At 72.1% G+C, this 109,334-nt stretch carries 94 protein-coding genes and 1 pseudogene (1 of these 95 only partly in view); 44 read left to right on the top strand and 51 right to left on the bottom strand.

Annotated elements, in window-relative coordinates:
* Positions 1 to 381: 381 nt before the first annotated feature.
* From ACIQCH_RS18230 to ACIQCH_RS18215, 4 genes and pseudogenes are all read right to left on the bottom strand, one after another.
* Positions 382 to 5,112, bottom strand: a complete 4,731-nt coding sequence (locus ACIQCH_RS18230; protein ID WP_402581944.1) for a caspase family protein — start codon at positions 5,110 to 5,112, stop codon at positions 382 to 384.
* Positions 5,113 to 5,139: 27 nt separating this feature from the next.
* Positions 5,140 to 5,511, bottom strand: a complete 372-nt coding sequence (locus ACIQCH_RS18225; RefSeq protein WP_402581942.1) for a hypothetical protein — start codon at positions 5,509 to 5,511, stop codon at positions 5,140 to 5,142.
* A gap of 162 nt (positions 5,512 to 5,673) precedes the next feature.
* Positions 5,674 to 5,928 carry a Txe/YoeB family addiction module toxin gene (locus ACIQCH_RS18220; RefSeq protein WP_402581941.1) on the bottom strand — a complete coding sequence of 85 codons (255 nt, stop codon included), beginning with the start codon at positions 5,926 to 5,928 and terminating at the stop codon, positions 5,674 to 5,676.
* Positions 5,925 to 6,026: pseudogene (locus ACIQCH_RS18215) on the bottom strand (type II toxin-antitoxin system prevent-host-death family antitoxin); the annotation flags it as partial. The pseudogene ACIQCH_RS18215 and the gene ACIQCH_RS18220, both read right to left, overlap by 4 nt.
* Positions 6,027 to 6,104: 78 nt before the next feature.
* Between ACIQCH_RS18215 and ACIQCH_RS18210 the strand changes: the two are divergent.
* Entirely contained in the window at positions 6,105 to 6,374 is a 270-nt protein-coding gene (locus tag ACIQCH_RS18210; protein WP_402581939.1) for a type II toxin-antitoxin system Phd/YefM family antitoxin, read from the top strand.
* A complete protein-coding gene (locus tag ACIQCH_RS18205; protein ID WP_402581938.1) occupies positions 6,367 to 6,630 on the top strand; it encodes a type II toxin-antitoxin system RelE/ParE family toxin in 264 nt (87 codons plus the stop codon). The genes ACIQCH_RS18210 and ACIQCH_RS18205 overlap by 8 nt, the downstream gene beginning before the upstream one ends.
* A gap of 134 nt (positions 6,631 to 6,764) precedes the next feature.
* On the opposite strand, the gene ychF is transcribed toward ACIQCH_RS18205, so the two are convergent.
* A complete protein-coding gene (gene ychF / locus ACIQCH_RS18200; RefSeq protein WP_402581937.1) occupies positions 6,765 to 7,853 on the bottom strand; it encodes a redox-regulated ATPase YchF in 1,089 nt (362 codons plus the stop codon).
* Between the two features lie 137 nt (positions 7,854 to 7,990).
* Here ychF and ACIQCH_RS18195 point away from each other — a divergent pair, with 137 nt between their 5' ends.
* Positions 7,991 to 8,539 (top strand): DUF6542 domain-containing protein, encoded by a 549-nt coding sequence (locus ACIQCH_RS18195; RefSeq protein WP_402581935.1) that lies wholly within the window; start codon positions 7,991 to 7,993, stop codon positions 8,537 to 8,539.
* 74 nt (positions 8,540 to 8,613) lie between these two features.
* Here the strand turns inward: ACIQCH_RS18195 and ppgK are convergent, their stop codons facing one another.
* A complete protein-coding gene (gene ppgK / locus ACIQCH_RS18190) occupies positions 8,614 to 9,369 on the bottom strand; it encodes a polyphosphate--glucose phosphotransferase (RefSeq protein WP_402581933.1) in 756 nt (251 codons plus the stop codon).
* Between the two features lie 66 nt (positions 9,370 to 9,435).
* Positions 9,436 to 10,431: a 4-hydroxy-3-methylbut-2-enyl diphosphate reductase gene (locus tag ACIQCH_RS18185; RefSeq protein ID WP_402581931.1), complete on the bottom strand. Its 996-nt coding sequence runs from the start codon at positions 10,429 to 10,431 to the stop codon at positions 9,436 to 9,438.
* Positions 10,432 to 10,519: 88 nt separating this feature from the next.
* Between ACIQCH_RS18185 and ACIQCH_RS18180 the strand changes: the two genes are divergently transcribed.
* The 4 genes from ACIQCH_RS18180 to ACIQCH_RS18165 all read left to right on the top strand — a co-directional run bounded on the left by ACIQCH_RS18180 (position 10,520) and on the right by ACIQCH_RS18165 (position 14,378).
* Entirely contained in the window at positions 10,520 to 11,935 is a 1,416-nt protein-coding gene (locus ACIQCH_RS18180) for an APC family permease (RefSeq protein WP_402581930.1), read from the top strand.
* A 9-nt stretch (positions 11,936 to 11,944) separates the two neighbouring features.
* Positions 11,945 to 13,246 (top strand): exodeoxyribonuclease VII large subunit, encoded by a 1,302-nt coding sequence (gene xseA / locus ACIQCH_RS18175; RefSeq protein WP_402581928.1) that lies wholly within the window; start codon positions 11,945 to 11,947, stop codon positions 13,244 to 13,246.
* An 83-nt stretch (positions 13,247 to 13,329) separates the two neighbouring features.
* On the top strand, positions 13,330 to 13,569 hold the full coding sequence (locus ACIQCH_RS18170; RefSeq protein WP_402581926.1) for an exodeoxyribonuclease VII small subunit: 240 nt from the start codon (positions 13,330 to 13,332) through the stop codon (positions 13,567 to 13,569).
* Positions 13,570 to 13,790: 221 nt separating this feature from the next.
* Positions 13,791 to 14,378, top strand: a complete 588-nt coding sequence (locus tag ACIQCH_RS18165) for a malonic semialdehyde reductase (RefSeq protein WP_402581924.1) — start codon at positions 13,791 to 13,793, stop codon at positions 14,376 to 14,378.
* 167 nt (positions 14,379 to 14,545) lie between these two features.
* Here the strand turns inward: ACIQCH_RS18165 and ACIQCH_RS18160 are convergent, their stop codons facing one another.
* The gene (locus ACIQCH_RS18160) at positions 14,546 to 15,061 is read right to left on the bottom strand and encodes a DUF4245 domain-containing protein (protein ID WP_402581961.1); all 516 of its coding nucleotides are present in this window, start codon (positions 15,059 to 15,061) and stop codon (positions 14,546 to 14,548) included.
* Positions 15,062 to 15,275: 214 nt separating this feature from the next.
* On the opposite strand from ACIQCH_RS18160, the gene glpX reads away from it, so the two are divergent.
* Entirely contained in the window at positions 15,276 to 16,307 is a 1,032-nt protein-coding gene (gene glpX / locus ACIQCH_RS18155) for a class II fructose-bisphosphatase (protein ID WP_402581922.1), read from the top strand.
* A gap of 111 nt (positions 16,308 to 16,418) precedes the next feature.
* Here glpX and ACIQCH_RS18150 read toward each other — a convergent pair whose 3' ends face one another.
* Both ACIQCH_RS18150 and ACIQCH_RS18145 read right to left on the bottom strand, forming a co-directional pair.
* Entirely contained in the window at positions 16,419 to 16,796 is a 378-nt protein-coding gene (locus ACIQCH_RS18150) for a WhiB family transcriptional regulator (RefSeq protein ID WP_030202277.1), read from the bottom strand.
* Between the two features lie 232 nt (positions 16,797 to 17,028).
* Positions 17,029 to 17,679, bottom strand: coding sequence for a DUF1707 domain-containing protein (locus tag ACIQCH_RS18145; protein ID WP_402581920.1), 651 nt, complete (start codon positions 17,677 to 17,679; stop codon positions 17,029 to 17,031).
* A gap of 159 nt (positions 17,680 to 17,838) precedes the next feature.
* On the opposite strand from ACIQCH_RS18145, the gene ACIQCH_RS18140 reads away from it, so the two are divergent.
* A complete protein-coding gene (locus ACIQCH_RS18140; protein ID WP_402581918.1) occupies positions 17,839 to 19,503 on the top strand; it encodes a fumarate hydratase in 1,665 nt (554 codons plus the stop codon).
* A 135-nt stretch (positions 19,504 to 19,638) separates the two neighbouring features.
* Here ACIQCH_RS18140 and ACIQCH_RS18135 read toward each other — a convergent pair whose 3' ends face one another.
* On the bottom strand, positions 19,639 to 20,130 hold the full coding sequence (locus ACIQCH_RS18135) for a hypothetical protein (RefSeq protein ID WP_402581916.1): 492 nt from the start codon (positions 20,128 to 20,130) through the stop codon (positions 19,639 to 19,641).
* Positions 20,131 to 20,750: 620 nt separating this feature from the next.
* Here ACIQCH_RS18135 and ACIQCH_RS18130 point away from each other — a divergent pair.
* Positions 20,751 to 21,530 (top strand): glycerophosphodiester phosphodiesterase, encoded by a 780-nt coding sequence (locus ACIQCH_RS18130; RefSeq protein ID WP_402581914.1) that lies wholly within the window; start codon positions 20,751 to 20,753, stop codon positions 21,528 to 21,530.
* Positions 21,531 to 21,636: 106 nt separating this feature from the next.
* Here the strand turns inward: ACIQCH_RS18130 and ACIQCH_RS18125 are convergent, their stop codons facing one another.
* Positions 21,637 to 23,160, bottom strand: coding sequence for a ricin-type beta-trefoil lectin domain protein (locus tag ACIQCH_RS18125; protein ID WP_402581912.1), 1,524 nt, complete (start codon positions 23,158 to 23,160; stop codon positions 21,637 to 21,639).
* 108 nt (positions 23,161 to 23,268) lie between these two features.
* On the opposite strand from ACIQCH_RS18125, the gene ACIQCH_RS18120 reads away from it, so the two are divergent.
* The 3 genes from ACIQCH_RS18120 (at position 23,269) to ACIQCH_RS18110 (ending at position 28,065) form a co-directional block, all read left to right on the top strand.
* Positions 23,269 to 24,672, top strand: a complete 1,404-nt coding sequence (locus ACIQCH_RS18120) for a class II fumarate hydratase (protein ID WP_402581910.1) — start codon at positions 23,269 to 23,271, stop codon at positions 24,670 to 24,672.
* Positions 24,673 to 24,888: 216 nt separating this feature from the next.
* Positions 24,889 to 25,587, top strand: a complete 699-nt coding sequence (locus ACIQCH_RS18115; RefSeq protein ID WP_402581908.1) for a DUF402 domain-containing protein — start codon at positions 24,889 to 24,891, stop codon at positions 25,585 to 25,587.
* A gap of 231 nt (positions 25,588 to 25,818) precedes the next feature.
* Positions 25,819 to 28,065 (top strand): SpoIIE family protein phosphatase, encoded by a 2,247-nt coding sequence (locus ACIQCH_RS18110; RefSeq protein WP_402581906.1) that lies wholly within the window; start codon positions 25,819 to 25,821, stop codon positions 28,063 to 28,065.
* 80 nt (positions 28,066 to 28,145) lie between these two features.
* Here the strand turns inward: ACIQCH_RS18110 and ACIQCH_RS18105 are convergent, their stop codons facing one another.
* The gene (locus tag ACIQCH_RS18105; RefSeq protein WP_402581904.1) at positions 28,146 to 29,084 is read right to left on the bottom strand and encodes a hypothetical protein; all 939 of its coding nucleotides are present in this window, start codon (positions 29,082 to 29,084) and stop codon (positions 28,146 to 28,148) included.
* A gap of 244 nt (positions 29,085 to 29,328) precedes the next feature.
* Entirely contained in the window at positions 29,329 to 31,572 is a 2,244-nt protein-coding gene (locus tag ACIQCH_RS18100; RefSeq protein ID WP_402581902.1) for a transglycosylase domain-containing protein, read from the bottom strand.
* A gap of 269 nt (positions 31,573 to 31,841) precedes the next feature.
* Between ACIQCH_RS18100 and ACIQCH_RS18095 the strand changes: the two genes are divergently transcribed.
* From ACIQCH_RS18095 to ACIQCH_RS18075, 5 genes are all read left to right on the top strand, one after another.
* Positions 31,842 to 32,777: an SPFH domain-containing protein gene (locus tag ACIQCH_RS18095; RefSeq protein WP_402581900.1), complete on the top strand. Its 936-nt coding sequence runs from the start codon at positions 31,842 to 31,844 to the stop codon at positions 32,775 to 32,777.
* Complete coding sequence (locus ACIQCH_RS18090; RefSeq protein WP_402581898.1) at positions 32,774 to 33,082, top strand: hypothetical protein; 309 nt, start codon at positions 32,774 to 32,776, stop codon at positions 33,080 to 33,082. Before ACIQCH_RS18095 ends, ACIQCH_RS18090 begins: the two co-directional genes overlap by 4 nt.
* A gap of 170 nt (positions 33,083 to 33,252) precedes the next feature.
* The gene (locus ACIQCH_RS18085; RefSeq protein ID WP_402581896.1) at positions 33,253 to 33,777 is read left to right on the top strand and encodes a PadR family transcriptional regulator; all 525 of its coding nucleotides are present in this window, start codon (positions 33,253 to 33,255) and stop codon (positions 33,775 to 33,777) included.
* Positions 33,774 to 34,472, top strand: coding sequence for an ABC transporter ATP-binding protein (locus tag ACIQCH_RS18080; protein WP_402581894.1), 699 nt, complete (start codon positions 33,774 to 33,776; stop codon positions 34,470 to 34,472). Before ACIQCH_RS18085 ends, ACIQCH_RS18080 begins: the two co-directional genes overlap by 4 nt.
* Positions 34,469 to 36,850, top strand: a complete 2,382-nt coding sequence (locus tag ACIQCH_RS18075) for an FtsX-like permease family protein (protein ID WP_402581892.1) — start codon at positions 34,469 to 34,471, stop codon at positions 36,848 to 36,850. Before ACIQCH_RS18080 ends, ACIQCH_RS18075 begins: the two co-directional genes overlap by 4 nt.
* A 295-nt stretch (positions 36,851 to 37,145) precedes the next feature.
* On the opposite strand, the gene ACIQCH_RS18070 is transcribed toward ACIQCH_RS18075, so the two are convergent.
* Positions 37,146 to 38,093, bottom strand: a complete 948-nt coding sequence (locus ACIQCH_RS18070) for a LysR substrate-binding domain-containing protein (RefSeq protein ID WP_402581890.1) — start codon at positions 38,091 to 38,093, stop codon at positions 37,146 to 37,148.
* A gap of 135 nt (positions 38,094 to 38,228) precedes the next feature.
* Here ACIQCH_RS18070 and ACIQCH_RS18065 point away from each other — a divergent pair, with 135 nt between their 5' ends.
* Entirely contained in the window at positions 38,229 to 38,783 is a 555-nt protein-coding gene (locus ACIQCH_RS18065; protein ID WP_402581888.1) for a peroxiredoxin, read from the top strand.
* Between the two features lie 2 nt (positions 38,784 to 38,785).
* Entirely contained in the window at positions 38,786 to 39,322 is a 537-nt protein-coding gene (locus tag ACIQCH_RS18060) for an alkyl hydroperoxide reductase (RefSeq protein ID WP_402581886.1), read from the top strand.
* Between the two features lie 107 nt (positions 39,323 to 39,429).
* Here the strand turns inward: ACIQCH_RS18060 and ACIQCH_RS18055 are convergent, their stop codons facing one another.
* From ACIQCH_RS18055 to ACIQCH_RS18040, 4 genes are all read right to left on the bottom strand, one after another.
* Complete coding sequence (locus ACIQCH_RS18055) at positions 39,430 to 40,176, bottom strand: hypothetical protein (RefSeq protein ID WP_402581884.1); 747 nt, start codon at positions 40,174 to 40,176, stop codon at positions 39,430 to 39,432.
* Complete coding sequence (locus ACIQCH_RS18050; RefSeq protein ID WP_402581882.1) at positions 40,160 to 41,653, bottom strand: AI-2E family transporter; 1,494 nt, start codon at positions 41,651 to 41,653, stop codon at positions 40,160 to 40,162. Before ACIQCH_RS18050 ends, ACIQCH_RS18055 begins: the two co-directional genes overlap by 17 nt.
* 143 nt (positions 41,654 to 41,796) lie before the next feature.
* Positions 41,797 to 42,318, bottom strand: a complete 522-nt coding sequence (locus tag ACIQCH_RS18045; RefSeq protein WP_402581880.1) for a hypothetical protein — start codon at positions 42,316 to 42,318, stop codon at positions 41,797 to 41,799.
* Positions 42,319 to 42,429: 111 nt separating this feature from the next.
* Positions 42,430 to 42,939 carry a hypothetical protein gene (locus ACIQCH_RS18040; protein WP_402581879.1) on the bottom strand — a complete coding sequence of 170 codons (510 nt, stop codon included), beginning with the start codon at positions 42,937 to 42,939 and terminating at the stop codon, positions 42,430 to 42,432.
* 567 nt (positions 42,940 to 43,506) lie between these two features.
* Between ACIQCH_RS18040 and ACIQCH_RS18035 the strand changes: the two genes are divergently transcribed.
* Positions 43,507 to 47,496 carry a GDSL-type esterase/lipase family protein gene (locus ACIQCH_RS18035; protein ID WP_402581877.1) on the top strand — a complete coding sequence of 1,330 codons (3,990 nt, stop codon included), beginning with the start codon at positions 43,507 to 43,509 and terminating at the stop codon, positions 47,494 to 47,496.
* A gap of 3 nt (positions 47,497 to 47,499) precedes the next feature.
* Positions 47,500 to 47,886, top strand: a complete 387-nt coding sequence (locus tag ACIQCH_RS18030) for a hypothetical protein (protein ID WP_402581875.1) — start codon at positions 47,500 to 47,502, stop codon at positions 47,884 to 47,886.
* Positions 47,887 to 48,125: 239 nt separating this feature from the next.
* Here ACIQCH_RS18030 and ACIQCH_RS18025 read toward each other — a convergent pair whose 3' ends face one another.
* The 3 genes from ACIQCH_RS18025 to ACIQCH_RS18015 all read right to left on the bottom strand — a co-directional run bounded on the left by ACIQCH_RS18025 (position 48,126) and on the right by ACIQCH_RS18015 (position 51,686).
* Positions 48,126 to 48,815 (bottom strand): transglycosylase SLT domain-containing protein, encoded by a 690-nt coding sequence (locus ACIQCH_RS18025; RefSeq protein WP_402581874.1) that lies wholly within the window; start codon positions 48,813 to 48,815, stop codon positions 48,126 to 48,128.
* 439 nt (positions 48,816 to 49,254) lie between these two features.
* Positions 49,255 to 50,571, bottom strand: coding sequence for a PhoH family protein (locus ACIQCH_RS18020; protein WP_402581872.1), 1,317 nt, complete (start codon positions 50,569 to 50,571; stop codon positions 49,255 to 49,257).
* A gap of 353 nt (positions 50,572 to 50,924) precedes the next feature.
* On the bottom strand, positions 50,925 to 51,686 hold the full coding sequence (locus ACIQCH_RS18015; protein WP_402581870.1) for an isoprenyl transferase: 762 nt from the start codon (positions 51,684 to 51,686) through the stop codon (positions 50,925 to 50,927).
* Positions 51,687 to 51,809: 123 nt separating this feature from the next.
* Between ACIQCH_RS18015 and mgrA the strand changes: the two genes are divergently transcribed.
* Entirely contained in the window at positions 51,810 to 52,847 is a 1,038-nt protein-coding gene (mgrA, locus tag ACIQCH_RS18010; RefSeq protein WP_402581868.1) for an L-glyceraldehyde 3-phosphate reductase, read from the top strand.
* Positions 52,848 to 53,050: 203 nt separating this feature from the next.
* Here mgrA and ACIQCH_RS18005 read toward each other — a convergent pair whose 3' ends face one another.
* Positions 53,051 to 53,770, bottom strand: coding sequence for a prepilin peptidase (locus tag ACIQCH_RS18005; protein ID WP_402581866.1), 720 nt, complete (start codon positions 53,768 to 53,770; stop codon positions 53,051 to 53,053).
* 149 nt (positions 53,771 to 53,919) lie between these two features.
* On the opposite strand from ACIQCH_RS18005, the gene ACIQCH_RS18000 reads away from it, so the two are divergent.
* From ACIQCH_RS18000 to ACIQCH_RS17990, 3 genes are all read left to right on the top strand, one after another.
* Complete coding sequence (locus ACIQCH_RS18000) at positions 53,920 to 54,345, top strand: DUF192 domain-containing protein (RefSeq protein WP_402581865.1); 426 nt, start codon at positions 53,920 to 53,922, stop codon at positions 54,343 to 54,345.
* Between the two features lie 43 nt (positions 54,346 to 54,388).
* The gene (locus ACIQCH_RS17995; RefSeq protein WP_402581863.1) at positions 54,389 to 55,000 is read left to right on the top strand and encodes an SMI1/KNR4 family protein; all 612 of its coding nucleotides are present in this window, start codon (positions 54,389 to 54,391) and stop codon (positions 54,998 to 55,000) included.
* Between the two features lie 406 nt (positions 55,001 to 55,406).
* A complete protein-coding gene (locus ACIQCH_RS17990) occupies positions 55,407 to 56,696 on the top strand; it encodes an extracellular solute-binding protein (protein WP_402581861.1) in 1,290 nt (429 codons plus the stop codon).
* Between the two features lie 283 nt (positions 56,697 to 56,979).
* Here the strand turns inward: ACIQCH_RS17990 and ACIQCH_RS17985 are convergent, their stop codons facing one another.
* From ACIQCH_RS17985 to ACIQCH_RS17945, 9 genes are all read right to left on the bottom strand, one after another.
* Positions 56,980 to 57,648, bottom strand: a complete 669-nt coding sequence (locus ACIQCH_RS17985) for a hypothetical protein (protein ID WP_402581859.1) — start codon at positions 57,646 to 57,648, stop codon at positions 56,980 to 56,982.
* A 95-nt stretch (positions 57,649 to 57,743) separates the two neighbouring features.
* Positions 57,744 to 58,070, bottom strand: a complete 327-nt coding sequence (locus tag ACIQCH_RS17980; RefSeq protein ID WP_402581857.1) for a nuclear transport factor 2 family protein — start codon at positions 58,068 to 58,070, stop codon at positions 57,744 to 57,746.
* Positions 58,071 to 58,216: 146 nt separating this feature from the next.
* Positions 58,217 to 58,594 (bottom strand): hypothetical protein, encoded by a 378-nt coding sequence (locus ACIQCH_RS17975; RefSeq protein ID WP_402581855.1) that lies wholly within the window; start codon positions 58,592 to 58,594, stop codon positions 58,217 to 58,219.
* Between the two features lie 123 nt (positions 58,595 to 58,717).
* Complete coding sequence (locus tag ACIQCH_RS17970) at positions 58,718 to 64,822, bottom strand: DNRLRE domain-containing protein (protein ID WP_402581959.1); 6,105 nt, start codon at positions 64,820 to 64,822, stop codon at positions 58,718 to 58,720.
* Between the two features lie 393 nt (positions 64,823 to 65,215).
* Entirely contained in the window at positions 65,216 to 66,475 is a 1,260-nt protein-coding gene (locus ACIQCH_RS17965; protein WP_402581853.1) for a transglycosylase family protein, read from the bottom strand.
* Positions 66,476 to 66,645: 170 nt separating this feature from the next.
* Positions 66,646 to 68,283: a CHAP domain-containing protein gene (locus ACIQCH_RS17960; protein WP_402581851.1), complete on the bottom strand. Its 1,638-nt coding sequence runs from the start codon at positions 68,281 to 68,283 to the stop codon at positions 66,646 to 66,648.
* Positions 68,284 to 68,631: 348 nt separating this feature from the next.
* Positions 68,632 to 68,856 carry a hypothetical protein gene (locus ACIQCH_RS17955; protein ID WP_402581849.1) on the bottom strand — a complete coding sequence of 75 codons (225 nt, stop codon included), beginning with the start codon at positions 68,854 to 68,856 and terminating at the stop codon, positions 68,632 to 68,634.
* 449 nt (positions 68,857 to 69,305) lie between these two features.
* Positions 69,306 to 70,106, bottom strand: coding sequence for a polysaccharide deacetylase family protein (locus ACIQCH_RS17950; RefSeq protein ID WP_402581957.1), 801 nt, complete (start codon positions 70,104 to 70,106; stop codon positions 69,306 to 69,308).
* A 1,365-nt stretch (positions 70,107 to 71,471) separates the two neighbouring features.
* Positions 71,472 to 71,993, bottom strand: coding sequence for an ATP-binding protein (locus tag ACIQCH_RS17945; protein WP_402581847.1), 522 nt, complete (start codon positions 71,991 to 71,993; stop codon positions 71,472 to 71,474).
* Positions 71,994 to 72,263: 270 nt separating this feature from the next.
* Between ACIQCH_RS17945 and ACIQCH_RS17940 the strand changes: the two genes are divergently transcribed.
* The 3 genes from ACIQCH_RS17940 (at position 72,264) to ACIQCH_RS17930 (ending at position 74,283) form a co-directional block, all read left to right on the top strand.
* A complete protein-coding gene (locus tag ACIQCH_RS17940) occupies positions 72,264 to 73,115 on the top strand; it encodes a helix-turn-helix domain-containing protein (RefSeq protein WP_402581845.1) in 852 nt (283 codons plus the stop codon).
* A 10-nt stretch (positions 73,116 to 73,125) separates the two neighbouring features.
* Positions 73,126 to 73,317 (top strand): hypothetical protein, encoded by a 192-nt coding sequence (locus ACIQCH_RS17935; RefSeq protein WP_402581843.1) that lies wholly within the window; start codon positions 73,126 to 73,128, stop codon positions 73,315 to 73,317.
* A 141-nt stretch (positions 73,318 to 73,458) separates the two neighbouring features.
* The gene (locus tag ACIQCH_RS17930) at positions 73,459 to 74,283 is read left to right on the top strand and encodes a hypothetical protein (RefSeq protein WP_402581841.1); all 825 of its coding nucleotides are present in this window, start codon (positions 73,459 to 73,461) and stop codon (positions 74,281 to 74,283) included.
* Here the strand turns inward: ACIQCH_RS17930 and ACIQCH_RS17925 are convergent.
* Positions 74,280 to 74,702, bottom strand: coding sequence for a nuclear transport factor 2 family protein (locus tag ACIQCH_RS17925; RefSeq protein WP_402581839.1), 423 nt, complete (start codon positions 74,700 to 74,702; stop codon positions 74,280 to 74,282). The genes ACIQCH_RS17930 and ACIQCH_RS17925 overlap by 4 nt on opposite strands.
* A 112-nt stretch (positions 74,703 to 74,814) precedes the next feature.
* On the opposite strand from ACIQCH_RS17925, the gene ACIQCH_RS17920 reads away from it, so the two are divergent.
* Complete coding sequence (locus ACIQCH_RS17920) at positions 74,815 to 75,423, top strand: TetR/AcrR family transcriptional regulator (protein WP_402581838.1); 609 nt, start codon at positions 74,815 to 74,817, stop codon at positions 75,421 to 75,423.
* A 114-nt stretch (positions 75,424 to 75,537) separates the two neighbouring features.
* A complete protein-coding gene (locus tag ACIQCH_RS17915) occupies positions 75,538 to 76,323 on the top strand; it encodes an SDR family oxidoreductase (protein ID WP_402581836.1) in 786 nt (261 codons plus the stop codon).
* Positions 76,324 to 76,407: 84 nt separating this feature from the next.
* Here the strand turns inward: ACIQCH_RS17915 and ACIQCH_RS17910 are convergent, their stop codons facing one another.
* From ACIQCH_RS17910 to ACIQCH_RS17845, 14 genes are all read right to left on the bottom strand, one after another.
* A complete protein-coding gene (locus ACIQCH_RS17910; RefSeq protein ID WP_402581834.1) occupies positions 76,408 to 77,052 on the bottom strand; it encodes an OmpA family protein in 645 nt (214 codons plus the stop codon).
* 4 nt (positions 77,053 to 77,056) lie between these two features.
* A complete protein-coding gene (locus ACIQCH_RS17905) occupies positions 77,057 to 77,653 on the bottom strand; it encodes a hypothetical protein (RefSeq protein ID WP_402581832.1) in 597 nt (198 codons plus the stop codon).
* A 32-nt stretch (positions 77,654 to 77,685) separates the two neighbouring features.
* Complete coding sequence (locus tag ACIQCH_RS17900) at positions 77,686 to 78,264, bottom strand: pilus assembly protein TadG-related protein (protein WP_402581955.1); 579 nt, start codon at positions 78,262 to 78,264, stop codon at positions 77,686 to 77,688.
* Positions 78,261 to 78,494: a hypothetical protein gene (locus tag ACIQCH_RS17895; protein ID WP_402581830.1), complete on the bottom strand. Its 234-nt coding sequence runs from the start codon at positions 78,492 to 78,494 to the stop codon at positions 78,261 to 78,263. The genes ACIQCH_RS17900 and ACIQCH_RS17895 overlap by 4 nt, the downstream gene beginning before the upstream one ends.
* Before the next feature lie 116 nt (positions 78,495 to 78,610).
* Positions 78,611 to 79,387: a response regulator gene (locus ACIQCH_RS17890; RefSeq protein WP_402581828.1), complete on the bottom strand. Its 777-nt coding sequence runs from the start codon at positions 79,385 to 79,387 to the stop codon at positions 78,611 to 78,613.
* A 37-nt stretch (positions 79,388 to 79,424) separates the two neighbouring features.
* On the bottom strand, positions 79,425 to 80,867 hold the full coding sequence (locus ACIQCH_RS17885; RefSeq protein WP_402581826.1) for a sensor histidine kinase: 1,443 nt from the start codon (positions 80,865 to 80,867) through the stop codon (positions 79,425 to 79,427).
* An 88-nt stretch (positions 80,868 to 80,955) separates the two neighbouring features.
* Positions 80,956 to 81,846 carry a DUF5936 domain-containing protein gene (locus ACIQCH_RS17880; RefSeq protein ID WP_402581824.1) on the bottom strand — a complete coding sequence of 297 codons (891 nt, stop codon included), beginning with the start codon at positions 81,844 to 81,846 and terminating at the stop codon, positions 80,956 to 80,958.
* A gap of 19 nt (positions 81,847 to 81,865) precedes the next feature.
* Positions 81,866 to 82,804, bottom strand: coding sequence for a type II secretion system F family protein (locus ACIQCH_RS17875; RefSeq protein ID WP_402581822.1), 939 nt, complete (start codon positions 82,802 to 82,804; stop codon positions 81,866 to 81,868).
* A gap of 124 nt (positions 82,805 to 82,928) precedes the next feature.
* Complete coding sequence (locus ACIQCH_RS17870; protein ID WP_402581820.1) at positions 82,929 to 84,266, bottom strand: CpaF family protein; 1,338 nt, start codon at positions 84,264 to 84,266, stop codon at positions 82,929 to 82,931.
* Complete coding sequence (locus ACIQCH_RS17865) at positions 84,266 to 84,751, bottom strand: TadE/TadG family type IV pilus assembly protein (protein ID WP_402581818.1); 486 nt, start codon at positions 84,749 to 84,751, stop codon at positions 84,266 to 84,268. The genes ACIQCH_RS17870 and ACIQCH_RS17865 overlap by 1 nt, the downstream gene beginning before the upstream one ends.
* Positions 84,744 to 85,184, bottom strand: a complete 441-nt coding sequence (locus ACIQCH_RS17860; RefSeq protein WP_402581816.1) for a TadE/TadG family type IV pilus assembly protein — start codon at positions 85,182 to 85,184, stop codon at positions 84,744 to 84,746. The genes ACIQCH_RS17865 and ACIQCH_RS17860 overlap by 8 nt, the downstream gene beginning before the upstream one ends.
* A 267-nt stretch (positions 85,185 to 85,451) precedes the next feature.
* Positions 85,452 to 86,816, bottom strand: coding sequence for a CpaE family protein (locus ACIQCH_RS17855; RefSeq protein ID WP_402581815.1), 1,365 nt, complete (start codon positions 86,814 to 86,816; stop codon positions 85,452 to 85,454).
* A gap of 7 nt (positions 86,817 to 86,823) precedes the next feature.
* A complete protein-coding gene (gene cpaB, locus ACIQCH_RS17850; protein ID WP_402581813.1) occupies positions 86,824 to 87,522 on the bottom strand; it encodes a Flp pilus assembly protein CpaB in 699 nt (232 codons plus the stop codon).
* 228 nt (positions 87,523 to 87,750) lie between these two features.
* Complete coding sequence (locus tag ACIQCH_RS17845; protein ID WP_402581811.1) at positions 87,751 to 88,722, bottom strand: hypothetical protein; 972 nt, start codon at positions 88,720 to 88,722, stop codon at positions 87,751 to 87,753.
* A 258-nt stretch (positions 88,723 to 88,980) separates the two neighbouring features.
* On the opposite strand from ACIQCH_RS17845, the gene ACIQCH_RS17840 reads away from it, so the two are divergent.
* Complete coding sequence (locus ACIQCH_RS17840) at positions 88,981 to 90,705, top strand: chitinase (protein WP_402581810.1); 1,725 nt, start codon at positions 88,981 to 88,983, stop codon at positions 90,703 to 90,705.
* A 362-nt stretch (positions 90,706 to 91,067) separates the two neighbouring features.
* The gene (locus tag ACIQCH_RS17835; protein ID WP_402581808.1) at positions 91,068 to 92,399 is read left to right on the top strand and encodes a M14 family metallopeptidase; all 1,332 of its coding nucleotides are present in this window, start codon (positions 91,068 to 91,070) and stop codon (positions 92,397 to 92,399) included.
* A gap of 67 nt (positions 92,400 to 92,466) precedes the next feature.
* Here ACIQCH_RS17835 and ACIQCH_RS17830 read toward each other — a convergent pair whose 3' ends face one another.
* On the bottom strand, positions 92,467 to 92,883 hold the full coding sequence (locus tag ACIQCH_RS17830; protein WP_402581806.1) for a RidA family protein: 417 nt from the start codon (positions 92,881 to 92,883) through the stop codon (positions 92,467 to 92,469).
* Positions 92,884 to 93,025: 142 nt separating this feature from the next.
* Between ACIQCH_RS17830 and ACIQCH_RS17825 the strand changes: the two genes are divergently transcribed.
* The 3 genes from ACIQCH_RS17825 to ACIQCH_RS17815 all read left to right on the top strand — a co-directional run bounded on the left by ACIQCH_RS17825 (position 93,026) and on the right by ACIQCH_RS17815 (position 97,143).
* The gene (locus ACIQCH_RS17825) at positions 93,026 to 94,336 is read left to right on the top strand and encodes an alanine racemase (RefSeq protein WP_402581804.1); all 1,311 of its coding nucleotides are present in this window, start codon (positions 93,026 to 93,028) and stop codon (positions 94,334 to 94,336) included.
* 90 nt (positions 94,337 to 94,426) lie between these two features.
* Positions 94,427 to 96,001 carry an amidohydrolase family protein gene (locus ACIQCH_RS17820; protein ID WP_402581802.1) on the top strand — a complete coding sequence of 525 codons (1,575 nt, stop codon included), beginning with the start codon at positions 94,427 to 94,429 and terminating at the stop codon, positions 95,999 to 96,001.
* A gap of 131 nt (positions 96,002 to 96,132) precedes the next feature.
* Positions 96,133 to 97,143 carry a YdcF family protein gene (locus ACIQCH_RS17815; RefSeq protein ID WP_402581800.1) on the top strand — a complete coding sequence of 337 codons (1,011 nt, stop codon included), beginning with the start codon at positions 96,133 to 96,135 and terminating at the stop codon, positions 97,141 to 97,143.
* A 22-nt stretch (positions 97,144 to 97,165) separates the two neighbouring features.
* Here ACIQCH_RS17815 and ACIQCH_RS17810 read toward each other — a convergent pair whose 3' ends face one another.
* Entirely contained in the window at positions 97,166 to 98,266 is a 1,101-nt protein-coding gene (locus tag ACIQCH_RS17810) for a Fic family protein (protein ID WP_402581798.1), read from the bottom strand.
* 104 nt (positions 98,267 to 98,370) lie between these two features.
* Entirely contained in the window at positions 98,371 to 98,955 is a 585-nt protein-coding gene (locus tag ACIQCH_RS17805) for an isochorismatase family protein (protein WP_402581796.1), read from the bottom strand.
* Between the two features lie 249 nt (positions 98,956 to 99,204).
* Here ACIQCH_RS17805 and ACIQCH_RS17800 point away from each other — a divergent pair, with 249 nt between their 5' ends.
* From ACIQCH_RS17800 to ACIQCH_RS17770, 7 genes are all read left to right on the top strand, one after another.
* Positions 99,205 to 100,416 (top strand): pyridoxal phosphate-dependent aminotransferase, encoded by a 1,212-nt coding sequence (locus tag ACIQCH_RS17800; protein ID WP_402581794.1) that lies wholly within the window; start codon positions 99,205 to 99,207, stop codon positions 100,414 to 100,416.
* A gap of 181 nt (positions 100,417 to 100,597) precedes the next feature.
* Positions 100,598 to 100,975 carry a hypothetical protein gene (locus ACIQCH_RS17795; protein WP_402581793.1) on the top strand — a complete coding sequence of 126 codons (378 nt, stop codon included), beginning with the start codon at positions 100,598 to 100,600 and terminating at the stop codon, positions 100,973 to 100,975.
* A 144-nt stretch (positions 100,976 to 101,119) separates the two neighbouring features.
* Positions 101,120 to 102,001 carry a DUF4436 family protein gene (locus tag ACIQCH_RS17790; protein WP_402581791.1) on the top strand — a complete coding sequence of 294 codons (882 nt, stop codon included), beginning with the start codon at positions 101,120 to 101,122 and terminating at the stop codon, positions 101,999 to 102,001.
* Between the two features lie 84 nt (positions 102,002 to 102,085).
* On the top strand, positions 102,086 to 103,165 hold the full coding sequence (locus tag ACIQCH_RS17785) for a hypothetical protein (RefSeq protein WP_402581789.1): 1,080 nt from the start codon (positions 102,086 to 102,088) through the stop codon (positions 103,163 to 103,165).
* Between the two features lie 14 nt (positions 103,166 to 103,179).
* On the top strand, positions 103,180 to 104,409 hold the full coding sequence (locus tag ACIQCH_RS17780; protein WP_402581787.1) for a toxic anion resistance protein: 1,230 nt from the start codon (positions 103,180 to 103,182) through the stop codon (positions 104,407 to 104,409).
* A complete protein-coding gene (locus tag ACIQCH_RS17775; protein ID WP_402581785.1) occupies positions 104,406 to 105,995 on the top strand; it encodes a substrate-binding domain-containing protein in 1,590 nt (529 codons plus the stop codon). The genes ACIQCH_RS17780 and ACIQCH_RS17775 overlap by 4 nt, the downstream gene beginning before the upstream one ends.
* Complete coding sequence (locus tag ACIQCH_RS17770) at positions 105,982 to 106,617, top strand: hypothetical protein (protein ID WP_402581783.1); 636 nt, start codon at positions 105,982 to 105,984, stop codon at positions 106,615 to 106,617. The genes ACIQCH_RS17775 and ACIQCH_RS17770 overlap by 14 nt, the downstream gene beginning before the upstream one ends.
* A 197-nt stretch (positions 106,618 to 106,814) precedes the next feature.
* Here the strand turns inward: ACIQCH_RS17770 and ACIQCH_RS17765 are convergent, their stop codons facing one another.
* A complete protein-coding gene (locus ACIQCH_RS17765) occupies positions 106,815 to 108,641 on the bottom strand; it encodes a phosphoenolpyruvate carboxykinase (GTP) (protein ID WP_402581781.1) in 1,827 nt (608 codons plus the stop codon).
* A 260-nt stretch (positions 108,642 to 108,901) separates the two neighbouring features.
* On the opposite strand from ACIQCH_RS17765, the gene ACIQCH_RS17760 reads away from it, so the two are divergent.
* On the top strand, positions 108,902 to 109,334 hold the 5' portion of the coding sequence (locus ACIQCH_RS17760; protein ID WP_402581779.1) for a hemolysin III family protein. It continues 311 nt past the right edge of the window; 433 of the gene's 744 nt are visible here — the first part of the coding sequence; it begins with the start codon at positions 108,902 to 108,904; the stop codon falls past the right edge of the window.

The raw sequence follows: 109,334 nt of genomic DNA, 5'->3' as shown, positions 1-109,334 counted from the left end.
GTTCCGGCCCGTTTCCCTCTCGGGGGGCTTTTCCCTTTCGGCGTTTCCGACTCTATCAGATCCTTTCGGGCCTGACTCCCAGTCAGCGGGCTTTGTCATCCGGACCGATCGGCCCTTCCGACGAGTGAGACAGTAGCGGATTCCCGGCCTCCGAGCTAATCGGCGACCGTGTCCTTCGGACATGGATTCCTCATTCGCAAATACGCATGGAAACGAGACGACAGGGTGCATCGTTCGTTCGAATGGGTTCTTGCGGAATGACTGTCCGGGGCCGACCTGGGTCGGTGCTCACGTCGGACAGCTCGGAGGAGATTACGCATCGCGGAGGCCCGTGTCAACTCACCTCCCGGAGCGCCGGGCCTCCGGGGCCGGGCCCGGCGCTCAGGAGTGGTGGGACGGGTTCGGTTCGTCCGTGCTGAAGACCCTGAGCAGCCGCTTCCCGGTCATCCGCCCGTGGTTCACGGTGTGGTCCACCGCGAAGCCGAGCAGAGCGCGCCCCAAGTCGGCGCTGGATCCGGTGTACCCCTGATCCAGCTCGAGCTCCTGGGCGGCGCCTTCGCCCCAGACCAGGTGGGCGAGGGCCAGGACACGGCCCTGGGCCAGCGCGAGGGCGACCCGGCTCTCCCAGCTTCCCGGGTTGAGCCATACCGCCGCGTTGAGACAGGCCCACGCCCGGACGAGGCGGTTCCTCACGAGCTCTTCGCTCCCCGCCGCGGACTGAAGGGTGAGCCGCGGATCCTCCGGTTCCCGGGGCTCCCATGCGGGGACGAAGTTGCACAGCCTTTCGGCCTGCTCCAGATGGAAGAGGGCCAGCTGTCGCACCGTCTCGATCGTGGCGCCGAGGTCGGTCAGGGCATCGGTGAAGGAGCTGCGCTCGCCTTCCGTGGTGACCTGGCCCAGGTCCGTGAGCCCTGATGCGAGCTGGAGGAAGCCGGTCTGCTCCGCCGAGGTCAGTAGGCCGTCCAGCTCGGCGGGGACCCCCGCCAGGGAGGGGTTCGGTGACGGGCGGAACGCGCACGCCGCACGGAGTCGCAGCACCTCGCCCCAGTGTCCCGGCGCGGGCTTCGGGGACTCCGCGAGCTCCCGGTGCGCGGTCTCCAGGAAGCGGCTCCGCTGCGGTCCGGGACCGGTCTTCCACAGTCCTTCCCGGAGCAGGGCGTCCGCACGGAGCAGGAGCAGTTCCCGCCGTTTGTACTCGGGCAGGGTCTTGCGCCTGGGATCCGCCCTATTGGCGGCTGTGGCGAAGGTCCAGTCGGCCATGGCGTCCTTGGCCATGATCGTCAGGAACTCGTACTGAGGTGGTGGCTGCCGTCCTTCGGTCACGGAGTAGATCTGGCGGAACGCCCCGTTCGGGATCTCTCCCCCGGAGATGGCGGCCAGCTCGTGCAGGAAGCGGCGCTCCAGGGAGTGGTGCGCCCTGAACCAGGTGTTCGACGGCCCGTAGCTCTCGGCGAACGACCGGACCCCGGCCTCACGGTCCGCATGAACGGCGCGCAGCTTCTGCTCGAGGTCAGGCCCCGGCGCCGGCGCCAAGGGGCACGGCGCCGGCAGGACGAGCGGGGAGTCCGTCTCGCCGAGCAGTTGCTGACCGACGAGAACGGACCACGCGCCGGGATCCCTCTTGTCGGCGGCCCGCCCGACCTCGGCCGTCCACTGCGTGAACGCCGGGCCCGCCGCGTCCCGCAGCGTCTCGGACCAGACCCGCTGGGACAGCATGGTGGTCATGGTGAGCCAGCTGCGCAGCACCATCCAGTCCTGGTCGGCATCCAACGAGCGGTCCAGGCCGGCCTTGACCTCACGCAGGTCCCTCAGCACCTCCTGGTGCATGCCCAGGGACTCCTTGTCCGGAACGCCGGCCGCCAGGAGGAACGCCCTGAAGACCCACTCGTCCCTGTCCGACCCCGGAACCAGCGAGCCGGACGCCTCGATGTCCTCCAGCACCGCCAGCCGCTCCATCCCGAGCAGCGAGGAACGTGCCGAGCTGAGGGAGTTCATCGCCTGGCTGGCCGCCCGCCAGCGGGCGAGCGGGGGCAGACCCACCGCGGGCCCGTGCGGGTCGTAGGTCAGGAGGTGTTTCAGCAGGCATCCGAGAGTCGCTGCGGCCGTTTCCTGGGCGATGACGGCTTCCAGCGTCTTCTCGAACTGCTGCCCCATGCCCACCTGGGCGGACTCCGTCGCGATCCGGATGGCTCCGACCATGTGCCGGGCCTGCTTCTCCGGGTCGTCACCGACCCGCGCTTCGAGCAGGTGCAACTGATGGGACAGGCGTACGAGCCCGTCGCCCGGCGACGCCTTGATCGAGTCCTCGAGACTGTCGATGAGCATCGCCACCGATCGGGCGATCCGCCGCAGGACGTCGTGGTCGTCGGTGAGCTGTACCGTCTGAAGGCCCCAGCCGGCCAGGGCGAGGACCCTTCTCACCCGCCCTGTCGAAAAGTCGAGGCTGAAGTCGTGGGCGAGTTGTTCCAGCACGTAGGTACGGAACTCGCAGACCTCGTCGACGGCGTCCAGCTGCCGCGCGCAGAGCAGCGTGAGGCGGTCCAGCGTGTTGATCTCGATACGGCCGATGCCCGGCCTCCGGTGGAACTCCTCTTCGAGGTGAAGCAGGACCTCCGACAGGTTCTCGCGCAGCTCCGGCGTGTGGACGGGCAGTCGGGAGAGCACGTTGAGCCGTGCGATACCGAGCTGGAAGGGAGGAAACGCGCCCTGGGGACGGCTCGGGGACTTGCTCTGCAGCCGGCCCAGGCCGGCCTGCGACTCCTTGAGGTCGACCGGGAGGAAAGGGGTGTCGACGGACTGTGCCAGCAGGTGAGCGGTGAGGACGGACCGCGTCTCGGACCATTCTGCGAGGCGTGACGGGGAAAGGCCCGGGAGCTCCAGTTCGTCGAGTTCGTTGAGGGCCCGTTCCAGGACACCCACCGTCTGGAACTCTTCGTGTGTCCGACGGCCGTCGTCCGCGGGGGTGTCGACCTGTTCCGGGCTCGGCGGCGCGCCGAACTGCTGCACGTGGGCGAGGAGCTCGGCGGACGCCTGGCCGATGAGCCGGTCGACCTCCGCCTCGTCGACCTGGGGAGCGCCGAGGAGCACGTCGGGAACCCGGTTCTCCCCGTACCGGTCGTGGGGGGAGAACTGGAGTCTTCTGCGGATCTCCCGGAGCGCGTCCTGGGCCACCGAGCCGACCGTGACCTCCAGCCGGCTTCCGCCGGGGACGGTGTCCACCAGGACTCCGGATGCCCGCAGCCAGTCCACGACCCCCTGGAGGGGCTTCAGTGCGGCCGGCAGTTCCTCCACCACGAGGGGTGGAGCGCCCAGCTGGACCCATGCCAGCAGGATGGCGAGAGCGCCCGGCTCGGCCCCCTCCCGGAGCCGGCAGCCGGATTCGACCAGCACCGGCTCGATCACGTAGTGGGTCGCGCGCCTGATCTCCTTGCCGAGGCGGGCGCTGTCCGGCTGCTCGTTGAGGAGGCTCATGCGCGCCCCCAGGGCGGCGACGGCCTGCATCAGCACGACCGGGCGGAGGGTCATCGTGTCGTCGCCGGCCAGCCGCAGCGCCTCGTCCGGATCCGGGCCGGTGACGCCCTGCTCGTCCAGGAGCTGACGGATGAGTTCGGCGGCCTCGCCCCGCTCCAGGCCGGGTACGGGCACCGCCGCGGCAGGCATCAGCTGGCCGTTGCCGGTGACGCCTCCGGCGTTCCGGCCGGCGACCAGCAGGACCAGTGCGTCCCGGAACAGCGGGTAGGCGAGGAGCAGTTCCAGGTCCTCGTAGACCTTGCGCAGGTCGGTCCTGGTGGCGCGGAGGGTGATGTACAGGACCAGCGGCCGCGCGCCTGCGCGACGGGCGAGCTCCGTCACTGCGCGTTCGCGGGCGTCGGCGAAGTGGGCCGTGGTCGGCTCCAGGTTGGCGGTGTGCTCCCTGGTCACTCCCAGGGCGAGCTGCAGCGACCTCAGGGCCGGGACGGGACTGTTGTACCGGATCAGGTCGAGGTCGAGGCGGAGGACGTAAGGGTCCTGGGGCAGGGCGGCGCACACGCCTTCGGGGGTGCCCAGGAAGATCTCCGTGAGGAAGTTCTTGCCCACGCCCGGCTCCCCGGTCACCGGCACCACGGCACCGGACCGGGAACGGTCCTGGAGCAGGGTGAACTGCTTCGGCCGCGGAAGGACCGGGCGACCGGTCGGCCGGTAGTCCCAAGGCCATTTCAGCCCCATGGGGGCCGGGGGCTCCTGGTGGAGGGGCCTGGCGCCGGGTTCGTCCGGCGCCGGGTCCTCGTGCCCGGCCGCGGCCGGGGAGGAACCCTGCGCGGACTCCGGCTCCGTGGCGGCCACGTTCTTCGGCGCCAGGTTGGGGAGCCAGGGGAGGTGTCGGATCCCGCCGGGTGACACGAGCGCGTCCGGTACGCGCTTGTCGAAGTCGAGGAGTCCGAGGTTGCGGTTGTGGTGGTCCGCCTGCGTGTTGATCAGGAGGGCGAGACGGTCGAGGCTCAGGTGCGTGACGTCCGGCGGAGCCAGTTCGGAGACGGCCCTGACTAAGGCGTTGGTGAAGAAGCTGGGACCGTCCTCCACCGGCGATCGGGCCAGTTTGTCCTTGTCCGCCGCGACCAGCAGGGCGATCTTCTCCACGGCCCCGGGCTGTTGCAGTTCGGCCCGGACGTGGTCGATCGCCGCGCCGGCGTGGCAGCAGTCGAGGATCACGATGACGTGGTCGGCGGGGAACTTGGTGGCCTGCAGCGTATGGGCGACGTCCCGGAAGGCCAGGCTGCCGCTCTTCGTCTCCACCGACGTCGTATGACTCAACGCGAGGTGGAGTCCTTGGTCGCCGAGGGGGTACCCATGTCCCGAGAAGTAGACCAGGAAGAGATCCATCTGCTCTGGAGACCGTGCCGTGTTGTCCAGCGCCATGAGGACGTCGTCGGGCCGCAGCGATCCGTTGTGGGAGCTGAGCTGCACGCAGTTGCGATTGGGGAGCCCCCAGCTCTGCAGCAGATCGCTCATCGCGTCGAGGCTGTGCAGGACCGAGGGCAGGCCATCCAGTCCCGGGCTCTGTGGGTACTCGTGACAACCGATGAGCACGGCACGGGATCGCTGCGGGTCGAACGGTCTGGGCTGGCTGGTCATCAACGGCCCTCTTCCTCAGGGACGGACTCAGCTGCCCGGTCGGTCCGTCTCTTCCTCGTCCGCGTCCTTCAGCAGCTCCGCGATGGATTCCCGCGCCTGACGGTCGAGCTTCGTCGCCTCCACCTGCACGGTGCGCCTGCCGTTGGACACCGTCCAGGTACTGGTCCGCCCGAGACGCGCCTCCAGCCAGATGAGGAAGGCGGTCAGAGCCGCCTCGACCACCTCCGGGTGCGTGGAGGCGAAGGCGAGTCCCTCGTCCAGTACGCCCATGTCCCCCGGCGCGCTGCGCTTCTTGATGATCTCGACCGTGAAGTCCGGCCTGCCGACCTGCCGGTTGACGGCGTCCTGGAGCGAGGAAAGGTCTTCCGAGCCGTCAACACAGACCAGACTGATAGGCACAGTTGGACCCCTCTGTCTCACAGGCGACGCATGTACGCGCGACTATACCGACGGGGCTTGGGCTCGGGGCGGCGTTGGAAAAAGGCATGAAATCAGTCCGCTCCCAGCACCGTCCCGACACGGGAGGAGCGCCCTCGACGCCACCCGCACCCGCAGGTGCCGTCAGTAGCGGTACCGGGCCGCGAGGATGACGATCTCCTCGTCCGTCACCAGGTAGACCAGGCGGTGCTCGTCATCGATCCGCCGCGACCACACGCCAGGCAGGTGGTACTTCAACGGCTCCGGCTTACCGATGCCGGTGAAGGGGTCGCGCCTGGTGTCCTCGATGATCTTGTTGATCCGGGCGAGCATCTTGCGGTCGTTCTTGAGCCAGGACGTGTAGTCCTCCCGGCCCTGATCCTCGAAGACGAGCCTCACGCGGCACCCGCGCCCGCGTCCGCCGAGTCCGGATCGATCAGCTCGCGCTCCGACGCGTTGATGTTCGCCAGGGCATTCTCGTACGCCTTGAGAAGCCGGGAGTCGACGACGAGGGGCCCGCCCACCGCCACGAGGAGTCATTGTGTACACATGGCACACTCGGTACGCTTGAGCGCATGACGCAGCCGCTGCCCATCGAGTCCATCCGCGACGTGCGCGCACACTTGGCGGAGGTCGTGGAGCGCGCAGATCGCGACGACGTGCCGACGGTGATCACTCGCCGCGGCAAGGAAGTCGCCGCCGTCGTCTCCATCGAGGTGCTGCGCAAGTACCAGGAGTGGGAAGAGCGCGAGATCAATCGGATCATCGACGAGCGCATGGCCAACCCCGCACCCGGCATCCCGATCGAGGACGTCATGAGGGAGACGCTGGCGCGCAGTGAGTGAGTACCGAACCGTCTTCCGCCCCGAGGCGCAGGCCGAGCTTCGGAAGATCCCGCGCGAGATGGCGCTGCGCATCCTGGCCAAGCTGACCGAGCTGGAAAGCGATCCACTCGGCTTCAACACCACCGCGCTCGCGTCCCAGCCCGAACGCCGCCGGCTGCGCGTCGGCGACTACCGCGTCGTCTACACGATCGACAACGGGGAGCTGGTGGTCTGGGTCGTCCACGTGGGGCACCGGTCCACCGTTCACGAGACCTGATCACCACTGACCCCGCATCAGAATATCCAGCACCCATCCAGCACGGTGACGACGAAGGGGTCGGACTCGACAGAGCCCGACCCCTTCTGACCTGCATGTTTGACGAAACTATCTAACATGCGGTAGCGAGACGGTTACACGTTGAAGCGGAACTCGACCACGTCGCCGTCCTGCATGACGTAGTCCTTGCCCTCCATGCGGGCCTTGCCCTTGGCGCGGGCCTCGGCGACCGAGCCGCACTCGACCAGGTCGGCGAAGGAGATGACCTCGGCCTTGATGAAGCCGCGCTGGAAGTCGGTGTGGATCACACCGGCCGCCTCGGGGGCGGTGGCGCCCTTCTTGATGGTCCAGGCGCGGGTTTCCTTCGGGCCGGCCGTCAGGTAGGTCTGCAGGCCCAGGGTGTCGAAGCCCACGCGGCCCAGCGTCGCCAGGCCCGGCTCCTCCTGGCCGACGGACTGGAGGAGCTCGAGGGCCTCCTCGTCGTCCAGCTCGGCGAGGTCCGCCTCCAGCTTGGCGTTCAGGAAGATCGCCTCGGCCGGCGCGACCAGCGCGGACTGCTCGGCCTTGAAGGCGTCGTCCGTCAGCTCGTCCTCGTCGACGTTGAAGACGTAGAGGAACGGCTTGGTGGTGAGCAGGTGCAGCTCGTGGAGGAGGTCGCCCTGCTCCGTGCCCTTGGTGATGCCCTTCGAGAAGAGGGTGTGGCCCTCTTCGAGGATCTTGCGCGCCTCGACGACCGCGGCCAGGACCGCGACCTTGTCCTTCTGGAGGCGGGACTCCTTCGTCAGGCGCGGCTCCGCCTTCTCGATGGACTGCAGGTCGGCGAGGATCAGCTCGGTGTTGATCGTCTCGATGTCGTCCTTCGGCGAGACCTTGCCGTCGACGTGCACGACGTTCTCGTCCTTGAAGGCGCGGATGACCTGGCAGATCGCGTCCGACTCACGGATGTTCGCCAGGAACTTGTTGCCCAGGCCCTCGCCCTCGCTCGCGCCGCGCACGATGCCGGCGATGTCGACGAAGTCGACCGTGGCCGGGAGGAGCTTCGCCGAGCCGAAGATGCCGGCCAGCACGGCCAGGCGCGGGTCCGGGACGCCGACGACGCCGACGTTCGGCTCGATGGTGGCGAACGGGTAGTTGGCCGCCAGCACGTCGTTCTTGGTCAGGGCGTTGAACAGGGTCGACTTGCCGACATTCGGCAGGCCGACGATTCCGATCGTGAGCGACACGTTGGCGACTTCCCGTGAGCTGGAGGGGGGCATGGACACCCGGTCCGGAGACGGACCACCGGACAGTTTACTTTCCGATGAGCGGCGGTCGACGTGTCCAGGGGCCCTCCAGGTCCCGCGCGGCCTAGTTTTGTCAGGTGGAGCAACACAGGACGCGATCGCCGAATCACCCCCAGCGACGGCCCCAGGGCCGGCGGCCCGCCCTGCCCCCGCAGTACGCCGAGGCCCGGCCGCGCGGGGCGCAGCTGCGGGGCGCGCGCGGTGGCCGCCGGATGCCGCTGCTGCGGCGGCTGCCCAACCCGCGGCTGACGGGGCTGGGCGGCGGCCTGTTCGCGTGCGCCGCGATGGCCGTCGTGGCGGGCCTGGACTGGCTGCTCTTCGACGGGTCGATGATCGCGTACGGGCTGCTCTTCGTGCCCGTGGCCGCCACCACCGCGCTGTGGGTGCGGCCCGCGGACCTCGTCACCGCGCCCATCGCCGTACCGATCGCGTTCGCGGCCGGGGTGTGGCCGATCGCCGGCGGCTCGGGCGGCTTCGGCGGGCAGCTGATGGGGGTGGTGACCGCCCTCGCGCTGCACGCCGGCTGGCTGTACGCGGGGACGCTGCTGGCCGCCCTGATCGTGCTGGTCCGCAAGGCGGTGCTGATCAGCCGTCGCCGCCGCCCGAAGCGGACGGCGGCGAGCTGAGGGGTCCGCCGTCCAGGGAGTCCTGACCGCCGGTGAGGGCAGGAGCTCGCCCCCAGCGGCCCCGCGGCCGGGCCTCAGATCGTGGCCGAGCGGCGGGCCGCCATGGCGGCGCCCACGATGCCGGCGTTGTTCTGCAGGGCGGCCGGCACGATCTCGGCGCGGATGCCGTCCGCGACCATCGGCAGGAACTTGTCGGCCTTGCGGCTGACGCCGCCGCCGATGATGAAGAGCTCGGGCGAGAAGAGCATCTCCACGTGGGCGAGGTACTTGTGCACCCGCTTGGCCCACTTCTCCCAGTTCAGCTCCTCGTCCTCCTTCGCCTTCGTGGAGGCCTTCTTCTCCGCGTCGTGGCCGTGCAGCTCCAGGTGGCCCAGCTCGCTGTTGGCCACCAGCCGCCCGTCCGTGAACACCGCGCTGCCGATGCCGGTGCCGAAGGTCAGGAGGATGACGGTGCCGGTACGGCCGCGGCCCGCGCCGAAGGTCATCTCGGCGACCCCGGCGGCGTCCGCGTCGTTCAGGACCGTCACCGGCAGGCCGGCCAGCCGTCCCGACAGGAGTGCGCGGGCGTCCACGTCCACCCACGCCTTGTCGACGTTGGCGGCCGTTCGGGTGACGCCCTCGGTCACGACGCCGGGGAAGGTGACCCCGACCGGGCCGGACCAGCCGAAGTGGGAGACCACCTGGACCACGCCGTCGGCCACCGCCTCGGGGGTGGCGGGGTGCGGGGTCAGCACCTTGTAGCGCTCGCGCGCGAGGTCGCCGCGGTCCAGGTCCACGGGCGCGCCCTTGATCCCGGATCCGCCGATGTCCACGCCGAATATCTGCTGCATGGAATCACCGTACGGAAGCCGGGACCGGTCGGCAGCAGGGCGACCGGCCCTGCCACCCGCAGGGGTCTACTGCTCCGCGGTCAGGTCCGCCGCCTCGGCGCGCAGGTCGCGGCGCAGCTCCTTGGGCAGCGAGAAGGTGATGGACTCCTCGGCGGTCTTGACGATCTCGACGTCCGCGTAGCCGCGCGCGGACAGCCACTCGAGGACCTCCTCGACCAGGACCTCGGGGACCGAGGCGCCGGAGGTCAGGCCGATCGTGGTGACGCCCTCCAGCCAGGCCTCGTCGATCTCGTGCGCGAAGTCGACCAGGTGCGCGGCGCCCGCGCCGGCGTCCAGGGCCACCTCGACCAGGCGGATCGAGTTCGAGGAGTTCTTGGAGCCGACGACGATGACCAGGTCGGCGTCCGCGCCCATGGCCTTGACGGCGGCCTGGCGGTTCGAGGTGGCGTAGCAGATGTCGTCGCTGGGCGGCGAGACGAGCAGCGGGAACTTGGTCTTGAGCGCGTCGACGGTCTCCATCGTCTCGTCGACGGAGAGGGTGGTCTGGGAGAGCCAGACGACCTTGGACTCGTCGCGGACGGTGACCTTCTCGACGTCGTGCGGGCCGTCCACGATGGTGATGTGGTCGGGGGCCTCGCCGGAGGTGCCGATGACCTCCTCGTGGCCCTCGTGGCCGATGAGGAGGATGTCGAAGTCCTCGTTGGCGTACCGGATCGCTTCCTTGTGCACCTTGGTGACCAGCGGGCAGGTCGCGTCGATGGTCGCGAGCTTGCCGCGGCGGGCCTCCTCGTGGACCACCGGGGCCACGCCGTGCGCGGAGAACATCACGATGTTGCCCGGGGGCACCTCCTCCGTCCGCTCGACGAAGATCGCGCCCTTCTTCTCCAGGGTCTGCACGACGTACTTGTTGTGCACGATCTCGTGGCGCACGTAGACGGGCGCACCGTACTGCTCGAGGGCCTTCTCGACGGCGATCACGGCACGGTCGACGCCCGCGCAGTAGCCACGGGGGGCGGCGAGCAGGACACGGCGACGGGCGGCAGGGGCAGTCATGCGGTCCATCGTAAGGCCGTCCGCAGCAGGCCGGAGATCGTGCCCGTGCCCCAGACTGGTTCGAAAAGATCGTCTACGGGTGGCCCCGGGAGGAACGATGACGGCGCCCCAGGACCCCGGCTCGGGCGAGGGCCCCGACGCGGGGCCGGGCGACTCCGCGGGTGGGGGCCGACTGCGCCGGAGCCTCGGGTTCCGCGACCTGGTCGTCTACGGGCTGCTGTTCATCGCCCCCATGGCGCCCGTCGGGGTCTTCGGCACCCTCGACGCCCGCTCGCACGGCGCCGTCGCGCTCGTCTACCTGGTCGCCACCGTCGCGATGGCGTGCACCGCGTTCAGCTACGCCGAGATGGTGCGGGTCGCCCCGCAGGCGGGCTCGGTCTTCACGTACGCGCGCAAGGGGCTCGGCGCGGGGGCGGGGCTGACCGCGGGCTGGATGGCGATGCTGGACTACCTCCTCATCCCGGCGGTGGCCTACCTCTTCGCCGGGATCGCCATGAACGCGCTGGTGCCCGAGGTGTCGCGGTGGGCGTGGACGGCGCTCGCGGTGGTCGTCACCACGCTGCTGAACCTGTGGGGCGTACGGGCGGCCGCGCGGGTCGGCTTCGCGGTGCTGACGGTGGAGGTCGCGGTGCTGCTGGTGTTCCTGGTGGCGGCGGTGACCGTGCTGGTGCGCGACGGGGCGCGGCGCGACTGGCTGTCCCCGCTGACCGGGGACGGCTCGCTGGGGTTCTCGCTCGGGGCGGTGCTGGCCGCGGTGTCGGTGGCGGTGCTGTCGTACCTGGGCTTCGACGCGATCGCGGCGTTCGCGGAGGAGGTGACCGGGGGGTCGGAGCGGGTGGCCCGGGCGTTGCTGTTCTGCCTCGCGCTGACGGGCGTGCTGTTCGTGGCACAGACGTACCTGGCGGCGCTGCTGGAGCCGCTGTCGGCGGCGGAGCTGGCGGCCGACCCGGCCAAGCAGGGCTCCGCGTTCTACGACACGGTCGACGCGGCGGTGGGCGACTGGCTGCACGACCTGGTGGCGCTGAGCAAGGCCGTCGGCGCCGCGTTCGCCGCGTTGGCCGGGCAGGCGGCGGCCGGCCGGCTGCTGTTCGCGATGGCGCGGGAGCAGCGGCTGCCGAGGGCGCTGGCGCGGACCTCGCGGGGCGGGGTGCCGCGGGCCGCGCTGCTGTCGGCGGCGGCGGTGACGCTGGTGGCCGCCGTGTGGGCGGCCCGCCGCGACGACGGGCTCGACCACCTGGTGTCGGTGGTCGACATCGGGGCGCTGACGGCCTTCCTGCTGCTGCACGCGTCGGTGGTGGGCTGGTTCGTCGTGCGTCGGGCGGGCGGGGCGCCGAGGTGGTGGCGGCACCTGGCGGTGCCGGTGGCGGGGGCCGGGGTGACGGTGGCGGTGATCGTGGCGGCCTCGGGGACGGCGCAGCTGGTGGGGGGTGCGTGGCTGGCGGTGGGGCTGGCCGTCCTGCTGGTCCAGCGGCGCCGGTCCGGGCGGGACGGCTCTGTCGGCGCGGGCCGTTAGCCTGCCTGCATGGGTCTCAATACGTCGGCCGAGGCGCCGCTGCCCGTCGGCCAGGTGTCCCGGCTCATCGGGGGCTGGATCGAGCGGCTCGGCCAGGTGTGGGTGGAGGGGCAGATCACCCAGCTCTCGCGCCGGCCGGGCGCGGGGGTGGTCTTCATGCGACTGCGCGACCCCTCGCACGACATCTCGGTGAGCGTGACCTGCTACCGCCAGGTGTTCGACGACGTGGCCGACGCCGTGCAGGAGGGCGCCCGGGTGGTCGTCCTGGCCAAGCCCGAGTGGTACGCCAAGCGCGGCGAGCTGTCGCTGCGCGCCACCGAGATACGGCCGGTGGGCATCGGCGAGCTGCTGGCCCGGCTGGAGAAGCTGAAGCGGTCGCTGGCGGCCGAGGGTCTGTTCGCGCTGGACCGCAAGAAGCCGCTGCCGTTCCTGCCGCAGCTGATCGGGCTGGTCTGCGGCCGGGCCTCGGCGGCCGAGCGGGACGTGCTGGACAACGCGCGCCGGCGCTGGCCGGCCGTGCGCTTCGAGGTGCGCAACGTGGCGGTGCAGGGCGTGCACGCGGTGCCGCAGGTGGTCCGGGCGGTCGAGGAGCTCGACGCGCACGACGGCGTCGACGTGATCATCGTGGCGCGCGGCGGCGGCAGCGTGGAGGACCTGCTGCCGTTCTCGGACGAGCAGGTCGTCCGGGCGGTGGCCGCGGCCCGTACTCCGGTGGTCTCGGCCATCGGGCACGAGCCGGACTCGCCGCTGCTGGACCTCGTGGCGGACCTGCGGGCGTCGACCCCGACGGACGCGGCGAAGAAGGTGGTGCCGGACGTGGGCGAGGAGCTGGACCGGGTCCGGCTGCTGCGCGACCGCGCGCGTCGGTGCGTGCACGCCCTGCTGGACCGGGAGGAGCGGGGGCTGGCGCACGCGCTGGGCCGGCCGGTGTTCGTTCATCCGCAGCGGATGATCGAGGACCGGGAGGAGCAGGTCGAGGCGCTGCTGGCGCGCAGCCGGCGGACCTTCGGGCACCTGCTGGACCGGGCGGACTCGGAGCTGTCGCACACCCGGGCGCGGGTGGTGGCGCTGTCCCCGGCGGCGACCCTCGAGCGCGGGTACGCGGTGCTCCAGCGGGCGGACGGGCACGTGGTGCGCGCGCCGGCGGAGGCCGCGCCGGGCGAGGTGCTCCGGGCCCGGGTGGCCGAGGGTGAGCTCGCGGTGCGCGTGACCGGTGCCGGTTCCGGCATCGGTGCCGGTGCCGATGCCGGTGGTGCCGACGTCGGCACCGGTGCCGACGGGGCGGCGGCGGCCGCCGAGACTTCGTCGTGACGCAACGCTGCCGCTTCCCCCTCCACGTCCGCATCCACATCCGCATCCACATCCGCATCCACATCGACTTGAGGTGATCCCGCATGGCCGAGACGAACACGGCACTGGGCTACGAGCAGGCCCGCGACGAGCTCATCGAGGTGGTGCGCCGCCTCGAGGCGGGCGGTACGACGCTGGAGGAGTCGCTGGCCCTGTGGGAGCGCGGCGAGGAGCTGGCGCAGGTCTGCCGGCACTGGTTGGAGGGAGCGCGGGCCCGGCTCGACTCGGCACTGGCCGCTCGGGAGCAGGCGGAGGAGCGCGGGGACGGCCGCGAGGACGGCTGATCGACGGCGTCGAGCGGAACTCCGGGGCATTTCGAGACCGCCGGGAATAACGTACCTGCGCGGGCAGGTTGTTGCGCGCTGGGTCCGTCGACGAAGCCGGACTCGTTGATGAGTGAACAATCTGTGAAGTGAACCACTCCCGGGTCGGTTTAGTTGAAGTTTCATCTATTTCGCGCCTAGAGTCGTGCACGTCGCTTCGACCCGCACATGGAAGGCATCCGATGTCTCTCGTTCTCGACACCGCCGCCCAGGACCTCCTGTTCCGCGAGGCCCGCACCGCCAACACCTTCACGGACGAGCCCGTCACGGACGAGCAGGTCCAGGCGATCTACGACCTGGTCAAGTACGGCCCGACCGCCTTCAACGCGACCCCGCTGCGCGTGACCCTGGTCCGCTCCGCCGAGGCCCGCCAGCGCCTGGTCGACCTCATGTCCGAGGGCAACAAGGCCAAGACCGCCACCGCCCCGCTGGTCGCCATCCTCTCCGCGGACAACGAGTTCCACGAGGAGATCCCGAAGCTGCTGCCCAGCTACCCGCAGGCCGCCGGCTTCTTCACCGAGCGCCCGGTCCGCGAGGGCTTCGCCGGCATGAACGCCGCGCTGCAGGCCGCGTACTTCATCGTCGGCGTGCGCGCCGCCGGCCTGGCCGCCGGCCCGATGACCGGCGCCGACCTCGAGGGCGTCCGCAAGGAGTTCCTCGACGACGACCACACCCCGCTGATGATCGTCAACATCGGCAAGCCGGGCGAGGCCGCCTGGTACGACCGCAGCCCGCGCCTGTCCTTCGACGAGGTCGTCACCACCGTCTGATCCACCGGATCCGGACCCCCCGAACGGCGTAGGCGAGACGCCGAAGCGACAAGAGGCCGCACCCCGGATGCCGGGGGCGGCCTCTTTCGCTTGCCGATGTCTCCTGCCGTGCCGGGCGGCGGGGTCCGGCCGTGCGGCCGCCGACCCTCGGCGGCCGCCCCGCGGGGTCAGCCCCGCTCCGCCTCGAGCGCCCGCGCCAGCTCCGTGAGCTGCGCGATCGAGCCCGTACCGGTCACGACGGTGGTGGAGCCCTTCTCCTCGCGCACGAGGGCGTCGTACTTCTCGCCCTCCCACACCTGCCAGGTCGCGTCGCCCACGGCCTGCGTGCGGTCGGTCAGCTCCGCCTTCTGCGTCACCTTCGGAACGTACGTCCGCGCCGGCAGCGTCGACTGCTCGACCGCGACGTACTGCCCCTCGGGGTCGAGGAAGCCGAGGTGCCACGCGTTGCCGCTCTTGCGCTCGTACGACACCGAGGTCGCCCGCCAGTCGGCCGAAAGCCCCTGCGGCGCGGCGACCGGGTACGGGGCCGCGCGCCGGGCGGTGATCAGCTCGACGCGGTAGTCCACCACCCGGGTCGGATCGGCCTTGTCGTCATGCGGGATGAAGATGTAGATGGCGCCGACCACGAGGCCGATCACCGCCAGGGACCGCACCATGTCCCAGACCGTCTGCTTGCCTTTCATACCTGCCACGGACACATCGTCCCCCATCCATGGGGGCGATCATCCGCAGGGGGGTGTGGTGGAGGTGACCAAAGCGGGCAGATACCAAGCCGATGGCCATATGCCGCGATATGCCGCTCATACGTGCCCCCCTCTGCTCAGTTTGTCGACCTACCGATAGAGTCGCAGCACCCTCTCTTCTTCCGGCCGTCGTCGTACAGGAAGGTGCGCTCCGATGACCGAGCACAACTTGCCGCCCCAGCTCGTGGTCTCTCCCGAGGCCCCCGACCGCAACCTGGCCCTGGAGCTCGTCCGGGTCACCGAGGCCGCCGCCATGGCCGCCGGCCGCTGGGTGGGCCGCGGCGACAAGATCGGCGCGGACGGCGCGGCGGTCCGGGCCATGCGCACCCTCGTCTCGACCGTGTCGATGAACGGCGTGGTCGTCATCGGCGAGGGCGAGAAGGACGAGGCCCCGATGCTGTTCAACGGCGAGCGGGTCGGCGACGGCACCGGCGCCGAGGTGGACATCGCGGTCGACCCGATCGACGGCACCACCCTGAACGCGAAGGGCATGCCCAACGCCATCGCCGTCCTGGCCGCCGCCGACCGCGGCACCATGTTCGACCCGTCCGCGGTCTTCTACATGGAGAAGCTGGTCACGGGCCCCGAGGCCGCCGACTTCGTCGACATCAACGCCCCGGTGTCGGTCAACATCCGCCGCGTCGCCAAGGCCAAGAACATGGCCGTGGAGGACATCACGGTCGTCATCCTCGACCGCCCCCGCCACGAGGGCATCGTCAAGGAGATCCGCGAGACCGGCGCGCGCATCAAGTTCATCTCCGACGGCGACGTGGCCGGCTCGATCATGGCCGCCCGCGAGGGCACCGGCGTCGACCTGCTGATGGGCATCGGCGGCACGCCCGAGGGCATCATCTCGGCCTGCGCCATAAAGTGCCTGGGCGGCGTGATCCAGGGCAAGCTGTGGCCCAAGGACGAGGCCGAGCGCCAGAAGGCGCTGGACGCGGGCCACGACCTCGACCGCGTGCTGTCGACCAACGACCTGGTCTCCGGCGACAACGTCTTCTTCGTCGCCACCGGCATCACCGACGGCGAGCTGCTGCGCGGCGTCCACTACCGCTCGGAGACGGCCACGACGTCGTCGCTGGTCATGCGCTCGAAGTCGGGCACGATCCGGCGGATCGACTCCACGCACCGGCTCTCGAAGCTGCGCGCCTACAGCGCGATCGACTTCGACCGCGCGCAGTAGCGCGACCGGGTCCGGCACACGGACCCGCGGCCGGACGCGACGAAGGGGCGGTCCCTGTGCGGGGGACCGCCCCTTTCGCGTCGGTACGGCGTCCGGTCCGCCGTACGCCGGTCAGCCGGCGGCGGCCACGGGGCCGGCGGGCGGCGCCTGGCGCAGGTCCCCCGCACGACGCCGGCGGCGGGCCAGCACCACGCGCCGCTCGGCGGCGGTGAGCCCGCCCCACACGCCGTACGGCTCGGGCTGGAGCAGCGCGTGCTCGCGGCACGCGACCATCACGGGGCAGCGGGCGCACACCCGCTTCGCGGCCTCCTCGCGCGACAGGCGCGCGGCCGTCGGCTCCTTGGAAGGGGCGAAGAAGAGTCCGGCCTCGTCCCGGCGGCAGACCGCGTCCAAATGCCATGGGCCGTCCTCCTCCCTGCTGGGCACCCGCTGGTTCGGAAGACTCGGAACGGCGGCTACCTGCAAGGACTGATGCGGCGGTTGAAGCACGGTCTTCTCCTGACGACGGATTCGCGAGCGAGAGACGATGCGTCAGTCCCTACCCCCTGTGCGCGTGCCTAAGCACTGCGTGCCGTCGCCCCGGAACGGGCCGCGGATTTCTGACCGGAATTCGCCCGTCCCCCGGACGAGGTCCGGCCAGGCCCGGCCGCGGGCCCCCGTGCGGGGTCCTGGGGCCGCCGGCCCGCGGACCGCCGGCCAGGTCAGAGGCCGTCCCGGCCGCTCAGGAACCGGCCTGCCCGCGCAGCCGGCCGGAGAGGTCGGCGAGCCGGCGACCGGCGCGCGGCCTGGCCTCCACGTTCCCCAGCAGCGAGAACCCGCGCAGGATCACCACGGGCGCGCCCGGGTCCGGCGCCTCGGTGGTGACCACTTCGAACGCGCCGAGGATTCCGCCGCCGTGGCTGCGCACGGTCACGTTCTCGGGCACCTTGATCTCGATGTACCCCAGCACCGAAACCACCCTGAGCTCGACGACCTGCTGCTCGAAAACGGCTTCGGAGAGGTCGATCTCCACGTCGCCCATCACGGAGACCACCTGCGTGCGCGCCCGGGGGCGCCAGCGGCCCTTCCGGACGGCGCTGCTGCACACCGCGACCACCGTGTCCGCCTCGCCGGGCGCGGCGTAGGCGGGGGCGGCCGGCGGCACGGGGGCGTCCGACGCCCGGTTCCGGTGCGCGCCCGGGAGGTCCCGCACCAGCGTCTCGAGCTCCCCGACGGTCTTCAGCGCGTACAGCGAGTCCAGCCGCTCGGCGTGCTCCTCCGCGGTGAGCCGGCCCTCGGCCAGGGCGTCGGCCAGGACCTGCCCGATCCGGTCGCGATCGGCGTCGGAGGCACGGATGGCGGAATCGCCCGCAGGGCGCTTTTCGAGGTCCACGCCGGCAGCATAGCGAGACGCGATAGATCGCGATAGACCTGTTCCGGCTCCCGGTGAGCCTTACCTCACAGACAAGGCCCTCGGCGGAGGACCTACGCTGGTGTGTCGCGCTGCCAATTGGTCGTCAGCGCTGTCCGCCGAGTGAGGAATGGCCGTCCCATGCCAGAGTTTGCGTACTCCGATCTGCTCCCCCTGGGAGAGGACAACACGCCCTACCGCCTGGTGACCTCCGAGGGCGTTTCCACCGTCGAGGCCGGCGGCCGTACGTTCCTCAAGGTCGAGCCCGAGGCGCTGCGCAAGCTCGCCGAGGAGGCCATCCACGACATCCAGCACTTCCTGCGCCCCGCGCACCTCGCGCAGCTGCGCCGGATCATCGACGACCCCGAGGCCTCCTCGAACGACAAGTTCGTCGCGCTGGACCTGCTGAAGAACGCGAACATCGCCGCCGCCGGCGTCCTGCCCATGTGCCAGGACACGGGCACCGCGATCGTCATGGGCAAGCGCGGCCAGAACGTCCTCACCGAGGGCGGCGACGAGGCGGCCCTGTCCCGCGGCATCTACGACGCGTACACGAACCTGAACCTGCGCTACTCGCAGATGGCCCCGCTGACCATGTGGGAGGAGAAGAACACCGGCTCGAACCTGCCCGCGCAGATCGAGCTCTACGCGACCGACGGCGGCGCGTACAAGTTCCTCTTCATGGCCAAGGGCGGCGGCTCGGCCAACAAGTCCTTCCTCTACCAGGAGACGAAGGCGGTCCTCAACGAGGCCTCCATGATGAAGTTCCTGGAGGAGAAGATCCGCTCGCTGGGCACGGCGGCCTGCCCGCCGTACCACCTGGCGATCGTCGTCGGCGGCACCTCGGCCGAGCACGCGCTGAAGACCGCGAAGCTGGCCTCCGCCCACTACCTCGACGAGCTGCCCCGCGAGGGCTCCGCCCTGGGCCACGGCTTCCGCGACGAGGCCCTGGAGCAGCAGGTCTTCGAGCTCACCCAGAAGATCGGCATCGGCGCCCAGTTCGGCGGCAAGTACTTCTGCCACGACGTGCGCGTGGTGCGCCTGCCGCGGCACGGCGCCTCGCTGCCGGTGGCCATCGCCGTGTCCTGTTCCGCGGACCGCCAGGCCGTCGCGAAGATCACCGCCGAGGGCGTCTTCCTCGAGCAGCTCGAGCGCGACCCGGCCCGCTTCCTGCCGGACACCACCGACGAGCACCTGGACGCCGCGTCGGACGTCGTCGAGATCGACCTGACCCGGCCGATGGACGACATCCTCGCCGAGCTCACCAAGCACCCGGTGAAGACCCGCCTGTCCCTGACCGGTCCCCTGGTGGTGGCGCGCGACATCGCCCACGCCAAGATCAAGGAGCGGCTGGACGCGGGCGAGGACATGCCGCAGTACCTCAAGGACCACCCGGTCTACTACGCCGGCCCGGCGAAGACGCCCGAGGGCTACGCGTCCGGCTCCTTCGGCCCGACGACGGCCGGGCGCATGGACTCGTACGTCGCCCAGTTCCAGGCCGCCGGCGGCTCGAAGGTCATGCTGGCCAAGGGCAACCGCTCGCAGCAGGTGACCGACGCGTGCGACGCGCACGGCGGCTTCTACCTGGGCTCCATCGGCGGCCCGGCCGCGCGCCTGGCCCAGGACTGCATCAAGAAGGTCGAGGTCCTGGAGTACGAGGAGCTCGGCATGGAGGCGGTCTGGAAGATCGAGGTCGAGGACTTCCCGGCCTTCGTCGTCGTCGACGACAAGGGCAACGACTTCTTCCAGAACCCGGCCCCCGAGCCCACCTTCACCCACATCCCGGTCCGCGGCCCGGGCCTGTAGGCCCACCCCGACCCGCGCGCCGGAGCCCGCCGCCCCTCGTGGGGCGGCGGGCTCCGGCGCGTCCGGCCCGGCGTCGGCGGCAACGGAAGCCCCGGAGGCCGAACAGGCGCTCGCGCACGGGCGGTTCCCCCGCGGTCAGCGGTTGAGGTGGAACTCCATCCGCTCGTAGTCGCCGTCCGCGGTCAGGCGGACGTAGCCGCCCACGTCCTTGAAGTCGCCGGTGCCGCCGGTGACCGCGGCGTCGAAGGCGGCCGTCTGCATGTTGGACGGGTCCGCCGACGTCAGGGCCTGGAGGGTCAGCTGGCCGCCGGGTCCGCCGTTCAGCACGACGTTCCCGACGCACAGCAGGTCGTTGCCCGAGCTCCCGGTGCGTACGACGGTGCACGTCACACCGTCCCGTCCGACCACGTCGCCGCCCTTGGTGCGGTAGATGTCGTCGGCGAACGTGAAGACGGCCCCGGTCTCGGGCGGCTGGCCGGTCGGGCCGCTCTGCTGGGACGCGACCTCCTTGGCGTACAGGGTGAAGTCCAGATCGACGGCCGCGGAAGCGGGGACCGGTCCGCTGAGGACCACGGCTGCGGCCGCGCAGGCGCCGAGCGCACCGAGTCTCCTGAAGCTGCGGGACATGTGCTGCCTCCTGGCATGGGGAACCCCCCTGCGCCCTCCCCGCCGGGCCCCCTTCATTGTCCGACGCTCCCCCGCCGCCCGCCCGGCGAGCCGGCGGGGCGGGCGGGATGAGCGCCCCGGACCCGTCCCCACGGCCTGTGGGAGGGCGCGTCGTAGCAGGTTCTCCGGAGGGCGGTCCGGACGACAGCCGAACCGACCGAAGCTCCCGCCGGCCGCCCCGTGGTGTGTGGGGGAGGTGCTTGACGGGGTAGGGCAGGCTGGTCCGGAGGCGGGCCCGGGCCTGGGGTGGCCGAAGGCCAGGGCGAAGCCCCGAAGCCCCAGGGGTGGGCCCGCCGCAGGGCCCGCAGGCCCTGCCCCGTCAAGCACCGAGGGGACCCGCACACCACGGGGCGGCCCCCCGAAGCGAGCCCGCCCCGACGCGGGTGGGCCCCCGCAGGCACCCCGGGCCGGAGGGGGTCGGCCCGGGCCGGCGGGGGTCGGAAGGCCTCCGCCGGCGACGCCCCTCTCAGTGGCAGGTCCGGCCCAGCATGTTGCTCGCGGCCTGGTTCAGCCGGGTGGGCCGCACCGGCATCGGGTGGGGGCTGTGGGGTGCGGCGGGCGGAGCCGATAGCGTGCGGGGTATGAGTTCCATGGGTACGGACGTCCGGGTGATCGCGCACCGCGGGGCGTCGCACGAACACCCCGAGCACACCCTCGCCGCGTACCGGCAGGCCATCGCCGACGGCGCCGACGCGCTGGAGTGCGACGTGCGGCTGACCGCCGACGGGCGGCTGGTGTGCGTGCACGACCGGCGGGTGGAGCGCACCTCGGACGGGCGCGGGGTGGTGTCGTCGATGACGTACGCCGAACTCGCCGCGCTCGACTTCGGCGCCTGGAAGGGCGAGGCGCACCGGGGGGCGCGGGTGCTGCCGTTCGAGGAGCTGCTGGAGCTCGCCCTGGGCGCGGACCGTCCGGTGGGACTGGCGGTCGAGACGAAGCACCCGACCCGGGCCGGCGGGCGGCTGGAGGCCGAGCTCGTGCGGGTCCTCAAGCGGTACGGGCTGGCCGGCGGGGCCGACGGCCGCATCGAGGTGATGAGCTTCTCGCGGACGTCGCTGACCCGGCTGCACCGGCTCGCGCCCGGCCTGCCCGGGGTCTTCCTCATCGAGCGCCGGCTCAGGCCGCTCCGGCCGCCGTTCGCCGGCCACGCGGGGCCGGGCATCGACCTCCTGCGCGAGGACCCCGGGCTGGTGGCGCGGCTGCGGGCCAAGGGGCTGCGGGTGCGCGTGTGGACCGTGGACGAGCCGGCGGACGTCGAGCTGTGCCTGCGCCTGGGCGTCGACACGCTGATCACCAACCGCCCGCGCGAGGTACGGGAGTACCTGGGCGCCCGCACGCGGACGGCCCCGGCCCTCGGCTGACCTCGCCCCGGGGCGGGGCGCCGGCCCGCGGCGCCCCCTAAAACACAACGCCCGGCCGGAAGGCGCCGGCCGGGGCTGTGGGGGGTACCGGTTGAGCGGGTGGCGGTCAGGCGAAGCGCTGCGCGGCGGAGCCGTTGCAGGGCTGGAGGCGGAGCTGGTCCTTGGGGGCGGACAGGGTCAGGCACAGGGACGGGGCCGCCGCCGGGCGGTAGATGGCGCCGTCGCGGGTGAACTGCTGGTTGGCGCCGCCGTGGCAGTTCCACAGGATCAGCCCGGTGCCGGCCGCGTAGGCGGCGCCCGGCACGTCCAGGCAGCGGTCGTGGCTGAGCTCGACGTGGACGGACCGGCGGGCGGCGTCGTACCACCAGCCCTGGTTGCGGCCGCCGTGGCAGTCCCAGCCGATGACCTTGGTGCCGTTGGCGCTGGCGCCGCCGCCGGCGTCCAGGCAGGTGCCGGTGGCCTCGTTCCGCGCCGGCCTGAACGCGTCGTCCCACGCCGTCGGCTCCAGCACCGGGGTGCCGGTCGACGCCGGGTCGGCGCAGGAGGCCTCGCGCAGCCCGGAGCCGTAGAACTGGGTCAGGCAGGCGGCGAAGGCGCCGTGCCCCTTGTAGTTGGGGTGGAAGGACTGCCGGGCGGTGTTCTCGTCCCACGGGAAGTGGTCGCCCAGGTCCAGGTAGAGCCCGCGGGCCCAGGTGTCCTCCATGCACACCTCGTGGCCGTGGAAGAGCCGCGAGGCGTCGAGGTACAGCGCGCCGGCGTTGCGGGCCGCGGCCCGCATGCCCTTCTCGAAGGTCGGCACCGCGTAGTTGCGGCCCCAGGCCGCGTCGGAGTCGTAGCCGGCGCAGCCGCCCGGGAGCTTGCCGGGGAAGTTCGGGTTGTCGTTGAAGTCGGGGCCGATCGGGCTCGGGTAGCCCATGACCACGAGCTTGTAGTCGGAGTCCGCGTACCCGGCGTCGCGCATCACGGTCTTCAGGTCGCCGATGGTGGCCTCGACCTTCGGCCGCAGGCCGTCGACCCGGGCCTGCCAGCCGGGGCCGTACTTCGGCTCGCAGGTGCCCTGGCTGAGCACCCAGCGGGTGACGCAGTCGGTCATGACGGGGCCGAACTGCAGGTCGTCGTTGGCGCCGGCCACCAGCACGACCATCTTGATGCGGGTGTTGCGGGCCTTGACGGCCAGGCTGTCGCTCTGGACCGGCTCGTCGGCGTACTGCTTCGAGCCGCCGATGCGGATGTTGCCGGTGTACGCGCCCGAGCACGCGACGTTGAAGGTGTAGTCGGCGGCGATCCCGGTCCGGTGGATCGCGGTGTCGGGCGAGCGGTGGCACTGGTTGGACGAGGTGTTGGTGGCCGGTTCGTAGTTCCCGACGCCCTCGCCGGAGATCTCGCTGTCCCCGAGGGAGATGAGTCCGGTCCTGCGCTCGGCGAGCGGGCGGATCGCGGGGTCGCCGTAGATCCGTACGGCCTCGGCGGCGCGGACGGCCTCGAGTTCGGGTGGCAGGGGTGCGACGGCCGCGCCCTGCGGGGTGGCCGCGTGGGCCATGGGGGTGATCGCGGCCATGCCCCCGAGGGCCGCCGCGAACGCCGCCACCGCGGCGACGGTAGATCTGAGCATGGGTGTGGTACGCGCCATGGAACGCCCTCCCGACGTCAGTGTTACCCCCGGTATTTACTGGCCGGTAGTGAGCTTGGGAATAGTTCGAACAAGACACGTGCTCAACTTTTCCAGGAGGCAACGAACATGACCGACGATCAGACCCCGGCCGACTACCGCATCGAGCACGACTCGATGGGCGAGGTACGCGTCCCCGCCCAGGCCAAGTGGCGCGCGCAGACCCAGCGGGCGGTGCAGAACTTCCCCGTCTCCGGGCAGCGGCTCGAACCCGCCCACATCGCCGCCCTCGGCCGGATCAAGGCGGCCGCCGCGCAGGTCAACGCCCGCCTGGGGGTGCTGGATCAGGACATCGCGGACGCCGTCACGAGCGCCGCCGAGGAGGTCGCCGAGGGCCGCTGGGACGACCAGTTTCCGGTCGACGTCTTCCAGACCGGATCCGGCACGTCGTCCAACATGAACGCCAACGAGGTGATCGCCACCCTGGCCGCCGAGCGCCTGGGCCGCGACGTCCACCCCAACGACCACGTCAACGCGTCCCAGAGCTCCAACGACGTCTTCCCGTCCAGCATCCACATCGCCGCCACCGCCGCCGTCACCCAGGACCTCGTCCCCGCCCTGCGCCACCTGCGGGCCGCGCTGGAGCGCAAGGCCGCCGAGTTCGCGCAGGTCGTGAAGTCGGGCCGGACGCACCTCATGGACGCCACCCCCGTCACCCTGGGGCAGGAGTTCGGCGGGTACGCCGCCCAGATCCGCTACGGCGTCGAGCGCCTGGAGGCCGCCCTCCCCCGCCTCGCCGAACTCCCCCTCGGCGGCACGGCCGTCGGCACCGGCATCAACACCCCGCCCGGCTTCTCCGCGGCCGTCATCGCCGAGGTGGCCGCCGCCACCGGACTGCCGCTCACCGAGGCCCGCGACCACTTCGAGGCCCAGGGCGCCCGGGACGGGCTCGTCGAAACCTCCGGGCAGCTGCGCACGATCGCCGTCTCGCTGACGAAGATCGCGAACGATCTGCGCTGGATGTCCTCCGGACCGCGCACCGGATTGGCCGAAATCAACCTCCCCGACCTCCAGCCGGGTTCGTCGATCATGCCGGGCAAGGTCAACCCGGTCGTCCCGGAAGCGGTGCTCATGGTGGCCGCCCAGGTGACCGGGAACGACACCACCGTCGCGGTGGCCGGCGCCGCCGGCAACTTCGAACTCAACGTGATGCTCCCGGTCATGGCGAAGAACCTGCTGGAGTCCGTGCGACTGCTCGCCAACGCCTCCCGGCTGCTGGCCGACCGCACCGTCGACGGGATCACCGCCAACGCCGAGCGGGCCCGCGAGTACGCCGAGTCCTCGCCCTCCGTGGTCACCCCGCTCAACAAGTACATCGGGTACGAGGAGGCCGCGAAGGTGGCCAAGAAGTCCCTCGCGGAGCGCAAGACCATCAGGGAGGTGGTCCTGGAGTCCGGCTACGTCGAACGCGGCGACCTCACCCTGGCGCAGCTCGACGAAGCCCTCGACGTCCTGCGCATGACCCGGCCGTGACGGCCCGCGACACCCCGCCGGGCGGTGGCGCGGTGTGCGGGGCCGTCGAGCGCCGAGGGGACCCGCACGCCACGCGGCGGCCGCCCCCGCGGCCGCCGCGCTGAACACCCCCGTCCCGGGCGCCGTACGGCCGCCCGGGACCGTTCATTTCCAGCCGAATCTCACAGGTGACCTGCACCGCAGCACCGCGCCCGGCCCCACGCCTAAGATCTGCGCATGACAGGTACGGCAGGCACGGCGGCGCACGGCGCGCCACGGGGGACGCACTGGGCACCGGGGGACCACGTCCTCTGGCGTTACCGCGACGCGGCCCCGGACCTGAAGGGCCGGATCCACATCTGCCGTCCCGTGACCGTCGTCCAGGACACCCCCGACCTGCTCTCGGTGTGGATGGCGCCGGGCACCGAGTGCGTCAAACCCGTCCTCGCCGACGGCACCCCGGTCCACGAGGAGCCGCTCGCCACCCGCTACACCGCGCCGCGCACCACCGAGCGCGCGAAGTGGTGGGGCACCGGCGTGCTGAAGCTCGCCCGGCCCGACGACCCGTGGTCGGTCTGGCTGTTCTGGGACCACGGGTGGCGTTTCAAGAGCTGGTACGTCAACCTCGAGGAGCCGCGTCTGCGCTGGGCCGGCGGGGTCGACTCCGAGGACCACTTCCTCGACATCTCCGTCTACCCCGACCGGACCTGGAAGTGGCGCGACGAGGACGAGTTCGCCCAGGCCCAGCGCGTCGGGCTCATGGACGCCGGACGGGCCGACCGGGTCCGGGCGGCCGGGCGGGCGGCGGTGGAGCGGATCGAGGCCTGGGGGGCGCCGTTCTCGGACGGCTGGCAGGACTGGCGACCCGATCCGACCTGGGATGTTCCGGTTCTGCCGGACGACTGGGACCGCACCCCGGCGCATATGACCTCATGAGACCCTTGATGCGCCCCCGGGGTTCAAACGTAGGATCGTCCTCCGCAAGGCTGCACTTCCGTAATCCTCAAGCTGTGCGCAGGACTTGACCGGGCATCACCGAACGAGCGGAGAGGTAACGAGCGGGGAGCGGTGTTGACGGGCGACGGTGCCCGCGCCGCTGAGCGGGTATACCGCGACTGACGAGTTGTGTGCAGCGCACATCGAGCGCAAACGGACGGAATTCCACGCGTGACGGAGTACCCCACCTCTCACGAGGGCCCGCAGCCGGGTGCCGGGGCAGCGGCGAGCGCGGCGCAGAACCATGCTCCGGGCGGCTTCGCCGTGCCCGCGCAGCCGGGACACCAGGCCGGCGCGGTCGCCGCCGGCCCCTCCGCCATGGGCGCGTCCGGATCCAGGGGCGCCACCGGCCCCGCCGCCACCGGCGCGGGTTCCGGCCCCGGCCAGCGCGCCTCCACCACCGCGTCCGCCGATCCCGAGGGCCACGACAAGGCACCGGCGCCCTCCCGCCAGGCCACCCGCGGCGGCTCGCCCGGCGCGGGCCTGGACGACGACCCCCAGGCGGCCCCGGCGGCCGGCCCCGGCTCCGACCCCGCCGCCCCGGGCAGCGGGGCGGCCACCGGATCCGGTCCGGGCGCCGGCACGGCGCCCGCCGCGGCCGGCTCCGGCGCGGGCATACCCGGGCCCGCCGCCGCCCCCGACACCGTCGCCCGCCGCGAGGGCGACCGGCTCCGCTTCGTCGGCGCCGCCACCCGCCGCATCGCGCGCGGCATCGACCTCGACGAGATCGTGCTCGGCCTCTGCCGGGCCACGGTGCCGACCTTCTCGGACGCCATCCTCGTCTACCTGCGCGACCCGCTCCCGGTCGGCGACGAGCGCCCGGCCGGCCCCGTCGTCTTAAGGCTGCGCCGTACGGACCGGCTGCGCCCCATCGAGGACCTCACCGAGGCCGCCAACAGCACCACCGCGGGCGCGGCGGACGGCTCCGAGGCCTCCGAACTCGACTTCAGCCGGCTCCCGCTGGTCGGCCCGCAGGGCGACCTCCCGGCCGCCGAGCTGTGCGAGATCCGCACCGGCGGCGCGCTGGAGGAGGTGCTGCGCGGCGTCCGGCCGGTCTTCGGCTCCACGCCCGCCGCCCGGGCCGCGCTGCCCGAGCTGCTGGGCGCCGAGCACCCCGTGCCGCGCGCGCAGCGCTCCATCCTGGCGCCGCTGCGCGGCCGCCGCCGGGTGATCGGCGCGGCCGTGTTCCTGCGCCGCCCCGACCGGCCCGCGTTCGAGCAGAACGACCTGCTCGTCGCGGCCCAGTTGGCCACGCACACCGCGCTGGGCATCGACAAGGCGGTGCTCTACGGCCGCGAGGCGTACATCGCGGACGAGCTCCAGCGCACGATGCTGCCCGACAGCCTGCCGCAGCCCACCGGCGTGCGGCTGGCCTCGCGCTACCTGCCCGCGGCCGAGACCGCCCGGGTCGGCGGCGACTGGTACGACGCGATCCCGCTGCCCGGCAGCCGGGTGGCGCTGGTGGTGGGCGACGTCATGGGCCACTCCATGACCTCCGCCGCGATCATGGGCCAGCTGCGCACCACCGCGCAGACCCTGGCCCAGCTCGACCTGCCCCCGGCCGAGGTGCTCCACCACCTCGACGAGCAGGCCCAGCGGCTGGGCTCGGACCGCATGGCCACGTGCCTGTACGCCGTCTACGACCCGGTCTCGCACCGCATCACCATCGCCAACGCGGGCCACCCGCCGCCGGTCCTGCTCCACCTCGGCGGCCGCGCCGAGGTGCTGCGGGTGCCGCCGGGCGCCCCGATCGGCGTCGGCGGCGTGGACTTCGAGGCGGTCGAGCTGGACGCCCCCGCCGGGGCCACCCTGCTGCTCTACACGGACGGCCTGGTGGAGTCGCGGCTGCGGGACGTGTGGACGGGCATCGAGCAGCTGCGGGAGCGGCTGGCCACCACCGCGCAGCTGACGGGGCTGGACCACCCGCCGCCGCTGGAGGCGCTCTGCGACGACGTGCTCGACATGCTCGGGCCCGGCGACCGGGACGACGACATCGCGCTGCTCGCGGCCCGGTTCGACGGGATCGCGCCGAGCGACGTCGCGTACTGGTTCCTCGACCCGGAGGAGACCGCGCCCGGCCGGGCCCGGCGGCTGGCCCGGCGGGCGCTGGCCCGGTGGGGCCTGGAGGAGCTCAGCGACTCGCTGGAGCTGCTGGTCAGCGAGGTGGTCACCAACGCCGTGCGGTACGCCGAACGGCCGGTGACGCTGCGTCTGCTGAAGACCGACATCCTGCGCTGCGAGGTCGGCGACGACTCGCCGCAGCTGCCGCGCCAGCGCCGGGCCCGGGACACCGACGAGGGTGGCCGGGGCCTGTTCCTGGTCAACCGGATGGCGCGGCGCTGGGGTGCGACCCGGCTGAGCAGCGGCAAGGTCGTCTGGTTCGAGCTGCCGCTGCCCTCGGGGCGCGGGCGCGGCTGACGCGCGGCGGCGGGCCGGCCTCCCCCTTCCCTGGGTGGACCGGCCCGCCGACTCGGTGCGGGGTCAGGCTCGCGGGCGGATCAGTGGCGGCTCCTGGGCATCACGTCGCCCTTGAACCCCATCGACCGCAGCACCACCGGTGTCGGGGTCGCCTGCTGGACCCAGGCCTCGTCCCAGACGAAGGTGCCGCCGTTGGTGTCGCCGTGCGTCTGCCAGACGGTGCCGGTGGTCGTGAGGACCTTGACGAACGCGTCGTTGCCCTGGGCCTCGATGGCGATGGCGCAGGCGTTCGGGGGGAAGTTGGGGTTCACGGGGTCACCCGGGCCCGCGACCGTGTTGCTGAGGTCCTGCCAGACGATCGTCCCGCCGGGTACGTTCGCCTTGCCGACGAAGGCCCTGCCGCCCGTCAGCGCCGCCTGGAAGTCCTCGGAGTTCGAGGGGCTGTAGGCGTCGATGTCGGAGCAGGGGCCGGCGGGACCGGTCGGGCCCGTCGCGCCGGTCGCACCGTCGCTGGGACCCGTCGGGCCGACGGGGCCCGTCACGCCCGTGGCGCCGGTCGCGCCGGTCGCGCCCGTGGCTCCGTTCTCGCCCGGAGCTCCGGTGGCGCCCGTCGGACCGGTATCGCCCTGCGGTCCGGGCGGGCCCTGCGGTCCGGTGGGGCCGGTCGGGCCCGGGCAGCCCTTGCTGCCGCCGTCACCGCCGCCGGCCTGGTGCCGGGTGCTCATCGGACGGTCGCCGCGCTCCCGCCCGTCGTCCTTGCCCTTCTCCTTCCCTTCCTCCTTTCCGTGTTCCTTCCCCTCCTCCTTTCCGTGCTCCTTCCCGTCCTCCTTCTCCTTCTCCCGCGACGGGCAGTGGTCACTGCCCATCGGGCCCGACAGCGCGGGGCGGGGGGTCAGGGCGACGGCGGGGTTCGCGAAACCGCCCATCAGCAGGGCGAGCGAGGCGACCGCGCCGCCCGCCAGCCACGCCCTGCGCCGGGGAAGCGGGCCCAGAGAGGAACGGGTGTGCCCAGGACTCATGCGTGCTCCTTGTCGAACCGGGTCGAATCACGTGCCGAAGCGGATTCGGACTGTCGTTGAGCGCATCGACCGGCGGGAGCGGGATCTTGAATGATTTATTGGGTTATGAGCAGATTGGCCTACAAGCTGACTCCTCGTGGACGCACGAGCGCCCGCAGACCTCCGAAGGAGGCTGCGGGCGCTGCGGGCGTCACGACCGGAGGGGTCCGGACCGCGGAGGACCGGCGGGAGCCGCCGGACGCCCCTAAGCGGCGGGCGCGTCGTCCTCCGGCTCGTCGCCCCCGCCGCCGGTCTTCGTCGGGGTCGGCGTGGGCTTGTCCGGCTTGTGCGTCCGGGTCTTCGTCGGCTTCGGGTCCGGGTCCTCGGTGGGCTCGGTCGGCGTCGGCGTCGGGTCCCGGTCCTTCTTGGACTTCGTCGGGGTCGGCGTCGGGCTCTTGTCCTTCTTCGACTTGGTCGGGGTCGGCGTCGGGTCCTCCGTCTCCTCGACCTTGCCCGTGATCGCGTCCTCCAGGTCGAACTCCGACGTGCCGGTGCCCGAGAGGACCTCCAGGGTGTACGCCCGCCAGATGTCGGCCGGGAAGCTGGAGCCGCCCGCGCGGCCGCCGCCGGCGGTGCCGGTCAGGGTGACCTGGGTGCCGGTGCCGGGCTCCTCGCCGAACATCGCCACGACCGTGACCAGCTCGGGGGTGTACGCGGTGAACCAGGCGGCCTTGTTCGACTCGGTCGTACCGGTCTTGCCGGCCGCGTCGTAGGCGCTGGACTCGACGGCGTTGCCGGAGCCGTTCCTCACGACGCCGGTGAGGACCTTGGTGACGGTGTCCGCGGTCGACCGGTCGATGACCTGGTCGCCGATCCGCTCGACCGGCTCGTACGCGCGGATCTCGTTCTTCGCGGACTTCACGATCGAGGGCGTGACCTTCTTGCCGTGCCGGTCGAACGTCGCGTACACGCCCGCCATGTCGACGGTGGTGGACTGCATGGAGCCCAGCGCCATGGCCGGCTTCTCGTCGAAGGCGCCGCGGTCCTTCATGCCGAGGGCGAGCGCGGTCTTCTTGACGGTGGCCGGGCCGACGTCCACGAGCATCTGCGCGTACACGGAGTTCACGGAGGAGTTGGTCGCCTTCTGGACCGTGATCCGCTTGCCGTAGTCGTGGTCGTCCTGGTTCTGCGGCGCGAACGGGGTGTCGCTGCCCACGACGGGGCGCCGGCTGGTGCCGTCGTACACCGTGTTCGGGGTGATCGGGCGGCCGTCCTGGGTGGTGGCGCCGTTCTGCAGGGCGGAGGCGAACACGATCGGCTTGAACGTCGAGCCCGGCTGGTAGTCCTGCCGGGTCGCGTTGTTGATCCAGTGCTCCTTCAGGCCCTGGCCGCCGTACATCGCCACGACGTAGCCGGTCTTGGGGTCCACCGAGGTGGCGCCGGCCTGCACGGCGGCGTCGACCTTGCGGTCCTTGCGGTCGAGCTTGGACTCCAGCTCGTCCTGGACGGCCTGCTCCAGCGCGGCCTGCTTCTTCTTCTCGATGCTGAGGGTGATGTCCCAGCCGCCGGCCTTGATGGCCTCGTCCTTGACGCCCTGGCGGTTGAGCTCGGCCTCGGCGGCCTGGATCAGGTAGCCCTTCTGGCCCTCCATGCCGGGGGCGGGCTTGGGCTTGATCGGGACGGGGAACTGCATGGCGGTGCGCTTGCCCTGCTCCAGCTTCCCCATCTTGACCATGTTGTCCAGGACGTAGTTCCAGCGCTCCTTGGCGAAGGCCTTGCCGCGCGGGGTGGCGATGGCCCAGTCGTAGCCGTTGGGCGACTGGAGGAGGGCGGCCAGGTACGCGCCCTGCTCCAGGGTGAGCTTGTTGACGTCCACGCCGTAGTAGGCCTGGGCGGCGGCCTGGATGCCGTACGCCCCGCGGCCGTAGTAGCTCGTGTTCATGTAGCCGGCGAGGATGTCGCCCTTCTCCATGCCCTGATCGACCTTGATCGAGATGATCAGCTCTTTGAGCTTGCGGGTGACCGTCTGGTCCTGGTTCAGGTAGTAGTTCTTGACGTACTGCTGAGTGATCGTCGAGCCGCCCTGCTTGCCCTTGCCCGTGACCGTGTTGAACAGACCGCGGGCCAGGCCCTTGATGTCGACGCCCTGGTCCTCGCGGAAGGACATGTTCTCCGCCGCGATGAACTCCTCCTGGAGCGGGAGGGGGATGTCGTCGATCTTGAGGATCACGCGGTTGAGCTCGCCGGTGCGGGCCATGACCGTGCCGTCGGACCACCGGTAGATGTTGGACTGCAGGGTCGCCTGCTCGTTGGGCTTGGGCTCCGGCAGGTAGTAGTAGAGGCCGATCAGGCCGGCCATGCCGAGCAGGAAGGCGCCGAGGACGGTGCCGAGGACGCGCTTCCAGGTGAAGAACCTGCGTATGCCGGATTTTCCGTCTCGCTGCCGGGCGCGCGGCGCCCTTCGCGCCCCACGGCGCTGCTGCCCGCGTCGCGCTTCTGCTCGGCCCATCGCTCCTGCTCCGCTCGTGTACCCCCCGACGTCAGCTCACGAAGCTAACACCGCGGTATTGGACAAAGGACTCCCGATCCGGTCTTTTCCGGACGTGAGAATGAGCACCCGCCCCACCTGGAACCGACGCACGAAAGCCGCTCCAGGTTGCCCGGGGACCGCGCCGGGGCTTGCCCTTCGTCGAAAAAGTGATATCACTTTGCTAGGGCAGTGAACCTGCCGACCACGCCGACGGGACCCGTCGGCACCTTGATGAAACGGGGCGGACCATGAGCAGGACCATCGAAGGCGCCGTGGGCGGCACGAGCGGCACGGAGCCCCAGCGGGTACGGGAGTTCCCCGCCCGCAGCGTCGGCGGCGGCCTCGCCCTGCTGCTCGGCATGCTGGGCCTCTTCGGCGGCGTCGGCCTGGTCGTCGCGGGCGCGGCGAGCGGGACCGACGGCGTGAAGATCGCCCTGATCGTGGTCGGCGTCCTCCTCGCCATCACCGCCTTCGTGATGATGTGCGGGCTGAACTCGGTGGCCCCGGGCGAGGCGCGCGTGGTCCAGCTCTTCGGCCGCTACCGCGGCACGATCCGCACGGACGGCCTGCGCTGGGTGAACCCGCTGACCTCGCGCGCGAAGATCTCGACCCGCGTGCGCAACCACGAGACCGCCGTCCTCAAGGTGAACGACGCGTACGGCAACCCGATCGAGCTGGCCGCGGTCGTGGTCTGGCAGGTCGAGGACACGGCGCAGGCGAGCTTCGAGGTGGACGACTTCGAGGAGTTCGTCTCGGTCCAGACCGAGGCGGCGGTGCGGCACATCGCGATCGAGTACCCGTACGACGCCCACGAGGAGGACGGCCTCTCGCTGCGCGAGAACGCCGAGGAGATCACCGAGAAGCTGGCGGCCGAGCTGCACGCCCGGGTCGAGGCGGCGGGCGTGCGGATCGTCGAGTCCCGCTTCACCCACCTCGCGTACGCTCCGGAGATCGCCTCCGCGATGCTCCAGCGGCAGCAGGCCGGTGCGGTCGTCGCCGCCCGGCGCCAGATCGTCGAGGGCGCGGTGGGCATGGTGGAGCTGGCCCTGACGCGGCTGGCGGAGGAGGACATCGTGGACCTGGACCCGGAGCGGAAGGCGTCGATGGTGTCGAACCTGATGGTGGTGCTGTGCGGTGACCGCGCGGCGCAGCCGATCGTGAACACGGGCACGCTGTACCAGTGAGCCCCACCGGCAAGGACCCCGCCGACCCGGCCGGACCCGCCGACCGGCCCGACCCCGCCACCGCGGGCGACGCCGGCGGCGGACGGCCCGCGAAGGCGCGGCGGGCCGAGCGCAAGCAGGTGCTGCTGCGGCTGGATCCGCAGGTGTACGACGCGCTGGCGCGGTGGGCCGGGGACGAGCTGCGGTCGGCGAACGCGCAGATCGAGTTCCTGCTGCGCAGGGCGCTCGCCGAGTCCGGGCGCCTGCCGGACGAGGCGGCCCCCATCGCCAGGCGCGGCCGCCCCCGCAAGTCCCCCGAGTCCTGATGTCGGCCGAAGGCCCCGCCCGGTGCGGGGCCTTCGGTGTTCCACGGCCGCGGGAAGGCCGCGTTCCGAACCGTGACAAAGGGCGTTGACCTGCGAGGACGGGGCGATTCCCGCCGACTATGCACCCCATGTATACACCGCAGGTATACACCGCGTGTACAGTCGTCGGCATGTCCATCGGCCACACACTCCTCGGCCTCCTGGAGGCCGGACCACGCCACGGTTACGACCTCAAGCGCGCCTTCGACGAGAAGTTCGGGCACGACCGGCCCCTGCACTACGGACAGGTCTACTCGACCATGTCCCGCCTGCTGAAGAACGGCCTCGTCGAGGTCGAAGGCATCGAGGCCGGCGACGGCCCCGACCGCAAGCGCTACGCCATCACCGACGCCGGCATCACCGACGTCGAGAGCTGGCTCGCCCAGCCCGAGAAGCCCGAGCCGTACCTCCAGTCGACCCTCTACACCAAGGTCGTCCTGGCGCTCCTGACCGGGCGCAGCGCCGCAGACCTGCTCGACACCCAGCGCGCCGAGCACCTGCGGCTCATGCGCGTCCTGACCACGCGCAAGCGCAAGGGCGACCTCGCCGACCAACTCGTCTGCGACCACGCCCTGTTCCACCTCGAGGCCGACCTGCGCTGGCTGGAACTGACCGCCGCCCGCCTCGAGCAGCTCGCCCAGGAGGTACGCCGATGACACCCGCCGCCCCGCCCGCCGGCTCCCTCCTCGCCGCGAGCGCCCTGCGCAAGGCGTACGGGCCCACCGACGCCCTCGCCGGGGCGGAGTTCTCCATCCACCCCGGCGAGGTCGTCGCCATCATGGGCCCCTCCGGCTCCGGCAAGTCCACGCTGCTGCACTGCCTGGCCGGCATCGTCACCCCGGACTCCGGCTCCATCACCTACGCCGGCCGCGAGCTCACGACCATGAGCGACGCCGAGCGCAGCGCCCTGCGCCGCAGCGAGTTCGGCTTCGTCTTCCAGTTCGGTCAGCTCGTGCCCGAGCTGACCTGCGTGGAGAACGTCGCCCTGCCGCTGCGCCTGGCCGGCGCCAAGCGCAAGGTCGCCGAGCGGACCGCCCTGGAGTGGATGCACCGGCTGGAGGTCGACGACCTCAAGGACAAGCGCCCGGGCGAGGTGTCGGGCGGCCAGGGCCAGCGCGTCGCCGTGGCCCGCTCGCTGGTCACCGGCCCCCGCGTGGTCTTCGCCGACGAGCCCACCGGCGCCCTGGACTCCCTCAACGGCGAGCTGGTGATGCAGCTGCTCACCGAGGCCGCCCGGTCCGCCAACGCCGCCGTCGTGCTGGTCACCCACGAGACCCGGGTCGCCGCGTACTCGGACCGCGAGATCGTCGTGCGCGACGGCCGCTCCCGCGACATGGAGCGCGTCATATGAGTTCCCCGCACCACCCGGCCGACTCCGCGCACCGCGGTCCGGCCGCCCGCGGCACCCTCGCCGGCTGGCTCCAGGACCTGCGCATGGGCGCCCGGTTCGCCCTCGGCGGCGGGCGCGAGGGCTGGACCCGCACCCTGCTCACCGGCGTCGGGGTGGGCCTGGGCGTGGCCCTGCTGCTCCTGACCACCACCCTGCCCGGGGCGCTGGCCGCCCGCGACGCCCGCTCGGACGCCCGCAGCACCTGGACCGCGCCCACCGCGGAGAAGGCCGGTCCCGGCACCCTGCTGTTCGCCGAGATCCAGACGTCCTTCCACGACGAGGACCTGTACGGCGCCGAGCTGCGCCCCGAGGGCCCCGACGCGCCGCTCCCGCCCGGCCTCGAGCGCTTCCCCGGCCCCGGCGAACTGGCCGTCTCCCCCGCCCTGAAGGACCTGCTCGCCTCCCCCGCGGGCGCGCTGCTGCGCGAGCGCCTCGACGGGCCGATCACCCGGACCATCGGCGACGAGGGTCTGATCGGCCCCGGCGAACTCGCCTTCTACAGGGGCTCGGACACCCTGCGCGACGACAGCTCCGTCAAGCGCATCACCGGCTTCGCGAACGACGCCAGGCCCGAGCCGCTCGACCCGGTGCTGACCCTGCTGCTGGTCATGGTCTTCGTGGCCCTGCTGATGCCGGTCGCCGTGTTCGTCGCGGCTGCCGTCCGCTTCGGCGGCGAGCGCCGCGACCGGCGCCTGGCCGCGCTGCGCCTGGTCGGCGCCGACGGCCGGATGACCCGGCGGATCGCGGCCGGCGAGGCCCTCGCCGGGGCCGTGGCCGGTCTCGCCCTGGGTGCCGGACTCTTCTCCGCGGTACGGCAGTTCGCCGACCGATTCACCGTCATGGACCGCAGCGTCTTCCCGGCGGACCTCACGCCGAGCCCCTGGCTGACGGCCCTGGTGGTGCTCGCCGTGCCGGCGGCCGCCGTCGGCGTCACCCTCCTCGCCCTGCGGGGCGTGGTCATCGAGCCGCTCGGCGTGGTACGCACCTCGAAGCCGGCCCGCCGCCGGATCTGGTGGCGCCTGGTGCTCCCGCTGGCCGGGCTCGGTCTGCTGGCCCCGCTGATGGGCCGCGGCCGCGAGAACGGCGACTTCAACCAGTGGCAGGTCATCGGCGGCGTGGTGCTGCTGCTCGTCGGCGTCACCGCGATCCTGCCCTGGCTGGTCGAGAGCGTCGTCGCCCGGCTCTCCGGCGGCGGCGTCGCCTGGCAGCTGGCCGTCCGCCGGCTGCAGCTCAGCAGCGGCACCGCCGCACGGCTGGTCAACGGCATCGCCGTGGCGGTGGCCGGGGCCATCGCCCTGCAGATGCTCTTCGCGGGCGTCGAGGGGGACTACACCAAGCGGACCGGCGAGGACCCCTCCCGTGCGGCGCTGTCGGTGTGGATCCGTGGCGGCCAGCACCCCGGGACGAGCATCCTCGCGCAGGCCGACGCGGTCTCGGGCCGGCTGCGACGGGCCGAGGGCGTCACCCGCGTCACCCCGCTGACCAGCGTCACCGCCACCGACGCCGGCAACCCGGACCGGGCGACGGAGCTGACCATCGCGTCCTGTTCCGCACTGCGCGAGATCGCGGACCTGCCCTCCTGCAAGGAAGGTGACACGTTCCTCCTGCGCGGCGGCTACGACGACGGCAACGCGCAGGCGCTGGCCAGGCCGGGCGGAAAGCTGATGGTCGGCGGCAACGACACCGGCGGGCCCGTGGCCTGGACCGTGCCGAAGGGCCTGCGCGCCGTGCAGAGCCGGGAGGACCCGGCCGGCACCAAGCGCGGCGGGCTCCTGGCCACCCCGGGCGCCGCGCCGAAGGGCACGGCCGTCGCCGGGTACACCTCCATCTACCTCCAGCTCGACCCCGCCGTGCCGGACGCCCGGGAGCGGGCCCGTACCGCGGCGTTCAAGGCCGACCCACTGGCCACGGTCATGACCCTGAAGAGCACCGAGCAGAGCAACCGCTTCGCGAGCATCCGGACCGGCCTCTACATCGGCGCGGTCCTGGTGCTGATGCTGATCGGCGCGAGCATGCTGGTCTCCCAGCTGGAGCAGCTGCGCGAGCGCAAGAAGCTCCTGTCGGCCCTGGTCGCCTTCGGCACCCGGCGCGGCACCCTCACCCTGTCGGTGTTCTGGCAGACGGCGCTGCCGATCGGCCTGGGCCTCGGCCTCGCCACGGCCACCGGCCTGGCGCTGGGTGCCGTGCTGATGCGGATGACCGACGTCCCGGTGGCCGTCGACTGGACGTCGGTGGCCGGCATGGCCGGCATCGGCGCCGGGGTCGTCCTGCTGGTCACGGTCCTCAGCCTGCCGCCGCTGCTGCGGCTGATGCGCCCGGACGGCCTGCGCACCGAGTGACGCGGGCGGTACGGGAACGGGGGGCGGGCGGCCCGCGCGGTGTCACCACGGCGCGGGCCGCCCGGCCGTACCCGGGCCGGGCTGTCGTACGGCTGGGCCCCGCGAGCCCGGCATGATCCGAAAGGCGGGCCCCTAGGGCCTGTCTTTCGGATCAGGCCGGATCAGGGAGCGGGGCCTGGTGCGTGCGATCGCAAGGCGGAGGAGGGAGTCAACGCGGAGCGTTGAGGACCGACGACAACGCGGCGAGCGTGCGTGCCAGGCCCCGCGAGCCCGGCATGATCCGAAAGACAGGCCCCTAGTCCGTCGGCCAGACCGGCAGCGGCCGGACCTGCTCGCGCAGGGCGGCGGCGAGGGCGCTGAACTCCTCCTGCCGGGCCGTGCCGGCGCGCATCGCGAAGGCGATCCGGCGGGTGGGCGCCGGCTCGGCGAAGTACCCCGTGCTCAGGTGCTCGTTGCGGGTGGTCTCCAGCCGCAGCGCGGTCCGCGGCAGCAGCGTCACCCCGAGTCCGCCCGCGACGAGTTGGACCAGGGTGGAGAGGCCCGCCGCCGTGGTCGTGACGTCGGCCCCTTCGGTGCGGCCGGCCTCCCGGCAGATGTCCAGCGCCTGGTCCCGCAGGCAGTGCCCCTCGTCGAGCAGCAGCAGCTGCAGCCCCCGCAGCTCTTCGCGCGGGATGTCGCGGCGCCCCGCCAGCGCGTGGTCGCGCGGCACGAGCAGGACGAAGTCCTCGTCGAAGAGCGGGAGTTCGGTCACCCCCGGGACGCCCAGCGGCACGGCGAGCAAGAGCAGGTCCAGCCGGCCGGCCGCCAGTCCGTCCAGCAGCGAGGCGGTCTGCTCCTCGTGCACCTGGAGGTCGAGGCGGGGGAAGCGCCGGTGGACCAGCGAGAGCACGGTCGGCAGCAGGTACGGCGCCACGGTGGGGATGACGCCGAGCCGCAGCACGCCGGTGAACGGCGCCCGCACCGCCTCGGCCTCCTCCATGAGCGCGCCGACGGACTCGAGCACCGCCCTGGCGCGGGCCGCGATCCGCTCCCCGGCGGGCGAGAGCAGCACCTTGCGGGTGGTGCGCTCCAGGAGCTGCACCCCGAGCGACTCCTCCAGGGCGGAGACCGCCCCGGACAGGGCCGGCTGGCTCATGCCGATCGCGGCGGCCGCGTCGCGGAAGTGCAGGTGCTCCGCCACCGCCGAGAAGGCGCGCAGCTGCGCGAGGGTGGGCTGTTTCGCTCCCCTACTACTCACTGCCACTGATAGGAACCTCCGATCGCATCGCACAAGCTTAGCTATTTCCGTAATCAATGCAGCTGTGTCAGCATGTGAGATCAGTCCAACCCCTTCGGAAAGCCCCCAAAAGGGCCACTTTCCCTGCGCAATGGAGTGCACGTGCTCACTGTCGGTGACAAGTTCCCCACCTACGATCTGACCGCCTGCGTCTCGCTCGAGGCCGGCGAGGAGTTCGCCCAGATCGACCACAAGACCTACGAGGGCAAGTGGCGCGTGGTGTTCTTCTGGCCGAAGGACTTCACCTTCGTCTGCCCGACCGAGATCGCCGCGTTCGGCAAGCTGAACGACGAGTTCGCCGACCGCGACGCCCAGATCCTCGGTGTCTCCGGCGACTCCGAGTTCGTTCACCACGCCTGGCGCAAGGACCACAAGGACCTGCGCGACCTGCCCTTCCCGATGCTGGCCGACGGCAAGCACGAGCTCATGCAGGCCTGCGGCGTGCAGGGCGAGGACGGCTACGCGCAGCGCGCCGTGTTCGTCGTCGACCCGAACAACGAGATCCAGTTCTCGATGGTGACCGCCGGTTCCGTGGGCCGTAACCCCAAGGAGGTCCTGCGGGTCCTCGACGCCCTGCAGACCGACGAGCTGTGCCCCTGCAACTGGACCAAGGGCGAGGACACCCTCGACGCGGGCGCCCTGCTGGCCGGTGAGTGAGCATGGCCCTCGATGAGCTGAAGGCCGCGATACCGGACTTCGCCAAGGACCTGAAGCTGAACCTCGGCTCGGTCATCGGCAACCAGAGCACGCTCACCGAGCAGCAGCTCTGGGGCACGGTCCTGTCCTGCGCCATCGCCGCCCGCTCGCCGCAGGTCCTGCGCGAGCTGGAGCCGGAGGCCAAGGCCAACCTCAAGCCCGAGGCGTACACGGCCGCCAAGGCGGCCGCGGCCATCATGGGCATGAACAACGTCTTCTACCGCACCCGCCACCTGCTCTCCGACCCGGAGTACGGCACGATGCGGGCCGGTCTGCGGATGAACGTCATCGGCAACCCGGGCGTGGAGAAGGTCGACTTCGAGCTGTGGTCGCTCGCGGTCTCCGCGATCAACGGCTGCGGCCAGTGCCTCGACTCGCACGAGCAGGTGCTCCGCAAGGCCGGCGTCGACCGCGAGACGATCCAGGAGGCCTTCAAGGTCGCCTCGGTCGTCCAGGCGGTCGCCGTCACCCTCGACGCCGAGGCCGCGCTGGCCGAGTAGGACCGGCGCACCGTACGGCCCCGGGCCGTACGCCCCCGGAACCGTCCCTGTCCAGGGGACTCCCCGGACGGACCCCCGACACCTCTGGTGCCGGGGGTCCTTTCGTCTCACTCCGCGCGCTTCTTCAGCCGGTTCAGCAGCGCGGTCATGTCCTCGATCATGGCGGACTGCAGGGCCGTGTCGTCGAGGGTCTCGTCGGGGTGCTCCCCGTCGGGCTCGTGGACATCGGCCCAGCCCCAGTTCAGGCCCGCCTCCAGCATGAAGACGACGCCGCCGTCGACCACCCGCAGCTGCGGTTCGCCCAGCGTCCCACCGGTCAGCATGACGGCCTTCTCGCCCAGCCCCAGGACCGCCTCGCGCTCAGCGGTTCCGACGCTCCAGCGGCTCTGGTCGACGTCCGCGTCGAACTCCGCCTCCGGATCGGTCTCCTTGTGCACGGCCATCGTGACCTGCATGTCGTAGGCCTTCTGCCACCCGGACTTGGTCGGCGGTCCCTGCACGGACATCGAGCAGCTGAACCAGTCCACCGCCGCGTGCGCGCTCTCCCTGTGCTGGGGCTGCTCGGTCAGCTTCCCCATCAGCCGCGAGAGCCCGGTCGGCTTCACCTCGGCGCACAGGTCGGTCGGCACCCGGTACGCGACCGGCGGGGCGTCGTGGTCGCCCCGGTCCCCCAGCGCGTACAGCCCGCCCGCCCACACCGCGGAGGCGGTCAGCGCGCCGCCCAGCGCCCACACCCAGCCCGCGGGCGGGCGCCGCTCCCGGGTCGGCGGTGGCGCCCCTCCGAGGGGTGCCGCCGGTACCGTCGGGCCGAACGCGTCCCCGTACGCGCCGTTGAGCTCAGGCTCGGATATCACCTTGGTCGTCCCCCTGGCCGATCGGAGACGCGGCGAGAGCGGTCGCCCCGTGGGGCCCCGGCCCCAGCTGCGGCTCGTGCTCACGGGAGTACGCCCGCAGGTAGACGACCACGGTGTTGGTGACGGCCACCAGCGGGACCGCGACCACCGCGCCCCCGATTCCCGCGATCATGCCACCCGCGGCGACCGACAGCACAACGGCGAGCGGGTGCACCCGGACCGCCCGGCCCAGGATGAACGGCTGCAGGACGTGGCCCTCGATCTGCTGGACGGCCAGGACGACGAGCAGGGTCATCAGGGCGGTCCACACGCCCTGCGTCACCAGCGCCACCACCACGGCCAGCGCGCCGGAGACCACCGCGCCGACGAGCGGGATGAAGGCGAACAGGAAGATGAACACGGCCAGCGGCACGGCCATGGGAACGTCGAGGAAGTAGATGCCGAGACCGATGAACACCGCGTCGATCAGGGCCACGATGACGGTGCCGCGCACGTACGCGGTCAGGGTGCGCCAGGCGCGCGGGCCGGCGCCGGACAGGCCGGGGCGGGCGGCGGTGGGCATCAGGCCCAGGGTCCACTGCCAGATCTTCCGGCCGTCGTAGAGCAGGAAGAGCGTCGAGAACATCGCCAGCAGGATCCCGGTGAGCGCCTCCGCGACCACCGTCACGCCCTGCAGACCGGCGGAGGTGATCTCGTCGGTGTTGGTGGTGATGGTCTCCTGGAGGTTCTTGGCCAGGTCGTTGATCTGCTTCTCGGTGACGTGGAACGGGCTCTTGAGGGCCCAGTGCTTGAGGTCCTCGATACCGCTCTTGACCTGGTCGCCGAGGGTGTCGATGTTCTCCATCACCTGCCAGACCACGAACCAGCCGGCGAGTCCGATGACGACGAACCCGGCGACGGCGGTCAGGGCGGTGGCCAGGCCGCGCGGCAGCCCCAGTCGGCGGAGCCGCACGACGAACGGCTGGAGCAGCGCGGTCACGAGCATGGCCGCGGCGAACGCGAAGACCACGAGGCGGATCTCGCCGATGACCCGCATGAGCGCCCAGACGACGGCGCCCACGATCAGCAGCCGCCAGGACGCCTCGGCGGCCACCCGCATGCCCCAGGGCAGGACGCTGACGGGGTCGGGCAGGCCCGCGGGCCCGGGAGCTCCGTGGCCGTGGGGCGGGCGGCCGGTCGGCGGACCGCCGGGACCGCCGGCCGCGGCGGGAACCTCCGCTCCGGCCAGGGCGCCTGCGACGGCCGTACCGGCGACGGCGGGCACGGTGCCGCCCGCGGGCGCGGTACCGGCACTCGGCACGGCGACGGACACGGCGGCGGGCGCGGCGGCGGGCGCGGGGACCGTGGCGGCCGCGCCGCCCGGCGGCAGGTCCGCCGCCTCGGCGGCCTCCAGCTCGGCACGGCGATCGTCGAGGCGGGCTTCCACCTGGTCGAGCCGCTTCGCGAGCTGGCTCAGCCACTCACGCCTCTTGGACATCCTCATCCCTTTCCCCCGCCCCCCGGACACGCACCCGGTCGACCGTACACGCGCGAAGCCCCGCACCGAAGTCCGGTGCGGGGCCGGGCCCGGGTCGGGAGGGACCCGTCAGGGCCGAGGCGCGGCGGCCCGGGGCCGGGGGCTCAGTCGCAGAGCCAGCCGGACTGCGTCTTGTAGTTGAAGAGCTCGTAGCCGGCCGAGCTCCACATGGTGGCGGTGAGGACGCCGCACACGGGGTCCGTGGTGCGCACCGGGCCGGCGTAGTTCAGGAAGTTGCCCTCGTCCGTCTGGCAGTTCTTGCCCCACGAGTCGCAGGCCTGGACCTTCAGCTTGTAGCTCTTCGAGCCCATGTTGTTGTCCAGGATCGCGCAGCCGACCTGGTTGCCACCCTTGGTGTAGGTGAAGAGGGTGGCCAGCCGCATCTTGGGGTCCGTGCCCTTCGGCAGCGGGATCGCGGTGGTCAGCTTGTAGTCCGCGCCGCAGGCGGTCCCGGACGCCATGGCGGCCCGGGGGAAGGCCTTCACGAAGGCCTTGGTCTGGGCGTCCGCGTTCTTGGCGAGCGCCACGCGGGGGGCGTCGGCGGCCACCGCCTGCGGGCCCGCGAGCGCGGTGGCGGCGAGTGCCGCGACGACGCCGGTGCGAACGACTCCCATCGTGATGGACATGGTGGGTCCCCCTCGGTAAATGAATGCGTGATGTGGTGCGGGCGCGGCCCGGTCAGTGCTCGGGCCGGGACGGACCGGTCGGGGTGAGGCGCGGGGGCCTGCCCCGGGGGCTCAGTCGCAGAGCCAGCCGTACTCGGTCTTGAAGGTGAAGATCTCCTGGCCGGCGGGGTTCCACATGGCGGCGGTGACGATCCCGCAGACCGGGTCGTTGGTGCGCACCGGGCCGGCGTAGTTCGCGAAGTGGCCCTCGTCCGTCTGGCAGGTCCGGCCCCGCGGGTCGCAGGCCTGGACCTTGAGCTTGTAGCTCTTCGAGCCCATGTTGTTGTCCAGGATCGCGCAGCCGGCGTCGTTGCCGCCCTTGGTGTACGTGAAGAGCGTGGCCAGCCGCATCTTGGGGTCCGTGCCCTCGGGCAGCGCGACGGCGCGGGCCAGCTTGTAGCCGGTGCCGCAGGCGGTCGCGGAGGACATGGCGGCCCGCGGGTGGGACGCGACGAACGCCTTGGTCTGGGCGTCCGCGGTCTTGGCCAGCGGCACGCGGGGGGCGTCGGCGGCCACCGCCTGCGGGCCCGCGAGCGCGGTGGCGGCGAGTGCCGCGACGACGCCGGTGCGAACGACTCCCATGGTGATGGACATTGTGGGTCCCCCTCGGTGAATAAATGCGCGATATGGTGCGGCGCGCGGCTCGGTCAGTGCCGCGCGAAGGCGCACACAGAACCCGGAACAATACTGCGACCGCAATACACATATGGGCGTGGGCAGCGATTATTCGATGGGCTTGACGCCTGCCCAACGACCCTAGCCGGACGCGAACACCACCTCGGACCAATCAGTGAGCGACATGGATCACAAGAGCGAATTGCGCCGCCCGCCGGAGGGCCGAAATCCTCCCGATGCACGCCTCCGACCTGCAGGAACATGCAACAGCGCGACACTTAAAATCCAATAATCAACCACTAAAGCGTGACCGGAACGGCCGATTCCCATACCCTCCACACGCACAGAACCGGAGGCTCCTATTCCGATCCTCAGCTTTCGCTCAAATTGACAATTCACGCTTGCCGCTCCCCCTCGGCCTGTGATTAAGGTGCTCACCGCCGGTTCGACCAGACCGGCGCCAATGGGGGACTCATTTCGATTTCGTGGCCACGACGTGAATCTGCTTCTCCCCGTGCGTTTGAGGGGAAAACGTTGAGACTACGGAGAAGAGCGCGCGTCCCGCTCGCCGCGATGGCGGCGGCCGCGGTGATGGCGACACTGGGGCAGAGCGTCGCCCTGGCAGCCCAGCCCGCCGGCCCGGACGCGGCGGTCGCCCCGGCCCCGGCCGACGGCGGCGGCACTGCGGACGCGGTCGCCCCGCCCCAGCGCGATGCGCTGCTGGGCAAGGGTTGGAAGGGGTCCAAGGACCGGGCGTGGACCACGTCCGGTGACGCGGGCGGCTTCCACCTGCTGGTCGCCGACGAGCGCAGCGGCTACGCCTGGCGCACCGCCGCCACGCTGTCCGAGCCCGGCTTCGAGGCCGACATGTGGATCGGCAACGCCTGTGTGACGGGCTCCGGCAAGCGGGCCGTGGTCGCCTATGCGCCCCGTACGTTCACCAACAAGGCCGACCTGATGGCGCGCGGCGCCTTCACGGCCGTGGTGGACCTGGACACGGGCGCCGTCCGCAAGCTGGACCGGCAGACCTCGCTGGCCTACTTCAGCCCGGGCTGCGGCACCGGCGAGACGGCGGTGTTCACGCAGCTGGGCGGCGAGAAGAAGAACGCCACCCGGCTGATCAAGGTCGACGCGGCCGCCGCGCGGCTCGCGAAGCCGATCTCGCTCACCGGGCAGGTCACCTCCGCGGTGCCGGTCGGCAAGGACATCGTGGCCGCCGACTCCGCCCGGATCGTCCGGATCGACGACCGGGGCCGGCGTACCGCGGTCGCCGCCACGGACCGGATCCCGTTCCAGCTCAAGGCGGACGCGGACGGCGGCGTGGTCTTCCTGGACCGCCCCGCCGCCACGGCCAGGACCAAGTCCCCCGTCGACGCCCCCGGCACCGTCAAGCGGGTCAGCGCCCAGGACATCGCCCGCGGCGACGCGCGCAGGGCCAAGCCGGCCCTGCTCGCCTCCGGGCCGCTGGCGAAGATCGACCTGACGCGCAGCGCGTCGGGCAAGGTCTTCATCACCGGCGCGGCCCGGCCCGTCGGGAAGCTGCCGCGCGCCGTCGCGCGTCCCGCGGACCTCCCGAAGGACACCCAGGCCTCGACCCGGGGCCAGGCCCTGGTCACCCGCAGCGAGTGGGCGGACGTCGCGAAGCCGACGGCCCGCAAGGCCAAGGCCGACCTCTCCCGGGCGATGAAGATCTCGCTCAAGGCCGTCGACACCGGCCGGAACGCCTCCTTCGAGGTCACCCCGGGCAACGAGGGCCGGCACTCCGCCGAGGGCCGCACCATGTCCCCGGTCCTGCGGGCCGCCGTCCGCCCGGCACCGTCCGGCCAGGGGCACCCGGCCGCCGCGCCGGCCGCCGGTTCGGCGAACAGCCCGATGGAGTCCGAGCGGTACTGCTCGGTCCCGCGCAACGACCCGCGCAAGCAGGCCATGCAGCCCAAGCCGCGCCAGGTCGAGTGGGCGGTGGACCAGGCCATCACCAACAACCTGAACAAGCACATCTCGCGCCCGGCGAACTGGAAGAACACCGGGATGGGCGCGTACCAGCCGCAGTCGCTCTTCCCGCGCCTCGAGCTCGAGGGCGGCGGCCGTGTCCCGGCGCAGGTGATGCTCGGCATCACCGCGCAGGAGTCGAACATGTGGCAGGCCACCCGGTTCGTCGTCCCCGGCGTCACCGGCAACCCGCTCATCGGCAACTTCTACGGCATCGGCCACACCTCGGACGGCAAGCAGACCGACCCGTGGGGCATCAACTGGGAAGAGGCCGACTGCGGTTACGGCATCACCCAGATCACCGACGGCATGCGGATCAAGGGCCACGAGAAGAAGGGCGAGACCGCCCTCGACCCGCTGCGCCAGGACGCCGCGGCCCTCGACTACACGGCCAACATCGCCGCGGGCATCAACGTCCTGATCGACAAGTGGAACCTGACCCGCAGGGACGGCCTGACGGTCAACGGCGGCAAGCCCCAGTACATGGAGAACTGGTTCTTCGCGCTCTGGGCCTACAACGCCGGCTACTACCCGAAGGCCGACGCCGGCAAGAACGGCGGCCTGTGGGGCGTGGGCTTCACCAACAACCCGGCCAACCCGCTGTGGAAGGCCAACCGGCTGCCGTTCCTGGAGAACGCCCTCGGTGGTGACAACTACTCCGACGCCGCCCACCCGCAGGACTGGCCGTACCAGGAGAAGGTCCTCGGCTGGGCAGCCCGCCCGCTGCAGGCCCTGGAGTCGCCGGACAAGATGGTCGTGGGCTTCCGGCCGGCGTGGTGGGCCACGCCGCTGGACCGCTCGATGCTGAAGCCGCAGGAGGGCCTGTTCTGCACCTCCGACAACGAGTGCGACAAGTCCAAGATCGGCCCGAACGACGCCAACGACCCGGGCCGGGGCGCCTGCACGCGTACGGACCTCAAGTGCTGGTGGCACGCCCCGGTCGCCTGGAAGAAGTGCGAGGGGGGCGTCTGCGGCAACGAGATCCTGCGCTTCGACGACACGTACAAGGAGGAGGCGGACGGCACCGCGTACCCACCGGTGTGCGAGAAGAAGGGGCTGCCGAACGGCGCCCTGGTCGTCGACGACCTGCCGGCCGGCACCCCGACCCCGCGGCCGGGCTGCGGTCCGGTCGCCTCGGACGGCTCCTTCGCCTTCAACTTCGCCGGCAACCTCGGCGGTGGCGGCCTCTACCCGTCCAAGATGGACACGCACCAGCTCGGTGCCGGATACAACGGCCACTTCTGGTTCTCCCACACCCGCGCGGACGGTGACGAGGGCAACCGCCTGAAGGTCACCGGCACCTGGACGCTCAACCAGCAGATCAACGGCTGGGCCCGGGTCATGGTGCACATGCCCGACCACGGTGCCCACACCCGCCAGGCGAAGTACCTGATCGACACCGGCAAGGGCACCAAGTTCCGGGTGGCGCAGCAGCGTACGGGCGAGAACCGGTGGGTGTCGCTGGGCGCGTTCCCGTTCGCCGGCACGCCGAAGGTGTCGCTGTCGACCATCAGCATGGACGGCGACGGCAACGAGGACGTCGCGTGGGACGCGGTGGCCTTCCAGAAGCTGCCGGGCAAGCCGAAGGACATCGTGGTCGCGCTGGGCGACTCGTACTCCTCCGGTGAGGGCGCCTCGAAGTCGGGCGGCGGTGACTACTACGCCGAGACCGACGTGCTGGGCAAGGACAAGAAGCTCCGCAACGCCTGCCACCGCTCCAAGTACGCCTGGTCGCGGCAGGCGAAGCTGGCCGACTCCGGCCAGTCGATCGGTGAGCGCGCGGACAACTGGGACGCGAGCATGGACTACCACCTGATCGCGTGCTCCGGTGCCACCACCGAGAACATCGTCCCGGGTGGCACCGGCGGCCACACGGCCTGGGACCAGATGCACTTCGGCGAGCTGCCGCAGCTCGACCAGGGCTACGTGGACGAGAACACCACCCTCGTCACCCTGTCCATCGGCGGCAACGACGCCCGCTTCGCGGACGTCATCCAGAAGTGCATCTGGGGCGGCGTCGGCATCCCCGAGCTCTGCCAGGACGGCAAGCTCGACGGTGACAGCGAGCCGCTGAAGGCCGCCGAGCCGAAGTACATCAGGAACCAGGTCAAGGCGGCCCTCGTCGAGACGCTCAAGGCGATCAAGGCGAAGGCCCCGAACGCCAAGGTGGTCCTCATGGGCTACCCGATCCTGCTGGAGCACTCCGGCCAGTGCGTCATCGGCATCGGCACCTCGGAGGCCCCCTGGATCTCCGAGATGGGCGAGATCATGCTCCAGACGATGGCCGACGCCACCTCGGAGGCCAAGGCGGCCGGCGTGGACGTGACGTTCTCGGACCCGAAGGCGGAGTTCGCGGGCCAGGCCATCTGCGGCGACCCGGAGACGATCCACGGCATCGTGGCGGACAAGACGCCGGGCGACCAGCCCAGCATCGGCGACCAGCCTGCCTCGGCGCAGTCCTTCCACCCGAAGATCCAGGGCGCGCGGCACTACGCCGACTCCCTGGAGAAGACCCTCCGGTCGATGGGGATGTAAGGCATGGGAACCCACCGCACCGTCAGGATCCTGGGCAGCGCCGTGCTCGGCGCCACGCTCGGCGCCGCAGGGCTGGCGGCCGTCCGCTGGGGGCAGCAGGCCGACGACCGGGTGTGCGGGAGCAGCCCGGACGAGTTCTGCATGACGCTCCACCCGTTCGAGGGCATGGCGCTGTGGCTGGCCCTGACGCTGGTGGGGTTCTGGATCGGCCTGTGGGCGCTGCGCGTCCGGCCGCTGGCCCTGTCCGTCCCGGCCTGCGTGCTGGCCGGCGTACTGGTCCAGATGGTGTGGGCCCAGTACGTCGGGCTCGGCTGGTCGTGGCCGCACGCGGCGGTCTGCGCCGCCGTCCCGGCGCTGCTGGCGGCGGTGCTGCCGGCGCGCCGGACCTGAGGAAGTCCCGTTGCCGGGGCCGCACGGCCCCGGCAACGCCAGTGGGGGGGGGGGCCACCCCCCCCCGGGGGGGGGGGGGGGCGCCCCCGGCCGGGGGGGGGGGGGGGGGGGGGGGGGGGCGCCGGCCCCGCGGGCCCCGCCGGGGGGGGGCCCCCCCCCCCCCCCCCCAACGCCAGTGGGGCCGGATCCAACCGCCTTCGGCGGTTGGATCCGGCCCCACTTCGCGTGCTGGGGAAGGCCTAGTAGTAGCTGTTGGCCTGCCAGAAGCTCCACGCGCCGCACGGGCTGCCGTAGCGCTCGTTCATGTAGTTCAGGCCCCACTTGATCTGCGTCGCGGGGTTGGTGCGCCAGTCGGCGCCCGCGGACGACATCTTCGAGGCCGGGAGGGCCTGGACGAGGCCGTACGCACCCGAGGACGGGTTGACCGCGCGGTAGTTCCACGTGGACTCGTGGTTCACGATGTTGCTGAAGCACTGGAACTGACCGGCGCCCACGATCTGGCGGGCCATCGCCTTGACCTCGGCGACGGTGTAGGAGCTCTGCGGCGCGAAGGAACCGGGGTCGCGGCGCTCGGAGCGGCTGGCGATGTCGTCCTTCGCCTCGCGCTCCTTCTTCGCCTTCTCCTCGGCGGCTTCCTTCTTCGCCTTGGCGTCCTTGGCGGCCTGGATACGGGCGGACTCCTCGGCGGACTTCTTGGCGTCCGCGTCGGCCGCGCTGGCGAGGGCGTCGGCCTGCTGCGTCAGGGACGCAGTCTGGACCTGGGCCTGGTCGCCGACCGGGATGTCAGTGAGGAGCGTCGTGCCCGCGGCGGTCGTCTCGAGGTCGTTCGAGGCACCCGGGTCGCCGGCGGCAACACCCACGACTGCACCAACAGTGGTGACCGCGGTGGCGGATGCCACGGCGAATCCCCGGACCGAGATCCGGCTCACACGGTTTCCTTCCAGCAGCGTCCGGGGCGTGACCTGGCGGACGCAAGAGTGCCCCTGGCGCTGGCCTCCACTTGCCAATGGTCACTGGAGGCGCGGGCCCGTGGACAACTCCCTTGAGGGGAGTGCCTCGTGGTGCTTCCGGGCGGCATACGGCGGTGTCTGTTGAGTTGTGGTGGCGCTGCGCACCTCCGCGGAGAACCTCCGTGGAGATACAGGTGTGCCGTATGCGGGGCCTGACGGAAGCAAGACTTTGCCGGAGGTCGACACCGCAAGGCAATTCCCCGTTGCGTGGGAAAGCTCACACCTCGTGGGGCGACGTAGGTTTGGGGAAACGCCTGTGCACGAGGGCGCCGCCCGGCTAGGCTCCTGGACCTTTGCCGGACGGCGCCAACTCGCCTGTCCGATTCACCCCTTCACGAGGCCTTCGGGTTGCTTGCGCTCAGATCGTCTCCAGCATCTCGGTGACCAGGGCGGCGATCGGCGAGCGCTCCGAGCGGGTCAACGTGACGTGGGCGAACAACGGATGGCCCTTGAGCTTCTCAACGACCGCGACCACGCCGTCGTACCGGCCCACCCTCAAGTTGTCGCGCTGGGCGACGTCGTGGGTGAGGACAACCCGGGAGTTGGCCCCGATACGGGACAGAACGGTCAGCAGGACGTTCCGCTCCAGGGACTGCGCCTCGTCCACGATGACGAACGCGTCGTGCAGCGACCGGCCGCGGATGTGCGTCAGCGGCAGCACCTCCAGCATCCCGCGCCCCAGCACCTCCTCGATCACCTCGCGCCCGGCCACCGCCGAGAGCGTGTCGAAGACCGCCTGCGCCCACGGGCTCATCTTCTCGGCCTCGGTGCCCGGCAGGTAGCCCAGATCCTGCCCGCCCACCGCGTACAGCGGCCGGAAGACCATCACCTTCTGGTGCTGGCGGCGCTCCAGGACGGCCTCCAGGCCCGCGCACAGCGCCAGCGCCGACTTGCCCGTGCCGGCCCGGCCGCCCATCGAGATGATCCCGACGTCCGGGTCCAGCAGCAGGTCCAGCGCGATCCGCTGCTCCGCGCTGCGGCCGTGGATCCCGAAGGCCTCGCGGTCGCCCCGCACGAGCTTGACGTTGCCGTCCACGGTGACCCTGCCCAGGGCCTTGCCGCGCTCGGACTGCAGGACGAGGCCGGTGTGCACGGGGAGTTCCGCGGCCTCGGGGACGTAGAGCCGCTCCTCCGAGTAGAGGAGGTCCACCTGCTCGCCGGAGAGCGCGAGCTCGCTCATGCCGGTCCAGCCGTCGCCGGTGATCGCCAGCTCGGCGCGGTACTCCTCGGCGAGCAGGCCCACCGAGGAGGCCTTGATGCGCAGGGGAAGGTCCTTCGACACGACGGTGACGTCGTACCCCTCGGCCTGGAGGTTGCGGGCGACCGCGAGGATCCGCGAGTCGTTGTCCCCCAGCCGGAAGCCCGCGGGCAGGACGCCCGGGTCGGAGTGGTTGAGTTCGACGCGCAGCGTGCCGCCGAGGTCGCCCAGCGGGATTGGGGCGTCGAGGCGGCCGTACCGGACCCGGAAGTCGTCCAGCAGGCGCAGGGCCTGGCGGGCGAAGTAGCCGAGCTCGGGATGGTGCCTCTTGGCCTCCAGCTCCGTGATCACCACGATCGGGAGCACGACCTCGTGCTCGTCGAACCTGGAGAAGGCGTGCGGGTCGGCCAGCAGGACGCTGGTGTCGAGTACGTAGGTGCGCCGGTCGGGTGTGCGGCGCTTTGTGCTGGTCACCACGGAAGGACGTACCCCCTCGAGTGAGGTCGGGCCATGAAGCCCGGACCGGTCATCGGCCGCAATGCCAGGGCCGATTTCCGGCCCTCCGCTTCGTACGTGCGGTCCGCACGCGCGTCCTGGTGCAAAGGGCCTCCCGGGCGGACGGCCCGGTGCCGCCCGCTGAGATGCGACACCCGTGGTTCGGGCGTCGACCTGCTTGGGGTATTCCCCGAACACGCGCCGCCATGCCACGGCACATGACGGACGGCCGGTGAATCCCTGGTGAAGGCCTTGCTGGTGGGAGCGGTGCGAGCGGATGCGGCGTCAGGCTCCGGGGGCCGTGGTGGACTCCCCCGGAGGACCGGGGCGGAGGGTCAGGCGCCGTAGCGCCGGTGCCGGGCCGCGTAGTCGCGCAGCGCCCGCAGGAAGTCCACCTTCCGGAAGGCCGGCCAGAAGACCTCGCAGAAGTAGTACTCGGAGTGCGCGCTCTGCCAGAGCATGAATCCGGACAGCCGCTGCTCGCCGCTGGTGCGGATCACCAGGTCCGGGTCGGGCTGGCCGCGGGTGTAGAGGTGCTCGGCGATGTGGTCGATGTCGAGGACCTCGGCGAGCTCCTCGATGGAGGTCCCCTTGCGGGCGTGCTCGTGCAGGAGCGAGCGGACCGCGTCCGTGATCTCCTGCCGGCCTCCGTAGCCCACGGCGACGTTGACGAGTATCCCGCGGACGTCGCGGGTGGCTTCCTCGGCCTCCTTGAGGACGCTCTGCGTCCGGGCGGGGAGGATGTCGAGGTTGCCGACGTGGTGGACGCGCCAGCGGCCGTCGGCGGCCAGGCCGCGGACGGTGTTCTCGATGATGTTCAGCAGCGGGCGGAGCTCCTCCTCGGAGCGGTCCAGGTTGTCCGTGGACAGCATCCAGAGGGTGACGACCTCGACGTCCGTCTCGGCGCACCAGCCCAGCAGCTCGTGGATCTTGTCGGCGCCGGCCTGGTGGCCCTGCACCGTGGTGCCCCCGGCGGCCTTCGCCCACCGGCGGTTGCCGTCGAGGATGACGCCGATGTGCTTCGGCACCGCCGCGTGATCGAGGCGGCCTTCCACCCGGCGCGCGTAGATTCCGTACACCAGGTCGCGCAGACTCACGTTTTCAGCCCCTTCGTGCCTAGACCCCGTGCGCTTCGCTGTCCCCCGACGGCGCCACATTACTGCGCGTCGGGATCGGCGGCCCAACCCGGGATGTCACAAGTCCGTGATAGGGAGGACAACGTGACTGATAACAATCCCTATCGGGCAGAGGCCACCCGCTACGACTCCATGGAGTACCGGCGCACGGGCCGCAGCGGCCTCAAGCTCCCCGCCGTCTCCCTGGGCCTCTGGCACAACTTCGGCGACGACCGGTCGCTGGAGTCCCAGCGCTCCATCCTGCACCGCGCCTTCGACCTGGGCGTGACCCACTTCGACCTGGCGAACAACTACGGACCGCCGGCCGGCTCGGCCGAGCTGAACTTCGGCAAGATCTTTGCGCAGGACTTCGCGCCGTACCGGCACGAACTGGTCGTCTCGACCAAGGCCGGCTACCTGATGCACCCCGGCCCGTACGGCGAGTGGGGCAGCCGCAAGTACCTGCTGGGCTCGCTCGACGCCTCGCTCCAGCGGATGGGCCTCGACCACGTCGACATCTTCTACTCGCACCGCTTCGACCCGGAGACCCCGCTGGAGGAGACCATGGGCGCCCTCGCGTCCGCGGTCCAGCAGGGCAAGGCGCTGTACGTCGGCGTCTCCTCCTACACCGCCGAGCAGACGGCGGAGGCGGTGCGGATCCTGACGGACATGGGCGTGCGCCCGCTGATCCACCAGCCCTCCTACTCCATGATCAACCGCTGGACGGAGGAGGACGGGCTGCTCGACACCCTGGAGGAGGCGGGCATGGGCTGCATCTCCTTCGTGCCGCTCGCCCAGGGCCTGCTCACGAACAAGTACCTCAAGGGCATCCCCGAGGGCTCCCGCGCCACCCAGGGCAAGTCCCTGAACCCGGACCTGCTGTCGGACGAGGTGCTGCGCCGCCTGCGGGGCCTGAACGACATCGCCGCCCGGCGCGGCCAGTCGCTGGCCCAGCTGGCGCTGAGCTGGGTCCTGCGCGACCCGCGCATGACCTCGGCCCTGATCGGCGCGTCGAGCGTGGCCCAGCTGGAGGAGAACGTGGCGGCCCTGAGCGGCGCCCCGCTGTCCGACGAGGAGCTGGCGGAGATCGACTCGTACGCGGTCTCGACGCCGGGGACGAACATCTGGGCCCAGCGGGGCTGAGCGCCGCCCGTTCCGCGGTGCCGGGGGGCCCGCGGGCGGGGCCGGCTCGCCACGGCTGAGCTGGGGATTCCCGCCCCGCGGCCGGAACTCCCGGCCCGGGAACGAAAAACGGGCCGGTCCGTGGGGGGGATACGGACCGGCCCGAGGGGGGGGTTCCACCATAACCCTTCGTAAAGCGTGCTGCGTGCATTGCCGCGACACGATTACGCAGCGAGTCCGCCCAGGAGCAGTCCGGTGAACGCCCCGGCGGCCATGAAGGGCCCGAACGGGAGGGCGGTCCGGCGGCCCGCCCGGCCCCTCAGCACAAGGGAGAGCCCGTACAGGCCCCCGTAGAGGAAGCCGAGGAAGGCTCCGACGAGCAGTACCCCCCACCCGTACCACCCAAGAGCGACCCCCAGCGCGAGCGCGAGCTTGACGTCGCCGAAGCCCATGCCGTCGGGGTTGATCAGGAAGAGGACGAAGTAGGCGGCCGCGAGTCCGGCCCCGCCCAGCAGCCCGTCCCGCCACGACCCGGCCGCACCGGGGGCGAGGGCCGCGCAGCCGAGCAGCACCACGGCGCCGGCGGCCAGCGGGAGGGTGACCACGTCCGGCAGCCGGTGCACGGCCCGGTCGACCAGCGCGAGCAGCACCGCGAACGGGGCGAGCAGCGCCCAGACCGCGGCCTCCGGCACGTTCCCGGCGGCCCCCGCGAGCGCGGCGCACACGACGGCGGTCAGGACGGCGGTGCGCACCGGCTCGGGCCCGTAGGCGACGCCCCGGCAACGCGCGGTGCCGAGCCAGCCCGTGAGGGGGTGACCCCGGGGGCAGTCGAAGCGCCAGGGCTCCCCCGGCTCGACCGCCAGCCGGTACGCGGCCTTGGGCAGCAGCAGCCCGGCACCGGCGCCGTACGCGGCGGCGACGAGGCTGATCAGGACGATGACCACGCCCCCGAGGCTAGGGAGGCCGCCGGGGCCCGGTCATGGGCCCCTGGGCCCATTCGGACGCGGGTGCGGGGGTCGTACGCTCGCCGGCACGGGCACGGGGCACGGGCCCGGGGCACGGGCATGAGCACGGACAGAGGGGCGGGGGCGCGATGGGCGGCGGGCGGCGCTGGCGGGACGGGACGGGGACCCTGAGGGTCCCGGCGGCGGCCGGGGGCGCGGCCGACCGCGAGGTCCCGCTGGAGGTGGCGGCCTCGTACCGGAGCCGTACGCGGGGGCTGCTGGGCCGGGACGGGATCGAGGGGGCCCTGCTGCTGACCCCGGCGGGGAGCGTCCACACGTTCCGGATGCGCTTCGCGATCGACGTCGCGTACCTGGACCGGAACCTGCGCGTCCTCGCGGTCCGGACGATGCGCCCGGGCCGCCTGGGCCTCCCGCGCCCGCGCTCCCGCCACGTCCTGGAAGCGGAGGCGGGCCGGTTCGCCGCCTGGGGCCTGCGCCCCGGCACGACCGTCGGCCTCGCGCCCGGCGGCGGGGCCGGGCCCGTACCGGAGGCCGACGGGCCCACGGTAGGTTAGGGCGGTTGGCCACAGCGGAGCGGCAGGGCGTCGGGGAGCGGGGATGGCGAAGAACGCGCAGGTCGAGGCGCTGGAGCGGCTGATGCCCGCGGTGCACGGCGCCGACGAGGAGATCGACTGGACGGCCGCCGAGGCCGCCTGGGGCACCCGCTTCCCCGCCGACTACGTGGCCTTCATGGAGCGCTTCGGTGCGGGCTCGATCAACGGCGAGGCCGGCGTCCTGCTGCCGCTCGCCGCGCACGGCCCCCAGTACGACCCGGACCAGATGGCGGAGGAGACCGCCAACGCCCGCACCACCTGGCAGGGCCTCGGGGGCCGGGCCGCGTTCGACACCGACCCGGAGCACATCCTCGCCTGGGGCGTCACCGCGGGCGCGGACATACTGTGCTGGCACACGGTGGACCCCGATCCGGACCGCTGGCCGGTGCTGGTCTGCGGCCGCCACACCGCGGAGCAGTTCGCGCTCTACCCGTACGGGATGGCCGAGTTCCTGTGCCGGCTGTTCACGGACGACTTCGACCTGAACCCGGTCAGCCTCGTCTTCTGGGACAGCGAGCGCCCCCAGTCCTTCGTCAACTGGCGCGAGGCGCAGCGCCGCTGGCTCGCCGGCCTCAACCCCGAGACGGGCGAGCCGGACCCCTACGCAGGCCGCTGAGCGCCGCCTCCTCCCCCACCCCCGGCAGCGCCCCTCACCCCTCGACGCCGTCCGCGCCACCTCGCGCGGGCGGCGTTCCGCATGCCCGTACGCCAGCGCCCGGATCGCGCCACGCACACCGCCGGGCCCACCGACCGGTCGGTCCGCCCAGCCCTCTCCGTACTCCTCGGAAAACCCCGCGGAGCCGGGTCTACGCGCGTCATAAAAGTCGATCAGATATCGGAAAACACCAGTAGGAATTCGGCCAGTTGGAGCATTGCCCACAACTGCCGCCCCGGGGGATCCATCCGCCCGAACCCCGGGAGAGAATTCCGGCGCAACGGGCCACCGAGGGACACGGCAACCCTGAGCAACCCAAACCGACAAGCAGCAACACGAACCAAAAGGAATTCAGGGGACACCGACCGTGCGACGAAGATTGTTCGGCCCGGCCGCGGCGACCGCCGCGCTCGGCCTGCTCGGCACACTCACACTCACCGGCTGCGGCACGTCCGCCGGAACCGGCAGCGGCACCACGCTCCGGCTCGTCGCCGCCGAATACGGCGACACCGCGGCCACCAGCTCCAAGGCGTACTGGGACGAGGTCACCAAGGCGTTCCACGACCAGAACCCGGACACCACCGTCGAGGTGAAGCTGCTGCCCTGGACCGACGTGGACCGCGAGGTCACCCGCATGGTCAAGGACGGCGACGCACCCGACATGGCCCTGATGGGCGCCTACTCGGACTTCGCCGTGGACGGCGAGCTCTACGGCGCCGACGAGCTGCTGTCGGTCTCCGCCGAGGCGAACTTCCTGCCGCCGCTCTCCGAGGCCGGGTCGATCGGCAGCAGGCTGTACGGCCTCCCGTGGGTCGCCAGCAGCCGGCTGCTCTTCTACAACAAGAGCCTCTTCCGGGAGGCCGGCATCGACGGCACGCCGAAGACCTGGTCCGACCTGAAGGCCGACGCCAAGGCCCTCAGGAGCGCCGGGGTGAAGTACCCGTACGCGCTGCCGCTGGGCCCCGAGGAGGCGCACGCGGAGTCGATGATCTGGGAGCTCTCCAACGGCGGCGGCTGGGCCGACAGCAGCGGCGGCTACAACATCGCCTCCGACGCGAACGTCCAGACGTTCAAGTGGATCCGCGACAACCTCGTGCGGCCCGGGCTGACGGGCCCCGGCGAGCCCGCCGCCTTCAACCGCCAGGACGCCTTCGACGCCTTCCTGCGCGGAGACGTCGGCATGCTCAACGGCTATCCGTCGCTCTCGCACGAGGCCGCCAAGCGCGGAATTTCCGTGGGCGCCATCGAAATGCCGCAGGCGGACTGGCTGGCGGCGAGCGGGGAAACCCCGCCGACGTTCGGCGTGGCCGACTGGATGGTGGCGTTCAAGGAGAACGGAAACCGCGAGCCCATCGGAAAGTTCCTCGATTTCCTCTACGCGGACAAGAACCTCGAGGAGTTCGCGGGCCGCTACCACCTGCTGCCCTCGACCGTCACCGCCGGTCGCGACTCGAAGGACACGACGGCGGACGGGACCGACGCGCAGTTCCTCACCGCGCTGCGCGGCGCACAGCTCTACCCGGTGAACTCGCCGTCCTGGCTGAGCGTCAGCGACACCATCAAGCGCAACATCGGGCGCGCCGTCGCCCCCGACGCCGATCCGAAGCGCGTCCTGGAGGACATCGCCGAGAAGGCGCGGTCGGCCGCGCGCGGCTGACCCGGCCGGGGCCTCCCCCGTGAGAGACCGGCCGTTCTCCCCCCGTACGACCGGCTTCCCGCCGAGGCACGTCCCGCCCCCCTCCCGAAGGTCCTGCGCCCCGCGCGTACGGGACCCTCGCCCCCGCCGCGGCCCACCCCCGCCCCGGCACGATGGCTGCACGGCGTCGATCCGACGCCCCCGGCGGTCGCCCGCACCGCGCCCACAAGGCGCCCGCGGAGCGATCCGCCGCCCCTCCTCCGCTTCCCCCGCTCCGCCCTCCGCCCCTCCCTCCGCGCACCGCTCAGCCGAACGCCTTGCGGAGCCGCGCGCAGTCGGAGTCCCAGCGCAGCGTGCCCCGCACCGTCGCCGTCGCGTCGGCGGGACCGGTCCGGGTGATCGACCAGCGCACCGTGTACGCCCCGGAGTCGCAGGCGACGCGGCGGCCCAGCGGGTACGTCGCACGGAAGCCGGCGGGCCGGCCGGCCTTCGCCTCGTGGAACTCCGCGACCTTCGCGCCCCGCTCCGAGACCACCGTCGCGTCGAGGGTCACGTCGTGCGTGCCCTTCTTGGCGGCGCCGAGCGAGCTGCCGCGCAGCAGCCGGCCGCTGTAGACGTCGTACGCGAACTCGACCTTCGGCTCGTACGCCAGCGTCGCCGGGTCCGGCGCGCCCCCGCCCCAGTCCGGCGCCTCCTGCGTCGCGGGGCGCTTGCGGGTCTTGAACACCACTCCCGGATGGAAGCGGAACTGGGCCTCGAGCCGGTGGTGCTCGTCCTTCGTCCATGCGGTGCGCATCGTCTTGTCGCCGCCGGCCGGGTCCTGGGTGTACGCGTCCGGGGGCGGCGCGGCGGCGGTGGCGGCGGTGCCCGCCGCGAGCAGGGCGAGGCCGGCGGCGAGGAGGGGGACGGTGCGGTGGGTGCGGGTGCGGGCGCCGGCGCGGGTACCGGTGCCGGTGCTGGTCGTGGGGGTCATGCCCGGACAACGCGGGGTGCGGGCGGCCCGGAACTGCGGGGGCCGCGCATTCACCCGTACGGCCGCCAGGGGTCCGCCCCTGATCCGTCGGCCTCCTAGGCCTGGCCCGTCTCGAAGCGGCTCACCTGGCCGCCGTCGGTGACGGTGAAGCGCCAGGCGGTGCGCATCTCGCCCCAGGCGTCGTTGCGGTAGTTGACGGTGATCGCCCGGCCGTGGTCGGACTCGGACTGCACGTCCATGTGGCCGTTCGAGTCGAAGATCTCGCGGTCCACCCACTCGTCGAGGTCCCGGTCCGCGCCGTCGTCGGACATCGTCGCCGCCGGCGTGAGCAGCGCCGTGAACGCCTCCTTGTCGTGCGCGTTCACGGCGGTCACGAACTTGGCGACGGTGGGGTCGGTGAGGTTCTTGGGGGCGATGGTCATGCGGGGCTCCTGGGGGTGGTGCGTACGGACCCCCTCAGGGAACACCCCCGGGGGCCCGGCCCCGGCGACCCTCACCCGCCTGACGGAGGGTCGGCGTGTTGGCGGGGGTCTCTCGGTGGCCGCCACCGGCGGCCGGGAAGCGGCCGTCAGAAGCCGAAGTAGGTGGTGGCCCCGGAGACCAGGGTGCCGATGGTGAGGGCGATGGCGGCCCCGGTGAACTCGGCGACGCGCGCGCCACGGGTGCGGAGGACGCCATGGGCGGCGAGGCCGGCGCTGATGGGGACGGAAAGGACCCTGAACTCGTCGAAGCTGAGGTCCGGGGACCTGCCGGTGGCCAGCGCGCCGAGGACGAAGCCGAGGACGGCGGCGATGACGACGGGAGCGGAGAAGTACAGGCGGGGGCGGCGGTCCCGGGGCGTCCGCTTGCGGGACGCCCGCACGAGGAGGACCAGGAAGATCGCGACGATGAGGACGGCGGCCATCAGGGCGACGGTGCCGGCGGCCTGCCAGAAGCCGGGGGACATGGGGGGGATTTCCCTTCGGTGGGAGAGGGGCGGGTGGTACGGGGACCCGCGGGCCGCGGGTCCCCGTACCGTTCTCACGCGTCGGTGGCGGGCCGCCCGGTCAGTGCCGGGCGGCCGTCACCGTCAGCGGAAGGCCTCCCAGCAGTCCTCCTGGACGGCGGAGATGCCCATGAACACCTTGAACGCGCTGTACAGGGAGGCGCCGTACCAGCCGGCCACCTTCCACCACTGGCCCCTGGTGCCACGGATCGCGTTGACCATGTTGTACAGGCGCCGGAAGCCGACCGAGCGGATGATGCGCACGGCCTGCCGGAACTTGGTGATCTTCATGACCCAGCCGATGCCGCCGAACCACAGGGCGATGTCGATGATCGCCATGGCGCACTTGGTGATCTTCCAGTAGATGCTGTTCGACCACCACCACTTGCCGTTGACGTCGTACATCGTGATGGGGTCGGCCGGATAGCCGTAGGCGTTGGCGCCGCCGTCGGCGACCGGGTCGGCCTGCAGGAACCGGCCGGTGGCCGGGTCGTACAGACGGGCGCCCATCAGCGTCAGCCCCGAGAGCGTGTCGCCGGACCGCTGCTGGCCGCCCAGCCAGTCGTAGCGGGCGGGCTTGCTGCCGGCGCGGGTGTTGCCGTACTCGTCGGTGTCGAGCACGGTCGGCGCGACGGAGGTGTCCAGCGGCAGCTGCAGCACCACGTCACCGTGGATGTCGCTGAGCTGGAGCACCGTGTTGCCGGTCTTGCTCGTGGTGGCCGCGAGGCCGCCGCCGATGGAGTCGACGTTGCGGGTGACCGTTCCGGTGGCGGAGTCCTCCAGGACCCAGCTGGGCCGGTCGCAGCCGCAGTCGTAGTGGTTGACCTTCGACTGGGTCTGGGTCCAGGTGCCGCCGCTGTTGGCCTCGACCGTCCAGGAGCGGATGCGCTGGGTACCGTCGAGCTTCCAGGTCTGGCGCTGGCTGCCCAGCGTCTCCTGGTAGACCCGGTCGTTGGTGTAGTAGCCGAAGGCCACGCCGCCGGGCTTGGCGGTGGTGCGGCCGAAGGCGTCGTACGCGTAGCCGGCGGTGGACTGCCGGTCGGCGCTGTCGTACGTGGTGGACGTGGTGGTGCCCCCGCTGGTCGGGCAGTCGGCACCGGGGGTGCCCGGTGCCGTGGTCAGCGAGGTCCGGTTGGAACGGCCGTCGAAGGCGTACGTGCGCTTGGTGCAGACCGTCTCGGCGGTGTCCTCCACCGAGGTGAGCCGGCCGACGGCGTCGTAGCCGTAGACCTGCTCGGCGTTCTGCGCGTCCGAGGTCACCTGGCCGTGGATGGAGCGGCTGGTGGTGTCGGACTGGACGAGGACGCCGTCGCTGTCACGGGTGTACGCGCGCTCGACGACCGTACCCGTCGGGTCGAAGGACTGCTTGAGCGTGTAGCCGCCCGGCAGCGTCTCCGACACCTGGGCGCCGTCCGCGTCGTAGGAGGCGGTGAAGGTGCCGGCCACGGAGTCCACGGTCTTGGTGACCAGACCGCGCGGCTCGGCCGCGTGGTCGTAGGTGTAGGTCACCGAGGACGGGACGCTGTCGGACGTCTTGACCTTCCTGCCCAGGAGGTCGTATTCCGTGGTGGTGGTGCCACCGTCGGCGTCGGTGTACGAGACCGGACGGCCGAGCTTGTCGAAGACGGTGGTGAGGGTGCCGCCCGTGGGCGAGACCGACTTCGTCTCACGACCGGTGGCCGGGTCGAACTCGGCGCTCGTCGACGGGGAAGCCTGGCCGAGGCCGCCGGTGGTCGCCACCGACGCGACGCGACCTGCGGCGTCCGTGGTCGTGGTGGTGGTGCGCGTCGTGGCCCCGGAGGTCTCCGTGATCTTCGACGTGAAGCCCCACCAGTCGTACTCGAGCGTCTTCACCGGCAGCGTGGTCGGGTTGGACCCGCCCCCGGTGATGGCTCCGGCCGGTCCGGTGGAGCAGATCAGGTCCGCCCACTCCGGACGTCCCTGGCACGTGCCGGTACCGGTCGCCGACCAGTAGGTGGTGACCTTCGTGGTGGCGTCGGTGCCGGTGCCGCCGGGCTGGATGACCTTGGTCACGCGGCCCTGGGCGTCGTACTCCGTCGTGGTGGTGAGCGCCAGGCCCGCCGGGTCCTCGATCGTCTTGACCGGTACGCCCTTGGCCCAGTCGTACTGGGTCTCGGTCGTGCGGGTCTCGCCCTGGACGGTCGGGTGCTCGCGCACCTGGGCACCGGTGGTCACGTGCGTGGCGCGGTCCTTGACGATCGCGCTGCCGTCGGTGGGCCGGCCCTCGTCGTACGCGGTGACCTTCCACGAGCGGGCGGTGACCGGGGTGCCGGCGGCGACCAGGGTGGTGGCTCCGGACTTCAGGTCGGCCGTCAGCTCGATCCGGCGCAGCGGGCCGAACTCCTCCAGCTCGCGGGTGCCGCGGGCGTCGTAGGCCGTGCTCGTGGAGAGCAGGTCGGCGCGCTCCGCCTCGGTGAGCTGGGCGATGCCGAGCCCGGCGCGGGCGGCGACGGCGGCCGCCGAGGTGCCGATGGCCACCTCGCGGTTCGCCGCGGTCAGCTCGCGGACGGTGTTGCCGAAGAGGTCGTACTCGGTGGTGGTGATGTCGCCACCGGGCTCGGCCTTGTCGACGGTGCGGCCCGAGGTGCCCATGTAGTGGACGGTGGCGCGGGTGTAGGCGCCCGCGGTGAGCGTGCCGCCGTCGTTGGAGGACGGGACCGAGTCGGCCGGGAAGACGGCCGTGGCGTCGGTCGGGGCGTCGGTCTGGGCCCAGCGCTTCACGTCGGCGGTGCCGAGCTGGTACGGGGCGGCGGCGCCGGACAGCGGGACGTCGTAGACCAGGGTGGTCACGGCGTTGCCCTCGACGACGTCGGTGGTGCCCTGCTTCAGGCCGGCGCGCGAGACGTTCAGCAGCATGCCGTCACCGGCCGCGCTGCTCGACCCGGCCTTGCCGTAGGTGAAGTTCCAGGCCAGCTCGCCGGGGGGCGTGAGCTTGGTGACCCGGCCCGCGGAGTCGTAGTCGTACGCGGTCTTCACCGCCGGCGTGATCTGGGTGTCCCAGGTCTCGCGCAGGCGGCCGCTGTCGTCGTAGGCGTAGCTCTGCACGGTCTTGGCCGTGGCGGAGGCGGCGCCGGACGCGGTCGACCAGAGCTTGATCTCCTTGACCTGGTTGACGAAGTCACCGAAGGCGCCGGAGGTGGCGGTGGTCGCCGTGGCGTAGACGTACTCCAGGACGCGGCAGCCCTTGGTGGACGGGTCCGCCTTGCAGGCCGCGACGGTGGTCGCGGAGGTGGGGGCGAAGACCCGCACCGGGCGCGCCAGCTGCTTGCCGCCCACGGTGACCGTGGTCGACTCGACGTTCGACGTGGAGTCGGACTGGCCCTGGTTGCCGGTGCTGCTGAGCTGCCACGTGGTGGCGCCGGCCGGCTTGGTGAACGTCGTGGTGACGCCCTCCGAGTCGGTCAGGGTGAACGACCCGGTGACCGAGCCGGTCAGGGTCAGCGTCTCCGAGCCGGGCTCGGGGACCCACCCGGTCTGTCCCGCGTTGGCGGTGAAGTGGATCGGCGTGCCGTCCGAGGTCACCACGTCCACGGCGGTCGCGGACAGCTGCTGGACGAAGGCGTAGTCGGAATTGGTGAGCTCGGCGATGGTACCGGCGACCCACTCCTTGCCGAAGATGGGCAGCTGGCCCTCCTGCACGGCACCCGGGGTGCGCGAGGAGGCGGACCGCTCCACGGACAGGCCCTGGTTCTTCACGTCGGCCTCGGTGAGGGTGTAGTCACCCGTCAGGAGGTTGACGGAACCGGGGCCGACCGTCTGCCCGGCGGCGACACCGGCGTTGCGGTCGACGACCACGGCCAGCGGGTCGGTGCTGCCGGCGGCGGCGTTCGGGCCCGTGAAGTCGGCCTTGATCTCGATGCTGCCGTCCGGATTGACGGTGTCGGTGGCGTTCCACGTCAGGGCCGGGCTCTTGCCGCCGGTGAGGGCGATGGGCCAGGCGGTCAGGGCGGTACCGCCCTGGGTGACGTCACCGGCCGGGACCGGGGTCCAGGCGTCGGCGGCGGAGCGCCGCCAGGAGAACGACACGCTGTCGTACTTGGTGCTGTCGGCCTCGGCGACCAGCGGCAGGCGGCGCGCCGTACGGGTGCCCGCGGCGGGCTGGACGAAACCGCCCGGGCCCGCGTGGAACGCGTAGGTCAGGGGCTCCGACTTGTTGTCCGCCTGGTCGACGGTGCGGACCTGGAGGGTGTGGTTGCCGTCCCGCGGCGGGGTGACCGTGATGGCCTTGGCGCCGGCGACGCCGCCCGTGGCGACCTTGGTCCAGGTCACGCCGTCCAGGGACCACTCCAGCCAGTTGTGGTCGGCCGCGGGCGGGGTGACGTTGAAGACGCCGGCCTGGCCGCCGCCCTTGACCCAGGCGTTCGACGGGTAGTCCGTCGAGGTGATCCCGGTGGGCGCGGAGGGAGCGGAGGTGTCGACGGTGAAGTTCTTCCAGGCCGACCAGCCCAGGTTGTAGTGCGTGCCGTCGTACGGCGAGGTGCGGAACTTGTACGTCTTGCCGTTGGTCAGCACGCCGGCCGGCACGGTCACCGAGGCGACCTGGCCGGAGGGGGTCCACGGCGAGACGAGGTAGTTGCCCACCTGCGTGTCGGTCACCGCGTCCCGGACCTCGAAGGTGCCGTTGACCTTGTCACCGTTGGGGTCGACGAAGGTGTCGCGCAGGGTCGGCGTGGTCGTGTTGACCACGTAGCTGCCGCCGTACGAGTAGAACGGCGGGCCCGCCTCCTGCTTGGTACCGGTGCGGGGCCGGTAGTTGTACGTCACGACCAGCTTGGGCGGGTTGCTCGCGGCGTTCGCGGAGTTCACGCGCTTCCACTGCGCGGTCACCGACTCGTCGGTGGCGCGCAGGCCCATGCCGGACGTGGAGTTCTTGGCGGAAGCCCACTCCTGCACCAGCGTGGTGACGCCGGCGTTGATCCAGCCGTCAGGGGCGGAGGTGCAGCCCGGGTTGCCCTTGGTCTCCGTGGAGGTGGCCTTCTTCGCCGTCCAGGCGGGCTGCGCGGTCCAGCGGGAGGCGGTGGAGGACTTGCCCGCCGACCAGACCTCCCACGGGTAGGCCACGCAGTCGGTGTTGCCGGAGTGGAAGTTCCACAGGCTCAGCGTCGCGCTGGTGACCAGCGCGTCGGAGATCGGCGCGGTGTTCCAGGTGATGAAGGAGCGCGCGGTGCGGAAGGTGCCGTCGGCGTTCTTCGTGCCCGGGTTGCCGAGGTCCAGCTCGGTGTCGGTCGACCAGTCGACCGTCTCGCCCTGCTGGACGTAGGTGTCGAAGACGTTGCCCAGCGACGAGGTGGACGGGTCGACGGTCACCGGGTAGCGGGTGGCCGGGTCGGCCAGGAACTTCGCGTCCGGGGTGATGACGAGGTCGATGGTGCCGCCGTGGCGGACGACCTTCATCTGCGCCTTCGCCCGGTGGGTGGACTCGCCGGAGACCTTGTCGACGGTCGCGTCCCACATGACGGGCGCGGGCATGACGGCCTGCTTCTTGTTCTTCTTGTCCGTGAAGAGCAGGCTGCCGTCGCGCTGCTGCTCCACCTTCAGGCCCTTGGCCTTCAACGGCAGCGTGTAGGTGTAGCCCCCGGCCGCGGGGCGCTCGTTGATGCGGACGAACTGCTCGAAGCCGGTCCGGGTGGCCTCGACGACCAGGTCGCCGTCGGGCACCGCGTTCTCGTACGTGGCGCGGTTGTCGTCGAGCTTCGGGGCGGGCAGGCCGCCCTTCCACTGGAGCGTGATCTGCTGGTCGCCCTCGCCGAGGGTCACCAGGTCGCGCGAGGCGGCGGCGGCGTTGTCGGAGAGCCGGGCCAGCTTCTTGCCGCCCGGGGCGCCGAGCCGCAGGCGGTGCGGGTGGGCCTTGGGCTCGACGGAGCCGTCCGGGTTGGCGGCGAGGTCGAGGTCGACCTGGCGCCAGTCGCCGGTCACCACGTCACGGAAGCGGACGGGGCCGGCGGTGAGCTCGGTGGTGAGGTCGCCCGTGGGGTTCACCCAGGTCGTCGAGGTCTCGGTGCGCTCGGAGAGCGCCTCGACGCGCTTGCCCGACAGTCGGGCCGCGATCCTCGCGGAGGGGACGTCGGGGGCGGTGGCGGGGGTGCTGCTCTGGCGGTCCGCCTTCGCGGCGCGCGCCCGGTCGGCGGCGACGGCGCTCTCGGCTCCGTAGAGGACCGAGGTGGACATGACGAGGGCAAGGCCCGCGGCTATCGCGGGGATCCCTCTTCTCCGGCGGTGCCACGGCAGCCCGCGGTCGCGGGCACGGCCCGCGAAGGGGGTGTTCACATGTCTCCTAGTCGAGGTCGCGAGCGACCTGGGGACGGCGGGGCACGGCACTTCACAAACGGAAGGGCACCTCGCGTTTTGCATAGGTGACGTGGAACTTAATCGAAAACAGGCGCGGACAAACCGGGAGTTACCGCCTGGAGCAAGAGCGGAATCAGACATTCCCGATCATGCCGTGTGGGTGATGTGCGTCACGTTCGGAAACGGTGGTGACCGAAAAGCCGTCAGCCTCCCTTCCGTGGGGGAAGGGAGGCGGACGGCCGGGGGAAGGGAGGCGCGGGGGCGGGGACGGGGTCAGGCGGTGACGGTCGGGAGCTTCGCGGTGAAGGCCGTCGGGACGCCGACCACGTCGTCGAAGCTGAGCTTGCCCGGGCCGAACTGGTCCGCGGTCATGGCCTTCTTCCTGCCGCCGACGACCTGCCACACCACGTTGCTCTCCGGGGACAGCAGCATCGTGCCGTCCACCGGGGCGGCCTTCGCCGCGGCGGCCTTCAGGTACGTGCCGGGCGCCTGCTCGAGGGTGCGCTTGTCGTAGCCGAGGCCGGTGTAGTCCGCCCACGTCAGCGGAACGGCCACCCCGCCCGCCATCACGTACACCGTCGGGTCGGCGTCCGCGGCCTTGACGATCGTGCCGTTGCCGATCTGGCGGGCGGCGGCCGCGTGCAGCCAGTCGCCCGGGACGCCCATCAGGGTGCGGGTGTTGTATCCGTTCGCGGTCCACTCGGCGGCCGAGATGTGCAGGGCGCTGCCGTTCAGCATCACGTAGCGGGCCGGGTCGCTGCCGGACTGGTCCATGACCACCCGGCCGTTGCCGACGGTGCGCTGGACCGCGGCCTGCAGCCAGGCGGTCGGGACGCCCATGTCGGCGCGCTGGTCGTAGCCGTCGGCGGTCCAGTCGGCCGCGGAGATCGGCAGGGCGGCGTCGTCGACGACCACGTAGCGGGCGGCACCGCCCGCCTGGTCGTGGATCACGGTGCCGGACGGGGGCACGCTCGGCAGGGCCCGGAAGGCCGCGTCCTCGATCAGCACGATCTTGCTCAGGTCGTACTTGTCGGGGGTGACGTCGGAGGCCGCGACCGGGACGCCGGAGCCGGACACCATCACCTTGACGGCGGGGCCGTTCGGGGACTTCACCAGCGTGCCGGAGGCCAGCGAGGAGGGGTTCGGGTAGGTCGGGCCGGCCGGGTACGGGTCGGTGTGGTCGGAGCCGAGGTGGGCGGCGGGGCCGCAGGAGGGCCAGGCGCCCTCGCCCTGGCCGGCCAGGATCTTCTCGCCGGTGAGGATCTGCTGCTGCTTGGTGGCCAGGTCGGGGCGGGAGGCGTACGCCGTGCCGCCGAAGGCGCGCCAGGTCGACATCGAGATCTGGAGGCCGCCGTAGTAGCCGTTCCCGGTGTTGATGCTCCAGTTGCCGCTGGCCTCGCACTGGGCGACCTTGTCCCAGGTGGAGACGGAGGCGGCGGCGGCCTCGGTGGTGGTCAGGAGCGGGGCGGCCAGGGCCAGCAGGGCGGTGGCGGTGACGGCGAGCGCGGACTTCTGGCGGGCGGCGGAGCGCATGGTGGATCCCTCGGGCAGGTGCGGGCGGTGGTCTGCGGGGCCGGGCGCCGGGCCGGGCCCGGGCCGCCCGCCCGGGGAGGGGCGGGCGGGCGGCTCGGGGGCGGCGCCTCGGGCGGTGTCCCAGGCCGGGCCTGGGGGGTGCCCCGGAGCGGGGCCGGGGCGGGCGGGGCTCAGCCGGTGACGGTCGGGAACTTCGCGGTGAAGGCGGCCGGGACGCTGACCACGTCGGCGCGGTTGAGCTTGCCCGGGCCGAACTGGTCGTCGGTCAGGGCCTTCTTCTTGCCGCCGACGACCTGCCACACCGTGTTGCTGTCCGGAGAGAGCAGCATGGTGCCGTCAGCCGGGGCCGCCTTCGCCGCGGCCGGCGTCAGGAACCCGCCCGGAGCGAACTCCAGGGTCTGCTTGTCGTAGCCCAGGCCGGTGAAGTCCGCCCACGTCAGCCGCACGGCCACGCCGCCCGCCATCACGTACACCGTCGCGTCGGTGCCCGAGGAGTCCTTCACGATCGTGCCGTTGGCGACCTGCTTGCCCACCGAGGCGTTCAGCCACTCGCCCGGGACGCCCATCTCGGGCTGGGTGTTGTAGCCGTTCGCCGTCCACTCGGAGGCCGAGATGTGCACGGCCGTGCCGCCCACCATCACGTAGCGGCCCGGGTCGGTGCCGGACCCGTCCATGACCACGGTGCCGGCCTGCAGCGTCTTGGTGACCGCGCGCTTCAGCCACTGGCCGGGGACGCCCATCAGCCTCTGGGTGTTGTAGCCGTCCTCGGTCCACTCGGAGGCCGAGATGTGCAGTGCCGTGCCGTTCACCATCACGTAGCGGGCCGGGTCGGTGCCCGTCTGGTCCATCACGACGGTGCCGGCCGGTACGGTGCGCTGCGCCGCGGCCTTCAGCCAGGCGGTCGGAACGCCCATGTCGGGGCGCTGGTTGTAGCCGGCCGGGACCCAGTCGTCGCCACCGATCAGGAGGGCGGCGTTGTCGATGATCACGTAGCGCTCGGCACCGCCCGCCTGGTCGTGGACGACCGTGCCGGACGGGGGCGCGCTGGGCAGGGCGCGGAAGGCCGCGTCGTCCACCAGCACGAGCTTGCTGAGGTCGTAGTTGTCGGGCGTGACGTCGGAGGCCGCCACCGGGACGCCCGATCCGGAGACCATCACCTTCACCTCGGGGCCGTTCGGGGACTTCACGAGCGTGCCGCTGGGGAGCGAGGCGGGGTTGGGGTACTGCGGGTTGGTGGTGCCGGCCGGGGAGATGTAGCCGCTGATGCGCTGGCCCCACGGCGACTGGCCGACCCGCCAGTAGGGGGTGGAGTTGGTGGAGACGTGGCCCGGGTAACCGCCCTGGTTGCCGCCGGTGATGGTGACCGTGTCACCGCTGACGCCGGTGACGACGGCCACGTGGTCGGCGTAGTCGCCGCCGTTGTAGTTGTAGACGACCGCGTCGCCGACGTGCGGGGTGCTGGAGAGCGTGCCGTACTTCTTGCCGTAGTCCATGAAGCTGGCGGCCCGGTCGTCCAGGGTGGCCAGGCCGGTGACGCCGTTGCGGGCCCAGACCCAGCCGGCGAAGTCGGCGCACCAGGCGTGGGTGCGGGTCGTGCCGCCGGTGCAGCTGCTGGACTGGTTGGGGCCGCCGACGTAACCGCCGTGGGCGCAGTAGCCGTTGCCGTTCTCCGCCTTGGCCGTGGCGGCGATGCCGTCGGTGAGCGGCGAGGCGCTGGCCGGGGTGACGACGACCGCGGTGAGTACGGAGACGGCGAGGGCGGAGGCGGAGGTGAGGCGGATCGCGGCGTTCTTGAGGTTCTTGGACATGGCGGAGCAGCTCCTGGGTTCAGGACGGAGGCGAGCAGGTCTGTGGGGTGCCGCGGGACGCGGCTGGCCTGTCGGAGGCCGAAGACTGGGGGCGCCGTGCCGGTTCGGGTCGGGCCGTGGCGGCCGTGTCGGGACCCGTGTCGAGGCCGTGTTCGGGGACGGCTGCCCTGCAGGCGCAGCAGTCGGACGGCGGCACGGACGCGCGGGGCGCTGATGAGGCGCGGCGCGGGAGGCGCGGGTGGGGCGGGGCGCGGCGGGCGCCTGGTGGAGCGGCGCGCAGGGCGCGGGGCGGGACTCGCGCGGAGGGCGCGGCTGGGGGGACGGCCGGCGGGTGGCGGCCTGGCCGGGTTACTCCCAGACGGTGGTGGCCTGCGGCTTGGTCGCCTTGCCGGCGGTGGCGGTCTCCCACACGGTCGTGGGCTTGGCCTTGCCGACCGGGGCGGTCTCCCACACGGTGGTGGCGGCGGTGCGGGTGTGCTGGTCGGCGGTGGCGTGGGCGGCCAGGGCGGGGACGAGGGCGGCGAGGGCGAAGGTGGCGACCGCGGCGGCCTGGGCGATGCGGGTGCGGAACATGGGAGTGGTCCTTTTCCTGGAGTCGGGTGGACGCTTCCGGCACGGGGTGCGCCGTCGCGTTCGCTGCGTGATCGGCCCGGTTCCACGTCCCGCGGTGACGTCTCTCCGGTCCTTCCGGCGGGCTTCGCTTCGCTCGTCCCTGCCGTTGATCAATAGCTTCGTCGCAGCTCAGGGCAGGCGGAAGGGCATCCGGCTGGACGGAACCGGCGGTGGACGCTTGCGGTCAGCAGGGCCGGGCCGGGGCCGGATCCGGCCGCGCGGACACGCAGCGCGGGGCGCCACCGGCGGCGTACCGCACCCAACACGCCGCGATGCATCAACTCGGCTCACACAAAAGGAAGTTGACCTACCAGCAGGGCGCCAAAAAGCCCGGGCGGCGTCACATGGACGCCGCCCGGGCGGAAGGTCGTACGGGAGCCGGGCGCACGGCCCGGTCCCGAAGCGGCCGGCTAGCGCAGAACCGGGAAGGCCGTGGTGCGGCCCTGGTCCTTGAGCCAGGCCAGGACGCGGTCGAGGGCGGTGACGGTCTGGGTGCGGTCGCCGCCGCCGTCGTGGAAGAGGATCGTCCCGCCCGAGGCGGGGAGTTCGCGCTGGACGGTGCGCAGGATCGCGTCGGCGCCGGGGCGTTCGAAGTCCTTGGTGTCCACGTTCCAGCCCAGGGGGCGCATGCCGTGCTCGGCGGCGATGCGGCGGCTGTCCGGGGTGAAGGCGCCGCCCGGGGCGCGGTAGTACTCGACCTCGGCCGTGCCGCCGGCGGCCTGTGCGATCAGGCGCTGGGCGTCCAGGATCTCCTTCTGCTGGTAGGCGACCGGCTTCTTGTCCATGCGGACGTCGTGGGACATGGTGTGGTCGCAGAGCCGGTGGCCCTCGGCGACCACCTTGCGGACCAGGTCCGGGTGGGCGGCAGCCTGCGGCCCGATCATGCAGAAGACCGCCTTGACGTGGTGCTCGCGCAGCACGTCGAGGACCCGCGGCGTCCAGGTCGGGTCCGGGCCGTCGTCGATGGTGATGGTGATGGCCGTACCGCCGCCCTCCGGGTCGTGGGCGATGTCCTGCGGCACACGGGCCACGGGCGGCGCGGCCGGCGGGGCCGCCGCCCGGGCGGGGGGCTTGCGGTGACCCGTGATGGGCGCGGCCGCCTCCCGGCCGCGCTCGGTGGCGGTCAGTTCGGCCGCACCCCACACCGCCAGGCTGAGGCAGGCCGCCGAGGCCAGGACCGCGAGCTGGGCCCGGTACCGGAACTTCCGTATCCGGGAACCCGGGGCGGGGTCCCCGTCCTCGGCGCCCCGTCCCGGGCCCGGCAGGAGGGCGAGGGAAGCCTCCTCGGCAGGCACGTCGTCGCCGGCGACGGGCACGGGCACGGGTACGGGGGCGACGCCGTTCGCGGGGGCGGAGGCTGCACCCTCGGCGGGCGCTGCCGTCTTGGCGGGCCCGGGGGCCACGTCGTTCGTCGGGGCGGAGGCCGCGCCCTTGGCCCACGAGGGGGCCACACGCTTCTTCGGGGCGGACGCCGCCCGCTCGGCGGGCGCGCCGGCACCCTCGGCGGGCCCAGGGGCGGCGGCCTCGGCAGGCACGGCGGCGGCACCCTCGGCAGGAGCAGCGGCGGCGGCGCCCTTCGTCAGCGCGAGGGTCGCGTCCTTCGGCACGGCGGAGGCGGCCCCCTTGGCGAGCGTGAGGGTCACGTCCTTGGACGGGGCGGAGCCCGCACCCTTGCGCGGGGCGCCCTTGGCGCCCTTGGCTCCCTTGGCGAGCGTGAGCGTCGCGTCCTTCGGCGGAGCACCGTCCGCGGCGCCCGCGGGGGCAGCGCCCGTGCGCGGGCCGGAGGCCACGCCCTTGGTGAGCGTGACGGTCGCGTCCTTCGGCGGCGTGGCGCCCGCGGGGGCGGCGCCCTTGAGCGCGGCGGAGGCCGCCCCCTTCGCGAGCGTGAGGGTCACGTCCTTCGGCGGACCGGCGTCCGCGGCAGCGGCGGCAGCTGCGGCATCCGCGGGGCCGACGCCCTTGGACGCGGCGGAGGCAGCACCCTTCACCAGCGTGACGGTGTCGTCCTTCGCCACCGCGGCGCCCGCGGGGGCGGCGCCCTTGCGCGGGGCGGAGGTAGCGCCCTTGGACGAGCCGGAAGCAGCGACCTTGGCGAGCTTGACGGTCTCGTCCTTCGGCGGCGTGCCGCCCGCAGGGCCGGCGCCCTCGGACGGGGCGGAAGCAGCACCCTTCGCCAGAGCGAGGGTCGCGCCCTCGACGGGCGCGGCCACGTCCGGGGCGGCAGCACCTGGCGCGGCAGCATCCGGCGCGTCAACGCCCGGGGCGGCAGCCGGTTCCGAAGGTACGGACGGCGGCTGCGAAGGTTCGTCAGCGGGCGCGGACGGCTGCTGCGGTACGCGGTGGTTCACCCCGGTCGTCGCCCGGGGCTTCTTCGGCATCTTCATCGGTCGGCTCCTCCCGCTTGCCATGACGTCATCTCCAAGCGGGAGGTTGCGCCGGTATTTGATCGTTCTGTGACAACTCGGACACCCTCAGGACCAATGTCCTCGGGCAGCACCGACGAACGGCCCGACCCCCTGGGGCCACCTGCCCCGCGAAGCTGTCGGAGTAACAAGAACCACATCTCGCGCAGAGGTTCAATCCGGTTGGACGTTTCCGTACGCCCGGGCACCCGCGCCCGGCAGCACCGCCCACGAGCGCGTCCCGCCGCCCGGCTCGCGGGACTCCCCGAAACCCCAGTCCCCGCCGCACTCCCGGACGACGATGGACAGCAGCCGCAGGGCCGATCGGCGCCGGGCGTCGCAGGCCGCCGCGATGCGCGGGTGGGTGTGCGGGGCGTGGGAGTCGTACACGATGAGGCGCAGCGCCTCGTCCCGGTACCGGACGGACAGGTAGAGGTCCTCCCCCGGGTTGAGGTGGCAGGCGGCGGCGACCAGTTCGCCGGTGCACTGCACGGCGGCCGGCGCGAGCGGCTCGAGCGCGTGCGCGTGCAGCGCGGACCGCACGGTGTTGCGGGCGATGCGCCCGCTGCAGGACTCACCGGGAATGGTGAGCGAACAGGAGAGCAACTCGGGCGGCGGGGGCTCGAACCGCACCGGCGCGGGCGGCGACACCGGGCAGCCGGCGCGGCGGGCGGCGGGCAGGAACGGACTGAGCATCGCGAACTCCCTTGAATACGAGGCGTATACGGCAGACATGCCGGAGGGTGAGCGGCGAGGTTCGATGCGCACGAATGGCTACGCGGGGCGGGTGGGGTGGTTGTGGCTTGTCGGCGGGGTCATGGGCATACCCCTCCCGATGCACTTCAACTCCCGTGCGTGAGCGGTGCATTACCGAATGTAGACCGTCAGGTGGTCTTTATGCCACTCGCTGTGTGGACATGAGCCAACTCGTCGCTCCGGGGTTGACGTACCGGGCAGACTGCGCGCATGGCCCAGAGGACTTCGCCGACGGAACGTCAGAGACGACTCGGCGCCGAGCTGCGCAAGGCAAGGGTTGCCGCGGGCGTCTCCGCCGAGTCGGCCGCGGGGCTGCTCGGGGTGGACCGCGGCAAGATCTCCGCCATCGAGTCGGGCACCCGCGCCATCAGCGAGGAGCGGCTCCGCACGCTCATGTGCCACTGCGACTGCGCGGACGAGGCCTACGTCCACGAGTTGGTCAGGATGGCCGCGCCCAAGCGACGGGGCTGGTGGGAGCGGTACCGGGGGCTGCTGTCGGCGGCCGTGCTCGACATCGCGGAGCTGGAGGCCCACGCGGTGCGCGTACGGCACTCGCACACGGTCCACATCCCCGGCCTGCTCCAGACCAGCGACCACGCGCTCGCCGTGTTCCGGTGCGTCCTGCCGGCCCTGCCCGAGCACGAGGTCGCGATGCGCCTGGCCCACCGGCTGGAGCGCCAGCAGGTCCTCGAGGGCGTCGGAGCTCCGCAGTACACCGGGGTCGTGCACGAGGCCGCGCTGCGGATGCGGTTCGGCGGCCCGGAGGTGGTGCGGGCGCAACTGGAGTACCTGCTGCACATGACCGACCGGGACAACGTCGTGCTCCGCGTGCTGCCGTTCACGGCCGGCGGCTTCCCCGGCGCCGGGCACACGGTGAACTACGTGGAGTCCCGGGTACCTCAGCTCGACACCGTCCAGCTCGACAGCAACCACGGACCGGAGTTCCTGCACGGCGAGAGCCAACTCGCGAAATACCGGGCCCATCTCGACGTGTTGGAGAAGCTGTCGCTGTCCCCCGCACGGTCACGCGACTTCATCCGCGACCTGGCCCGGCACCTCTGAGGAGACGACCATGGCTGACATCACCTGGGAAGACGCATTCTGCGGGGAGGGCGCGAGCTGCTTCCGACTGGGCACGGACGCCGACGGGAACGGCTACGTCGCGATAGCCGGCGCGGAGGCGAACCACCTCGCCGACTCCGCGGAAGCCCTGCGCCAGATGATCCGGGACATCAAGGCGGGCAAGGCCGACCACCTGCTGTAGGCGGGGCGTCCACGGCGGACGGGTGTGGGTCCGTTGGGCCGTTGGGCGTAACGGGGGTTTCCCGGAAGATCGCGGACGTGGTGGGGTCGGGGCCGCGACAGGGAACGAACGACCGACCACCGACCCGGGGCCGCCGCACTCATGCTCACCGCGATCACCGTCGTCATCATGGCCGCCGCGCTCGCGGCCGGCCTGTGCGCCAACCAGCTGCGCCGCCGGCGCCACCCGGCCGACGGGTCGGACGACGAGGAGGCCTCGGTCAGCGACCTGATCAGCCCGCTGGAGACGCTGGCGGTGCTGCTGGTGGCGTTCGTGATCGTCGTGGCGGCCGAGTCGTACGGAGCCGCCGGCGCGGCCGTCGGGTCCGAGGCACACCGCGTGGACCAGCTGTACGAGGTGGCCGACTACGCCCCCGAGCCGCAGCGCGAGCGGCTGCAGGGGGCCGCGGTCTGCTACGCGCGGGCCATCATGACGTACGAGTGGCCGGCGATGGTCGACGAGGGCCGGAAGGCCCCCGAGGCGTCGGTGTGGTCCACCGACTTCCGCCGCCACTTCAAGGACCTCGCGCGCAAGGACGCCAACACCTTCCAGCTGCTCGTGGAGACGGACGACGACCGCTCGGTGGCGCGGCAGACCAGGCTGTCGGAGGCGATGCCGGCGATCCCGTCCGTCGTCTACTGGTTCATGGTGCTGTCGCTGGCGGCGACGGTCGGGGCGTTCGCGTTCGGGCTGCCGCGGCAGCGCGGGCCCTCGCACCTCGTGCTCCTCCTGGTGCTGGCCGGGCTCTTCACGGGCTCGCTGCTGCTGATCGAGGACATCGACCGGCCGTTCTCCGGGCAGATCGCCATCACCAGCGAGGCGATGGCCGACACGGCCGCCGACATCGGCGAGGACTTCGCCCAGGACCACCCGGGCCGGCCCCTGCCCTGCGACGCGCAGGGCGTCCGCACCCAGGCCCCCGCCTAGCGGAGGCGGCGCTCGGACTCCTGGATGGGGACGTCGTTGATGCTGGCCTCGCGGCGGCTCATGAGGCCGTCGGGGGCGAACTCCCACTGCTCGTTGCCGTGGCTGCGGTACCACTGGCCGGCCGCATCGTGCCATTCGTACGTGAAGCGGACGGAGATGCGGTTGCCGGTGTACGACCAGAGCTCCTTGCGGAGCCGGTAGTCCAGCTCCCGGCTCCACTTCTCGCGCAGGAAGGCGCGGATCTCGGCCCGGCCGGTGAGGAAGCGGTCGCGGTTGCGCCAGACGGAGTCCTCCGAGTACGCGAGCGCGACGCGCTCGGGGTCGCGGGTGTTCCAGGCGTCCTCGGCGGCCTGGACCTTCGCGCGGGCGGTGGTCTCGGTGAACGGGGGCAGGATCGGGGCCGGACGGGCCTGGCTCATGAAGGGCTCCTGGAGGCGATGTGCACGGCACGGACAAGGGGAGAACGAGCGTTCTCACCCGACTCCCGCACCCTAGAGAACGCTCGTTCTCAACGCAAGGGAGAATGACCCCATGGCACACACCCACGGCACACCGGACCCGGACGCGCAGGCCCGGGCACTGCTGCTCGACGCCGCCGAGGAGCTCTTCTACGCCCACGGCATCCAGGCCGTCGGCATGGACCGGGTGCGGGAGCGCTCCGGGGTCCCGCTCAAGCGGCTCTACCGGGTCTTCCCGTCCAAGGAGGCGCTCGTGGCGGCGTACCTCGAGCGGCGCGACCGGCGCTGGATCGACGACCTGACCGCGTACGTCACGGCCCTGCCGGAGCCGCGGGAGCGGGTGCTGGGGGTCTTCGACTGGCTGGGCGACTGGTTCGCCGAGCCGGGGTTCCGGGGCTGCGCCTTCCTCAACGCCTTCGGCGAGCTGGGCGAGGCCTCGGAGCCGGTCGCCGTCGTCGTACGCACCCACAAGGCCCGGCTCCACGCCCTCCTGACCCGACTCGCGGAGGCCGCCGGCGGCCCGCCGGAGCTGGCCGACCAACTGGTGCTGCTCGTCGAAGGGGCGACGGTACGGGCCGCACTGGCCACCGGGGACGCCCCGCCGGCCGCCCCCGCGACCACCGCCCGCGGCCTGGCGGCGGCGAGCCTGGCGCCGTGGACGGGGGCCGGCGCGACCGGCTGAGCCGGCCCCCGACGCACCGCCCTGTCACATCTCCCGCCCCCGCTCCGTCAGGGAAGCAGGACGCCTGCGGAACGCAGGCGGAACGCACCTGCAGGACATGCGAAGGGGACGGCCATGGAGAACACGAGGACCACCGCACCGATCCTCGTCACCGGCGGGACCGGGACGCTCGGGACGCACGTGCTGCCCCTGCTGCGCGCGGCCGGGCGGACCGTGCGCGTGCTGTCGCGCCGGGTACGTCCGGACACCGACGGGGTGGAGCACGTGGCCGTGGACCTGCTCACCGGCGAGGGGCTCGACGCGGCGCTCGTCGGCGTGGAGACCGTACTGCACCTGGCGGGCGGCGTGAAGGACGACGACGAGGCGGCCCGGAACCTGGTCGCGGCCGCGGAGCGGGCCGGGGTGCGGCACCTGGTGTACATCTCGGTGATCGGGACGGACGCGGTGCCGGTGGCGTGGTTCCGTACGCAGCGGGAGGCCGAGCGGATCGTCACCGGGGCGGAGATCCCGTGGACCGTGCTGCGGGCGGCGCAGTTCCACGACCTGGTGCTGACGGTCGCGGAGAAGATGGCGAAGCTGCCGGTGGTGCCGGTGCCGGGCGGCGTGCGGCTGGAGCCGGTGGACGCGCGCGAGGTCGCGCAGCGGCTGGTGGAACTGGCCCTCGGCGAGCCCGCGGGCCGGGTCGCGGACCTGGCGGGGCCACGGGTCTACGGGCTCGGGGAGCTGGTGGCCGGGTACGCGGCGGCGAGCGGCCGGAAGCGACGGCCCCAGCTGGGGATCCGGATGCCGGGCAAGGCCGGCAGGGCGTACCGGGCGGGCGACAACCTGGCCGCGGCGGGCGGCAGCGAGCGGGGGCGTCGGACGTGGGAGGCGTTCCTGGCGGAACGGGTCGCCGGCTGAACCGTCCCTCCGGGTACGGAAGCGGCCCCGCCGGATGGGTGGTGGCGGGGCCGCGTCACGGGGGCGTGTGGGGGGTCCGCCGGGCTACTGGCCACTCTCCCCGCGCGGGAAGGTGATCTCGACGCGACGGTTCTTGCGCCGGCCCTCCTCCGTGGCGTTGTCGGCGATGGGGTAGTCCTCGCTGTAGCCGCGGATGTCGAAGGTGATGCCGGGGTCGACGGTCTTGGCGAGCTCGCGCTGGACGGCGTCGGCGCGCTGCTTGGAGAGCGTCTTGCCGTGCTCGTAGCTGCCGAGGTTGTCGGTGAAGCCGAAGACGCGGACCTTGGTGGCGTGCTGGCGGTTGATCTCGTCGACGATGGCCCGGATGCGGGCGTTGGCCTGGGCGTTGAGCACGGCACTGTCCTTGCCGAAGAGCACCTCGGCCTGGAGGGCGAACATGACCGACTCGTTGGTGTCCTGCCGCCGCTCCTCGCCGCCGAGGTCCTCGACGACCTGCGCGATGTCCAGCACCTTGGGCGGCGCGAGCGTGGCGCCCTGCGGGAGCTTCAGCCCGGGCGAGTTCGAGTCGATCGGCACCGGCGCGGTGGCGGACGGCTCGGTCCCGGGCGGGACGCTCGGCCTGTCGTCGGCGTACGCGGTACCGACCCCGACCCCGGCCCCTGCGAACACGAGCACCGCCGCCACGGCCGCCACGGCCGTGAGCGTCGGGCGCTTGGTGGTCTCGGTCATGGCGTCACCCGGAGATCTTGATGGTCGCCGTGGCGAAGGTGGGGAGGGTGAAGTCGACTTCTTGGGTGCCTTCGGGGGGTGCAGGGAACTGCATGAAGACGTTGTTGGACTTGCCTGGCATCGAGACACCCAAGCCTGTCGTGCACAGGCAGCGACCGTCGGTGTCGCGCAGAGTGTAGTAACGCTTCTTGCCAGCCCGGTCAACGAGCGTGGCACCAGCCACGGAATTCGGGTTCTTAGTGACCACGTCTAGTTCCGTGCCAGACCAGGCAGTCGTCGTGATGGGCGAGCTTCCCTCGTTCGTGATCGTGCCGCTAACCGTTACGAAGCCGCCTGGGTCGCGCTTGGCCTCATGGATGACCAGCACGACCCCACCCGCTCCCTTGACTTCAGCGAGCTTCACGTTCGGGTCCGACTCCGCAGAATCGCTGGGATCTGCCGACTTCGTGCTCTCCTTGGCAACCGTTTCCGATGGCGCCTTGGACTCGGGTTGCTTGTCGCCGTCATCCGAGCCACAACCGGACACAGCGAGAGCCAATGCAGCCGCCATGGCAATGGCTGCCGCCCCCCGACGGGCCGTCGTGGTGTACCGAGTGCTCATGTATGCCGCTTCCTTGTCTCGTTCGCTGGGCTTCAGTCGACCAGGCGCACGTCGAACAGCATTTTCGCCAAAGTGCGCCAAGGGTCCAGGTGAGAGGGATCAAGGGAGATCAGACGCCCCTTGCACGTGATCTCGAAGGGTTTTTTGGGATCGTCCCAGGTGGCTATTTCGCAGCGCGGCTTGATCTCCGCGGATGCACCCGCGGTGGCCCGCACGTCCGTCACCTTGGGATTGCCAATTCCTTTGTTGGCCTGTACCCGCACCGAGAAGACCGCGCCGACACCGCAGCTCGTCAGAGCAGCGCCGTTGGCGTCGGCGAACGTTCCAGCCACAGCACAGGAATTGGCCGAGTCGAAGGCGCCACCCTCCATCAGCCGCTCCCAGTCCTCGCGCTTGAGCAGGCTCAGATCCCATCCTGACGCCAGTTCGTCCCGTGCCGTCTGCGCGGCTGCGAGCGCGGCGGCGTCGGCCGCCCCTTGGGTCTCGTTGCGCCTCGCACCTGCCTGGCCAATTGCGAAGAAGGCAATGACAGCAAAGAGCAGGCCCCCCATCATCCATGCGTACATGGGGAAGGCCTGCCCTCGGTCGCTACGGAGGCAGCGGAACGTCAGCCCGACGTGATGGATGCGACCAGGCCGGAGATACGGGAGCTGATCGCTCCGCCAATGCCGGATGCCATGATCGCGCCGATGATCGCGACCACCACCAGGATGATCCCCAGATACTCGAAAGCCGTCTGGCCGCGGTCCGAGGTCGTGTAGCGCCGGCGGATCTTCGCGACGGCGGTGTTCGCCCAGCCGTTCACGCGCACCGTCGCCTTGAGCATCGTGTCGTTCGACATGCGATTCCCCTCCCGGTAGGTCCGTGACCGCAGCACCGTAGGACCGGCCGGAGGGGGCTGCGGAGGGTCCCTGGGCCCACGTACGGGCCCAAAGGCGGGGGCGGAGCGGGCGGCGTTCAGACATGACCCACCCCCGGGCGTGCCGTGCCGAGCCAGAGGGCTATCGCCTCGCTGCGGCTGGCGGTGTGGAGCTTGGCGAAGATGCGGTTGATGTGGTTCTTCACCGTCTTCTCGCTGATGAAGCAGGTGGCGGCGATCTGCTGGTTGCTCATCCCGGTTGCGATCAGCTCCATGATCTCCACCTCCCTCGAACTCAGCCCGTGGTCCGCACGGTTGTGCGCACGTTCAGAAGAGCGTGCCACAAGAGGTTGCGTTTGCGAAGAGGTTCGGCGATGAATTCCGGGTTGCGGCGGGAGGGCCGGGAGGACGCCGCCCAGGCCCTCCGGGAGCCGTCCGGGCGCACCCGGCATCGAGCGGGCTTGCGCGAGCAACGCCGTCGCCGCCGAAGGGGTCAGGTGGGCGCGGCCCTCCCGGACGTCGCGGACGGCCCGCAGCAACTCCTCGGCACTGAACTCGCCGTGCACCAGGTAGCCGCCCGCGCCCAGCCGCAGCGCCTCGCGCACGATCTCGTCCTCGCTGCTGTACGTCAGCATCATCACCGGCGCGACGTCCACCAGGTACGGCAGCGCGGAGATGCCGTCCATGCCGGGCATCCGGACGTCGAGCAGGACGACGTCCGGGCGGTGGAGCCGCGCGAGTCGGACGGCCTCGTGGCCGTCGACGGCCTCCGCGACGACCTCGATGTCGTCGCGGCCGCCGAGCAGCACGGTCAGGCCCGCCCGTACGACGGGGTTGTCGTCGGCGATCAGGATCCTCAGTGCCGGTTCCGGCATGCTGCGGCCTCCTCTCCGAGGGGTGGTTTCACGGATTTCACGGGTCGGCACGGGTGAACGCCGCGACGGGCAGGTCCAGGCGCACCTCGGTGCCCGCGGCCGCGCGGCCGCGTCCGATGCGGATGCGGGCTCCTATGGCCGCGGCGCGCTCGACCATGCCGACCAGGCCGAAGTGGCCGGCCGTGCGCAGGTCTTCGAGGGTGGCGCCGGGGGGCAGGCCGCGGCCGTCGTCCAGGACGCCGACCCGGAGCAGGCCCTCGACGATGCCCGCCTCGACGACCACCTGCCGGGGCCCGGCGTGGCGGTGCGCGTTCTCCAGGGCCTCGGCGGTGACGGTGAGGATCTCGCGCGCCACGGGACGCGGGATCGGGGGGAGTCCGCCGGCTCCGGTCGGGCGGAAGTCGGTGGGGATGCCGGTACGGGCGGCGAAGTCACGTACCCGGGCGTGCAGTTCCGCGGCGAGGTCGACACCGGCGGTCGACGGGTCGTCGCGGCGCAGGTCCGCCAGGAGCTCGCGGGACTCGGCGGCGGCGCGGCGGGCGGAGCGGGCCACCAGTTCGGCCTGCCGCTGCAGGACCTGCGGGTCCAGGGGTGCGGCGGAGCCGGAGGCGGAGGCGGCCAGGCCGTCCGCGGCCAGGGCCAGGCCGTGCAGGGTCTTGGCTACCGAGTCGTGCATCTCCCGTGCCAGCCGGGCCCGTTCGGCCCCGATGGCCTCGGTCACGGCGAGCCGGGCCCGGGTCTCGGTCAGGGCCTGGCTCGCGGCTCCGAAGCGGAAGAGGAGGTTGCGCAGGGCGACCCCCACCGCGCCGGCCACCAGGCACAGGCAGGCCAGCGTCACCATGCCGGTCACCGAGCCGCGGACGGCGGGTTCGGCCTTGAACACCGCCGCCACGATCACCGCCTGGGCGGCCGCGTAGAGGGCCGAGCCCCGCCACCCGTACACCAGGCCGGCCAGCAGCGGCGTGCACACGGTCACGAAGCCGAGCGGCGACTCGGGGGTGGCGGAGACGAGCAGCAGGCTGCCGAGGAGCATGTCCACGGCGAGCACCCAGCGGTGCCTGAGCAGGTACGGGCCGAACCGCTCCCAGTCGCGGAAGAGGACGTACGAGCCCATGAACGTGACCAGCACCGACCCCGCCACCAGCCACGTCGCCGCGCCCGGCGCCGCCCGGCCCAGGGCGAACGGGGTGCCGAGGGCGATCATCGCCAGCCGGAAGCCGAAGACCTGCCGGCACAGCGCCTGGAGCGCGTTGACCTGGAGCGGCAGCGCCGGGGCCGGGGCCTGCCGCACCTGGCCCGCGGCCAGCGGCCCGCCGACCACGTCCGCCTCGCGCAGCGGCCCGCCCAACTGGAGCGCGGGAGCGGCCCCACCGCCCGGGTACCCCGCTCCGGAGGCGCTCCCCGAGCCCGAGGCCGCCGCCGGCCCGGACGCCGTCCCCGGACCGGAGGCCCCCCTCCCCTCGCCCCTCCCGAAGGTCATCGCCACACCACCGACACCCACACCCACACCCACACCCACACCCACAGCACCCACACCACCTGCACCGCCCACGTCGCCCGCTCCCCCCTCATCCCGCGAGGAAGGAGTCGAAGTCGATGTCCGCGCCGTAGACGAACCCGCAGACCAGCAGGATCAGGGTGCCCGGCAGCAGGAAGGTGGTCACGGCGAACGTGGCCTTCGGGACGGCGCGGGCGGCCCGGCGGCGGGCCATCTGGGCGTCGGTGCGCCGCATGTCGTCGGCGATCTGGATGAGCGTCTCGACGATCGGCGAGCCGAGCTCCTCGCCCTGCTGCAGGGCGGTGACGAACTGGGCCACCTGCTCGGAGTCGTTGCGCCGGCGCAGCTCGTCGAAGGCCTGGCGGCGGCTGACGCCCATGTCCATCTGCCGCAGCGTGATGCGCACCTCGTCCGACCAGGGTCCCTCGTACTTGTCGGCCACCCGCTCCAGGGCCTGCCGGAAGCCCAGTCCCGCGCTGACCACGACGGCCAGGACGTCCAGGAAGTCCGGCAGCGTGCGCTCGATGTCGTCCCGCCGGACCCGGATCGCGGACCACAGGCCCACCTCGATCCAGAACAGCCCGAAGGCCACCATCAGCAACGCGAACACGACCTGGCCGCGCAACAGCATCGCGGCCGCGCCGAGCGCGCCCAGGAAGCCGTAGACCGCGCGCCGGGCGGCGTACCGGTCGATGGTCAGACCGTTGGGGTTGCCGGCCATGTCGATCTGGCGGCGCTTGCGGGCGACCCGCTTCGCCCCCATCAGGCGCAGCACGGCCGGGGCCCAGCGGATGCCGAGCCGGTCGACGGCGGAGCCCACGGCCGTGGTGCGGGTGGCACCGACCTCCAGGGCCAGCTCCAGATCGAAAGGGAGCTTGACCTCCGCCCGGTACATGCGGATGCCGTGGAACGCGCCGACCACGCACAGCGCGGCGGCCAGGGCGAGGAGCAGGGCGGTCATGTCGTGTGTCCCTCCCGCCTCAGACGTCGATCTTGGACATGCGACGGATGAGGACGAAGCCGACCGTGTAGAGCGCGATGGAGACGATCACGGCCATCTGACCGATGAACGCCCCGGTCATCCGGTCCAGCGCGCCCGGCATCACGGCGTCCACGAGCAGCAGCGATCCGACCCCGAAGACCGGGACCGCGTACGCCGTGACCGTGACCTGGGAGAGCTGCGTGCGGACCTCGCGCCGGGTCTCCTTGCGCTCCTCCAGGGTGGTCGTCAGGTTGCGCAGGGAGCCCACGATCGCGCCGCCCGCGCGGTTGGACAGCACGAGCGTGGTGACGAGGACGACGAGCTCGCGCGAGGGCAGCCGTTCGGCCAGCTCGCCGAGTGCCTCGTCGATGGAGGCGCCCACGGCCAGCCGGTCGGTCACCCGGGCCAGCTCCTCCCCCGCCGGTGCCTCCAGCTCCTCGGCCGCCAGGCCGATGGCGGTACGGAGGGCCAGGCCGGCCTGGGCGGCGTTGGCGAGGATCCGGGAGAGCTCGGGGAGCTGGTTGATGAACTTCTCTATCCGCTTGGCGCGCTGCCAGTTGAGGAAGGCGTTGGCGCCCCACAGGCCGATCAGGGCGGCGACCGGGCCGAAGAAGCTGGCGAGGGCGGCGGAGGCGACCAGCCAGACGGCCGTCAGGCCCGCGACCGCGTAGACGAAGAACTCGCCGGGCGTCACGTCCAGGCCGGTGACGGCGAGCTTGCGCTCCAACCGCCGCCCGAGGGCGGTCCCGCGGAGCCTCCGGTCCAGCCCCCGGAAGCGCCGCCGGCGGCCGGCGGTCTCGTACGGGCCGGCCACCGTGAGCCGGTCGATCAGCGCGGCCCGCTCGGCCCGGCCCTTGGAGTAGGCGTGCACGCCCATGACCACGAGGACGCAGCCCAGCAGGGTCACGCCGATCGTGATGAGCACGAGCTTGTTCATGGGTGGTCCGGCTTCCTGTGCGGAGCTGAGGCGGTTGACGGGGCTGGCGAGACGGGACGGAGACGGAGGCGAAAACGGAGCAGTAGGCGGTAGGCGGTAGGCGGTAGGAAGTGGGCAGTAGGAACTACCGGGCGACCCGCGTGGCGAGCTGGTCGTCCGTGACAGCGACCCCGAAGGCCTGCGGGATCGGCTGGTTGTTCATGTAGAGGCGGTCGGCGATGCGGCGGGGCAGCGGGTAGTACTCGAAGTGGCCGTAGACCCGGCCGTCCGAGGCCATGGGCTGGGCGTGGAAGCGGCACACGGACGTGATGCGGAAGGGCTCGCGGCCGTGCGAGTCGAGGATGGCGATCTCGGTGATGCGACGGGCGCCGTCGGGGTGGCGGGTGAGCTGGACGACCACGTCGACGGCGCTGTTGATCTGGTCCTGGAGGGCGACGAAGGGCACCTCGACCTCGGACATCGAGGCCAGGGTCTGCAGGCGCATGAGCGCGTCCTCGGCACTGTTGGCGTGGACGGTGGCGAGCGAGCCGTCGTGACCGGTGGACATGGCCTGGAGCATGTCGAGCGTCTCGCCGCCGCGGACCTCGCCGACGATGATGCGGTCGGGGCGCATGCGCAGGGAGTTGCGGACGAGGTCGCGGATGGTGATGTGGCCCTTGCCCTCGACGTTCGGGGGGCGCGACTCCAGCCGGATGACGTGGGACTGCTGGAGTTGGAGCTCGGCGGAGTCCTCGATGGTGATGATGCGCTCGCCGTCGGGGATCAGGCCGGAGAGGGCGTTGAGGAGCGTGGTCTTGCCGGTGCCGGTGGCGCCGGAGACGATCACGTTCATCTTTGCCTGCACGAGGCCGGCGAGGAGCAGCAGCATCTGCTCGTCGAGGGAGCCGAGGCCCAGGAGCTCGTGCAGGGTGTACGCCCGGGGGAACCGGCGGATGGTGAGCGTGGCCCCGGTCAGCGACAGCGGCGGGATGATGACGTTGACGCGTTCGCCGCTGGGCAGGCGGGCGTCGACCATCGGATTCGCCTCGTCCACGCGGCGGTTGACGGTGGACACGATGCGCTCGATGGTCTGCATCAGCTGCTCGTGCGAGGCGAAGCGCATGGGCAACTGCTCGACGCGGCCGGCGCGCTCGACGTAGATGTGGTCGGGCCCGTTGACCATGATCTCCGAGATGGAGGCGTCCTCCAGCAGCGGCTCCAGGACGCCCAGGCCCAGGGCCTCGTCGACGACGCGGCGGATCAGCTGCGAGCGCTCGACCGTGGAGAGCACCGGGCCCTCGCGGCTGATGATGTGGCCGAGGACGCGTTCGAGCCGGGCCCGCCGCTCGGCGGGGGCCAGCGCGGACATCTCCGCGAGGTCGATCTCCTCGAGCAGCTTGGCGCGGTAGGAGGCGACCAGGTGGCCGTCCTCGCGGGCGCTGTGCCGGTCCTCGGGGTGGCTGACGCGGGCGCGCAGGCTCATCAGGGGGTCCCGTTGTCGTTGGGCATGGTGGCCGTACGGGTGGCGGGGCCGAAACTCAGGCCCGGGATGATCGAGGGCACGGAGACCGAGGCGGTGCAGGACACCGCGTCCCCGCCACCGCCGCAACCGGAGATCGTCAGCCGCGCCGAGACCCAGCCGCTGACGGCCGCGTGCCCCGCCACGTCGCCGTACCCGGCCTCGGTGGCCTCCGAACGCGCGGCGGCCCGGGCGGCCGTACTGGCCTGCTGGGCACAGTAGGCCGCCATCCCGAGCTGGATCGCGGCCAGCGCGATGAGCAACAGGAACGGCACGAAGCCGAGCGTCTCGAGCGCGGCCTGCCCACGATCCCGCCGCCCGCGCGCGTCCCGCACCACCGGACCCGCCAGCTCGGCAGGCTCCGCCCGCTCCACGCGGCCCGCCCGACCAGCCGGCAGCAACCGACCATTCACCCGACGTCGTACGAGGAGAGCGCACATGTCAGTCATCCGTCTCCTTCCGCGCGCCCGCGCTGGCCTGGATCGTCATGGGCAGGTTGAAGAGTCCGGGGCTGAGCACGGGAACGTTCATGCGGACGGTCGCCCGGACGACCCCGCCCACGTCCTCGCAGGACGTGCTGGTGATCCACGAACCACCGACCTGCCCCTCGGCCGAGCACGCGCCCGTGCCGTGCACGGCCCCCGAGCGGGCCGCCTTGTCGGCGGCGTCCCCGGCGAGGCTGAAGGCGTACCCGATGGCGATGCACTGCCAGCCCATCAGCAGGAGCATGAGGATGAAGGGCCAGACCCCGAGGAACTCGATCGCGGTCTGCCCGCGGTCCTCCCTCCGCAGCCGCGTCCACCGCTCCCCCGGCCCCCTCAAGGACCCGGCGTCCCCCGAAGCCCCGTTCCAGGCGGACCCGTTGGCGGGCACCCCGGTCACCGACTCGAGGGAGTGCCGCCCCGTGGTGTGTGGGGGAGGCGCTTGACGCGGTAGGGCAGGCTGGTCCGGAGGCAGGCCCGGGCCAGGGGTGGCCGAAGGCCAGGGCGAAGCCCCTTGCCCCTGGGGTGGGCCTGCCGCAGGGCCTGCAGGCCCTGCCGGGTCAAGCGCCGAGGGGACCCACACACCACGGGGCGGCCGGCACCCACCCACCCACCCACCCGCACCCGGCCGCGCACCCGAACCCACGCCCACACCCGAACCCACCCCTCAGCCCTCCCCCGCCGACCCCGCCGCCGCCCCCACGCCGGACCCGGCCCCGGACCCGCCCCCGGCCCCCGCCCCCCCACCCCTCCGCTTCCACACCCCGATCGACCCGCGGTCCCCGCCCCCACCCCGCAACGCCAGCGCCTTCCCGCGCCCCCGCGAACGCACCGCCACGGCACCGCCACCGTCCTCGTCCGGCCCCTTCGTCAAGCCGAGTTCACCGGCCAGCCCCCACAGGGCCTGCTTGACCGTCGACCGGTTGTCGAGGTCCTGGACGCGACCCGCGTCGACGACGCCCTGGAGCTCCTTGAAAGCTGCGGGGACCGCGATGCGGGCCACCCGGGTCTTGGTGATCTTCTCTATGAGCGCGGGCTGGATCTCGGTGTTCTTGGTGTGGCGGTTGACGATCACGGTGGTCTCCTCGGCCTTGCGCACCTGCAGCCGTTCCCACATCCGCACCATCCGCTTGGCCGCCCGGACCGCGACCACGTCCGGGGTGGTGACCAGCACGGCCGTGTCGGCCATCTCGACGGCGGCCGCGTTCGCCCCGTCGAGGTGGGTGCCGCAGTCGATGACGACGAGCTCGTAGCGGTTGCGCATCGCGCTGACGATCTGCCGGGCCGCCCGGTCGGTGACCTCCTCGCCGCGTTCGCCCTCCGCCGGAGCCAGGAGCAGTGCGAGGCCGGTGCGGTGGTCGTACACGGCGTCCTGGAGCACCCGCGGCGAGATGTCCTGGATGCCGGCCAGGTCGGCCATCGAGCGCCGGAACTGCACGTCGAGGTACGAGGCCACGTCGCCGGCCTGGAGGTCCATGTCCACCAGCGCGGTACGCCGCCCCGACGCGGCCGCCGCCAGGGCGAGCTGCACGGCGGTGAGCGTGGTGCCGACCCCGCCCTTGGCGCCGGTGACGGTGACGACCTGCCCGCCGGGGCCGGTGAACACGTCGCCGCCGCGCCCCAGGTGCCGCCGGACGCCCACCGACCACTGGGCCGCCGCCTGGACGCGGGCGGCGAGTTCCTCGTACGACAGGGGCAGCCCGATCAGGCCGCGCGCGCCGGAGTCCATGGCGGCGGAGAACAGCCCCGGGCTCGCGTCGGCGGTGACGAGGACGACGCCGACGGCCGGGAAGCGCAGCGCGACCTCGCGGATCAGCTCCAGCGCCGGCACCGGCCCGATCCGCTCGTGGACGAGGACCACCTCGGGCAGCTCGTCCAGGGATTCGGCGGCCAGCCGCGCCAGGGTGTCGAGGAGGGTGGTGGAGTCGGTCACCGGCGGGCCGGGCTCGGCGGCCGGCAGCTGGCTGAGGAGGGTGGTGATGGAGCGGGTGGCGTCCGGGTCGCCGACCGCGGGCAGGATTCGCGTGGTCATCCGGGCCTCACTTGTCCCCTTCGAGGGTGTACGTACGGTCGCCGGGGCTCAGGGAGGTGGTGCTGCCGGGCACGACCAGGGCGAGGCGCAGGTGCTCCGCGAAGGTGTCGGCGTACACGACGCGCTGGACGTCCTTCGGCTCGAGCGCGAACGTGACCGGGACGGCCTCGGAGGGGCTGCGGGGGGCGGCGCCGCGCTCGACGACGGTGGCCTTGCCGACGCCCAGGACGCGGGCGTCGGCCACCATGATCTTGGAGACGTCGGCGCCGTCCTTCTTGCCCTTGAAGGTCGCGATGACGGTGACCCGGTCGCCGGGGCGGATCTTCCCGGCCACGCCCGGCTCGGCGTCGACCTTGACCGAGATCTCCTGCTCGCCGGGCTTGAGCTGGGGCCGGTCGACGAACATGTCGTCCTGGAGCAGCGAGCCGGCCTTGAGCGTGGTGAGCACCGTCTTCTCGCGGACCTCGGCCAGGTCCGTCACGGCGTTGTCCGGCAGCCAGCGCTTGGGGATCTTGATCTTCTCGAAGTCGGCGGGGCCGAGCTCCGTGTACGGCGCTATGTCGCCCCTGACGCGGTACGCCACGACCTCGGGGCCGACCTTGGAGTTCACGTCACCGATGACGGAGAGGACCCCGAAGAAGGCACCCAGGGCGCACAGGACGGACAGCAGGAGCAGGATGACACCGCGTCGCTGGCGTGAGTTCATGAGCCGGGCTACCTACCTCGTCCTTGTCCCTGTTCGTCGTGGTCGTGCCGCACGTGTGCGGGGTCGTGCGCGTCCCGTACGTCGTCGTCCGCCGCTCAGCCGCTCAGCCAGCCGGCCAGCCGGCCAGCCGCACCCTCGGCCGGTCCCTCGGTCCTCAGTCGCTCGGCCCTCAGCCTCAGCCACTCGGCCCTCAGCCAATCAGCCCCCAGCCGCCCAGCCCTCAGCCGCTCACGCCGCCGCCTTCGCCAGCGGCGCCGCGCAGAACCCGCAGCGGTCGCCGATGAGTTCGAGGCCGCACCAGTGGCACTGGGCCCGGCGCACCGAGGCGACCAGCTGGTACAGCACGGCGATGTCGGGGATGCCCGCGGCGAACTCGACCAGCCGCCCGGTGCCCCACCAGCGGGCGGAGTCCGCCGGCAGCGGGCTCTCCAGGACGCCCTGCACCTGCCAGGCGGGAGCGAGGTCGGTGGCCACCCAGTCGGAGGCGAGCTGGCCGCGGGCGAACGTGAGCTGGGTACCGAAGTCCGGCCCGGGCGGCAGCCCCGCGCCCACCGAGGACCTGGCGACCACCGACCGCCCGGCGCCCCCGGACCTGGATGCCTCCGACCGCCCCGCACCCCCGGACCTGCCGCCACCCCCGCCCCCCGACCTGCCGGCACCCGCCCCCCGCCCGGCACCCCCCGCCCGCTCCGAGCCCAGCCGGGCGAGGTACGGCGCGGGATTGGCCATGACCGCGAACTGCGAGCCGGGCACCCACGACCGCGCGTGCGTCTTCAGGCTGACCGGGACCCGGTCCAGCCGGGCCACCGACCCGAGCAGGGCGCCGGCGTAGACGTAGTGGGCGAGCAGGCGGGCCGCGGACGCCAGGACACCCGGGCTGAAGTCGGTGACGGAGAGCTGGCGCAGCTGACAGGCCAGCAACGCGGTCCCGAGCGGCGGCAGATCGATGTCGAGCAGCGCGATCCGGTCACTTTCCAGGATCGCCCGAACGGTGTGCAGGCGCCGGACGAAGGCCACCGGGAGGGAGGACGGCACGAGCGCCACGACGTACCCGTGGCGTTCGAGCAAGCCCGTCATCTCGGCCAGCGAGGCCTCGAGTCCGGCGTCCTCGGGAGCCTGGAGGGCGGCGGCCGGGGGCGTGTGCCGGTCGGGGGCGGGCAGCACCAGGTCGAGGCTGGTCACTGCGATGGCGGTCGGCACGTGAATCCCCCATTCACCCCGTTCGTCGCGGGCGCGCGCTCACTGCGCGTCCACGAACGATCACTGCTCGTCCCTCCTGCGGAGCACCTTATCCGCGCGCCACCTGGGAAGGCAGGGCCTTGCGGTTTCCTGTTGTCCGACCTTTGACCAGAGTTGGCCGAAACCTTCGGCTGCGCGAAGCCTTGACAGCGCGATTGGTCTGGACCAACTTGGGGGCGGGCGCCCCCACTCGAATCCGCCTCCCCCCACGGAGCCTTCGTGAACCGCATCCGTCCCTCGGCCCTGCTCTGCGCCGGTGCACTGACCGCCACCGCGGCCCTGTCCGGAGCCCTCGCCGTCACCGTCACCGCCGCCGGCACCGCGTACGCCGCCGACGTCAACGTCGCCCGCAACGGCGGCTACGAGAACGGCCTGGCCAACTGGTCGTGCAGCGCCGGCAGCGGCGCCGCCGTCGCCTCGCCCGTGTACGCCGGCGCGGCCGCCCTCAGGGCCACCCCCTCCGGCCAGGACAACGCCAGGTGCTCCCAGACCGTGACGGTCAGGCCGAACTCCACCTACACGCTCAGCGCGTGGGTGCAGGGCAGCTACGTCTACCTCGGCGCCACCGGCACCGGCACCCCCGACGCCTCCACCTGGACCCCCGGCGGCACCGGCGCCTGGCAGAAGCTGTCCACCACCTTCACCACCGGCGCGAACACCACCCAGGTCACCGTCTACACCCACGGCTGGTACGGACAACCCGCCTACCTCGCCGACGAGTTCAGCGTCCTCGGCCCGGACGGGGGCGGCGGCACCGACCCGGGCCCGACGGTCCCCGGCGCCCCGGCCGGCCTGTCCGCCGCGGGCCCGACCAGCTCCTCGGTCGACCTCTCCTGGAGCGCGGCCTCCGGCGCGAGCGGCTACTACGTCTACCAGGACGGCGTCCGGGTCAGGACGGTCACCGGCGCCACCGCCGCCACGATCACCGGGCTCGCCGCCTCGACCTCGTACTCCTTCACCGTGAGCGCGTACAACGCGGCCGGCGAGGGCCCGAAGTCCGCTCCGGTCACCGCGACGACGACCGCCGGGGGCGGCACCGACCCGGGCCCGAACCCCTCGGTGCCCAAGCACGCCCTGACCGGCTACTGGCAGAACTTCAACAACGGCGCCACCGTCCAGAGGCTCTCGGACGTCCAGGCGCAGTACGACATCATCGCGGTCGCCTTCGCCGACGCCACCACCACGCCCGGCGCCATCGCCTTCAACCTCGACTCGGCGGGCCTGGGCGGCTACACGGTCGCGCAGTTCAAGGCCGACATCGCCGCGAAGAAGGCGGCCGGCAAGTCCGTCGTCCTCTCGGTCGGCGGCGAGAAGGGCACCATCACGGTCAACGACCCGGCCTCCGCGACGAACCTGGCGAGCTCGGCGTACGCGCTGATGCAGGAGTACGGCTTCAGCGGCATCGACATCGACCTGGAGAACGGCCTCAACGCCACCTACATGACCCAGGCGCTGCGCGCGCTGTCGCAGAAGGCGGGCCCGGGCCTGGTCCTCACCATGGCGCCGCAGACCATCGACATGCAGTCCACGTCGAACGCGTACTTCAAGACCGCGCTCAACATCAAGGACATCCTCACCGTCGTCAACATGCAGTACTACAACTCCGGCTCGATGCTCGGCTGCGACGGCAAGGTGTACTCCCAGGGCTCGGTGGACTTCCTGACCGCGCTCGCCTGCATCCAGCTGGAGGGCGGCCTCGCCCCCTCGCAGGTCGGCCTCGGGCTGCCGGCCTCACCGAGCGGTGCGGGCAGCGGGTACGTCTCCCCGTCCGTCGTCAACAGCGCCCTCGACTGCCTGGCGCGGGGCACCGGCTGCGGATCGTTCAAGCCGAGCAGGACCTACCCGGGCCTGCGCGGGGCGATGACGTGGTCGACCAACTGGGACGCGAAGGCCGGCAACGCGTGGTCCGGCTCGGTGGGCCCGAAGGTCCACGGCCTGCCGTAGCGGACGGTCCCGACTCCCGTGACGAACGGTCTCGACCTCCCGTGACGAACGCTCCTGACCTCCCGTGACGGACGGCCCGGGGTCGCCCTACGAGGGCACCCCGGGCCTGCCGTACGAGGCACCGCGGGCCTGCCGTACGAGGCACCGCGGGCTGCCGTAAGGGGCATCCCGGGCATGCCGCGCCCGGGGGGAGGGGGTGGGGCGGTGTACGACTTGCGGACATGCGCGTACGGCTTCCGGACGGTCCGGCAACGGCCGCGAACTTTGGCCGAACTACGACTCTTGACCCGTCCATGTCATGAGCGCACGCTGTGCGCGTCCGCACGGAGCCACCCCCACACCTCCGACCCCAGGAGATCTCAATGCGGCTACGCCCCAGGAAGGCCGCCACCCTCGCGGCCCTTCTCGCGCTCGCGCTCGGCGCACCCGCCGTCGGCGTGAGCGCCAGCGCCTCCCCGTCACCCGCCCCGTCCACCGCGACGCAGGACGAGGCGATCGTCCAGTACGAGATCCACGGACCCTCGACCGTCGCGGACCGGACGAAGATCGCCCGGACCGGGGTCGCCATCGACGAGGTCGACGCCCACTCGGTCGTCGTCAGCGCCGACACCGCGCAGGCGAGGCACCTGCGCCGGCTCGGCTACGTCCTCAAGGCCCTGCCGGGCCCGGGGAACCGCAGCGGCGCGGGCGTCAAGCCCACCCCGTTCGACTTCCCGACCTCGGACGCGAAGTACCACAACTACGCGGAGATGAACGCCGAGATCAACACCCGGCTGGCCGCGTACCCGTCCATCATGAGCAAGCAGGTGATCGGGAAGTCCTACCAGGGCCGCGACCTGATCGCGATCAAGATCAGCGACAACGTCGGCACGGACGAGAACGAGCCGGAGGTGCTCTTCACGCACCACCAGCACGCCCGTGAGCACCTGACCGTCGAGATGGCCCTCTACCTGCTCCGCGAGTTCGGCGCCGGCTACGGCACCGACCCGCGCATCACCAAGATGGTCAACGAGCGCGAGATCTGGATCATCCCGGACCTCAACCCCGACGGCGGCGAGTACGACATCGCCTCCGGCTCCTACCGCTCGTGGCGCAAGAACCGCCAGCCCAACTCGGGCTCCTCGGCGGTCGGCACGGACCTGAACCGGAACTGGGACTACAAGTGGGGCTGCTGCGGCGGCTCCAGCTCCAGCAAGTCCTCCGAGACGTACCGCGGCCCGGCCCCCGAGTCGGCACCCGAGGTCAAGGTGGTCTCCGACTTCGCGCGCAGCCGGGTGATCGGCGGCAAGCAGCAGATCACGGCCGCCATCGACTTCCACACCTACAGCGAGCTGGTGCTCTGGCCGTACGGCTGGACCACCGCCGACACCGCGCCGGGCCTGACCGCCGACGACCAGAAGGCCTTCGCGACCATCGGCCGGAAGATGGCGGCGAGCAACGGCTACACCCCCGAGCAGTCCAGCGACCTGTACATCACGGACGGGTCCATCGACGACTACCTCTGGGGCGCCCAGAAGATCTTCGCCTACACCTTCGAGATGTACCCGACCTCGTCCTGGGACGGCGGCTTCTACCCGCCCGACGAGGTGATCGAGCGCGAGACGAGCCGCAACCGGGACGCGGTGCTCCAGCTGCTGGAGAACGCGGACTGCATGTACCGCTCGATCGGCAAGGAGTCGACGTACTGCGTCTGACCACGCAGCTCGGCTCCGTACGGACCGGGGGCGCCCCACCGCCAGGGGGGCGCCCCCTTCGCCCGTCCTAGCCGAGGACGGCGAGGGCGTCGATCTCGACGAGCAGGCCGGCGGGCAGGCCCACGTAGACCGTGGTGCGGGCGGGCGGGGCCTCCTTGAGGTGCTCGTCGAAGTAGGCGTCGTAGATCTCGTTCAGCTCGGCGAAGTGGCCGGTGTCGGTGAGGTAGACGCGGAGCATCATCACGTCGTCCCAGGTCGCGCCGCCCGCCTCCAGCACGGAGCGGACGTTCTCCAGGGTCTGGAGGGTCTGGGCGCGCAGCCCGGGCCCGGCCGGGGTGGGCGGCTGTCCCTCGACGGCGGGCAGGAAGCCGACCTGGCCGGCGACCTGGAGGATGTTCCCCTTGCGCACCCCGTGGGAGAACCGGGCGGGCGGGGCGGGGTGGGTGGCCGGGGTGACCGCCACCTTCTCGTTGCTCTGGCTCACGTCACGTCACGTCCTTCGCGGCGGCTGCGGCCGTCCTCGCGGGTGGGGAGGCGCCCCGCGGTGGCGGGCGTCCTCCTGGACCGTACGTCCCCGCGGATGTTAGACAGCGGGGAGCAAGGCGTGCAACGACAGGAGGACTCTGATGGACACGGTGCGGGAGCTCGCGCGCGAGGCCGCGGACCACCGCTTCAAGGGCCTCCCGCCGGACGCGGCGGCCGCCCGCCTCACCGTCGGCGAACTCGCCGAGCAGCGGCGTGACTTGTACACGGGCGGGTTCACCACCCCGGTCCTGACCCTGTCGGCCGAGGCACTGGAGCACAACCTCACCGCCCTGCAGACGTACGCCGCCCGGCACGGCCTCGCCTTCGCCCCGCACGGCAAGACCTGCATGGCCCCGCAGCTGTTCCGCCGCCAGCTCGAGCAGGGTGCCTGGGGCATCACGGCCGCCGTGCCCCACCAGGCGCGGGTCTACCGGGCGTTCGGCATCCGGCGCATCTTCCTCGCCAACGAGGTGGTCGACCGCGCGGCCCTGGCCTGGGTGGCCCACGAGCTGGCGGCCGACCCGGAGTTTCGGCTGGTCTGCTACGTCGACTCCGTGCGCGGCGTCGAGCTGATGGACGCGGCGCTGACCGACGCGTGGGAGGCGCTGGCAGCCGGCCCCGGGGCGGTGCGGCCGCTGGAGGTGGTCGTCGAGCTCGGCGCGGGCGCGGAGGGCCGTACCGGCGCCCGGACCGAGGCCGACTGCACGGCCGTCGCCGACGCGGTGGCCGCCGCCGGCACCCTGCGCCTGGTGGGCGTGGCCGGGTACGAGGCCACCATGCCGGGCGCGGACGCCGACACCGTGCGGGCCTGGCTGCGCCGGCTGACCGGGCTCGCCGCCGAGTTCGACAAGGCGGGCCGGTTCACGGGCACCGGGGCCGCGGAGATCATCGTCAGCGCGGGCGGCAGCGAGTGGTTCGACGCCGTCGCCGAGGTGTTCGCCGAGATCCCCGAGCTGTCCCTGCCGGTGCTGCGGCTGCTGCGGTCCGGCGCGTACGTGTCGCACGACCGCGGCTGGTACGAGGGGCTGACCCCGTTCAACCGCGTCCCGGAGGAGGGCGGCCTGCTGCCGGCCTTCCGGCTGTGGACCCAGGTGGTGTCCCGCCCCACGCCCACCCAGGCCTTCGTCAACGCCGGCAAGCGCGACATCGCGTACGACCTCGGGCTGCCGGTGGTCGAGGCGGTGCGCGGGGCCCGCGACGGGGTGGAGCGACCGGCCCCGGACGGCGTCGCGGTGGTCAAGCTCTCGGACCAGCACGCGTGGCTGGAGACCCCGGGCGCGGACGACCTGGAGGTCGGGGACTGGGTGGCGCTCGGCATGGCCCACCCGTGCACGATCTTCGAGAAGTGGCCGCTGATCCCGGTGGTGGACGGGGGCGGGAAGGTCGTGGAGTTCGTGCGGACGTTCTTCTGATCCGCCTTCGATCCGCCTTTGGCTCCACCTTTTGATCCGTCTTTGATCCGTCTTTGATCCGTACGACCGGCCGCCGGGGGGGGCGAGGGCATGGATCTGGTCATCCGCGGGGTCCGCGTGGTCGACGGCGGCGGCGGGCCCTCGTACACCGCCGACGTGGGCGTGCACGAGGGCCGGATCACCGCCGTCGGCCGGATCCGGTCCGGCGGGCGGACCACGCTCGACGGCCACGGGCTCGCCCTCGCCCCCGGCTTCACCGACATGCACGCCCACAGCGACCTCGCCCTGCTGCGCGACCCGGACCACAGCGCGAAGGCCGCCCAGGGCGTGACGCTCGAGGTGCTGGGCCAGGACGGGCTGTCGTACGCCCCCGTGGACGACCGCACCCTGGCCGAGGTGCGCACCGCCATCGCGGGCTGGAACGGCGACGGCTCCGACCTGGCCATGGACTGGCGGACCGTCGGGGAGTACCTGGACCGCCTCGACCACGGCTTCGGCGGGGCCGGGATCGCGGTCAACGCCGCCTACCTGGTGCCGCAGGGGACCGTACGGGCGTACGTGCTGGGCTGGACCGACCGACCGCCCACGGCGCCCGAGCTGGACCGGATGCGGGCGCTGGTCGCCCAGGGGCTGGCGGAGGGGGCGTACGGCATGTCCTCGGGCCTGACCTACACGCCCGGGATGTACGCCGACGGGGCCGAACTGGCCGAGCTGTGCCGCGTGGTGGCCGACCACGGCGGCTACTACTGCCCGCACCACCGCTCGTACGGGCGCGGGGCGCTGGCCGCGTACGACGAGATGATCGCGCTCGCCCGGGAGGCGGGCTGCGCGCTCCACCTGGCCCACGCCACCCTGAACTTCGCCGAGAACGCGGGCCGGGCGGGCGAGCTGCTGGCCCGGCTGGACGCGGCGCTGGCGGCCGGGGTGGACGTCACCCTCGACACCTACCCCTACACCCCCGGCTGCACCACGCTGGCGGCGCTGCTGCCGAGCTGGGCCCACGAGGGCGGGCCGGAGGCGCTGCTGACCCGGCTGCGGGACGACGCGACCGCCGAGCGGATCCGGTACGCGCTGGAGGTGGCGGGCTCGGACGGCTGCCACGGCGTGCCGGTGGACTGGTCGTCGGTGGAGGTGTCCGGGGTGGTCGACCCGGCGCTCGGGGGCTGGGTGGGGCGGCGGTTCGAGGGGTGGGCGGACGCGCGGGAGCTGCTGTTGCGGGACCGGCTGGGACCGACCGTGCTCCAGCACGTCGGCCACGAGGACAACGTCCGGGCGATCATGCGGCACCGGGTGCACACGGGCGGCTCCGACGGCATCCTGCAGGGGGCCAGGCCGCACCCGCGGGCGTACGGCACCTTCCCGCACTACCTGGGGCACTACGTGCGCGAACTGGGCGTGCTGTCGCTGGAGGAGTGCGTGGCGCACCTGGCCGGCCGGCCGGCGGCCCGGCTGGGGCTGGCGGACCGGGGTCTGGTGCGCGAGGGGTACCGGGCGGACCTGGTGCTCTTCGACCCGGCGACGGTGGCGGCGGGGGCGGACTTCGCCGCGCCGCGCCGGCCGCCGACGGGGATCCCGTACGTGCTGGTCGACGGCCGGTTCGTGATCCGGGACGGACGGCGGACGGACGTCCTGGCGGGGCGGGCGCTGCGGCGGGGGCGGGGCTGATGACGGGACCGGAGGTGCCGGGTGAGGGCGGGCTGATCTCGTGCGCTTCCGGCCGGCTTCCGGCGGGCTCCTGACGGGCTTCTGACGGGCTTCTGACGGGCTTCTGACGGGTCGCTTCCTACGATGGGCGCATGCTGGCCTTCGTTCCCGCTGTCCTGCTCTTCGCCGCCTTCTGCCTGAGCGTCCGCGAGGACCGGCGCCGGTTCCAGAACGCGGTGCTGCTCGGCCTGACCTGCATCTGCCTCTCGCTCGCGCTGCTGTGGCAGGTCTCGCACCTGCCGCCGCTGGCCGCGGAGGTCATCGTCATGGCGGTGTTCGTCCTGCCCGTGCTGGGGGCGGCGGCGCTGGGGGTGTTCCTGGTCGCCAACGGCCTGACCATGGTCCGCAAGGAGGGCCGGCGGCCGGCGAACCTGCTCTCCTTGACGGCGGGGGCGGGCGTCTTCGTGATGATGGCCCTGGTGGCCGCCGTCGGGGTCTCGGGCTCGCCGCTGCTCGACGGCATCGTCGTGACGTTGGTGATGCTGGTCGCCTACGTCTCGTTCCTCTTCCTGTGCTTCCTCGGGTACGCGTACCTGTACGGACGCATCGAGGTCCGCGGCGACGTGGACTACGTCGTGATGCTGGGCTCGGGGCTGATCGGCGGCGAGCGCGTCCCGCCGCTGCTCGCCTCCCGGTTGGCGAAGGGCCGGGAGATCTACGCCGCCCAGCGGGCCCGCGGCGCCGCCGGACCCCTGCTGCTGACCTCCGGCGGCCAGGGGCCGGACGAGCGCCTGGCGGAGGCCCGGGCGATGGCGGACTGGCTGCGCGAGCGGGGGGTGCCGGAGGAGCACCTGCGGCGCGAGGAGCGGTCCCGGAGCACGGCGGAGAACCTGGCCTTCAGCCGGGAGCTGATGGAGGCGGAGTGCCCGGCCTACCGGTGCGTGGTGGTGACCAACAACTTCCACGCCTTCCGGGCCGCGATGACGGCCCGGAAGGCGGGGGTGAACGGGCAGGTGCTGGGCTCGCCGACGGCCCGCTACTTCTGGCCGAGCGCCACGATCCGGGAGTTCGTCGCGGTGTTCTGGGAACACCGGGCGGTCAACCTGACCATCTGCGCGGGCATCGCCGTCTTCGGGGCGCTGGTCACGGCGGGTGGGGTGTAGGTGGTGTACGTGGTGTAGGTGGTCAGCGCTCGTACGGGTAGGCGAACGGCTTGGTCTCCCGGCGCACCGCCTCCCGCAGCTCCAGCGTCCTCGGCCCCGCGACGTAATGGCGCCCTCGCGCCTCACCCATCTGCTCGAGGTACCCCAGCTTGACCAAGGCCCTGATGTCGCGGGTGGACTGCTGCACACTCAGCTCCGCGTCCTCCTGGTATACGGGGCGGCGTACCCGCGTGCCCATGAACGCCGGAAGCAGCGCGTTGACCGTGCGCTCGTCCAGGCCGGCCGCTTCGGCGGATTCGCCCAGAGCGATCCAGGCACGCGCGTACAGGTCGACCCGCCGCTTCGCCTGCTGCGCGGAGATGTGGTGGCCGGTGAGGCAGAACTTCAGCCAAATGGACGTGTCCGCGTCCGGACTCCACTCCGGTCCGCCCGTCCGCCGCAGCGCCTCGTAATAGCCATAGGTGTTCGAGCCCTGGCCCAGCCACTCCTCGATGGAGGAGAACTCGGGAGGCATCAGCGCCTCGCGGGAGAACAGCAGCGTCGACAGGGCGCGGGACATGCGCCCGTTGCCGTCGGCCCATGGGTGGATCTTGACCAGGTTCAGATGCGCCATGGACGCCCGGACATGGACGGGGGAATCGAGGTCCCCCTCGTTCAGCCACTGCACCATCTCGTCCATCAGCGCCGGGGCCTCGTCACTGTCCGGTGCCGTGTAGATCGGCACCATCTCGTCCTCGGGCGTGGAGACGTACACCGCCTTCCTCCGTAGGCGACCCGGCCGCTTCTCCGGACGATGCTCCTGGATCATGAAGTGGAGGCCGTTGAGGAGTCCTACGTCGTACCGGAACTCGTCCTTCGCGTCCGACAAGCCCTGGATGTAGGTCATGGCCCGCTGGTAGCCCTCCAGCTCACGCCTGGTCTCCTCGCTGGCCTCCAGGGGTTCCTCACCGTTCATGAGCGCCTCGACGTCGTCGACGGTGGCGACGTACCCCTCGATCGTGTTCGAGCCGGCGATGGCGCGCGCGGTCAGGTTCCGGCGGAGCTGCTTGGTCCACCGCCGGGTCGTAGGAAGAAAGTGCCGCAGGTCGTTGCGCATCCCCTCGATTTCCTCAAGGGTGCGCATGTCCGCCGCGTCAAGCCTGGGCGTTCGGAACAGCATGATGCAATGACACCATGATGGTGTCATTGCATCAAGACACCTCGCTCTTGCGCCGTCCGCCGCCCCGGTCAGCCCTTGAGGGCGGCCAGTACCTCGTCCGTGGTGGTGACGTGGCCGATGCGGGGGAAGATCTTGCCGAAGCTGTGCGCGTGCGAGTCGGCGTCCAGGTCGGTGGTGGCGTCCTCGACGAACAGCAGGCCGTAGCTCAGCTCCCACGCGCTGCGGGCGGTGGACTCGACGCCGATGCTGGTCGAGATGCCGCCGAGGACGATGGTGTCGATGCCGCGGCGGCGCAGCTGGAGGTCGAGCTCGGTGCCGGTGAAGGCGCCCCAGTGGCGCTTGGCGACGACGACGTCGTGCTCGGTGCCGGGCCCGCCGGTGAGCTCGGCCGGGAGCTGCGAGAACTCCGGGGGCGGCGCGGTCTCGGGGAAGGTGCGGCGGTCGACGTCGGCCGGGGGCAGGTCGCCGCCGTCGGGGTGGAAGGCGACCTTGATCAGGACGACCGGCAGGCCGCGGGCGCGGAAGGCCTCGGCGAGCCGGACGCCCTGGCGCAGGATCCCGTCGGTGGGGTGGACGGTGTCGCGGGCGAGGATGCCCTTCTGGAGGTCGACGAGCACGAGCGCGGTGCGGTCGGTGAGCTGCGGGGCGGTCATGGGACTCCTTGGGTTCGCGGCTGCCCGGGTGATCGTTTCACCGAGTACACCAACGTGACGAGCGCAACACCAGTGGATTCCCTGGCGCCCGTCGGGCGCGAACCGCAGGTCGCGGCGGGGTCGGCGGCCACGATTCGAAGGACTCCGTGGCGCCGCGCCCTTCCGAAGGTCGAAACCGGACATATCTCTGACGGGTGGCGGGGCGGAAAGTCCCAGCAGCGCGGGTGGCGGGCGCCGTAGAGTCCTGTCATGCAGGTGATCCAGTCGACGAAGCTCGCGAACGTCTGTTACGAGATCCGGGGCCCTGTGCTCGAGGAGGCGATGCGGCTCGAAGCAGCAGGTCATCGCATCCTCAAGCTCAACACCGGGAACCCGGCGGCGTTCGGTTTCGAGTGCCCGCCCGAGATCCTCGAGGACATGCTCCGCAACCTGGGCAGCGCCCACGGCTACGGGGACGCCAAGGGCCTCCTCGCGGCACGGCGTGCGGTCATGCAGCACTACCAGACCAAGGGCATCGACCTGGACGTCGAGGACATCTACCTCGGCAACGGCGTCTCCGAGCTGATCCAGATGTCGATGCAGGCGCTGCTCGACGACGGCGACGAGGTGCTGGTCCCGGCCCCGGACTACCCGCTGTGGACGGCCTCCGTCTCGCTGGCCGGCGGCACCGCGGTGCACTACCGCTGCGACGAGCAGTCCGACTGGATGCCCGACCTCGCGGACATCGAGCGGAAGATCACCGACCGCACCCGCGCCCTGGTGATCATCAACCCGAACAACCCGACCGGCGCGGTCTACGACGACGAGATGCTGCGCGGGCTCACCGACATCGCCCGCCGCCACAACCTGATCGTCTGCTCGGACGAGATCTACGACCGGATCCTCTACGACGGCGTCACGCACACCAACACCGCCACCCTCGCGCCCGACCTGCTCGTGCTGACGTTCAACGGCCTGTCCAAGAACTACCGGGTGGCCGGCTACCGCAGCGGCTGGCTGGCGGTCTGCGGCCCCAAGCAGCACGCGTCCTCGTACATCGAGGGCCTGACGATCCTGGCCAACATGCGCCTGTGCGCGAACATGCCCTCGCAGTACGCGGTGGCCACCGCACTGGGCGGCCGCCAGTCCATCGAGGACCTGGTGCTGCCCGGCGGCCGGATCCTGGAGCAGCGCAACGTCGCGCACGACCTGCTCACCCAGATCCCGGGCGTGACGTGCGTGAAGCCGAAGGGCGCCCTGTACGCCTTCCCGCGCCTGGACCCGGCCGTCTACAAGATCAAGGACGACCGGCAGATGGTCCTGGACCTGCTGCGCGCCGAGAAGATCATGGTCGTGCACGGTACGGGCTTCAACTGGCCCGAGCCGGACCACTTCCGCATCGTGACGCTGCCCAACGCCAAGGACCTGGCGGACGCCGTGACCCGGATCGGGAACTTCCTCGACGGCTACGGCCAGCACTGACGTCCCCCCGGCGGGCGCGGACACCGCCGCGCCCGCGGGAAGACGCGCCCGGAGCCGGGCTCGTGGACGACCTCCGGTGGAGGTCGTCCACGAGCCCGGCTCGATGCTTTCTGGACGACGCTCTACTTTAGAACCGATCCAAGGTAGGATGGTCTCCTGACCACGCCAGGAGGCCATCCTCATGTATGAGCCGATCCGCACCAAGTCGGTCCACCGCATGACCGGCCGGCCCGAGATCCCGCACCGCAGCCGCGGCGAGGAACTGGACATCCAGCTCTCCGGACACCTGGCCGCCCTGCTCACCGTGACCGACGAGCTCGGTCTCGACGACGCGGCCGAGGTCATCGCCGCCCAGGTCGCGCGGCTGCGCGGCACCCCGCCGGCCCGGCACGCCGGCCGCACCGAGGCCGACACCGCCGCCCTGCACCGGCGCGCCCACGACCTCGCCGGCCGCGCACTGGTCGTGGCCGCCTCCCGGGCCGACACCGCCGCCGCGATCCTCGCGGCCGAGCGGATGGACGCCCACGCCGCCGCGCTCGACGCCGCCGCGGCCCTCTGACGGCCCCGGTCCGGGGCCGCGGAGGCTCCGGACCGGGAGCCATGGCCCGACGACGCGGGACGCCCCCGACACGTCCGCCCGGATGCGGCGGATCGGCACCCCGGTGGACGAGGATCGTGCTCCCCCACCTCGTCCGGAGTCACCATGGCCCCCACCCCGCCCCACCCGCGCCGCTCCGGGGCGTCGCTCCTGCCGGTCCTGCTGCCCGTCGCGGTCCTGATCGTGGTGGCGGTGGCCGTGGGCTCCTGGCTGCAGTTCACCGAGCGGCAGGCCGTCGACACGGTCACCACCGCCGGGTCCTCGGCCCCCGACCGGGTGGACGTGGAGGCCGTCGTCCAACGCGTCGACGCCACGGCCAGAGAGCTGACGCTACGGATCTGGGTCATCCCGCGCGGGACCCTCGGCGAGGAGCAGGGGGCCGCCCCCGTGGCCGACCTCGACATCGAGACCTCCGGGGCCACCCTCGGCGACCTGGAATTCACCGCCCACGAGCGGATCGCGACCAAGGACCTCCAGGTCGCGCTCACGGGGGGATCGGTCAGCGACTACCCGTTCGACACGTACGAGACCCAGATCGCGTTCCGGGCGGAGATGGGGGGCGAACACGTGCCCGTGCGCCTGCTGTTCTCCAACAACGACACGCTCTTCTCGGTCTCCGCGGAGCCCGGACCCGCCACGCGGGACGCCGTCATGGCGCTGGACCTGTCCCGGTCGGGCAGCCTGCTCGTCTTCGCCGTCTTCATGATGGTCGTGATGTGGGCGCTGGCGGCGGCCGTGCTCATCGGGACCTGGTACCTCACGAGCCGCCGCGAGGGCCTGGTCTGGCCCGCCCTCTCCTGGATGGCCGCCACCCTCTTCGCCCTCGCGGCCTTCCGCAACACCGCCCCCGGCCAGCCCCCGATCGGCTGCGTGCTGGACTGGTTCGCCTTCCTGTGGGCCGAGACCGTCATCGCCCTCTGCGTGATCGTCGTGGTCGTCACCGGCGTCCGCACCGCCCTGCGACCGGATCGCACCCGCGCCACCTGAGGGCAGGCGACTTGGGACCGGTACGTCACCTCGCGTTCACCCAACACGCCGCGGAATGTGGGTTTCCGCGAGCACGCTGCCCCCGTGAGACGCATCCTGGGAATCGCCCTGGCGGTCGTACTGATCGGCGGCGTCGTGGCCGCCGTCGTCGCGGGCCGCGGAGGTCAGGGCACGAGCAGCACGGCAACGAAGACCGTGCACGGTGTGATCGGGTCGGAGAAGGCGGAGTTCTTCGACGATCCCGACGTGGTCGAGGCCCTCGCGGCCGCCGGCTGGAAGATCGAGACGGAGACCTCCGGGTCCTGGGCGATGGACCGGCTCCCCCTGAAGGACTACGACTTCGCCTTCCCCTCCAGTCAGGCCCCGGCCGAGGAGATCCGGGCGAAGTCACCCCTGAAGACGACGCCCGTCCGACCCTTCTACTCGCCGCTGGTCGTGGTCGCGCACAGCGCCGCCGCCAAGGTCCTGGCCGACAACGGCCTGGTCCGGATGACCGGCGCCAAGTCCGGGACCCTGCTGATGGACCCGTACCTGAAGGGCGTCGCCGCCGACCGCAACTGGTCACAGCTGAAGGGCGCGCCGGCGCACGCCGAGCTCAGCGGCTCGATCTTCATCACCACCACCGACCCGTCCGCCTCCAACTCCGGCGCCCTCTACCTGGCGCTGACCTCCTTCGTCGCCGAACACCGCAAGGTCGTCTCGGACGCCGCCGGCATCGACCGCACCGCCGCCCTGCTGCACAAGCTCGTCTCCGCGCAGGGCGCCCAGCAGACCGGCACCGACGCCCCCTTCCGGGACTTCATCAGCGGCGTCGGCAACCCGCTCGTCCTCGTGTACGAGTCCCAGGTGGCCTCGCTGCTGCTGCAGAAGCAGGACGCCGGCGACCTCGTGGTCCTCTACCCCGACACCACGGTCTACAGCGACCACACCCTCGTACCGCTGACCGCCGACGGCGAAGCCCTCGGCAAGCTGCTCGGCACCGACAAGCGGCTGCGCGAGCTGGCCGTCCGCCACGGCTTCCGCCCGCAGGGCGCGCGCGCCGAGTTCACCGCGGCCACGAAGCCGTACTCCGACTACCTCAACCAGACGCTGGCCGGCATCGGCCAGGCACCTGTGCCGACCGCCGGGATCCTGCGCCAGATGGCGCAGCGGGCCCGCGGCTAGGGGGACACGACACCATGACCGAGAACACCCACATGGGCGGCCAGGGGCTGCTCGAACCGCCCTCCCCCCTGGTCCTGACCGCGCCGGAGCCGGTGGCCCCGGTCCGCAAGGAGCAGGCCGCCGGGCTCGTACCGCTGCAGGACGGCGTGCGCGACGAGATGGCCCGCCGGGCCGGCGAGTACGTCGGGTCGCTGACCGGACTCGACCCGCGCTCCCCCGAGTTCGCCGGCCGCATCGGGGAGATCGCGGGCCTGGGCGCGGGCGAGATCCGCAACGCCGCGGGCCAGTCCAACCGGATGCTCGACCGCGCCGTGCGCTCCCTCGGCAGCGGCGCCGCGGGCGGCGGCGAGGCCGCCGACGCGCAGAGCCGGGTGGCCGGCTCCCTGGTCGAGCTGCGCCGCACGGTCGAGGACCTCGACCCGCGCGAGAGCGCCGGCAAGGGACTGGGCAAGCTGCTGTCGAAGCTGCCGGGCGGGAACCGGTTCCGCGACCACGTCGCGAAGTACGCCTCCTCGCAGGCCACCCTGACGCGCATCGTCGGCGCGCTGCGCGGCGGCCAGGACGAGCTGCGCCGCGACAACGCCGCCCTGCACACCGAGCGCACCCACCTGTGGGAGACCATGGGCAAGCTCCAGGAGTACGCGGTCCTCACCGAGGCCCTGGACGCGGCGGTGGAGCAGCGCATCGCCGAGGTGGCCGCCACCGACCCGGAGCAGGCCGAGGCGCTGCGCGCGGACCTGCTCTTCCCGGTCCGACAGAAGCACCAGGACCTGCTCACCCAGCTCGCGGTGTGCGCGCAGGGGTACCTGGCGATGGACGTCGTACGGCGCAACAACGACGAGCTCATCAAGGGTGTGGAGCGGGCCGCGACCACGACGGTCTCGGCGCTGCGGATCGCCGTCATGCTCGCCAGCGCGCTGGACCACCAGAAGAAGGTCGTCGAGCAGGTCAACGCCCTGCGCGGGACCACCGAGCAGCTGATCCTGGGCAACGCGCGGATGCTGGAGTCGCAGACCGGCGAGATCCAGCGGATCGCCGCCGACCCGGCGGTGGGCGCGGAGACGCTGCGGACCGCGTTCGGGCAGATCTACGCGACGCTGGACGCGATCGACACGTACAAGGCCCGGGCGACGGAGTCGATGGCCACCACGGTCGAGTCACTGACGGTGGAACTGCAGTCGGCGACGGCGTACCTGGAGCGCAGCCGGTCGGCGGGCGTCCTGGAGGGCGGTGAGGGCCGGTGAAGCACCGCATCTCCGCGGCGCTGGCGGCCGCGGCCCTGCTGGCCGGTGGCCTCACGGCGTGCGCGGGCGGCTCGGACGCCCCCGACGGGAAGAAGACGGTCTACCAGGAGGGCACCCTGCGGGTGCTGGCCTCCTCGGAGCTCTCCGACATGCAGGGGATCCTGGACCGCGCGCGGCAGAAGACCGGCGTCACGGTGAAGTTCACCTGGAGCGGCACCCTCGACGCGGCCGAGGCGGTGGCGTCGGGGCGGGCGGACGGCGCGTACGACGCCATCTGGCTCTCCTCCAACGACTACCTGCGGCTGCGCCCCGAGACCGCCCCGAAGATCACCGCCGAGACGCCGGTGATGACCTCGCCGGTGGCCTTCGGCGTCAAGCGGGCCACGGCCGACCGGCTGGGCTGGCAGGACGGCCGGGTCACCTGGTCGCAGATCCAGCAGGCGGTCACGCGGGGCGAGCTGACGTACGGCATGACGGACCCGATCCGCTCCAACTCGGGCTTCTCCGCCCTGGTCTCGGTGGCCTCGGGGCTCTCCGGCGCGCAGGCCGCGCTGACCGACGCGGACGTGCGCAAGGCCACCCCGCCGCTGAAGGAGTTCTTCAAGGGCCAGAAGCTGACCTCGGGCTCCTCCGGCTGGCTCGCCCAGGCCTACGCCCGCGGCGGCGCGGTCGACGGGATGATCAACTACGAGTCGGTGCTGCTGTCCCTCAAGCAGGACCTGACGGTCATCCGCCCCAAGGACGGGGTCGTCACGGCCGACTACCCGCTGACGCTGCTCACCTCCGCCCCGGCGGGCGCGCGGGCGTCGATGGGCAACCTCGTCTCCTACCTCCGCTCCCCCGGGGCCCAGCAGGAGATCACCCGGCAGACGCTGCGCCGCCCGGTCGTCCCGGGCGTCCCCCTGGGCCCCGGCCTGCCCTCGGACAAGCGCCGCGAGCTGCCGTTCCCCGGCACCCGCTCCGTCGCCGACGGACTCCTGTCCTCGTACGAGAACGAACTGCGCCGCCCCTCGCGGACGGTGTACGTCCTCGACACCTCGGGCTCGATGGAGGACGACAACCGCATCGGGCGGCTGCGCGACGCGCTGACGAAGCTGACCGGCACCGGGGACTCCCCCGCCGGCCGGCGCTTCCGGGACCGCGAGGAGGTCACGCTGATGCCGTTCGGCTCGGCGGTGAAGCAGGTCCGCACGCACGTGGTCGACCCGACCCGGCCGACGGACGCGCTCTCCGCGATCCGCGAGGACGTCGACGGGCTGTCGCCCGACGGCGGGACGGCGATCTACAGCAGCCTGGAGAAGGCCTACGAGCACCTGGGCGGCGACGGGCGCGACGCCTTCACCTCCATCGTGCTGATGACGGACGGCGAGAACGGCGAGGGCGCCAAGGCGGGCGACTTCGACGCCTTCTACGAGAAGCTCCCCGCGGCCCAGCGGCGCACCCCGGTCTTCCCGATCCTCTTCGGCGACTCGGACCGGTCCGAACTCGACCACATCGCGACCCTCACCGGCGGCCGGCTCTTCGACGCCACCGACGGCAGCGGCTCGCTGGACGGCGCCTTCGAGGAGATCCGTGGCTACCAGTAGGGGCACCTCGGGCCCGCGGCCGAACCGGGCCCTGGCCTACCTCGAGTCGAAGAAGAACCTCACCGGCAGCGCCTGCGGCATCCTCGGCGTCGCCCTCACCTTCACCGGCACGGCCGGCACGTACTGGCCCCTGGTCGTCGCGGGCCTCTACGGCGCCGGCGCCCTGCTGGCCCCGCCCGAGCCGCTCCCGCTCCCCGACCTCCCGGACCCGTCCGAGCAACTGGGCACCCTCCGGGAGGACTTCACGAAGCTGCGCGACTACCTCACGTCCTCCGTCGACCTCCCGCCGGCCGCCGGCGGCAAGCTCACCGAGCTGCTGTCCCTCTACGAGGCCCTCCTGGACCCCGGCTGGGTGGCGGACCTCCTGGCCACCGACCCGGACTCGGTCCACACCCTCTCCCGCGCGGTCCGCCAGGACCTCCCCGAGTGCCTCGACGCCTACCACCGCACCCGCTGGTGGACCCGCCTCAACCCCGGCACCGAACCCCCGGAGCGCCACCTCGAACGCCAGCTCGCGGCCCTCTTCACCGAGGCCGACACCCTGGCCGCCGCCCTCCGCGCCACCGAATCCCGCCGCCAACAGACCCACACGACATACCTGGAGGACCGCGGCCGCTCCTGACGGCGCCCCGCGAGCCCGGGCGCGGAAATGCGCGGTGGCCCGCCCGGTTGTTCGTGCAACCGGACGGGCCACCGCGGTCTGGGGGCAGCGCCACGGGCGCGTCGGCGCCCGGTGTCCCGGGTCCCGGGGACAGCCGGGACCTGGGTCGGTTCCCGGGTCTCGGGGACAGCCGAGACCCGGGGTTGGTTCGCTTCGGGTCAGCCGAGGCGCTCCAGGAGGGCGTGGTACTGGTCCCACAGCTCCTTCGGCGTGTGGTCGCCGTAGGTGTTGAGGTGGTCCGGGACCAGGCCGGCCTCCTCGCGCCACACGTCCTTGTCGACGGTGAGGAGGAAGTCGAGGTCCTCGTCCGAGATGTCGAGGCCCTTCAGGTCCAGGGCGGCCTTCGTCGGCAGGACGCCGATCGGGGTCTCGACGCCCTCGGCGGTGCCGTCGAGGCGGCCGACGATCCACTTCAGGACGCGGCTGTTCTCGCCGAAGCCGGGCCACACGAACTTGCCCGCGTCGTTCTTGCGGAACCAGTTCACGTAGTAGATCTTCGGGAGCAGGGACTGGTCCCTGCCCTCGGCGACCTTGATCCAGTGGGCCATGTAGTCGCCCATGTTGTAGCCGCAGAACGGCAGCATCGCGAACGGGTCGCGGCGCAGCTCGCCCACCTTGCCCTCGGCCGCGGCGGTCTTCTCGGACGCGATGTTCGAGCCGATGAAGACGCCGTGGTTCCAGTCGAAGGACTCGGTCACCAGCGGCACGGCGGAGGCGCGGCGGCCGCCGAAGAGGATCGCGGAGATCGGGACGCCCTTGGGGTCCTCCCACTCGGGGGCGATCGTCGGGCACTGCGCGGCCGGCACGGCGAAGCGGGCGTTCGGGTGGGCGGCCGGGGCGTCGGACTCCGGGGTCCACGCGTTGCCGCGCCAGTCGATCAGCTCGGCCGGGGCCTCCTCGGTCATGCCCTCCCACCACACGTCGCCGCCGTCCGGGGTCAGCGCGACGTTGGTGAAGACGGTGTTGGCGTACATCGTCTTCATGGCGTTGGCGTTGGTGTGCTCGCCGGTGCCGGGCGCGACGCCGAAGAAGCCGGCCTCCGGGTTGATCGCGTACAGCCGGCCGTCCTCGCCGAACCGCATCCAGGCGATGTCGTCGCCGATGGTCTCCACCGTCCAGCCGGGGATGGTGGGCTCCAGCATGGCGAGGTTCGTCTTGCCGCAGGCCGACGGGAAGGCGGCGGCGACGTAGCGGGCCTCACCCTGCGGCGGCGTGAGCTTGAGGATCAGCATGTGCTCGGCCAGCCAGCCCTCGTCGCGGGCCATGACCGAGGCGATGCGCAGCGCGTAGCACTTCTTGCCGAGCAGGGCGTTGCCGCCGTAGCCCGAGCCGAAGGACCAGATCTCGCGGGTCTCCGGGAAGTGCGAGATGTACTTCGTGGTGTTGCACGGCCACGGCACGTCCTTCTCGCCCTCGGCGAGCGGCGCGCCCAGGGTGTGGACGGCCTTGACGAAGAAGCCGTCGGTGCCGAGCTCGTCGAGGACGGCCTGGCCCATGCGCGTCATGGTGCGCATCGCGACGGCGACGTACGCGGAGTCGGTGATCTCGACGCCGATCGCGGACAGCGGCGAACCGACGGGGCCCATGCAGAACGGGACGACGTACATCGTCCGGCCCTTCATCGCGCCGCGGAAGATGCCCTGCTCTCCCGCGAAGAGCTCCTTCATCTCCGCCGGGGCCTTCCAGTGGTTGGTCGGGCCGGCGTCCTCCTCCTTCTCGGAGCAGATGAAGGTGCGGTCCTCGACGCGCGCGACGTCGGAGGGGTCGGAGGCCGCGTAGTAGGAGTTGGGCCGCTTGACCGGGTCCAGCTTCTTGAACGTGCCCGCCGCCACGAGCTCCTCGCACAGGCGCTCGTACTCGGCCTCGGAGCCGTCGCACCAGACCACCCGGTCGGGCTGGGTGATAGCAGCGATCTCGTCGACCCAGGAGAGCAGCTCCTGGTGGTTGGTGGGGACGGAAACGGGAGCCGCGTTGTCGCGCGCCACGATTGCTCCTTGTTGAGGGGTTTTTTAGATGTCTGCCCCGTGGGGGCTGCGACCCGGATGCTTCACGTGGGTGCTCATCCGGTGCCGACCGCACTCATCTGATCATCCGTGGCGTGTGCGCATATGTCCAGAGGGCCTCTCACGTGAGCATCACCACTCGTGTCAATCTTCGGCAAAGGGCCCAAGGGCACGTCAAACGTCCGCCGGCCCCTTCCGCACCCACCTGAGGAACCTACGAACCCGTAGGTAGCATGGGCCGCATGACCTCAGACGTCCCGGCCGAGGCCGCCGCCGACAGCCCTGCCGGCTCGGTCGGAAAAGCCGCCGAGGCCGCCACCGACGCCGTCGCGAAAGCCGCCGCGCTGCTCCCCACCAAGCCGGTCATGCGGGGCTGGCTGCACGCCGGCATGTTCCCCGCCGTGGTCGTCGCGGGCCTGGCGCTGATGGCCTTCACCGACTCGATGCGCGCCCGCGTCGCCTGCGGCGTGTACGTACTGACCGCCTGCCTGCTCTTCGGCATCAGCGCTCTGTACCACCGGGGCACCTGGGGACCGCGCGGCGAGGCCGTGCTGCGCCGCCTCGACCACGCCAACATCTTCCTGATCATCGCGGGCACGTACACCCCGCTGACCGTCCTGCTCCTGCCGGCCTCCACCGGCCGGACGCTGCTGTGGGCGGTCTGGCTCGCGGCGG

The sequence above is a fragment of the Streptomyces sp. NPDC093225 genome (assembly GCF_044753805.1).
Lineage (GTDB): Bacteria > Actinomycetota > Actinomycetes > Streptomycetales > Streptomycetaceae > Streptomyces.
The sequence above is the reverse complement of the archived record's forward strand: the minus strand, read 5'-3'. Positions and strand labels throughout refer to the sequence as shown.

Coding starts and splice junctions, on each gene's coding strand:
- ACIQCH_RS18230 (WP_402581944.1), bottom strand. CDS start 5,112: ATGACCAGCCAGCCCAGACCGTTCGACCCGCAGCGATCCCGTGCCGTG.
- ACIQCH_RS18210 (WP_402581939.1), top strand. CDS start 6,105: ATGACGCAGCCGCTGCCCATCGAGTCCATCCGCGACGTGCGCGCACAC.
- ppgK (WP_402581933.1), bottom strand. CDS start 9,369: ATGCAGCAGATATTCGGCGTGGACATCGGCGGATCCGGGATCAAGGGC.
- ACIQCH_RS18185 (WP_402581931.1), bottom strand. CDS start 10,431: ATGGACCGCATGACTGCCCCTGCCGCCCGTCGCCGTGTCCTGCTCGCC.
- ACIQCH_RS18180 (WP_402581930.1), top strand. CDS start 10,520: ATGACGGCGCCCCAGGACCCCGGCTCGGGCGAGGGCCCCGACGCGGGG.
- xseA (WP_402581928.1), top strand. CDS start 11,945: ATGGGTCTCAATACGTCGGCCGAGGCGCCGCTGCCCGTCGGCCAGGTG.
- ACIQCH_RS18170 (WP_402581926.1), top strand. CDS start 13,330: ATGGCCGAGACGAACACGGCACTGGGCTACGAGCAGGCCCGCGACGAG.
- ACIQCH_RS18165 (WP_402581924.1), top strand. CDS start 13,791: ATGTCTCTCGTTCTCGACACCGCCGCCCAGGACCTCCTGTTCCGCGAG.
- ACIQCH_RS18160 (WP_402581961.1), bottom strand. CDS start 15,061: ATGAAAGGCAAGCAGACGGTCTGGGACATGGTGCGGTCCCTGGCGGTG.
- glpX (WP_402581922.1), top strand. CDS start 15,276: ATGACCGAGCACAACTTGCCGCCCCAGCTCGTGGTCTCTCCCGAGGCC.
- ACIQCH_RS18140 (WP_402581918.1), top strand. CDS start 17,839: ATGCCAGAGTTTGCGTACTCCGATCTGCTCCCCCTGGGAGAGGACAAC.
- ACIQCH_RS18135 (WP_402581916.1), bottom strand. CDS start 20,130: ATGTCCCGCAGCTTCAGGAGACTCGGTGCGCTCGGCGCCTGCGCGGCC.
- ACIQCH_RS18130 (WP_402581914.1), top strand. CDS start 20,751: ATGAGTTCCATGGGTACGGACGTCCGGGTGATCGCGCACCGCGGGGCG.
- ACIQCH_RS18125 (WP_402581912.1), bottom strand. CDS start 23,160: ATGGCGCGTACCACACCCATGCTCAGATCTACCGTCGCCGCGGTGGCG.
- ACIQCH_RS18120 (WP_402581910.1), top strand. CDS start 23,269: ATGACCGACGATCAGACCCCGGCCGACTACCGCATCGAGCACGACTCG.
- ACIQCH_RS18115 (WP_402581908.1), top strand. CDS start 24,889: ATGACAGGTACGGCAGGCACGGCGGCGCACGGCGCGCCACGGGGGACG.
- ACIQCH_RS18105 (WP_402581904.1), bottom strand. CDS start 29,084: ATGAGTCCTGGGCACACCCGTTCCTCTCTGGGCCCGCTTCCCCGGCGC.
- ACIQCH_RS18100 (WP_402581902.1), bottom strand. CDS start 31,572: ATGGGCCGAGCAGAAGCGCGACGCGGGCAGCAGCGCCGTGGGGCGCGA.
- ACIQCH_RS18095 (WP_402581900.1), top strand. CDS start 31,842: ATGAGCAGGACCATCGAAGGCGCCGTGGGCGGCACGAGCGGCACGGAG.
- ACIQCH_RS18085 (WP_402581896.1), top strand. CDS start 33,253: ATGTCCATCGGCCACACACTCCTCGGCCTCCTGGAGGCCGGACCACGC.
- ACIQCH_RS18080 (WP_402581894.1), top strand. CDS start 33,774: ATGACACCCGCCGCCCCGCCCGCCGGCTCCCTCCTCGCCGCGAGCGCC.
- ACIQCH_RS18075 (WP_402581892.1), top strand. CDS start 34,469: ATGAGTTCCCCGCACCACCCGGCCGACTCCGCGCACCGCGGTCCGGCC.
- ACIQCH_RS18060 (WP_402581886.1), top strand. CDS start 38,786: ATGGCCCTCGATGAGCTGAAGGCCGCGATACCGGACTTCGCCAAGGAC.
- ACIQCH_RS18050 (WP_402581882.1), bottom strand. CDS start 41,653: ATGTCCAAGAGGCGTGAGTGGCTGAGCCAGCTCGCGAAGCGGCTCGAC.
- ACIQCH_RS18045 (WP_402581880.1), bottom strand. CDS start 42,318: ATGTCCATCACGATGGGAGTCGTTCGCACCGGCGTCGTCGCGGCACTC.
- ACIQCH_RS18040 (WP_402581879.1), bottom strand. CDS start 42,939: ATGGGAGTCGTTCGCACCGGCGTCGTCGCGGCACTCGCCGCCACCGCG.
- ACIQCH_RS18030 (WP_402581875.1), top strand. CDS start 47,500: ATGGGAACCCACCGCACCGTCAGGATCCTGGGCAGCGCCGTGCTCGGC.
- ACIQCH_RS18000 (WP_402581865.1), top strand. CDS start 53,920: ATGGGCGGCGGGCGGCGCTGGCGGGACGGGACGGGGACCCTGAGGGTC.
- ACIQCH_RS17995 (WP_402581863.1), top strand. CDS start 54,389: ATGGCGAAGAACGCGCAGGTCGAGGCGCTGGAGCGGCTGATGCCCGCG.
- ACIQCH_RS17985 (WP_402581859.1), bottom strand. CDS start 57,648: ATGACCCCCACGACCAGCACCGGCACCGGTACCCGCGCCGGCGCCCGC.
- ACIQCH_RS17980 (WP_402581857.1), bottom strand. CDS start 58,070: ATGACCATCGCCCCCAAGAACCTCACCGACCCCACCGTCGCCAAGTTC.
- ACIQCH_RS17975 (WP_402581855.1), bottom strand. CDS start 58,594: ATGTCCCCCGGCTTCTGGCAGGCCGCCGGCACCGTCGCCCTGATGGCC.
- ACIQCH_RS17970 (WP_402581959.1), bottom strand. CDS start 64,822: ATGTCCACCTCGGTCCTCTACGGAGCCGAGAGCGCCGTCGCCGCCGAC.
- ACIQCH_RS17965 (WP_402581853.1), bottom strand. CDS start 66,475: ATGCGCTCCGCCGCCCGCCAGAAGTCCGCGCTCGCCGTCACCGCCACC.
- ACIQCH_RS17960 (WP_402581851.1), bottom strand. CDS start 68,283: ATGTCCAAGAACCTCAAGAACGCCGCGATCCGCCTCACCTCCGCCTCC.
- ACIQCH_RS17955 (WP_402581849.1), bottom strand. CDS start 68,856: ATGTTCCGCACCCGCATCGCCCAGGCCGCCGCGGTCGCCACCTTCGCC.
- ACIQCH_RS17945 (WP_402581847.1), bottom strand. CDS start 71,993: ATGCTCAGTCCGTTCCTGCCCGCCGCCCGCCGCGCCGGCTGCCCGGTG.
- ACIQCH_RS17940 (WP_402581845.1), top strand. CDS start 72,264: ATGGCCCAGAGGACTTCGCCGACGGAACGTCAGAGACGACTCGGCGCC.
- ACIQCH_RS17935 (WP_402581843.1), top strand. CDS start 73,126: ATGGCTGACATCACCTGGGAAGACGCATTCTGCGGGGAGGGCGCGAGC.
- ACIQCH_RS17930 (WP_402581841.1), top strand. CDS start 73,459: ATGCTCACCGCGATCACCGTCGTCATCATGGCCGCCGCGCTCGCGGCC.
- ACIQCH_RS17925 (WP_402581839.1), bottom strand. CDS start 74,702: ATGAGCCAGGCCCGTCCGGCCCCGATCCTGCCCCCGTTCACCGAGACC.
- ACIQCH_RS17920 (WP_402581838.1), top strand. CDS start 74,815: ATGGCACACACCCACGGCACACCGGACCCGGACGCGCAGGCCCGGGCA.
- ACIQCH_RS17915 (WP_402581836.1), top strand. CDS start 75,538: ATGGAGAACACGAGGACCACCGCACCGATCCTCGTCACCGGCGGGACC.
- ACIQCH_RS17910 (WP_402581834.1), bottom strand. CDS start 77,052: ATGACCGAGACCACCAAGCGCCCGACGCTCACGGCCGTGGCGGCCGTG.
- ACIQCH_RS17905 (WP_402581832.1), bottom strand. CDS start 77,653: ATGAGCACTCGGTACACCACGACGGCCCGTCGGGGGGCGGCAGCCATT.
- ACIQCH_RS17895 (WP_402581830.1), bottom strand. CDS start 78,494: ATGTCGAACGACACGATGCTCAAGGCGACGGTGCGCGTGAACGGCTGG.
- ACIQCH_RS17890 (WP_402581828.1), bottom strand. CDS start 79,387: ATGCCGGAACCGGCACTGAGGATCCTGATCGCCGACGACAACCCCGTC.
- ACIQCH_RS17885 (WP_402581826.1), bottom strand. CDS start 80,867: ATGACCTTCGGGAGGGGCGAGGGGAGGGGGGCCTCCGGTCCGGGGACG.
- ACIQCH_RS17880 (WP_402581824.1), bottom strand. CDS start 81,846: ATGACCGCCCTGCTCCTCGCCCTGGCCGCCGCGCTGTGCGTGGTCGGC.
- ACIQCH_RS17875 (WP_402581822.1), bottom strand. CDS start 82,804: ATGAACAAGCTCGTGCTCATCACGATCGGCGTGACCCTGCTGGGCTGC.
- ACIQCH_RS17870 (WP_402581820.1), bottom strand. CDS start 84,266: ATGAGCCTGCGCGCCCGCGTCAGCCACCCCGAGGACCGGCACAGCGCC.
- ACIQCH_RS17865 (WP_402581818.1), bottom strand. CDS start 84,751: ATGACTGACATGTGCGCTCTCCTCGTACGACGTCGGGTGAATGGTCGG.
- ACIQCH_RS17855 (WP_402581815.1), bottom strand. CDS start 86,816: ATGACCACGCGAATCCTGCCCGCGGTCGGCGACCCGGACGCCACCCGC.
- cpaB (WP_402581813.1), bottom strand. CDS start 87,522: ATGAACTCACGCCAGCGACGCGGTGTCATCCTGCTCCTGCTGTCCGTC.
- ACIQCH_RS17835 (WP_402581808.1), top strand. CDS start 91,068: ATGCGGCTACGCCCCAGGAAGGCCGCCACCCTCGCGGCCCTTCTCGCG.
- ACIQCH_RS17825 (WP_402581804.1), top strand. CDS start 93,026: ATGGACACGGTGCGGGAGCTCGCGCGCGAGGCCGCGGACCACCGCTTC.
- ACIQCH_RS17820 (WP_402581802.1), top strand. CDS start 94,427: ATGGATCTGGTCATCCGCGGGGTCCGCGTGGTCGACGGCGGCGGCGGG.
- ACIQCH_RS17815 (WP_402581800.1), top strand. CDS start 96,133: ATGCTGGCCTTCGTTCCCGCTGTCCTGCTCTTCGCCGCCTTCTGCCTG.
- ACIQCH_RS17810 (WP_402581798.1), bottom strand. CDS start 98,266: ATGCGCACCCTTGAGGAAATCGAGGGGATGCGCAACGACCTGCGGCAC.
- ACIQCH_RS17805 (WP_402581796.1), bottom strand. CDS start 98,955: ATGACCGCCCCGCAGCTCACCGACCGCACCGCGCTCGTGCTCGTCGAC.
- ACIQCH_RS17800 (WP_402581794.1), top strand. CDS start 99,205: ATGCAGGTGATCCAGTCGACGAAGCTCGCGAACGTCTGTTACGAGATC.
- ACIQCH_RS17795 (WP_402581793.1), top strand. CDS start 100,598: ATGTATGAGCCGATCCGCACCAAGTCGGTCCACCGCATGACCGGCCGG.
- ACIQCH_RS17790 (WP_402581791.1), top strand. CDS start 101,120: ATGGCCCCCACCCCGCCCCACCCGCGCCGCTCCGGGGCGTCGCTCCTG.
- ACIQCH_RS17780 (WP_402581787.1), top strand. CDS start 103,180: ATGACCGAGAACACCCACATGGGCGGCCAGGGGCTGCTCGAACCGCCC.